At 45.2% G+C, this 115,343-nt stretch carries 84 protein-coding genes and 1 tRNA gene (2 of these 85 running past the window's edge); 21 read left to right on the forward strand and 64 right to left on the reverse strand.

Features of this window, described 5'->3' with window-relative positions:
* Together DW033_RS06220 and DW033_RS06225 are read left to right on the forward strand one after the other, a co-directional pair.
* Window positions 1-438, forward strand: partial view of a hypothetical protein gene (locus tag DW033_RS06220; protein ID WP_005861330.1) — the 3' portion only. The gene continues 435 nt to the left of window position 1, outside the view; 438 of the gene's 873 nt are visible here — the last part of the coding sequence; the start codon falls outside the window, past its left edge; its stop codon occupies window positions 436-438.
* Complete coding sequence (locus tag DW033_RS06225; protein ID WP_122297544.1) at window positions 438-1,130, forward strand: YjjG family noncanonical pyrimidine nucleotidase; 693 nt, start codon at window positions 438-440, stop codon at window positions 1,128-1,130. The genes DW033_RS06220 and DW033_RS06225 overlap by 1 nt, the downstream gene beginning before the upstream one ends.
* 131 nt (window positions 1,131-1,261) lie before the next feature.
* Here DW033_RS06225 and DW033_RS06230 read toward each other — a convergent pair whose 3' ends face one another.
* From DW033_RS06230 to DW033_RS25200, 16 genes are all read right to left on the reverse strand, one after another.
* Window positions 1,262-2,269, reverse strand: a complete 1,008-nt coding sequence (locus DW033_RS06230) for an FAD:protein FMN transferase (RefSeq protein WP_122297543.1) — start codon at window positions 2,267-2,269, stop codon at window positions 1,262-1,264.
* Between the two features lies 1 nt (window position 2,270).
* Window positions 2,271-3,851: a peptide chain release factor 3 gene (locus DW033_RS06235; RefSeq protein WP_008780709.1), complete on the reverse strand. Its 1,581-nt coding sequence runs from the start codon at window positions 3,849-3,851 to the stop codon at window positions 2,271-2,273.
* 29 nt (window positions 3,852-3,880) lie between these two features.
* Window positions 3,881-4,744, reverse strand: a complete 864-nt coding sequence (gene rfbD, locus DW033_RS06240) for a dTDP-4-dehydrorhamnose reductase (protein ID WP_122297542.1) — start codon at window positions 4,742-4,744, stop codon at window positions 3,881-3,883.
* 15 nt (window positions 4,745-4,759) lie between these two features.
* A complete protein-coding gene (locus tag DW033_RS06245) occupies window positions 4,760-5,308 on the reverse strand; it encodes a DUF4924 family protein (RefSeq protein ID WP_122297541.1) in 549 nt (182 codons plus the stop codon).
* The gene (locus DW033_RS06250; RefSeq protein ID WP_122297540.1) at window positions 5,305-6,231 is read right to left on the reverse strand and encodes a Mur ligase family protein; all 927 of its coding nucleotides are present in this window, start codon (window positions 6,229-6,231) and stop codon (window positions 5,305-5,307) included. Before DW033_RS06250 ends, DW033_RS06245 begins: the two co-directional genes overlap by 4 nt.
* Before the next feature lie 63 nt (window positions 6,232-6,294).
* Complete coding sequence (locus DW033_RS06255) at window positions 6,295-7,764, reverse strand: PD40 domain-containing protein (RefSeq protein WP_122297539.1); 1,470 nt, start codon at window positions 7,762-7,764, stop codon at window positions 6,295-6,297.
* A complete protein-coding gene (locus DW033_RS06260) occupies window positions 7,761-9,536 on the reverse strand; it encodes a DUF6057 family protein (RefSeq protein WP_122297538.1) in 1,776 nt (591 codons plus the stop codon). Before DW033_RS06260 ends, DW033_RS06255 begins: the two co-directional genes overlap by 4 nt.
* A 15-nt stretch (window positions 9,537-9,551) precedes the next feature.
* A complete protein-coding gene (locus DW033_RS06265) occupies window positions 9,552-11,120 on the reverse strand; it encodes an ATP-binding protein (RefSeq protein WP_008780705.1) in 1,569 nt (522 codons plus the stop codon).
* Between the two features lie 79 nt (window positions 11,121-11,199).
* A complete protein-coding gene (locus DW033_RS06270; RefSeq protein WP_122382543.1) occupies window positions 11,200-12,510 on the reverse strand; it encodes an HlyD family secretion protein in 1,311 nt (436 codons plus the stop codon).
* 23 nt (window positions 12,511-12,533) lie between these two features.
* Window positions 12,534-13,109 (reverse strand): ATP-binding cassette domain-containing protein, encoded by a 576-nt coding sequence (locus tag DW033_RS24855; protein ID WP_233554138.1) that lies wholly within the window; start codon window positions 13,107-13,109, stop codon window positions 12,534-12,536.
* 10 nt (window positions 13,110-13,119) lie between these two features.
* Window positions 13,120-14,721, reverse strand: coding sequence for a peptidase domain-containing ABC transporter (locus tag DW033_RS06275; RefSeq protein ID WP_233554139.1), 1,602 nt, complete (start codon window positions 14,719-14,721; stop codon window positions 13,120-13,122).
* A 1-nt stretch (window position 14,722) separates the two neighbouring features.
* On the reverse strand, window positions 14,723-15,454 hold the full coding sequence (locus tag DW033_RS06280) for a glycosyltransferase family 32 protein (RefSeq protein ID WP_121736671.1): 732 nt from the start codon (window positions 15,452-15,454) through the stop codon (window positions 14,723-14,725).
* 86 nt (window positions 15,455-15,540) lie between these two features.
* On the reverse strand, window positions 15,541-16,722 hold the full coding sequence (locus tag DW033_RS06285; protein ID WP_122382544.1) for a 6-bladed beta-propeller: 1,182 nt from the start codon (window positions 16,720-16,722) through the stop codon (window positions 15,541-15,543).
* A 663-nt stretch (window positions 16,723-17,385) separates the two neighbouring features.
* A complete protein-coding gene (locus DW033_RS06290) occupies window positions 17,386-19,083 on the reverse strand; it encodes a RagB/SusD family nutrient uptake outer membrane protein (RefSeq protein ID WP_122382545.1) in 1,698 nt (565 codons plus the stop codon).
* A 15-nt stretch (window positions 19,084-19,098) separates the two neighbouring features.
* Entirely contained in the window at window positions 19,099-22,134 is a 3,036-nt protein-coding gene (locus tag DW033_RS06295) for a SusC/RagA family TonB-linked outer membrane protein (RefSeq protein WP_122382546.1), read from the reverse strand.
* 292 nt (window positions 22,135-22,426) lie between these two features.
* Complete coding sequence (locus tag DW033_RS25200) at window positions 22,427-22,555, reverse strand: hypothetical protein (protein WP_255419872.1); 129 nt, start codon at window positions 22,553-22,555, stop codon at window positions 22,427-22,429.
* Window positions 22,556-22,989: 434 nt separating this feature from the next.
* On the opposite strand from DW033_RS25200, the gene DW033_RS06300 reads away from it, so the two are divergent.
* A complete protein-coding gene (locus tag DW033_RS06300; protein ID WP_122382547.1) occupies window positions 22,990-23,820 on the forward strand; it encodes an MBL fold metallo-hydrolase in 831 nt (276 codons plus the stop codon).
* Window positions 23,821-23,834: 14 nt separating this feature from the next.
* Here the strand turns inward: DW033_RS06300 and DW033_RS06305 are convergent, their stop codons facing one another.
* From DW033_RS06305 to DW033_RS06315, 3 genes are all read right to left on the reverse strand, one after another.
* Complete coding sequence (locus DW033_RS06305; protein ID WP_122382548.1) at window positions 23,835-24,959, reverse strand: 6-bladed beta-propeller; 1,125 nt, start codon at window positions 24,957-24,959, stop codon at window positions 23,835-23,837.
* 243 nt (window positions 24,960-25,202) lie between these two features.
* Entirely contained in the window at window positions 25,203-26,408 is a 1,206-nt protein-coding gene (locus DW033_RS06310) for a TIGR04150 pseudo-rSAM protein (protein ID WP_158595241.1), read from the reverse strand.
* A 32-nt stretch (window positions 26,409-26,440) separates the two neighbouring features.
* Entirely contained in the window at window positions 26,441-27,781 is a 1,341-nt protein-coding gene (locus DW033_RS06315) for a radical SAM peptide maturase (RefSeq protein WP_158595242.1), read from the reverse strand.
* Window positions 27,782-28,201: 420 nt separating this feature from the next.
* On the opposite strand from DW033_RS06315, the gene DW033_RS06320 reads away from it, so the two are divergent.
* From DW033_RS06320 to DW033_RS06360, 9 genes are all read left to right on the forward strand, one after another.
* Entirely contained in the window at window positions 28,202-30,523 is a 2,322-nt protein-coding gene (locus DW033_RS06320; RefSeq protein WP_122382551.1) for a glycoside hydrolase family 20 protein, read from the forward strand.
* Window positions 30,524-30,597: 74 nt separating this feature from the next.
* Window positions 30,598-33,081 carry a prolyl oligopeptidase family serine peptidase gene (locus tag DW033_RS06325; protein WP_122382552.1) on the forward strand — a complete coding sequence of 828 codons (2,484 nt, stop codon included), beginning with the start codon at window positions 30,598-30,600 and terminating at the stop codon, window positions 33,079-33,081.
* Window positions 33,082-33,627: 546 nt separating this feature from the next.
* Window positions 33,628-36,744 carry a TonB-dependent receptor gene (locus DW033_RS06330; protein WP_122382553.1) on the forward strand — a complete coding sequence of 1,039 codons (3,117 nt, stop codon included), beginning with the start codon at window positions 33,628-33,630 and terminating at the stop codon, window positions 36,742-36,744.
* A 49-nt stretch (window positions 36,745-36,793) separates the two neighbouring features.
* Complete coding sequence (locus DW033_RS06335) at window positions 36,794-38,386, forward strand: RagB/SusD family nutrient uptake outer membrane protein (RefSeq protein ID WP_122297534.1); 1,593 nt, start codon at window positions 36,794-36,796, stop codon at window positions 38,384-38,386.
* 179 nt (window positions 38,387-38,565) lie between these two features.
* Entirely contained in the window at window positions 38,566-42,255 is a 3,690-nt protein-coding gene (purL, locus tag DW033_RS06340) for a phosphoribosylformylglycinamidine synthase (protein ID WP_122382554.1), read from the forward strand.
* Between the two features lie 267 nt (window positions 42,256-42,522).
* A complete protein-coding gene (locus tag DW033_RS06345; RefSeq protein ID WP_122382555.1) occupies window positions 42,523-43,173 on the forward strand; it encodes a hypothetical protein in 651 nt (216 codons plus the stop codon).
* A gap of 169 nt (window positions 43,174-43,342) precedes the next feature.
* On the forward strand, window positions 43,343-46,513 hold the full coding sequence (locus DW033_RS06350) for a TonB-dependent receptor (RefSeq protein ID WP_122382556.1): 3,171 nt from the start codon (window positions 43,343-43,345) through the stop codon (window positions 46,511-46,513).
* Between the two features lie 38 nt (window positions 46,514-46,551).
* Window positions 46,552-47,970, forward strand: a complete 1,419-nt coding sequence (locus DW033_RS06355) for a calcineurin-like phosphoesterase family protein (RefSeq protein WP_122382557.1) — start codon at window positions 46,552-46,554, stop codon at window positions 47,968-47,970.
* A 239-nt stretch (window positions 47,971-48,209) separates the two neighbouring features.
* Complete coding sequence (locus tag DW033_RS06360; protein WP_048927957.1) at window positions 48,210-49,481, forward strand: ATP-binding protein; 1,272 nt, start codon at window positions 48,210-48,212, stop codon at window positions 49,479-49,481.
* 759 nt (window positions 49,482-50,240) lie between these two features.
* Here DW033_RS06360 and DW033_RS06370 read toward each other — a convergent pair.
* From DW033_RS06370 to alaS, 4 genes are all read right to left on the reverse strand, one after another.
* Complete coding sequence (locus DW033_RS06370) at window positions 50,241-53,279, reverse strand: DUF6383 domain-containing protein (protein WP_122382558.1); 3,039 nt, start codon at window positions 53,277-53,279, stop codon at window positions 50,241-50,243.
* Window positions 53,280-54,146: 867 nt separating this feature from the next.
* Window positions 54,147-54,221, reverse strand: a tRNA-Pro gene (locus DW033_RS06375).
* Window positions 54,222-54,257: 36 nt separating this feature from the next.
* Window positions 54,258-55,319 carry a 3-dehydroquinate synthase gene (aroB, locus tag DW033_RS06380; RefSeq protein WP_022192950.1) on the reverse strand — a complete coding sequence of 354 codons (1,062 nt, stop codon included), beginning with the start codon at window positions 55,317-55,319 and terminating at the stop codon, window positions 54,258-54,260.
* A gap of 154 nt (window positions 55,320-55,473) precedes the next feature.
* Window positions 55,474-58,095 carry an alanine--tRNA ligase gene (gene alaS / locus DW033_RS06385; RefSeq protein ID WP_122382559.1) on the reverse strand — a complete coding sequence of 874 codons (2,622 nt, stop codon included), beginning with the start codon at window positions 58,093-58,095 and terminating at the stop codon, window positions 55,474-55,476.
* Between the two features lie 98 nt (window positions 58,096-58,193).
* Here alaS and DW033_RS06390 point away from each other — a divergent pair, with 98 nt between their 5' ends.
* The 4 genes from DW033_RS06390 to DW033_RS06405 all read left to right on the forward strand — a co-directional run bounded on the left by DW033_RS06390 (window position 58,194) and on the right by DW033_RS06405 (window position 60,986).
* Window positions 58,194-59,177 (forward strand): M23 family metallopeptidase, encoded by a 984-nt coding sequence (locus DW033_RS06390; RefSeq protein ID WP_005861279.1) that lies wholly within the window; start codon window positions 58,194-58,196, stop codon window positions 59,175-59,177.
* 14 nt (window positions 59,178-59,191) lie between these two features.
* Window positions 59,192-59,548, forward strand: coding sequence for a MerR family transcriptional regulator (locus tag DW033_RS06395; protein WP_005861277.1), 357 nt, complete (start codon window positions 59,192-59,194; stop codon window positions 59,546-59,548).
* Window positions 59,549-59,627: 79 nt separating this feature from the next.
* Window positions 59,628-60,029 (forward strand): DUF3127 domain-containing protein, encoded by a 402-nt coding sequence (locus tag DW033_RS06400; protein ID WP_005866893.1) that lies wholly within the window; start codon window positions 59,628-59,630, stop codon window positions 60,027-60,029.
* 6 nt (window positions 60,030-60,035) lie between these two features.
* Window positions 60,036-60,986: a calcium/sodium antiporter gene (locus DW033_RS06405; protein ID WP_005866891.1), complete on the forward strand. Its 951-nt coding sequence runs from the start codon at window positions 60,036-60,038 to the stop codon at window positions 60,984-60,986.
* A gap of 45 nt (window positions 60,987-61,031) precedes the next feature.
* Here the strand turns inward: DW033_RS06405 and DW033_RS06410 are convergent, their stop codons facing one another.
* From DW033_RS06410 to DW033_RS06440, 6 genes are all read right to left on the reverse strand, one after another.
* The gene (locus tag DW033_RS06410) at window positions 61,032-63,317 is read right to left on the reverse strand and encodes a bifunctional (p)ppGpp synthetase/guanosine-3',5'-bis(diphosphate) 3'-pyrophosphohydrolase (RefSeq protein WP_122382560.1); all 2,286 of its coding nucleotides are present in this window, start codon (window positions 63,315-63,317) and stop codon (window positions 61,032-61,034) included.
* A 118-nt stretch (window positions 63,318-63,435) separates the two neighbouring features.
* Window positions 63,436-64,401, reverse strand: coding sequence for a radical SAM protein (locus tag DW033_RS06415; protein WP_005866887.1), 966 nt, complete (start codon window positions 64,399-64,401; stop codon window positions 63,436-63,438).
* Window positions 64,402-64,520: 119 nt separating this feature from the next.
* Window positions 64,521-65,633, reverse strand: coding sequence for a GTP-binding protein (locus DW033_RS06425; RefSeq protein ID WP_122382561.1), 1,113 nt, complete (start codon window positions 65,631-65,633; stop codon window positions 64,521-64,523).
* 26 nt (window positions 65,634-65,659) lie between these two features.
* Window positions 65,660-66,472: an MIP/aquaporin family protein gene (locus DW033_RS06430; protein WP_005866878.1), complete on the reverse strand. Its 813-nt coding sequence runs from the start codon at window positions 66,470-66,472 to the stop codon at window positions 65,660-65,662.
* Between the two features lie 295 nt (window positions 66,473-66,767).
* Window positions 66,768-67,103: a helix-turn-helix transcriptional regulator gene (locus DW033_RS06435; protein ID WP_005866876.1), complete on the reverse strand. Its 336-nt coding sequence runs from the start codon at window positions 67,101-67,103 to the stop codon at window positions 66,768-66,770.
* Between the two features lie 110 nt (window positions 67,104-67,213).
* A complete protein-coding gene (locus tag DW033_RS06440) occupies window positions 67,214-67,675 on the reverse strand; it encodes an Lrp/AsnC family transcriptional regulator (protein ID WP_005866874.1) in 462 nt (153 codons plus the stop codon).
* Between the two features lie 181 nt (window positions 67,676-67,856).
* Between DW033_RS06440 and DW033_RS06445 the strand changes: the two genes are divergently transcribed.
* Window positions 67,857-69,143, forward strand: coding sequence for an O-acetylhomoserine aminocarboxypropyltransferase/cysteine synthase family protein (locus DW033_RS06445; protein ID WP_005866872.1), 1,287 nt, complete (start codon window positions 67,857-67,859; stop codon window positions 69,141-69,143).
* A gap of 178 nt (window positions 69,144-69,321) precedes the next feature.
* Here DW033_RS06445 and DW033_RS06450 read toward each other — a convergent pair whose 3' ends face one another.
* The 30 genes from DW033_RS06450 to DW033_RS06600 form a co-directional block, all read right to left on the reverse strand.
* A complete protein-coding gene (locus DW033_RS06450) occupies window positions 69,322-70,593 on the reverse strand; it encodes a PQQ-binding-like beta-propeller repeat protein (RefSeq protein WP_233554140.1) in 1,272 nt (423 codons plus the stop codon).
* Between the two features lie 28 nt (window positions 70,594-70,621).
* Window positions 70,622-71,911, reverse strand: coding sequence for a PQQ-binding-like beta-propeller repeat protein (locus DW033_RS06455; RefSeq protein WP_227804669.1), 1,290 nt, complete (start codon window positions 71,909-71,911; stop codon window positions 70,622-70,624).
* 32 nt (window positions 71,912-71,943) lie between these two features.
* Window positions 71,944-73,215 carry a PQQ-binding-like beta-propeller repeat protein gene (locus DW033_RS06460; RefSeq protein ID WP_122382562.1) on the reverse strand — a complete coding sequence of 424 codons (1,272 nt, stop codon included), beginning with the start codon at window positions 73,213-73,215 and terminating at the stop codon, window positions 71,944-71,946.
* Window positions 73,216-73,226: 11 nt separating this feature from the next.
* Complete coding sequence (locus DW033_RS06465; RefSeq protein WP_122382563.1) at window positions 73,227-74,489, reverse strand: glycosyltransferase family 4 protein; 1,263 nt, start codon at window positions 74,487-74,489, stop codon at window positions 73,227-73,229.
* Window positions 74,490-74,503: 14 nt separating this feature from the next.
* Entirely contained in the window at window positions 74,504-77,608 is a 3,105-nt protein-coding gene (locus tag DW033_RS06470; RefSeq protein WP_233554141.1) for an FtsX-like permease family protein, read from the reverse strand.
* 14 nt (window positions 77,609-77,622) lie between these two features.
* The gene (locus DW033_RS06475; protein WP_122144747.1) at window positions 77,623-78,294 is read right to left on the reverse strand and encodes an ABC transporter ATP-binding protein; all 672 of its coding nucleotides are present in this window, start codon (window positions 78,292-78,294) and stop codon (window positions 77,623-77,625) included.
* 17 nt (window positions 78,295-78,311) lie between these two features.
* Window positions 78,312-79,460: a PQQ-binding-like beta-propeller repeat protein gene (locus DW033_RS06480; RefSeq protein WP_005866855.1), complete on the reverse strand. Its 1,149-nt coding sequence runs from the start codon at window positions 79,458-79,460 to the stop codon at window positions 78,312-78,314.
* 15 nt (window positions 79,461-79,475) lie between these two features.
* A complete protein-coding gene (locus tag DW033_RS06485) occupies window positions 79,476-80,444 on the reverse strand; it encodes a 2Fe-2S iron-sulfur cluster-binding protein (protein ID WP_122382565.1) in 969 nt (322 codons plus the stop codon).
* Between the two features lie 4 nt (window positions 80,445-80,448).
* A complete protein-coding gene (locus tag DW033_RS06490) occupies window positions 80,449-82,839 on the reverse strand; it encodes an NAD(P)H-dependent oxidoreductase subunit E (RefSeq protein ID WP_122144745.1) in 2,391 nt (796 codons plus the stop codon).
* A gap of 1 nt (window position 82,840) precedes the next feature.
* Entirely contained in the window at window positions 82,841-84,637 is a 1,797-nt protein-coding gene (locus tag DW033_RS06495) for a PQQ-like beta-propeller repeat protein (protein WP_122382566.1), read from the reverse strand.
* Window positions 84,634-85,917 (reverse strand): 4Fe-4S binding protein, encoded by a 1,284-nt coding sequence (locus tag DW033_RS06500; RefSeq protein ID WP_122382567.1) that lies wholly within the window; start codon window positions 85,915-85,917, stop codon window positions 84,634-84,636. Before DW033_RS06500 ends, DW033_RS06495 begins: the two co-directional genes overlap by 4 nt.
* 4 nt (window positions 85,918-85,921) lie before the next feature.
* A complete protein-coding gene (locus DW033_RS06505; protein WP_005866845.1) occupies window positions 85,922-86,497 on the reverse strand; it encodes a ferredoxin in 576 nt (191 codons plus the stop codon).
* Window positions 86,498-86,505: 8 nt separating this feature from the next.
* The gene (locus DW033_RS06510) at window positions 86,506-87,549 is read right to left on the reverse strand and encodes a hypothetical protein (protein WP_036615182.1); all 1,044 of its coding nucleotides are present in this window, start codon (window positions 87,547-87,549) and stop codon (window positions 86,506-86,508) included.
* A gap of 39 nt (window positions 87,550-87,588) precedes the next feature.
* Complete coding sequence (locus DW033_RS06515; protein ID WP_122144743.1) at window positions 87,589-89,010, reverse strand: PQQ-binding-like beta-propeller repeat protein; 1,422 nt, start codon at window positions 89,008-89,010, stop codon at window positions 87,589-87,591.
* Window positions 89,011-89,018: 8 nt separating this feature from the next.
* The gene (locus DW033_RS06520; protein WP_036615187.1) at window positions 89,019-90,737 is read right to left on the reverse strand and encodes a prenyltransferase/squalene oxidase repeat-containing protein; all 1,719 of its coding nucleotides are present in this window, start codon (window positions 90,735-90,737) and stop codon (window positions 89,019-89,021) included.
* Window positions 90,734-91,606 carry a hypothetical protein gene (locus DW033_RS06525; RefSeq protein ID WP_122382568.1) on the reverse strand — a complete coding sequence of 291 codons (873 nt, stop codon included), beginning with the start codon at window positions 91,604-91,606 and terminating at the stop codon, window positions 90,734-90,736. Before DW033_RS06525 ends, DW033_RS06520 begins: the two co-directional genes overlap by 4 nt.
* Before the next feature lie 13 nt (window positions 91,607-91,619).
* A complete protein-coding gene (locus DW033_RS06530) occupies window positions 91,620-93,176 on the reverse strand; it encodes a polyprenyl synthetase family protein (protein WP_122144740.1) in 1,557 nt (518 codons plus the stop codon).
* Between the two features lie 13 nt (window positions 93,177-93,189).
* A complete protein-coding gene (locus DW033_RS06535) occupies window positions 93,190-94,407 on the reverse strand; it encodes a radical SAM protein (RefSeq protein ID WP_057326017.1) in 1,218 nt (405 codons plus the stop codon).
* On the reverse strand, window positions 94,404-95,129 hold the full coding sequence (locus tag DW033_RS06540) for a ferredoxin family protein (protein WP_122382569.1): 726 nt from the start codon (window positions 95,127-95,129) through the stop codon (window positions 94,404-94,406). Before DW033_RS06540 ends, DW033_RS06535 begins: the two co-directional genes overlap by 4 nt.
* Window positions 95,130-95,292: 163 nt before the next feature.
* The gene (locus DW033_RS06545) at window positions 95,293-95,691 is read right to left on the reverse strand and encodes a hypothetical protein (protein WP_005866829.1); all 399 of its coding nucleotides are present in this window, start codon (window positions 95,689-95,691) and stop codon (window positions 95,293-95,295) included.
* Between the two features lie 300 nt (window positions 95,692-95,991).
* Complete coding sequence (locus DW033_RS06555) at window positions 95,992-96,747, reverse strand: LytTR family DNA-binding domain-containing protein (RefSeq protein WP_005866826.1); 756 nt, start codon at window positions 96,745-96,747, stop codon at window positions 95,992-95,994.
* Between the two features lie 6 nt (window positions 96,748-96,753).
* Window positions 96,754-97,773, reverse strand: a complete 1,020-nt coding sequence (locus tag DW033_RS06560; protein WP_005866824.1) for a sensor histidine kinase — start codon at window positions 97,771-97,773, stop codon at window positions 96,754-96,756.
* A gap of 109 nt (window positions 97,774-97,882) precedes the next feature.
* Window positions 97,883-99,430: a lytic transglycosylase domain-containing protein gene (locus DW033_RS06565; RefSeq protein WP_122382571.1), complete on the reverse strand. Its 1,548-nt coding sequence runs from the start codon at window positions 99,428-99,430 to the stop codon at window positions 97,883-97,885.
* Window positions 99,431-99,435: 5 nt separating this feature from the next.
* Window positions 99,436-100,146: a DUF5683 domain-containing protein gene (locus DW033_RS06570; RefSeq protein ID WP_005866821.1), complete on the reverse strand. Its 711-nt coding sequence runs from the start codon at window positions 100,144-100,146 to the stop codon at window positions 99,436-99,438.
* Complete coding sequence (locus DW033_RS06575; protein WP_008773872.1) at window positions 100,143-101,030, reverse strand: ParB/RepB/Spo0J family partition protein; 888 nt, start codon at window positions 101,028-101,030, stop codon at window positions 100,143-100,145. Before DW033_RS06575 ends, DW033_RS06570 begins: the two co-directional genes overlap by 4 nt.
* Window positions 101,018-101,797 (reverse strand): ParA family protein, encoded by a 780-nt coding sequence (locus DW033_RS06580; RefSeq protein WP_005861254.1) that lies wholly within the window; start codon window positions 101,795-101,797, stop codon window positions 101,018-101,020. Before DW033_RS06580 ends, DW033_RS06575 begins: the two co-directional genes overlap by 13 nt.
* A gap of 1,316 nt (window positions 101,798-103,113) precedes the next feature.
* Window positions 103,114-106,437 (reverse strand): DUF6383 domain-containing protein, encoded by a 3,324-nt coding sequence (locus DW033_RS06585; RefSeq protein WP_122382572.1) that lies wholly within the window; start codon window positions 106,435-106,437, stop codon window positions 103,114-103,116.
* A gap of 399 nt (window positions 106,438-106,836) precedes the next feature.
* A complete protein-coding gene (locus tag DW033_RS06590) occupies window positions 106,837-107,589 on the reverse strand; it encodes a biotin--[acetyl-CoA-carboxylase] ligase (RefSeq protein WP_048927945.1) in 753 nt (250 codons plus the stop codon).
* Window positions 107,576-107,935, reverse strand: coding sequence for an MmcQ/YjbR family DNA-binding protein (locus DW033_RS06595; protein WP_048927944.1), 360 nt, complete (start codon window positions 107,933-107,935; stop codon window positions 107,576-107,578). The genes DW033_RS06590 and DW033_RS06595 overlap by 14 nt, the downstream gene beginning before the upstream one ends.
* A gap of 12 nt (window positions 107,936-107,947) precedes the next feature.
* Window positions 107,948-108,313 carry a YraN family protein gene (locus DW033_RS06600; protein WP_008773876.1) on the reverse strand — a complete coding sequence of 122 codons (366 nt, stop codon included), beginning with the start codon at window positions 108,311-108,313 and terminating at the stop codon, window positions 107,948-107,950.
* Window positions 108,314-108,382: 69 nt separating this feature from the next.
* On the opposite strand from DW033_RS06600, the gene DW033_RS06605 reads away from it, so the two are divergent.
* Both DW033_RS06605 and DW033_RS06610 read left to right on the forward strand, forming a co-directional pair.
* Window positions 108,383-108,610 (forward strand): hypothetical protein, encoded by a 228-nt coding sequence (locus DW033_RS06605; RefSeq protein ID WP_005866807.1) that lies wholly within the window; start codon window positions 108,383-108,385, stop codon window positions 108,608-108,610.
* Window positions 108,607-109,047, forward strand: coding sequence for a nucleoside deaminase (locus DW033_RS06610; protein WP_008780688.1), 441 nt, complete (start codon window positions 108,607-108,609; stop codon window positions 109,045-109,047). Before DW033_RS06605 ends, DW033_RS06610 begins: the two co-directional genes overlap by 4 nt.
* 3 nt (window positions 109,048-109,050) lie before the next feature.
* Here the strand turns inward: DW033_RS06610 and DW033_RS06615 are convergent, their stop codons facing one another.
* The 5 genes from DW033_RS06615 to DW033_RS06635 form a co-directional block, all read right to left on the reverse strand.
* Window positions 109,051-109,329, reverse strand: coding sequence for a DUF4834 family protein (locus tag DW033_RS06615; RefSeq protein ID WP_008773877.1), 279 nt, complete (start codon window positions 109,327-109,329; stop codon window positions 109,051-109,053).
* A gap of 56 nt (window positions 109,330-109,385) precedes the next feature.
* A complete protein-coding gene (locus DW033_RS06620; RefSeq protein ID WP_048927943.1) occupies window positions 109,386-110,087 on the reverse strand; it encodes a phosphatidylcholine/phosphatidylserine synthase in 702 nt (233 codons plus the stop codon).
* Window positions 110,084-110,746, reverse strand: coding sequence for a phosphatidylserine decarboxylase family protein (locus DW033_RS06625; RefSeq protein ID WP_005861238.1), 663 nt, complete (start codon window positions 110,744-110,746; stop codon window positions 110,084-110,086). The genes DW033_RS06620 and DW033_RS06625 overlap by 4 nt, the downstream gene beginning before the upstream one ends.
* Before the next feature lie 72 nt (window positions 110,747-110,818).
* Complete coding sequence (locus tag DW033_RS06630) at window positions 110,819-113,986, reverse strand: exodeoxyribonuclease V subunit beta (protein ID WP_122382573.1); 3,168 nt, start codon at window positions 113,984-113,986, stop codon at window positions 110,819-110,821.
* Window positions 113,987-113,998: 12 nt separating this feature from the next.
* Window positions 113,999-114,343, reverse strand: a complete 345-nt coding sequence (locus tag DW033_RS06635; protein WP_122382574.1) for a translation initiation factor — start codon at window positions 114,341-114,343, stop codon at window positions 113,999-114,001.
* Between the two features lie 163 nt (window positions 114,344-114,506).
* Here DW033_RS06635 and DW033_RS06640 point away from each other — a divergent pair, with 163 nt between their 5' ends.
* Together DW033_RS06640 and DW033_RS06645 are read left to right on the forward strand one after the other, a co-directional pair.
* Window positions 114,507-114,743: a hypothetical protein gene (locus DW033_RS06640; RefSeq protein ID WP_005866796.1), complete on the forward strand. Its 237-nt coding sequence runs from the start codon at window positions 114,507-114,509 to the stop codon at window positions 114,741-114,743.
* A gap of 4 nt (window positions 114,744-114,747) precedes the next feature.
* Window positions 114,748-115,343, forward strand: partial view of a 6-bladed beta-propeller gene (locus DW033_RS06645; protein ID WP_008778466.1) — the 5' portion only. 538 nt of this gene lie beyond the right edge of the window; the window shows 596 of its 1,134 coding nt (coding positions 1-596); it begins with the start codon at window positions 114,748-114,750; its stop codon lies off the right edge, out of view.

Raw genomic sequence — 115,343 nt, forward strand, 5'->3', positions numbered from 1 at the left:
GATTTGGCAAAGAAGAACGTGCGTATCCAAGAATTGGACGAGATGGTAAGTTCCTTGAATGAGGATGTGGAAAGTCTGGCTACTACCGCAGCCGCTCAATCCGAGAAATTGAACGCTCAAGATAAAGCCCTTCATACGGCTTACTACTGTTTCGGTACTTCCAAGGAATTGAAGGAACAGAAGATCTTATCCGGTGGTGGCCTGTTCTCTAAATCTAAAGTCTTGCAGAGTGGTTTCAACAAGGATTATTTCATCTCTATCGATATCCGTGAGGTAAAAGAAATTCCTTTGTTCGCAAGCAAGGCTAAACTAAAATCCAATCATCCGGAAGGATCTTATGAGTTCGTAGAGGATGAAGACGGAAACTTGACCTTGAAAATAAATGACGAGAAGGCTTTCTGGAGCCTAGGCAAGTATTTAGTGATCGAAGTTGGATAATGATTTATAAAAGTATATTTATCGATTTGGACGATACCCTTTGGGATACGTACCATAACAATAAAGAATGCCTTGAAGAGTTATATACCGATTACCACTTTAATCGGTATTATGCCTCCTTCGAGGCTTTCTTCGATATTTATATGCCTCATAATCTAGACTTATGGGCCAAATACCGTTCGGGGGAAATAGACCGGCAAACCTTAATCTTGGATCGATTTCTCTACGTACTTCGTCCGTTAGGAATAGAGGATAAGAAAACCGTCTTATCGGTAAATAATGATTTCTTGCAACGCACGACCACCAAAACCCGATTAGTGCCCGGAGCCATTGAATTACTGGAATATCTCCGCCCTTCCTATCGGTTATTTATTTTATCAAATGGATTCCGTGAGGTACAATTCAAGAAACTTAGCAACGCAGGCTTGGCTCCTTATTTCGAACGGATGATCCTGTCCGAGGACGCTAATATACAAAAACCCCATAAAGGTATTTTCGACTTCGCCTTAAAGAACACGAACTCACGCCGATCCGAGAGCTTAATGATCGGGGATAGCTGGGAAGCTGATATCATTGGGGCTTATCAATCCAAGATCGACCAGATATGGTTGAATCCTGAAGGATTACCTGCCGTAGACTTCATCCCAACCTATACAGTCCGCTCCTTGGATGAGATCCGGTCTATCTTATAAGATATCCTTTCTTACAATGCCCATTATAGAGTGCTTACGATGGGCATTATATGATCCTTAGAATGGGCATCATAAAGACCTTACAATGCCTATTCTAAGAACTACATCTTAATACATTATAAATTAACCGATTACTTATCGGCTGTCACCATGTATCGGCGAAATCCCTCAGAGTATTCCGTATGATACCCACCCCCTATCGAATCGGAGCAAATAATAAAATATTCAAGACCGGGCACTTTAGCGCATAAGGATTTAGCCTCCTCCGAACCTAAGACCATAAACGCAGTAGCATACGCATCAGCGGTCATGGCATCCGGGGCGACAATCGTAGCACTAAGGATATCCCGCTGTACAGGGCAACCTTCACGGGGGTCGATCGTATGAGCGTATTTACGTCCATCCTTTATATAAAAATTACGATAATTGCCTGATGTAGCCATTCCTAACGGTTTCGGGAAGCTAACGATCTGCTCGAGTTCTTGATTCATGCCGGCAGCGTCATCCGTAGGCTTCGTGATCCCTAAGCGCCAATCCATGCCCGAGGGATTCACGCCTTTCACACGCATCTCGCCACCAAACTCCACCAAATAATTACGGACCCCTTTCTTCTCCAGCATCTGAGCTATCATATCGCAAACCGTTCCATCCGCCAAAGAAGAAAAGTTCATCATTAAGCGAGGATCGTCCTTCACGATGCGATCCCCTTCTAAACGCACTTTCTGAAAACCGATAAACTGACGGACACTGTCGATATGGGCAGGGGTTACGCTATCCTTCCGGCTGAAGCCAAACCCCCAAAGGTTGATCAACGGGGCGCAAGTCACGTCGTAGGCCCCATTTGTCTCAGCAGACACTTCAAGCGCCTTCTTAAAGACTTTTTGGAAGAGCGTATCTACCCGTATGTCACGGTTCTGGTTTACCTGACTGATTACCGAAGTAGAATCAAAAGCATTAAACAGGTGGTAGAAATATTTCAACTGCTCGTCAATCTCCTTATCCAATGGTTTAGTATGCTCAAACTTAATATGATAAGGTGTATGAAGCCTTCCGGATACCTCATAGTATTGGGGAGCCTGTTCACAACTTATCAACAAGAGATTAACAAGTAAACAAAGAATGGAGAATTGACTTTTCATATTAGAACTCTGATGTAAAATGGAACTTAATATCCGGAAAATCCTGTTGGGCCATCATCAATACATAGCTGGAATCCGCTAAATAAACATCACGGCCTTCCTTATCCAACGCCATATATTGCGCCTTACGTTTCTTGAAATTTTCCAATGCCTGTTTGTTATCACTCTCGATCCAGCAAGCCTTGTATAGGCTGATCGGCTCCCATTTACATTGAGCGGCATACTCATGCAACAGGCGGTATTGAATAACCTCAAACTGCAATTGTCCCACCGTACCGATAATCTTCCGGCCATTGAATTGATTGGTAAACAACTGGGCGACACCCTCGTCCATCAATTGTTCGATACCCTTGTTCAATTGCTTTGCCTTCATCGGATCTGCGTTCTCTATATATTTGAACATCTCGGGCGAGAAGCTCGGCAATCCCTTGAAATGCAATTCCTCTCCGGAAGTCAACGTATCCCCTATCTTAAAGTTCCCGGTATCCGGCAAACCGATAATATCCCCGGCAAACGCCTCATCCACCACTTCTTTCTTCTGAGCCATGAAAGCCGTTGGGCTACTGAAACGCATCATCTTACCGAAGCGTACATGCTTATAGTTCGCGTTACGCTCAAAACGACCGGAACAAATCTTTACGAAAGCGATACAACTGCGATGGTTCGGGTCCATATTCGCATGGATCTTGAAAATAAAGCCGGTGAAATTATCCTCGTTCGGGTCTACCACACGCTCTACCGCATGGATCGGACGTGGCGAGGGAGCGATACGGATAAAGCAATCCAATAGCTCTTTCACACCGAAGTTATTCAGAGCGGAGCCAAAGAATACCGGAGCGATATCCCCATCCAAATACGTATTCACATCAAATTCGGGATAAACCCCCTCTATCAACTCTATATCCTCACGAAGCTTCGCGGCTTGCGTAGGATCAATATAAGTCTCAAGATCCGGACTCGTGATATCCTTGAATTCCACATTCTCCGTCACATATTGCTTACTCGGGGTATATAGGTTCAGTTTCTGCTCGAAAATATTGTATACGCCCCGGAAACGTTGTCCCATATCGATCGGCCAACTCAATGGGCGTACCTTTATCTGTAATTCTTCTTCTATCTCATCCAGCAAATCAAAAGGATCTTTACCATCACGGTCCATCTTGTTGACAAAAACGATCACCGGAGTCTTACGCATACGGCAAACCTCCATCAACTTACGAGTCTGCGCCTCTACTCCCTTGGCGATATCGATCACGATAATAACGCTATCCACCGCCGTCAAGGTACGGAACGTATCCTCGGCGAAATCTTGGTGGCCCGGTGTATCCAAGATATTAATCTTATGATCGGAATAATCAAAAGCCATTACGGAGGTAGCTACGGAGATACCGCGTTGCTTCTCAATCTCCATCCAGTCGGACGTGGCAGTCTTCTTGATTTTATTAGACTTCACCGCTCCCGCTACATGGATAGCGCCACCAAATAACAATAATTTCTCGGTAAGCGTAGTCTTACCGGCATCCGGGTGGCTGATTATGGCAAACGTTCTTCTTCTTTCAATCTCTTCTGAATACTGGCTCATTCTATTTTATATGTATATATTGTTATCAGTTACACTTTGTTATTCATGCAGTAGGCCAAGCTAGTCTCCCAATGGGGAATCGTCAGTCCGTACGTGCTTTTTATCTTACCTTTATTCAATACGCTATAATGCGGCCGGCTGGCCGGTGTCGGATAATCCTTGGTCTCTATGGGTATCACCCGGTTATTCATACCTGCTATTTGCAAGATCTTTACCGTAAAATCATACCAGCTACACACTCCCTCGTCCGAGAAATGATAGATACCCGGTATAAATTTATCCGCCTCGGCACGTTCCAACACGGTAAGCATAGCGACCGCTAAATCTCCGGCATAAGTAGGCGTACCCACTTGGTCGAATATGAAACGCAACTCATCCCGCTCCTTTCCCAAACGCAATACCGTCTTCATAAAATTGTTTCCATACTCGGAATACAACCAAGCCGTACGGATAATCACAGAATCCGGACACACCTCCATCAAGGCCTGCTCTCCCGCCAGTTTCGTACGTCCATATACGGAAACAGGACAAGTCGCATCGCTTTCCAGATAAGGACGGCAACTCGTTCCATCGAACACATAATCGGTAGATACATGAATCACCTTCGCACCCACGGCATGAGCGGCCTCACCTAAGTTCCGTACCGCATCCCGGTTGATACGCATACACAGATCCTCATGCTCCTCCGCTTTATCCACCGCCGTATAAGCGGCGCAATTCATGACATATTGAACATCATTTTCCAAGACATATTTCCGGACGGCCTCCTTGTCGCAAATATCCAACGTATCTATATCCGTAAAAAGAAAATTATAGCCGGGATACAGGCTGATACGAGCGTGGATAGAATTTCCCAATTGACCGTTCGCTCCGGTTACCAAAACTGTCTTCATGTCTATATCTATATATTAATCCTCTAGTTTAAGTTCCCCTTTCATATCTTCCCGATATTTCTCGGCGAGCAACGCCAAGAAGGAACTGATTTGTTTAATACCCTCTAACGTCTCCGCACTCACCTCTTTCCCTTGCATACGCAAAAGCAGATAGCCATATACGGCGGCGAAACAAGTTTCCAGCTCCGGCAGATCCTCTCCACCCGATTTAGCCCGGAGCTGTACGATATAAGGAAGCGTCTTATAATAAGCCGCGCTATAAACCATCTCTTTCGGAGATTTCAAAAGACGGAGATGCAAATCGGTCAAAGTAATAATCACATTCTTGTTCAATTGGATATGACCTTTCTCCATCACCCCTTCGCTACGCATCATCTCGCTCAATTCCTCGTACCATTGAGCGATTTCCTTCTTCACCTCCTCGGGCTGGTCGTAATGGGCGATCACCGTGCGGTTGATCGAATCCATATCGAACTTATTCGCCCGGATCAAGTCCTCAACCTGCCACATATAAAGCAGATATTCAGCGATATTCTCTTTTCTTTTTTGTCTAGCTATTATCATATCGGCAAAGATAAACTATATTCCGATAACGCTTGATAAAAATCCGCGTCTTTAACGCCTAACTGCCGGCAAGCCAAACGTGCCGCATTCAGATTGATCAAGAAATAGCGATTGGGAATCCGCACCGGATAGTCTCCGTAGCGAGTATGCAAAAAAGTCTGCCCGTCTTTCTCCACGACCGGATGTTCCTCAAAAGGGATAGCGGTGATATCGCTCCGGACGTCCCCTGCCAACTGACTGACAGTATCATCACCTCCAAAATAAATCAATTTCCCTTCCCGCTCAATAGAAACGGAGAAAGATTGATAAGTGGATAAATAGGCCTCCGGAGTCGCATGATCCGTCTCGGTAGACCAAGATAAATTCGTCAGGATGGCGATATGCGGACGATAGAATTCCAATTGGAAACGCTTGTCCAAGGCAGAGGTGATATGCTCATCTCCTTCGATCAAAGCGATACGTGCCTCATAACTCAAATGTACCCGGTTCGGAAGCGAGTCCACCTTGCTAGTCAACGCATAGTCGAACGCCAACTTTTGCCGGCGCAACGCACAGACCATCATGGAAATAATCGTCTTCTTTCCACGACTACCCGCCACAACAACCCGAGTTTTCGACCGAGTCCGTTGAAATATAAATTCCGGAATGGATTGGATTAACACCCCCAATTCCTTCGCACGCAATAATTCCGGGTTATCTTGCTTTACTTTAGCACCCAAAACCACCGAGTGAATATCTTTTATTAATTTCTCCGGAAACCACCCATCCCCATAACAGGTACAGCCTGCGTTATGAAGTCTTCCTATCATCTCTTCAGTCAGACCACAACCGGAAGCGCTTACCTCATATCCTTTTTCTCGAAGTGCTAGGGCTAGATCTAAAACCAAAGGTTCGGTTACGGAGATCAAATGAACTTTTCGCATCGTTTTGATTTTAGCGCAAAAGTACGACTTTTATAAATACCTTCGGCACAAAGAAGCGAAAAATTAGATGCCCTCGATACGTTTAATGGTCGTGACCTCTTCTTTTCCCGAGGCCTCGACCAGCCTTTCCTTCGAGATTAGAACCGGAGTCCGTATAAATTCCGGGACATTAAAAGAGAACAGGGAACGCTCATAATAATCCGGAGACGCTTGCGGTAACAAGAAGGGCTTGCCGCACTGCCCCCGCTCATCCACATGCACCAAATACGGACGTGTGAAAAGCCCATCGCCCCGCCGGCTGGAAAAGACAAACCAACGACTATTGCCGCTCCAAGAATGATAGCTCTCTACATCCGGGCTATTCACTTCCGGCAAAGAATCGATTGCCCCGGTAGACAGATCCAGCATATGCAAATCCGCATCCTTATGCCAAATAGAGAAATTGCCATAATCGGACACCGTATAAAGTAGCCGCTTCCCATCCGGGGAGACTCTCGGGAACTTAACACTCCGGCCCGCTTCTCTCGCATTATATAAGGTATCCACTTGGGTTCCAATCGAACCGTCTTTCGGATCAAAAGCGACTCGTAGCAGGTTATACCGGACATCCCGATAATTTTCTGGCATACAGACAGAATCCGCCGAACAGAACAGCAGATAGTTGCCATCCGGAGTAAAAGTGGGAAAAGTCTCATAACACGCCATAGAAGCCAATAATGGCGAACTGAATACCCTCTCCTTCTCCGTGTCATAGATCAGCACGTCCGATTCCACGTCATATACCTCAATCCGATTCTCATCGGAAAGATGGAAGTCCTGGTGGGTCTCATTGGCTGAAAAAGCAACATACCGGCCGGATGGATGCCAATACGGATAAACGAACGAAGCCGGCTTACCGTCCCGTTCCAACGCAATCTTCTTTACCTGCCGATGATCAATCAAGTAAGTCCCATTATGAGAACCCCGCTGATGAAAAAGCATTTGTTCCCCTTGTCGCTCACAAAAGGCATGGCAGTTCATACAACTATTATTTGTCGATTGGTTATCAAGAATAGACTTTTCAACATAGTTTTCAACACATCGTTGATAAATCCCCATCTCGTTCCACATCCGATATCCGGGAAAAATACGGCGATACACCAAATAAGCGTCAACGGAATCTCTTGACACATAGATAGGGAAACTCATTTGTTTCCAATCACTTTGAGGTTCTCGAAAATAAACCGTCACATCTATTTGTTTTCCTTGTGCGTCCTGCGATAAGACCTTCCAATCCGTTTCCGGCAGGTTGAAAACACCATGATCGGCTGCGATTATCAACTCCCCATTCATAGTTTTCAACCGAATTATCCCCTGTAGCTGTTGATCAACCAACTTGAAATTGGGAGGGGCCATATTGACCGGTACAGTAACTTCCCTGTAATCCGGAAACACGTCAGTTTCTCCTTGTTCCGCTTGCGTAGGAACTTCCGGCCTACAAGCTACAAGTTCCAAAAGACAACCTATAATCCAACAGATAGATAATCGCTTCACTGTTCTTCTCCTTTAAAGATCTTGAAATAGAAATAATACCAATAGGTATCTCCAAATTGTCGATATATCGAGGACACATCCACTTGGTTGGCAGATCGTCCCAAAACCTGCTTGAATTCCCGGTATCGGTCTACGATCTCCGGCTGTATGGAATAGGAGGAAAGCGATATACTGTCTTTGTCCGCCAACAACAATCCGGCTTCTTGGAAATGCCGGGGTATCGGTTCCCCCTTCATGAAAGGTGTTTCTTCCAAGAATCGGCCAAATGCATCCAGCTTCTTACCCAACAAATAATAACATCCCCGGTATTCCCAACTGATCCGATGATCCGGAAGATTGTATCCACTCCATAAGGAATCGACAGGTACGGACAAACTCAGTCGATCCCTTTTCTCAACAGGCATATATTTGTCACTCAACTCCGGATCTTTATCCATTAATTCCGGATGTACCAGATAGGTAGCATAACGGCAAGCCCAATCTTTATAGAATGGCATAGCGGCAAGCAAGTCCAAATATTTCTTGGCCAGCGCCACCTCACCCCTAATCAGACAAACTTGCACGAAACGTTGCAACATGCGGGCACTCCCTTTACGTTTGGCTTGCGTAAATCCGTCCATCGCAAAACTTTCAGACAAAGAGACATCGCCAACAAGAAAATGAACATCGCTCAATAAACGATCCATGTAAAAGGTCTGATTCCAATCGGCACATAAGCTTTTCGTTCCTTTCTGATCGAAAGTAAACATCCGGTCGGCCAATTCTCCCTTATGGGCCAACGACATATTCAAATAGTTTAAGCTAACATAATTATAGATCTGCTTTCCCCGGTACTTATCAATAATAGCGTCCCATTGCCTCTCCCGGGCTAAGAAAGAGAGCTCGTCAAGCATCATGCGTTGCGCATGCCAAGGTTCCGGCAGGCAAAACCGTATGGATACCAGCACCGTGATCAGACAAACAACAAGGGCTACCCGATCCATCCATTTACTCTTCTCGCCAATCACCGGAACAAAGCGAGCGAATAAAGCAACACCGACAATCGAAAGGGTAAAGAAAGTCCATACACGATACATATAATAATGAGGTAATCGCTGTATCTCCAGATAGGCTTCCGGCATCCATCCATCAGACAAAGGTACAGGAATCCCTAACCATCCGCTAAACAAATATATAAAAAGCGCTGGGATCAAGCAGGCAGAGGCGGCCAATCTTTGCCGCGACGTTTTGTAGCGGAGTAAGGCTAACAGCGTATATAAGAAAGCGTAACAGACAGATAGAAGCCCGGTCAGCCCACATAAAAAAAGTGTAGAGGCAATTCCGTATCCGGCAATAGAACCCGCCCTCCGCACCTTTAGCGAGACCGACAAAGCTAAAAGCATCAAAACCACGCCAACCGTCCCGTCCACCAAATACTCCCCATGAATACTCATCTTAACCAGATACAGGACCGGCAATAAAGAAAGGAACAGCAGGTAGGTCTTGTCAGAGAAACAACGCAAGATCCTATAGACCATAAACCCGCAACCAACGAGTAAAACCGTATGGAGAACCACCGCCGACATAGGCTGCCGGTAGTATTGAATGATCCATTGCCCGGCGACAGCGCAAAATCCTCCCGGCTGAAAAAGGAACTCCCGGATATACCACCACTCAGGTATAAACAATTGCATCTCCTCCTGACCGACAAACACAAACACGCCAAAAAGCAGGAAATAATAAAAAATAGCAGCTGCCGAAAAAGACCAGAAAAGCGTTTGTTTCCAGTTCATATACTTAATAGATTATTATTCCACCAACCATCGCTCGATGTTACGGGTCACAGAGGAGAAGTTCACGCCGATCTTAAAAACTTGCCGCGGATCACTCGCAAAAGGAAGCGCATACTGTCTCTCCTCTATCTGGCGCAACGCCTCCTCGGCGGTGCCGTTCAGCTTGAATTCCATCACGTAGATATAGCGATCGGTCTTCAGAACGAGATCAATACGCCCTTGTGAGGTATGATATTCCACCTGCGTATAAAGTCCAACCAACTTAAATACGATAAAAAGCACGTTCCGGTAATGCAACTCCGTATCACGCTCCGGCTTCTGGCCGGCGATCACCTCATAGGGTGTATCAGCGAAGAAGCTTTGTAAACGGCGGAAGAACGCATCGTAATCACCGGAGCGTATCTCTCGTACGAATTGCCCGATCTCGAAAGGGGTCTTGGGCGCACTAACACTCGTGTAAAATGGAAGGAGATATTTCACGAAACCTTCTTCCACTTCCCGGTTCGGGAAACCTAGCCGGTAGATACCAAATTCAGGATCGTAATCCTTGATCGTCAAGTAACCACTCTGGTAGATTACGGGAACGGGATTTTTCGAGGCAGCATCGATACTGTTCAACACATCCGCATCAGTCTCCGTGTTCGCCATCTCGTAAAGGTCGTAATGGGTATGCTTGAGTAATTCAACGAGGTAAGAGGGCGTACCGGTCTCGAACCAATAATCTCCGAACTCCATCTTGGCGAAGGTATTCAATAGGCTAAAGGGATTGTATATTCCCGCAGACTTGGCGGTAAAATGGTATCCGTCATAGCGCTCCTTGAGTTTCTGGCTGGTTTCCTCATAATCCAGTTCCTGTGTCTCAGCCAGCTCCTTCAACTCCTCTTCTAGGTAGGCATGTATCTCTTTCTCCGTGATGCCACATATCTCGACGTAGCGATTGTCCATCGAGATATCCATAAGGTTATTCAAATCGCTGAACACGCTTACCTTACCAAACTTCGTCACCCCTGTCAACAAAGCGAAACGAATGGCTCTATCCATCGTCTTTAACACGCCGTAGAAAGGCTTCAACATATTCCGCAATTGCGTTTGCGTCTTTTCATCGTGCAGGTTTTGCAGCAAAGGCTTGTCGTACTCGTCAATCAATATCACCACGCGATGCCCGGTCTGGCGGTAAGCCTGTTCTATCACATAACTGAAACGTTCCTCCAAGGCACGATCCTGTTTCTCCGTTCCATATAAAGCCTCCCATTTCTCCAAGAACTCATTCAAGATACTAGTCAGAGCGGCAGTATCTTTATAATGACGAGCATTCAAGTCCAAATGCAAGATCGGATATACCTCCCAGTCTTTCTCCAACCGTTCCATCGCCAACCCCTCGAACAGCTCCCTCTTTCCTTGGAAATAGGCCTCCAACGTAGATAGCAAGAGACTCTTGCCGAAACGCCGCGGACGACTCAAGAAATAGTAACTTCCGGTCTTAGCCAACTGATAAATCAAAGCTGTCTTATCAATATAGAGATAACCGTCTTTACGGATCTTCTCAAAGTTCTGTATGCCGATAGGATAAATTGTCTGGTTCATTGCGATGATCGTTTAGATAACTAATGATGAACAAAGATAGATATTCCTTTTTACCGAAACAATATAAGTATGTATGATTTCAAGTAGCACTTAAAAATCCCTCCTTCACGATCCGCTTAATCGGAAGAAAAAAACGCTCTATCAAGCGTAACTCCTCGGTAACGATCTCTGCGGTAGCCCGCATCTCTTGAGAAACAGGCAAGTCGATACCGTAATTAGTTCTCAGCCCTTTAGGAAAATGGATGTCTGCCGTATAGTATTCATCGGAAGGAACCAACGAAATATTCGATACCACGCCGTTTACCACACCGAACTCCTGATCCGGGAAATTAGAAAAACGGACAATCACCCGCTGTCCTCTCTTAACCTTTCCAGAGCGCACTATCGGTACCTGTACCTTTCCCACCAGTCGCCCCTCGCTCTGTGGCACGATAGTAAAAGCGATCTCTCCGGATGAGATATACTGATTATCATTCCAGTATTTCGTGAAAGTCACAATACCCTCAACCGGCGTAATCAAACAATAGCGCAACCTCCACTCATGTATACTGTTCAGCAATTGTTCCCTAGCTGTCTGCAAGTCCTGTCGCAACATAAATTCTTTTTCGTTCTGCTCCAATGCCAGATCCAATAATACTTGTTCTTGATCTCCAATCCTTATTTTGAAATTCTCGACCGAGGCTACCGCACCTTCTAGAGAATAGCGGCTTTGCAGCATAGAAGCCCGAGCAGTCTCGTGTTCATAAGAGGAAATCACGGATTGGCTATACAATAAAGAATCCCGTGCGTATTGCTGTTCTGCCAAGGCGTATTGTTCCAAAAGGGTCTGTAGCTGCCGCTCGATCTCATTATAGTAAGCCCTATACAAAGCAATTTGTTTATGAATGGAGGCCTTCTTTTGCGAATAATAACCAATAGCCCTATAATTGACACAAGCATGGAGGGCCGACAGAAACCCCGAGTAAGCAGCCTGCATATCTCCTAACGACAGTTCCTTATATTGCGATAAAGCCTTGTCAAGGCTATCCACATCCACTCCAAATCGTTCCAAAGCCTTAGCCAAATACACTACATCCTCCGTATTCGCATGATTCTCCATGATCGCCAGCCAATCACCCTCTTTCACCGCACTATTATTTTTGACAAGCAATTCCTGTAGCTTCCCTTCCGAGCGAGTCATTATCGCCACCGCTGGATGTTGCCCCGTCAATGTCATCTCCGCCACTATCACGTCAGGGTATTTGAAAAAACAACTCCCTGTCAATAACGCCACGACCACAAGAAACAGCAGCGAGATCCCCCAGCGGACAATCCAATCCGGAACTTGCCCCATCACTTCCTGCACCTCCTCGCTACGCAATTCTATATTCTTTCCAGAATTTCTCTCCATCACTATCAACGATCAACTGTCCGCTAATTACCTAACTCCAATTGGTTTCTCACCAATCGATAATAAACCCCTCGCAAAGCCGTCAGTTCCTCATGCGTTCCCTCTTCCACGATACACCCTCTGTCTAATACCACAATCTTATCTGCATCACGCACCGTACTCAATCGATGCGCTACCACTACCACCGTACGTCCTTCATAAAAGGCATGCAACTGTGCCATAATCTCCCGTTCGTTATTTGCGTCCAATGCATTCGTAGCCTCATCCAAGAAAATAAAATCCGGATTCTTATACACCGCACGGGCGATCAAGATTCGCTGTCGCTGCCCTTGGCTTAGCCCATTCCCTTCCAAGCCGATCTTCGTATTATATCCTAAAGGAAGAGAGTCTATAAATTCCCGTATGTTAGCCACCTCAACAGCATGCAGTAAACGGCTCTTGTCCACCACCTCTTCTCCGACGGCGATATTGTTCGCAATCGTATCCGAGAAGATAAAACCATCCTGCATAACAGATCCGGTCTTTGCCCTCCACACATGCGGATTCAAATTGCGGACCGAAGTATCTCCAATCCGCACGTCCCCCCTTATTTGGCTCATAGAAACCGAGCTACAATTTAACAATCGTTGTCTTCCCGCTCCCGCTAGCCCCCACAATAGCGGTCACTTTATTATGCGGTATCGTCAAATCGATATGCTCCAAAACGTAATCCCTATCAGCACCATCATAACTAAAACACACATCTTCCAACCGGATTGTTCGATCATCGGGTAAAGTGTTCAGCCGGTCACCTCCCAGCAGCTCCTCATCCTCCTTCCCATGGATCTCAGCAAGACGTTCCAAACTGATTTTCGCATCTTGAAACGCCTGAGAAAAACTAATAAACTGTTCGATCGGTGACATCAATTGTCCTACTATATAAGTAACCGACATCATCATACCCAATGTCATATCTCCTTGTACCACCGCCCGGGCAGCGATAAAAGAGATCAGTATATTTGTTGTCTGGCTAAAGAAAACCGCCCCCATCTGCTGGTACTGCTGCAACGCCAACCCTTTTATCTCTATTTTGAAGAGTCTCACTTGTATTCGCTCCCATTTCCATCGCATTCGGGTCTCGCTATTATTCAATTTGATCTCCTGCATTCCGGTGATAAGCTGGAAGAGGTTGCTCTGCTCACCGGCCGACAAAGAAAAACGTTTCACATCCAATTCCCGCCTCCAACGCATAAAAACCAAAACCCAAACGACATACAAACCATTCCCCAGCAAGAAAATCCCCAGTATCATCCAATCATAATAGGCCAGCACAAAACCGAACACGATGAAATTCATGAACGAGAAAAGCGTATTGAGCGAGGTCCCGGTCATAAACACCTCAATCCTGTCGTGATCACCGATACGCTGCATAATATCGCCTACCATCTTCGTATCGAAGAAACGGAGCGGCAAACGAGTCAATTTAGCGAGAAAATCAGAAATCAACGCAATATTAACGCGGGTATTAACATGCAACAAGATCCAGCTACGAATAAAGTCAACAGACAGCTTAGCGACAAAAACCATCAGCTGCGCAATAAGCACGAGAGTGATAAAACTAAGATTACTGTCCCGGATACCCGTATCCACCAAGCTCTGTGTAAGAAACGGCAGAATAAACTGCAAGATACTCGCCGTAAGCATCCCCAATCCCAGTTGTATCACCTCTCGACGATAAGGCGAAAGATAACGAAAAAAGAAACCAAGGCTACGCCTCCTGAGCTCCGTCTCCCCTTCCGAATCATAAAACTCCGGTTTTGGCTCCAACAAAAGTGCCGCTCCAGTATCCTTCCCGTCCACCTTCGTACTCACCCAGCACCGTTTAAACTCCTCTCTCGTATAAGAAACAAGCCCGGCGGCAGGATCGGCTATATAAAACCGTCCCTTCTTGATTTTATGACAAATCACAAAATGATTCTGGTTCCAATGCAATATACAAGGCAACAGACATTCGCTTTCCAGCTCCTCCAAAGCGATTCTCACTCCCTGTGTACGGAAACCTATACTCTCCGCCGCTTCACTAATGCCCAGCATAGAGACCCCCTCCCGGGTGATAAAAGCCTTCTCCCGTAAACTCTGTAAAGAATAAGTCCGCCCATAATACTTAGCGATCATGCGAAGACAGGTTGGACCACAGTCCATCGAGTCCGGTTGACGATATATAGGGAACATACTAAACATCATTCTTTATATCTTTCACCCATGAATTGAAAAAGTAATGTACAGCATAAGCATCTTTTAAACAATTGTCTAATTCCTGACTTTCTTCATTTTCTAGCAATAAACGTCGGACTTGATATCCCGTAAATGGAGTCACATATTTTCTAGGCATTATATAGACATCCATTTGTTCTTCTTTTGATAGGTTGTAATATAAATTCATTAACAGCCAAGGTCCTGTAGTTTGTAATATACAATTAAACGGATCAGCGTCATTTATTTCCACAGGATACTCAAAGATAGAATCTATCACCTTTTTCAAAAACCAATGCTTTGGAGTTGATAAAATCATAGCATTATTAAAATAATGAGAAACCGAATGGCCACATTTTTTTTTCATTCCTTCTGAATATTCATGTTCTTCCGAAAAACAACAAGTCTTTCCAGATATTAATGGTTCGATAGATTGTAATGATTCGTAATCTAAATCAATGTACATTCCTCCCATTTGGAACAAGAACAAATAGCGAATCGCATCACATCGTTGAATATTATATGGAAACCTATTAAACAAATCTATATATTGAGGATAATAGTTTTCCATAAACTCAATTATACGATCATCATCCCAAAGAATATATTTCCAATCAGGGTAATCACGTCTCCATGTCTCAATTAAGGCTTTATAACTTTTAGGAAGCTCCTCTGCAGAAGACCATATTTGATGTATTATTTTAGGAATCATACTATGACGGTTATTATTAATCCATCCATTTCAAATCAAAGGGGAATACATTCACATATATTCCCCATATAAGTTTATTATATTCTCTAAGACTGCAATTTAAAGAATACAATCCAATCATTCGTATTATCATCTATTTGAGATACATCTACGTTCTTTAAGAATGGATAGTCATCTTGATAATTCGTTTTTTTTTTAGCGATTTCTTCTACGACCTCTTTCAGCTCTACGGCATTGACCAGTTGGTAAAACTCCCCGCTCTTCTCATCATATCCGTCCGGTGCCCTGTAGCCTCCGAAGAACAGATCATAAGGTTGCCCCCAGTTCTTATTCAAAAGATAAGTATCCGACTTCCGATTATAATAAACCACACATGGATCCCAGATCAAAGAAGGCGCAAACACAATCCAGTCGTCTGTAACGGTCAAGCGATCGAATGAAAGAATGGCCTTGTCTCCCTCGCGGTATTCACGGAATCGGTTGGCTATCTCCTCATCCGCACCACTAAACATATCAGAGGGGATATTCATGCCTTTGAAGTCAAGCGTGGCGAAGACAGACACGGTATCTTCCAACTGATAGATGGATGGATCAAAATAATTTGTCAACAAGATCCGATCGCCATATCTTTTCAATGAATGGTAGGTAGACTGGGAGATTTGCTGTTTCAATAAGTTCTTATTGCTAGGCAGGTACTCAAAGACCGTTCCATCCGGGTGGTATACGGTAAGCTGATAAGGTTGGATATAATTGGAAGCAACAGCTATCGTACCATCTTTTGTGACAGCTATCTGACGACCATTATTTTTCAAAGGAATAGTTTTAATATAATGCCCCTCATAGTCATACAGCTGAATTTTCATATTATCCAATCCGTAAATTTTGTTGTCGGACAGGGCTATATTAAACAACACGTTATAGTCCTCCGCTCCTTGCCCCTTACGGAATATCTTGTTTTTGAACTTGCCATCTCGCCCAAAACGAAAGATAGTCTGTTGCGAGGCATCCAAAAGAAAGATATCATCACCATCCAAATGAATGGTAGAACCAGAACCTTTAAACAAGATATCATCACCTGATTCCAACGGCAACAACTGGATCTCCATACCGGCCAGAAATCTATCAATACTTTCTTTTGGAGATTCTGATTTCAAATCAACTGGACAGATAGATGGAGTCCCATCAAACTTTGCTTCGTTTTTCTTTTCAATACAACCTTGCAGTAATAATATACTACAAAAGGCTAAACCAACTAATTGCTGTTTCATATTATTTATTATTGTGGAATTAAGACTGATATTTGACGAGGAGCATTAACACATCTAGGATCAGGAAAATCCTTATTATCTAATCCATACCCTTTTAATACATCAACAATACATCGATTAGGAAAAGCATAGCACTCCTCAAATATCTTACATGATTTACAAGGACTTGCATCTCTAAAATCTTCACGTTTAGGAAATGCTAATTTTAATGCCTTTGGCAATGGTTTATTACAAGATGACCAAATTTGATGAATAGTTTTAGGTATCAACATTTTTTATCTAAAAAGTATAGATGAAGTTCTAAAGACTTCTACAGTTAACAAATTTACACCTTACTATTATATTACAATTATAATAAATATCACAAATATTTAACACAAAACCAAACATACAAAATTTTTAACGACATTTTTATAAGATGTAAAATTGTTTAGAAAATAACAATAAAATCTGTGAAGCAAAATTAGGCATAATCTACAAAATTTACATGGTCGGAAAAACGCAGTACTACTTACTTCGTCTACGAATATATACTTATTTGCCCGATGCAGTATATATTCTCCAGTCAAGTAAATAGTACTGCGTTTTTCCAGCCATATCAATAGTAAACAGGGAGTATGCCTAACGGCATACTCCCTGTTCCATATCAAATCCTACGAACAATTAATATCCCGGGTTCTGCTCCAATAAATTATTGGCTCCGATCAAGCTGTAATGGATCGGGAAACGGTTCAGGTTCTTATTGTTGGTAGCCTTATGATCCCACCAGTCCTCGGTAACGTAAGCATCCCAACGTACCAAGTCTGTACGCCGACGGCCCTCGCCCAAGAACTCCATCATCCACTCGTCCAGCATACGATACTTGTCCAAGTTGGAGGCTGTCACCGGATCCGGATCTCCCTCAGGGAAATAACGCTTGCGCACCGTATTGATCAAGTTAGCCGCACCCTGCTTATCACCCGCACGCATCTTACACTCCGCCAAGGTATAATACACCTCCGCCAAACGGATCACCGGCACGTCCGGATTACCCTTCAACTTATACTCCTCCTGGTTCGGGCGCGGGCAGCGCTTCATCAAACGCACGCAAGAGTTCTCCTCTGCCGTAGCGATCGTGGAAGGCAGATCCGCTACAGAGGCATATTCCGTACCTACCTTCGCAAAGTAAGCCACCTGGTCTACCACCGTAAGCGGCTGGTCCGCATACTCACGGCTACCCGTACAAACCCAGTCCGGATTCAACGGATTCACCAACTCGCCCACGATAAACATACCGCGATACTTACCGTTACCCTCATATACATACGGTTGCTTACGGATATCCTTGTCGTGGAACTTCCGATAAGGGCTACCCAGCTTATACGTATAAGGCTTGCCGGTCGGATCCAGGCCCGGAGTCAGACCGATACCGTTATTAGAGCCGGAACCTTCCAATCCACCCAAGTAATTCTTATAATTGTAAGGCACCTGCCACGTCCAATAGCCTCCATCCGTCTCCGTCTGGGAGTTCTGGGAAGGGACAGACCAGATGATCTCATGGCTGAACTCATTGCTAAAACCGAACGTGGTAGTCCAATCAGCATCCAGCTCATACGTTCCATACTTGCCATCCAATATATCCTGGCAGATCTGGGCAGCCTCAGTATACATTTCCTTGCCGATATAAGACTTCGCGTTGAAATACAGGCGAGCCTTGGTCATGGCTCCCGCAGCACGATTGATAGTACCGGTCTCCATCTTGCCCATCTCCGTCTTGATCGGCAAGTTAGGGATAGCCACATCCAATAAGGAATCGATAAAATGGAACGTTTCCACATCGGTAGAGCGCCCTCTCACCTCGCTCTTGGTCGTGGTGTACAAGGCCACGCCGCCGAAGAAGTCCAAGCCATCCAAGTAAAGGGAAGCGGCCAGGGCAGTCTGCTGCGCGATCATGGACTCTTTCGTACCCGGCTCGAAGCCCAGCTTATCGAAATCTACCTCGCTCAGGTCTTCCACCGCGTCCCAAGCCAATGCCACACCCATGGCGAAGTTAGTCCATCCCGTCTCGATACGCGTCATGTCTTCGGTATACTCATGGTGATGGAACTTCTGATAGTTAGCACCGTCGAACCAGTCGCTTCCGCGTGTCGGCAACACATATTCATCCGTACCCAGCTCCTGCAAAGCCCAGCGAGGATCATCTTGTCCCAAGTACCAACGCCAGTGCGTGAAAGAACGATTGAAACGTTGCCAGACAGCCTCCTGCGAACTATAGAACGTTTCCGGTACGACCTGTGAGTAGAACTCCGGGTCTACGTTACAAGAGGTAGCCGCCGCGAGGCAAGCCACACCCATCAATAGTGATTTAAATATATTTTTCATTTTTAGACAACTGAATTAGAAATTAAACTGCAAGCCTAGCGTATACGTACGCGTCAACGGATAGAAATATTCCGTGTCCCAGAACTTCTCCGTACCCTTATCCCAACCATCGATCTTCACCTCCGGATTCATACCGCTATAGCCGGTAATCGTGCATACGTTACCTACCGTAGCATAGATACGGATACGATCTATCAAGTTATTGGTATACTTCTTCATCGGGAGCGTATATCCCAACGTGATCGCGTCGATCTTCAAGAAGGTACCATCCTCCAGATAATAGTCGCAAATTTGTTTCTCTCCCTTGATGTGGTTAAACTTGCCATAGGCATCCTTCAAGACATTCGTGTTACCTCTTCCCTGTATGCCGTAATACATATTGATCGTGTTATACACATCGAAGTCGATCCAGCTACGCATGTTGATACCCAGGTCGAAGTTCTTGTAAGACAAGGTATTGTTCCATGCCAAGATCAGTTTGGGCATATAGTTACCCATGTACTGCTTATCGTTCTCCGTCTTGTCGGCCGCCGGTATCACCTCGCCGTCCTTGTTGTAAAGCAAGAAATTACCGTCCTCGTCGAAACCGGCGAATTTCCACAAAAAGAAAGAGCCGATCGTAGACCCCTCTTCCATGCGAGCGGCGTCACCCGGTGTTCCCGGCGCCACGAACCCGTTGCCATTGTAGTACGTGTTATTTCCCCACAACGTAAGGATCTTGCCGGTGTTATGGCTCATATTGATATTCGAGGTCCAAGTAAAGTCCTTCGTGCGGATGATATCGCCACCAACCTCGAACTCCCATCCCTTGCTCTCCATCGAGCCGATGTTCTGATACTGAGTACCGATCGTATAAGGCGGCTGCGGCACCTTCACGCTATAGAGCAGGTTATCGATCTTGCGGCGATAGTAGTCGAACTTACCGTACAGGCGTCCCTCGAAGAAGGAGTAGTCCACACCCAAGTCCCATTCTTTCTTCTGCTCCCAACCAAGGTTGACGTTCACGTTCTGTGTCTTTCCGTAGGAATAAGCCCAGACACCGTTCGGCAACATCCAGTTCGTGTCGGAACCCAACAGGTTAGCCATATAGGAAGCGTCGAAATCATTGTTACCCGTCACACCATAACCGAAACGGACCTTCAAGTCCTGGAGCCAATCGATCTCCTTCATGAACTCCTCGTTGGAGATACGCCAACCGGCCGTCACGGACCAGAAGTTAGCCCAACGGTTATCGGCGGCGAACTTCGAGGATCCCTCGTGGCGGATAGATGCCGAGGCCATATACTTGTCGTTATACGAGTAGTTCACACGGCCGAACACGGAGAAGAGCTTCTCGGAGATATCCTTGCTGGAGCTCATGGCCGCCTTTCCGTCGCGCAGGTAAGAGCCTTGGTTCATGTCCCAATACTTGATACCGTCTACGGAGAAGTTATAGTTGGTCATATTGAAGCCCTCGCCGTTCTTCTCGAAGTAAGAGTAACCGGCCGTGGCGTTAATGCTATGCCCGCCCTTGAACTCTTTCAGGTAAGTGAAATAACCCTCGGAGGTAAGGTTCTCGGTCTTGCTGAAGCCCAGGTAAGCGGCTCCCTTGCGAGATTCCTCGATCTCCTCGCGGTGCGTGCTCGGATTATACGTATGATTCTCCCACTGACGGTTCTCGTATCCCAGTATCTGCTGGAAGGAGAGGCCGGGCACGGGCTTGATGTTCAGCTTCAAGGTAACTTCCGGCTTAAACCACTTGTCGAGGCCGTAGTAGTCGCGCAGGTAAGAGTCGGCCACCACGTTGTAGTCCAAGGACTCGTTCGTCCAGACGTTGTATCCCGTCTCGCTGTCCGCGTCGTAAGGAGAGCGGGTGGGATTGTTACGCATGGCCTGCTGGAAGTTCGGGAACTTATTGTTACGGGCCGCCTGGCGGTAATCTACCGCGGGACGTACCTCCAACCAATCGTCGAAGAGCTTAAAGCTGGCGTTGATACGTCCGCCAAAGTCCTGACGGCTATCGTTGATGGCGATACCCTCGTTTTTCTCGTAGAAGAAAGAGGTATAGACCTGCGCCTTCTCGGTACCCAGCTCCAAGGCCAGGTGGTGCTTCTGCGAGAAGTTGTTCTTGTTGATCATCTCGTCCCACCAGTTCACGTCCGATCCGTAGTCCGTACCGATACCGTACTGAGCGTACTCGCGTCCGCTCAGCATCTCGGGGGCGTTATAGTTCTGCTTCTTCGTAAGTTCCGTGCTATACGTTAGTTTCACCTTGCCGTCCGTGTTCGATCCGCTCTTCGTGGTGATCAAGATCACGCCCGACGCGGCGCGTGTACCGTAGATAGCTCCGGCCGAACCGTCCTTCAAGACATCGATAGACTTGATATCCTCTTGCGTAAGCGAACGGATATCGCCGCCGGGGAAACCATCGATAACGATCAAGGGAGACTTACCGGAGTTGATGGATGTCATACCGCGCAGCTGGAAGGAAGTCGCTCCGTTGGCGCTACCCAAGTTGTTCATCACCAAACCGCCGATCTTTCCTTGCAAGGCCGTAGAGATATCCGATCCGCTCACGCCGACCATCAAGTCGTCCGCCTTGATAGAGGTGATGGCGCTCGTCACTTGCTTCTTGTCCATAGAGCCGTAACCTACCACGACTACCTCGTCCAGTTTCTGAGAGTCCTCCTCCAAGGTCACGCTGACCAGGCTATTGCCGCCTATCGGCACCTCTTTCGTGACGTAGCCGATATAAGACACCTCGAGGATAGCTCCTTCCGGCACGTCTTGCAATATGACTACTCCGCTCATGTCCGTAACGTTACCAATGGTCGTTCCCTTGACCAGCACGTTCGCGCCGATCAGCTCGCCCATAGAATCTGAAACCTTAACCGTGATTGTCTTACCTTTCTGGGTTACCGATTCCATCTTCAGCCCGTAGTCTACAACCGGCTCAACCGAAGCCAAGGCCGGGGTAAAGGCCATAGAAAGGAATCCCGTGGTAAGCAACATAACACTTGGTTTAAGCAATCCTAAACATAATTGCTTGCTCGTCTTACTACTTTTCTCCATTTTCTTTAATGGTTACAATTAATTGAGATTAACAAAAAAATCAAACACGTGACATTTTTCCTTTATATAATATTCGCAGTGTTTTCCCTAGAAATGACGGGTTTAAACCATCGTTTAAACTAGTCATTCGCAAAGGTAATCATTTCTTTTAATTATACAATATTCACCTAAACATCTTTTAGTCCATATATTTTAACACCAAGCGATTAAGTAGCGTATCAGACTATAAATAAGATGTTAATGAATAGCGTGCGTCAGCGCGAAAAATGACTAGTTTAAACGATCGTTTAGACTAGCCGTTTTTCTCCAACCCTACCAGAAAACCTCGTGCGGAAGCCCTCTCCCATACCCCGGGTGCCCCCTCGCAACAATCGGGAGCCCCGGATTGTTCACCGCCCCGGCAGACGAGAAAACGGTTCATCGAAACCCTATTAATAATCCGTAAAGTTGCTTAACCGATTTAACACGAAAAGCGCCGTTTTCGCCCAAAAGCAGGGCCGTAGTAGGGCCGCTGTAAGGCCGCTGTAAATCCCATTCCTGCGATCGGCGTTAAAACGGAGGAAGAATTTTAACACGACGGCCCGTTTTCGGCCCGATCTGTTAAAAGCGATTTAACACGAGAAAAAAACGCGTTGTTAGAAAGATGTGGCGCCGCGATCCAACCGGGGTACGAAAAAAAACGTATATTCGCGCATGGCAATCACTCGAAGGAATAACCATAGACACATATACAAGATGAATACACGACACCACCTCGTATGGATTCTCCCGACACTGCCGTTCCTCCCGCAGCTCGCGGGAGGAACGGCCGAATTGCCTGATGACATGGGAGGAAACGTATTGGTATAAATCCAGATGATCCTACAGATAATAGACACCGGCTACTTCTACGCCGACGGAGGCGCCATGTTCGGGGCCATTCCTAAAAGCGCTTGGAGCCGTCGCTATCCGAGCGACGAGACAAATGGCTGTGTGCTCGCCATGCGTAGCCTTGTCATAAAAACGGATGATGGGCACACTGTCCTAGTTGATAACGGAGCGGGAAATAAACACTTAAAACGACTAAGTTATTACCGCTTCTTCAACTTGGTAGACCTCGGCACGGAACTACGAAACCGGGGAATCCAACCGGAGGCAATCACGGATGTTGTCCTCACCCATCTCCATTTCGATCATTGCGGTTATACCACGCAAAAGGATGAATCTACCGGACATTTATCGCTTTCATTCCCTAACGCAAATCACTGGGTTAGCCGCAAGCAATGGGAGAATTTCCTTCATCCGAACGCCTTGGAGAGAGATTCCTATTTCATCGAGAATATGCAAGCCGTCGCAGACGCTAATTCCTTACGGCTGCTAGATGCCGACACATCGATTTGCCCCACTATAGAGCTACGCCTGTACGATGGGCACACTCCGGGACAAATTGTTCCCTATATCCATACGGAGGACCGGACCTTTGTCTTTGCCGGAGATGTTATCCCCCTTGTAGCCAGCGTATCCCCGGAATGGATCTCGGCTTACGATACATATCCGGTCACATCATACGACGAGAAAGTCCGGATGCTGGAGGAAGCCGTGCAGGAAGGGCAAGCCATCATCTATTGCCATGATGCCTATACGCGCTGCTCCACAGTGAAAAAGGTGAACGATTATTATCGGAAGAACTTTATTGTCCATATATAGCGATATTCATTTTACTACCTAAAACGCATTAAAAGTAAAATTCCATTATCTTCCTCATTGAGTTCCAGTGCTAATTCTCTAAGCCTCCCTCCCAATTCTCCCTTCTCCAATGCCTCTCTCAAGTTATCCGCAGAATAATAGTACACAGAGGAAGAAATGTTAAAATCAGGATCGTTAGGAAAATCCTCATTAATAATAGAGACCCATTTCATTTTCCCGGCTTCCCTATCATATATATAATCCTTTTCCGGGAATCCTTTATCTTTATCCACATCATATATCATCTCTATGAGAGATATCCATATATCATTTTCGGTCTCTTGATTATAACGTATCAAACAAGGTATCTCTTTCTTTCTTATTTGTGGAGAATATGCCAGAAATGGACGTAAACGCAAAGTCTCACTTAACTCATAAATCGTATCATGAGAAGGTTCTGAATATATCCATCGATCATTTCTATGAATAATAGTTCGCAACGGAGCTGTTCCCCCTTTCATAAATGAACCGCTTTGTTTTGTGATTGACAAACTTCGATATCTATCACCTGATATTGAATCCAATCCGTAGATTCCGTGAGGAATCGTCTTATGAAGTAAATACAAAAAGGAACTCTTTTCTTCCTCGTCACGGGCATGACATAAAAGTAAACTATCGTTATAATTATACATCTCTGCCAAATATCCTGCTACCAGATCCAATGATCTCACGAAAGTTCCATCCGGCTTATACACATTAATCCTACTGGTTCCTACGACCTCGCAAAAAAGTTCCTCCTCTTTTTCATCATAAGCCAAACGCCCAATGCCCATATATTCTTCCGGTCCACTCCCTCTTCGATTTATCAAGAACCGCTTCTTGCCTGTACAATCAAAGCACATAATATTTTTGTTCTTGTAGTTTTTAAAAATAAAAAAACTATCCGTCACACAAGAAGGGTTACCTATAACAAGATAAGAGGAATCAGTATACAATTTCACATAAGAGACATCCGAAATCGACCGCAGCTCTATTCTCTCACAGATAGAGGAAGCCGGCATATTTATTATCGGCAAATTATGCTCTGAAGATTTCTCCGATCCAAAATGGCAAGAGAAGAAAAACAATGAGCAATTAAAGAAAATCCAAAATTTAGACATAAATACATTTTTTGCTCCACTTCTAAAAAGAAGTGGAGCGATTAATAATCAATTTAACTGTTCACTAGACGTAGATTGCCAGGTCTTTCTAGTATTATCATTCTGGCCAACACCAGAACAACTACAACTACATCCTCTAGGAGAGATACCACCTTGTAGCTTAACAAGTTCTTCCTTTCTCATTTTCTCAAATCTCGCAAGTTCTCCCAATCTTAGATCTTTCATACCTCCTTACTTTTTTAATTAATAATTCAAAACACAGGATTTATCGCATAATGCCAATTGATTCATAAATAGCTCATAATTTGACGGGGGAGGACAAATATATTTATATACACATTTAGAACAAGGAGCTCTGTTTCTTGTATAAAACCAAGATGTGTTTGGATCCACCAGAGACTTATGCACAAAATAAGGCAAATTATATTCTTTTATATTACCCATTTTTTTAAAATGGACATTATTATATATAGAACCATCTGAAAAAACCAATAATTTCCCGAAAAACGACGTATTCAACAGTTTATTTCTATGTATATCCTGCATAGAATCAATACCATTTAAAATTTCTTTCTTTTTCAAGAATACATATTTCTTTAAAAAAGACATATTCTTCCCATTAAATATTGGCTTTATAACATAGTGACAATTTCTCAACTTGCTATTTGTAAAAGAACAGACATTTTCCAACTCCACTTCATTCTCTACAAAAAAAGTCAAATTCAAATCTTTCAATATAGAGAAATCTATCTCAGATATTTGAACGCCAGCTATTATAACAGATATTCTATTTTGAAAAAAAGAGCATAACCGAGATGTCAGTTTCCGTATATTATTATAATTAACAACCAAATAAAAATCATTATCATATTTATTCAGAATATCAATTAGCTCATCCGATTTTGCACATATTTCATCTGTTACGACAAGATTTATCCTAATTCTTTTCCGAGCGAAGTCTAATTCTTTTAGTATTTTTGTTATAACAGACAAAGCTTCATTTCTAATTACATTCCTGTTCTTTGTACAACAATCAAACTGCTTAAAATAGTTCACACAAGATTCGCAACTAGAAGAACATGAACTATTTGTATGTATTGTAATTTCATACAAATAATTTAGAGGATCATCAAAAGATGCATATTTCCCCTCTCTCACATCATGCATGATTTTCGCATTAGAAGTTATCTGTATAGGTTTAGAATCTAAAGTATCTGTCACAACAAGATCCCCTATAAACTTATGCCTCACCTCTCCTATAAAACGCTTAAACTCAACAAGGCTAAACAGATTAGGGTCAACACTAGATACACCAGTATTTAAAAGGCTCATGAAATCTCTCAAAAAGGACAAAACTTGTTGATCTTTGCTATATATAAATTGTTTATCCAAAGTGTTTACCAACAAACACTCCCACTTATTAACCTCAACGTAAACATATGGTTCCACATAGAACCATATATATTTAGATCTCATGTTCCTCATTGCACCTTTATTTTAAGTATTTCATTAACTTGAATCGGATTTAACTCCAAATAATCGATCTTACGCTTCAAATTCTCCGTGAATTTATTTTCATCCTCAAATGCAAGGCAACTCCTATCACCTAATAAAGAGTCAAAAAAACAAACAGGGCAATAAGGCAATCTATAACATTTTTTGCAGTCAGAAAAAGACAAGTATATTTTTTCATTGTATATATCTGCAATATTTATATAATCTATATTTACGGAATTGTTATCAACATTTCCTAATACATTTCGGTGACTAATCTTCTCACAAGCTAAAATATCACCATTTGTACTTAAAAAAATTTTTCTACTGAAAGGCCAACACGTACCACTAGGTGTATATACTATATCACTTAAACCGGTGTTCACAAAAAGGTCATTATATATCTGATACTGAATATCTAAAAGAGCATTAGCAAATTTGACCATTTCCATAAACCCCGATGTATAAGGATGCAAATCTTCAGTTATCGCATCCAAGTCATTACCTACTATCAAATCATCGGGCATTTTTCTATACATCGTTTTAAACGTCTCTTTCTGCGATTCCTTTACATTTCTTGTACTCAATGGGCTAAATCGAGGTGCTTTTCCATACTTTTTCTTAATAAAAGAAAACACGGACTGTATATCATTCTTTCGATGGATAACAACATTAAAATCTACATTTTGTTCAAAATGTAACGGATATTTATTCTTGTATAAGTCCAAATTATTGATTATTTTATCATACAAATCTCTTCCATCCTCACCCACTCTATATACTGAAGCATCAAAATCACCGTCTAGACTCACAAGAATTTTAAAGTTTTTATTCACTAAATCATCAAGATATTTGTCTAGTAACAATCCATTAGTGGTCATGGAATAAGTAAAACGCAATCTATCTGATTTCAGATGTTCCGTATAATTCAACACTTTTTTTATAAAGGAATAATTAAGCAATGGTTCCCCACCATAGAAAGCTATATCTACTTCTTTTGAACACAAAGTATCCCCCCATAGTTCCATCAAATAGTCTAACAGTTTTTTTGCCGTCTCAAATTCCAGTTTACCTTGTTTGCATATTAAGGAAGATTCTTCGTAAAGATCATTAAAACAACAATATTTACATTTCAAATTACATGAGTTCGTCACCTCAAAAGTTATCTGGCCTACGTGAATTAAACTATCTCTTACTTGAGCTCTATCGAACTTCACTATTTTATGTTCAAAGGTCTCATTATTGAATAGTCCATGTTTTTTCAAATAAGCGACTTTTCTCTCATAATATTTCCGAGATTTACCGGCCTTATACTCGTCTTTAAACATCTGACGTATTATATGCGACATTTTCGGATGAACAAACGAAAGACTTCTTCCTCTATAAGAAAATAGATAAAGATTACCTTTCCTTGATTCTATAAGGTGGATTGTATTCATAATATCAGCAATATTTTTGACTGCAAGATAGACAACTATATCTAAAGAACAAAATAAATCAAGATCAAAATCTTTCTCTAGCGCGACACAATATCATTTCTATGTAAGATGATACATCTTCTTCCTATAATATGTATCATCTTACAACAACAAGATGTATGATGTGACAGCAATAAGATGTATCGTCTTTCATTTTCATGCATTATCCGTTTTTCCCAAAAAGTAAACACATAGTAAGATTATTCTCACTACCTTTGTTCCCTATAACTTTGCAATCAATTATTGTTTTATATCCTAAACTCTAAACACATGAACAGCCTAAGCAAACTAGCGCTCGTCCTGACCCTCTCCACAGGAATGATCGCTTGCTCCGGTGGTAAGGCCGTAAAAGGAGATTACGGAGTAGTGCCTTTGCCACAAGAAGTAACATTGACGAACGGAAATCCTTTCGTCCTAAGTCCATCCACGAAGATATTTTATCCGGAGGGCAATGATAAGATGAAGAAGAACGCCGAGTTCCTCGCTTCTTATATCAAGGAAATCACGGGCTATGAATTAGCAACCGCTACCGGCCAGCCCGGTAAGGGGATCAGCCTCGTTATCGACCAAAGCATCCAGAATCCGGAAGGATATCAACTGACCGTTAGCGATAATGGGATACGGATCGCCGGAAGTACGGATGCCGGCGTATTTTATGGTATCCAGACATTACGTAAATCGATCCCGGCCACGGCCCAAGGGATGAACGTAGAATTACCGGCAGCTACCATCAACGACTATCCCCGTTTTGCCTATAGAGGCATGATGCTGGATGTCAGCCGCCATTTCTTCCCGGTGGATTCGGTAAAAACGTATCTCGATATCCTTGCCTTGCACAACCAAAATACGTTCCACTGGCATCTGTCCGATGACCAAGGTTGGCGTATCGAGATCAAGAAATATCCGGAATTGACACAGATCGGATCTAAACGCAAGGAAACCGTGATCGGCCATAACTCCGGAACATATGACGGAAAGGAATACGGGGGCTTCTATACACAAGACCAGATTTGCGATGTCATCAACTATGCCGCCGAACGCCATATCACGATCATCCCGGAAATCGATATGCCGGGACATCAATTGGCAGCCTTGGCTACTTACCCGGAACTGGGATGCACCGGGGGCCCTTATGACGTATGGGGCCAATGGGGAGTAGCCGACGACGTGATCTGCGCCGGCAACGAGAAATCCATGCAATTCCTAGAAGACGTATTGAGCGAGGTCATCGATCTTTTCCCGTCCGAATATATCCATGTAGGCGGTGACGAGTGCCCGAAGGTACGTTGGGAGAAATGCCCGAAATGCCAAGCTCGCATCAAGGCGGAAGGTATCAAGGGGGACAAGAAACATTCCGCCGAGGAATATTTGCAAAGCTACGTGATCTCCCGCATGGAGAAATTCGTGGAGAGCAAAGGACGCCATATCATCGGCTGGGACGAGATCCTAGAAGGAGGCTTGGCCCCGAATGCCACGGTAATGAGCTGGAGAGGCATGGATGGAGGTATCGAAGCCGCCAAGCAAAAGCATAACGTGGTCATGACACCGAATACATATGTATATCTGGATTACTATCAATCAGCGGATACGGATCTTGAGCCCGATGCTATCGGTGGTTACTTGCCGTTAGAGAAAGTATATTCTTTTGAGCCGACAGCCGGTATCTCTCCTGAAGACCAGAAGTACGTGATCGGGGCGCAAGCCAACCTCTGGACGGAATATATCCCGACCTTCTCACAGGTAGAATACATGATCATGCCCCGTATCGACGCCGTAGCCGATATCCAGTGGAGCGATCCGTCCAAGAAAGATTATCAGACGTTCCTGCCCCGTGTGGCCCGCATGACACAACTTTACGATCGCTTGGGATATAATTACGGAAAGCATATCTTCGATATTAACGCCTCCCTGACCACCAATACGGAGAACGGAACACTCGACATAGCCTTGACGAAGTTGGGTGAAGGAGATATCTATTATACGGTAGACGGTAGCGATCCTACGATCGCCAGCGTCAAGTATGAAGGCCCGGTACAGATCAACCAAGATTGCGAATTCAAGGCGATCGTTGTCCGTCCGAACGGTACGAGCCGCATCTTCTCAGAAGATATCTTCTTCAATAAAGCGACGATGAAGCCCATCACCTTGAAAGAGCAACCCAGCAAAGGATACGTTTTCAACGGGGCACAGGTATTGGTAGACGGCTTACGCGGAGGAAGCAATTACAAGACCGGCCATTGGCTGGGTTTCCAAGGAAAAGACCTTGACGCCACGATCGATCTAAAGGAACCAACCGAAATCCAAAAGGTATCTTTCAATACGAATGTGGTAAAAGGCGATTGGATCATGGGAGCCTCCGCCGTAACCGTAAAGGTATCCGACGATGGCAAGAATTTCAAGGAAGTAGCATCCAAGAAAATCCCGGAGCTGACCCAAAACGACAAGGACGGATTATATCCCCAAGAGATATCCTTCGCCCCGGTAAAGGCCCGCTATGTCGAGGTTATCATCAACAGCAGCAAACTACCAAAATGGCACGGTGGCGCCGGAAGTCCTGCATTCTTGTTCGTAGATGAGATAGAAATCTTATAAGATAATGATACAGCGAGATGGCTGAGAGATACCCGCCATCTCGCTTTCTTATCTTATACTAAATAACAAATATCATGATAAACAAAAACATCTTAATTCTTTCAGCCCTATGCTCCTGTTGCTCACTATGGGCGGATGAGGTTGTCGTGCGACATTACAATTACGCCGGCCCTTACGAGGTGAAAAAGCCTTTCCTAGCAGATAGCTTGGATGTAAACAGTAAGAGATTCTCTGACAAGGAACTATTGAACACGACCGTTCCTTTCTGCAACCTTTCCCAAAGCGGACAAACCCTTGATGCGGCGTCTTCCGGAGAGCTGACCTTGCCAACCTCGGCCTCTTCCTACGCGCTACATTTGGTTTCCTTCTACCTGAATAGTAACCGTTATACAAAAGGCACCTTAAGGATCAATGGCCCTGAGATTTCAGAAGTCTACGTGGATGGACAACCCACAAAACTAACCCAAGGAGAAGCCTCGTTGACCTTGGAGCCGCGACGCTATGAAATCGTAATTAAATATTTATCCGAGAGCCACAAAGAGAATGCCTTAAAAGCCTCATTCAACCCGGAAAAAGACGCGGTGGTAACCGCGACCGTCAATCCGGAGAAACGTTATACATTAAGTGATGTATTTGATGGTAAACGCATCCAATCCGCCAGCCTGTCCCCGAATGGAAAATTCATTATCGTCTCCTATCAAGAAACCTATCCCGGTGGAAAGCAGTCCTCATTTACCCAAATACTAGACAAGGCTACCGGTTCCGTATTGGTTGAGAACGGACAGTGCTTACGCTGGATGCCTAAAAGCAATCTGGCCTATTACACCCGGAAAGGGATGAAAGGCACGGAATTGGTGACCTTAGACCCTACCAGTAAAAAGGAGAACATCCTTGCCGGCCAATTGCCCGAGGGTTCTTTCAGTTTCGGACCTACCGAGGACTATCTATTATTCTCCATACGAGAGAAAGGACCGCAAGAACGAAAAGAGATCCAAGAGATACTGGTGCCGGATGATCGCCAACCGGGATGGAGAAACCGTATGTTTATTCATAAATATGACCTGCGAACCGGATTGTTCCAACGGCTCACCTATGGACATACTTCTACTTACATCAACGATATATCTCAAGACGGCCACTATCTGCTATTCAGTCGCAGGGAACCGAATTTAACGGAGCGTCCTTTCTCACGTACATATATATATAAGATGGATCTACGAACCATGCATGTGGATACCCTTATAAAAGGTGAGAAATTCGTAAGCCGTGCCGTTTTCTCCCCGGATGCCACCCAATTACTCATTGACGCGTCTGGAGAGGCTTTCGATGGTATCGGATTAAAGATCAAAGAAGGACAGACATCGAATACGAGCGACGGGCAATTATTCCTATACAATATAGCAGATAAAAGTATAAAGTCGCTTACGAAAGATTTTGACCCCTCTGTCGATTCCTACGAGTGGAACGCCCTCGATAAACAAGTCTATATCACGGCGAAAGATAAGGACCGTGTTCGCATGTATAGTCTAAACCCGTCCAACGGAAAGATTAAGCAACTTCAAGCCAAGGAAGATGTCATCTCCGATTACTCCATCGCCAATCAAGCTTTCGAAATGGTTTATTTCGGATTAAGCGCTTCCAATTCCCAAAGGCTTTATACCTATAACTTGAAAAACGACGCCTCTTCCTGCTTGATCGATCTCTCCAAAGAGATCTTGAGAGACGTCACTTTAGGAGAAGTACAAGATTGGAATTTCGTTTCCGCCCAAGGGGATACGATTTACGGCCGCTTCTATCTCCCTCCTCATTTTGACGCGACCAAGAAATATCCGATGATCGTGAATTATTACGGAGGAACAACTCCTACGGCCCGGGTGATGGAAAGCCGTTATCCTTCGCATGTATACGCCGGCTTAGGGTACATCGTCTACATCATACAGCCCAGTGGAGCGACTGGGTTCGGCCAAGAGTTCTCCGCACGCCATGTCAACGCATGGGGTAAACTTACCGCTGACGAGATCATCGAAGGCACGAAAAAGTTCTGTGAGGAGCATCCTTTTGTCAACACGAAGAAAATCGGTTGCATGGGGGCTTCATACGGAGGTTTCATGACTCAATACCTACAAACAAAAACAGATATATTCGCGGCGGCCATGTCTCATGCGGGAATCAGCGACATCACCAGCTATTGGGGAGAAGGTTACTGGGGATATTCATACAGCTCGTTGGCTAGCGCTAACAGTTATCCATGGAATGCCCGGGATATGTACACTTTACAAAGTCCGCTATTTAACGCAGACAAGATCAATACCCCGATCTTGTTCTTACATGGAACCGCAGACACGAATGTTCCGATTGGAGAGAGCATCCAGATGTTTACCGCATTAAAATTATTGGGTAAGCCTACAGCGTTTGTCCAGGTAGAAGGAGAAAATCACCATATATTGGATTATGACAAACGAATATTGTGGAATAACACGATTTACGCATGGTTCGCTAAATGGCTGAAAGACCAACCCGAGTGGTGGGACGCATTATATCCTCCCAAAAGCCTATAGGAGTTAGAATAGTTCACTTTATTCACACATATTTAAAGAGTATCTTTAGTTAGATACTCTTTTTTATTTAAATACATTAGATAGTATTCATGAAAGAACTTAGTTTCCGGAGAACTTCATGAGAGCAAGGTGTTTTTGGTGTTACTTTTTAGCATTGATGCGGGATTGAGTTAAAAACAATTTGCATATTAATATCATATATTAACGCCATGATGCACCCAATTAACACATACCCCAAGGCAAGCAATATTTACAAATTGCTGCACAAACTCATTTTTATCACCGATACGCTTGCTTATTGCAAATATATTTTTATATTTGCAGCATAAAGATCAAAACAAAGCACTTAATGTAAATAATACAATTAGATACAGTAGGTGTTTATATAGATTGTGTACTTTATGATTTATTAAAATATTTGTAATAATTAACAAATACCAAGAGATGAATTGATTTAGTTCTCCGGAAACTACGTCGATCTACTAAATGGCAGAAATTGATTATAACGATCTATTTATTAACAAATTAAACAAAAAGTATGTATCTATGAAAAGGTTGACTTATCTTTTACTATGCTTGTTTGCGAGTATAGCGTTCGCAACGGCTCAGACCACGAAGGTGACCGGTACGGTTATCTCGGCGGAAGACGATGGACCTATCATCGGGGCCTCTATCGTAGTAGCAGGAACTACTATCGGCACGGTAACCGATTACAATGGAGCGTTCACACTAGATGTTCCTTCCAATGCCCAAAAGCTAATCATCTCTTACATCGGTATGAAAACTGTAGAAGTAACAGTAAAACCGATTATTAGAGTTAGCATGGAATCAGACTCGCAGAATCTGGATGAAATTATAGTAGTTGGCTATGGAACACAAAGAAAAAAGGATGTAACAAGCGCCATCTCGAAAGTTGGGGGTGAAGACCTGGCTAATTTAGCGGCACCTTCATTTGATACCCAATTAGCAGGCCGTGCCGCCGGTGTACAAGTAACGACACCCAGCGGCGTGTTGGGTTCCGGCCCTCAGTTTAAAGTACGTGGTATGAGCACCATCACCGCAAGCTCACAACCTTTATTCATCATCGATGGTATGCCATTGGCGGTAGGAGACAACAGTTCCGGATCCACCGGTCTGGGTATGTTGTATGCTGAATATAACGCCATGTCGGATATCAATCCGAACGATATCGAGTCAATCGAGATCTTAAAAGACGGTGCCGCTACGGCTATTTATGGTTCCCGTGCGGCAAACGGCGTTATCTTGATCACAACGAAAAAGGGCTCCAAGGGACGCACCAGCGTAAACTACGATGGTTATATCACGGCGGCCAGCCCGGCTAAATTGCATGACCTGTTAGGAGCGAAGGATTTCGTCACTATCGCTAACGAGAAATACGTGAACTGGGGTATGAGGGGACAAGCCGTATACGACCCGAACGGTCCGGATACCAACTGGAACGACTATATCTTCCGTACGGGCTTCCAACACAATCACAGTTTGTCTGCCAGCGGCGGTACCGATAAGAGCCAATATTACGTATCGCTCGGTTTCACGGAGCAGGAAGGTATCGTACGTGCCAACGACTTGAACCGCCTGAGCTTGAAAGCAGACTTGACGCAGCAGGCTACGAAATGGTTCCGAATCGGATTGAACGGACAAATGACACGCACGATCATGAATGGTGTCCTGAATGGAGAAAACTCCCTAGGCGGTGTAGGTTTCGCCGGAACCCGTATGTTGCCGAACGTGGATGTGTACAATCCAAACGATCCTACCGGCTACAATATCGATGCGGAAAACCGCAAAGCCTTGGGACGTGGAGGCAACTTGAGTTATATCGATAACGGTGTGCAGAACATCGTATGGGCATTAGACAACAACGTGAATCGTACGACAAACACCCGTGTAATCGGAGGTGGCTGGGGTGAGATCACCTTTATGGATGGTCTTACGTTTAAGACACAAGCTGGCCTGGACATCGCTAACGTACGCGACTTTATGTATTGGGATACAGAATCCGGTGATGGATACGGATATGGCGGTTTAATCTCGGAGGTAAACTCCACATACGCCACTTGGAACTGGCAGAACGTATTGAACTTCACACGCACGTTTAACTCGGTACATAATCTGACCGCTACGGCTGTACAAGAATATACACACAGCGAGACAGAATATATGGACGGAAGTGTCTATGAGTTGTCCGATCCGTTCTTTTCCAAGCATATCATCAGCAATACGTTCGGACAGAAGGACGTAGGTGGATGGAAATCGGAAAATGGCTTGGCTTCTTATATGTTCCGTGCGAACTATAATTATGATAGCAAGTATTATATCGGCGCTTCCATTCGTTACGATGGCCTCTCTAAATTGCCGAAGGATACTCGCTGGGGTACATTCTGGGGGGCTTCCGCCGCTTGGCGCTTGTCTCGCGAGAAATTCTGGACAGAAGCACCTGTCAACGAATGGTTCAACGACCTCCGCTTGCGTGCCAGCTATGCGACAATCGGTAACTCTGCTTTAGGCAGCGATTATCCCTACTTAGGAACGTATGGAGCCAAATTGGTAGGACCGATGGCAGGTATCGCTTGGAACGTAATGGGTAACAATAACTTGAAATGGGAGACAACCGAGACTTTCGATATCGGTTTGGATGGCGCGCTCTTCAATAACCGTTTGACTTTCGAGATCGCTTATTGGCAGAAGAACTCCAAAGACCTGGTATTGCAAGTTCCGACTCCTCCGACGATGGGTATCCCCAACAACTACTACTATGACAATATCGGAAAGATCAAGAACTCCGGTTTCGAGTTGACAGTAGGGGGTACGATTATCAACACGAAGGACTGGAACTGGCATTCGGACATTAACTTCTCTACCGTGAATAATACGGTGAAAGAGCTGTATGGTGGAACGGATATCATCGACAACTATACGATCATTCGGGAAGGTGAATCTTTCCAATCACTTTACGGTTATGATTATTACGGCGTGAATGCCGCCAACGGTAATCCGATTTGGAGAAAGGCGGACGGCTCTTTGGTACAGTTCAATACTTTCGGATCATACGATTATGCCGAATACGATCCTTCCAACCCTGAAGATGTATCCAAACCATCGTCATTGACCAACGACGATCGTAAGATATTGGGTAAATCCATGCCGACTTGGTACGGAGGATGGAACAACACGGTTACTTTCAGAGATTTCGACTTGAATGTATTCTTCCGTTTCTCCGGTGGCAACAAGCTGATGAACGCATCACGTCAAAGCTCATTGCTGAACATGGATTTCGCAAACAACGGAACGGAGATCTTAGGCCGTTGGGTATCTCCCGAGCAACCGGGTGATGGTATGACCCCGAAGATCGGTTACGGTGACGGGACCGCGCTTTTCAATGACGGGTTTAGTGATTCTCACTTCGTGGAGAACGCCAGCTACCTGAAACTGGCTACACTAACCTTAGGCTACACGATCCCGAAGACGATCGTGTCCAAATTGGGTATGTCTAAGATCCGCCTCTATCTGCAAGGACAGAACTTATTCACGATCACCGGCTATAGCGGTTTAGATCCGGAGACACAGTCTCGTAATGGTGTGGATTGGAATGGTATGCCACAACAACGCTCGTTCACGTTCGGTGCTAACGTTACATTCTAATCACTTCGAGAAATTCGCATAAATAACAACTGTTGAAAACAATACAACTATGATATCGAATAAAATATATAAAAAGATTTTAACCGTAGCGTTGGGCACAGCCCTTTTCTCGCTACCGCTATTCACCGCCTGCGAAAGTGATGTGGTGGATCTGCAACCTATCGACAAGTTCTCGGATTTGACAGCTTACAGCACGCCTGATCGTTGTGAGCTATCCGTAATCGGCGCTTATGATGCCGCACAGTGCGGTCTGTATATCAACACAGGCAATGGCCGTACACGCGGTTATCCTTTTGGGGCTGCCAGTATTTTGCAAGGCGAGATGCGCGGGGAGGATATGAACCTGACCGCCGTGTTCTATGATATTACTTATTCCGCGACCTACAACGTGTCTACCGCCAATAACGTGGCGATGTGGGAGACCTCGTTCGAGGCGATCAACCGCTACAACATCGTAAAGGACGGCATTGAGGGAGCTGTTGCCAACGGAATAATCTCCCAAGAATTAGGAAACCAGTACAAAGGAGAGTTACTGTTCTTGCGTGCGCTGACGTATCACAACTTGATGATCCATTTCGCGCTACCTTACAACGTGGAGGGCAACAATAATTATGGTATGCCAATCTATCTGAACGCGGTAAGCGACCCTGCGCAAGTGGAAAACCAATTGCAAATCGGACGTTCTTCCGTAAAAGATACATATGCGCAGATATTGAAAGACCTCGACGAAGCGGAGAGCCTGCTTCCAGATGTGATCGAAGTCAACAAGATCGCCCGTGCGAGCAAAGGCGCGGCTATCGCACTGAAAAGCCGCGTACACCTGCACATGCGTGATTGGGCAGGCGTAATCGAAGATGCGAAGAAGCTGGAAAATAGTCGCTTCAAACTGGAGTCGGATCCCGCCACTCCATTTACCTCCTATTCAAATAACATGGAGTCTATCTTCTCGATCGCCAATAGCTCGGATGACAATGCCAGCGTGAACGGCGCGATGTCTGCCATGATGTCGGCACGCGACGGTGGCCGTGCGATGTGTCCGTCTTCTCCGATTCTTTACAATTCCAAGTTTTGGAGAGGTGATGACAAACGACGCAATCTATTACTCTATCGGGAGTCTGACCAATACTATTTCTGCGACAAGTATCAGAATCCGACTACACGTGAGGAATATGCCCCGATCATTCGTTATGCGGAGGTATTGCTGAATGAGGCGGAGGCTGCCGCACGTCAAGGAGACAAGGACTTGGCCTTGAAGAAACTGAATGAAGTACGCGATCGCTCCTTGGCGGATCCTGCCAGCCAAACGTATAAGGCAAATGACTTCGCCGACACGAAGGCCTTGACGGAAGCGATCCTTTGGGAACGACGTATCGAGTTCCACGGAGAGGGACGTCGTTGGGAAGACATTCACCGTTTAGCAGCGGATGACCTCTGTCCTTCCGGAGGTATCCCCGCTAAGATAGAGTACAACAACACGAAAGGGCAAGGTGCCTTCGTGGTAGGTGGTGAGGTGAAATCCGAGTGGTTCGGCAGTAGCAAGGCGTTCATTCCATACACGGACAAACGTTTCATTTGGCCGATCCCGCAAAACGACTTATTACGTAACCCCACACTAGCCGCACAACAAAACGCAGGCTGGTAAACATAGACACACTCTTATTTTTTCACTATGCAGGGGACATGAGAGGGCGAGACCGGGAGGTTTCGTCCTCTTTTCTTTTAAAACGTATTGACATAATAATTCACGGGAAATCATTATCTTTGCACTCTCAAAAAGAGGCTTATTCGTTATTTCGTGATAAATACTAATAAATCAACGATATGATTCTATTCTTTCAATCTTCAACAAAGACGGTGCTGGCTGTAGAGGCCGCGCACGCTTTCTCTCCTGAAGACACTCAAAAACTGGTTTGGTTGTTTAGCGAGGCAACTCCTGTTCAATCAGAAACATTGGAAGGCTGGTACGTAGGGCCACGCCGGGAAATGATTACCCCGTGGAGTACGAACGCCGTTGAAATTACCCAAAACATGGGCCTGACCGGTATTTCCCGTATTGAGGAATATTTTCCTGTTTCTTCTGGCGACGCAGATCACGATCCGATGTTACAACGTATCTACAATGGCTTGAATCAGGAGATCTTCACGATCAGTAAAAAACCGGATTCTATTGTCTATATTGAGGATTTGGAAGTGTACAACCAACAAGAGGGCTTGGCTCTAAGCCAAGAGGAGATCGCTTACTTGAACGAGGTAAGCCAGAAGTTGGGACGTAAGTTGACCGATAGCGAGGTGTTCGGTTTCTCTCAAGTAAACTCGGAACACTGCCGCCATAAAATATTCGGAGGTGTATTCATCATCGACGGCGAGGAAAAAGAAAGTTCCTTGTTCAACTTGATCAAGAAGACTTCCGCCGAGAACCCTAATAAATTGGTTTCCGCTTATAAAGATAACGTAGCGTTCAATGAAGGCCCGACGGTAGAGCAATTCGCTCCCCTATCCGGTGACAAACCTGATTTCTTCGCCGTAAAAGATATCAAGACGGTTATCTCCTTGAAAGCTGAGACGCATAACTTCCCGACAACCGTTGAGCCGTTCAACGGTGCCGCTACCGGAACAGGTGGTGAGATCCGTGACCGTCTGGGCGGTGGTAAGGCATCCTTGCCGATAGCGGGAACAGCTGTCTACATGACTTCTTACCCGCGTACGGAAGGTGCTCGCGAATGGGAGAAGATCCTAGACCCCCGCCCTTGGTTATACCAGACTCCGGAGCAGATCTTGATCAAGGCTTCCAATGGAGCCTCTACATTCGGTAACCATTTCGGCCAGCCGCTTATCTGTGGTTCTTTATTGACTTTCGAGCACACGGAGAACGATAAGAAATACGCTTACGACAAAGTAATCATGCTTGCCGGCGGTGTAGGTTTCGCGAATATGCGCGATGCCTTGAAGGGCAATCCGGAACCGGGCGAAAAAGTGGTTGTGATCGGTGGCGATAACTACCGTATCGGCATGGGTGGTGGAGCCGTATCTTCCGTAAACACGGGACAATATACAAGCGGTATCGAGTTGAACGCCGTACAGCGTGCCAACCCGGAAATGCAGAAACGTGCGGCTAACGTGATCCGTGCGATCGCCGAATCTGACGAGAATCCGATCGTCTCTATCCATGACCATGGTGCGGGTGGACACCTCAACTGTTTGTCTGAGTTGGTTGAGGCTACCGGCGGACACATTGATATGAGCAAATTGCCGATTGGCGACCCGACTCTTTCAGCGAAGGAGATCGTAGGAAACGAGAGCCAAGAGCGCATGGGCTTATTGATGAAAGAAGAAGATGTAGCCCGCGTAAAACGTATCGCGGATCGTGAACGTGCCCCGATGTATGTGGTAGGCGAGACTACTAACGACATGAAGTTTGTCTTCGAACAAGCGGACGGCGTAAAACCTATCGATATCAAGCTGGAATATATGTTCGGTAAACCGCCTAGAACGGTTATGACAGACCATACGGTCACTGAATCTTATCAACCGGTTGTTTACAAAGAATCCGAACTTCACCATTATTTGGAGAACGTACTTCAATTAGAGGCCGTAGCCTGTAAGGATTGGTTAACAAACAAAGTAGACCGTTCCGTAACCGGTAAGATCGCTCGCCAGCAATGTCAAGGTGAATTACAATTGCCGTTGAGCGACTTAGGTGCCGTAGCGTTGGATTACCGCGGGAAAGCTGGTATCGCAACTTCTATTGGTCACGCTCCCCAGGTAGCCATGGTTGATCCGGCCGCCGGTTCCGTTATGGCAATCGCCGAGTCATTGACCAATATCGTATTCGCTCCGCTGACAGATAAGTTGGAGAGCGTATCCTTAAGTGCCAACTGGATGTGGCCGTGCCGCAACGAAGGTGAGGACGCCCGTCTATACACAGCCGTACAAGCCGCTTCCGATTTCGCTTGCAGCTTGGGCATCAATATCCCGACTGGTAAGGACTCCTTATCCATGACGCAGAAATATGGCGACGATAAGGTGATCGCCCCGGGTACGGTGATTATCTCCGCAGGTGCAGAGGTTAGCGATATCAAGAAGATCGTCTCTCCCGTATTGGCACAAGACAAGAATACATCCATTTATTATATAGATTTCTCTTTCGATACCTTGAAGCTGGGTGGTTCCGCCTTCGCCCAAGCTTTGAACAAGCTGGGTAACGAGGTTCCTACCGTGAAAGATCCGGAATACTTCCGTGACGCTTTCAACGCCGTACAAGACGCGATCGAGAAGAGACTCATCCTTGCCGGACACGATATCTCAGCGGGAGGTATGATCACCGCCCTGTTAGAGATGTGCTTCGCTAACGTAGAGGGTGGTTTGGATGTCAACTTGGATAAGATCTCCGAGAGCGATATCGTGAAGATCCTGTTTGCCGAGAATCCGGGTATCTTGGTTCAGGTAAAGGACAAGAAGGCATTCGAAAAGTTGATGGAAGAAGCTGGCGTAGGTTTCGCCATCATCGCCAAACCGACCGACGAGCGCCATGTATTGGTATCGAAAGACGGCATCCAATATCACTTCGGCATCGACTATATGCGTGACGTATGGTACGAATCTTCTTATAAGCTGGATGTAAAGCAGAGCGGAAGCGTTTGTGCCGGAAACCGTTTCGAGAACTATAAGATGCAGCCCGTACAGTACAAGCTCCACAAGGACTTTACCGGAAAACTTTCTTCTTACGGACTCTCTGCGGAACGCCGCACTCCGAACGGCATCAAGGCCGCAGTAATCCGTGAGAAGGGTACGCAATGCGAGCGTGAGACAGCTTACGCCTTGTATCTGGCTGGTTTCGACGTGAAGGATGTCCATATGACGGACTTGGCTAGCGGACGTGAGGCTTTGGAGGATGTAAACTTCATCGTATTCTGCGGTGGTTTCTCCAACTCCGACGTATTAGGTTCCGCCAAGGGCTGGGCCGGCGGTTTCTTGTATAACGAGAAAGCCAAGAAAGCGATCGACAACTATTACGCACGTAAAGATACGTTGAGCATGGGTATCTGTAACGGTTGCCAGTTGATGGCCGAGTTAGGCTTGGTTTATCCGGAGCACGAGAAAAAGCATAAGATGGTTCACAATGATTCCCATAAGTTCGAGTCTAACTTCGTTAGCTTGGAGATACCGAAAAACAACTCCGTAATGTTCGGCTCCTTGAGCGGCACGAAGTTGGGTGTATGGGTAGCTCATGGTGAAGGTAAGTTCGAGTTCCCCTACGAGGAGAAGGAGTACAACATCATCGCTAAATACAACTACGATGGCTATCCCGCCAACCCGAACGGTTCTCCTTGGTCCGTTGCCGGTGTTTGCTCAAAGGACGGCCGCCATTTAGCTATGATGCCTCACCCCGAACGTGCGATCTTCCCTTGGCAGTGCGGTTATTACCCCGCCGACCGTAAGGAGAACGACGAGGTCACTCCATGGATCGAGGCGTTCGTGAACGCTCGCAAGTGGATCGAGAATAATAAGTAAAAATAACGGGGGTTGTTTTTAGCGTTCTTTGAACCTTAAAAACAACCCCTGTTTCTATATCTCCTTAAAGTTTCTTGGTAACCGCCTTTTGATTGAACTCATCCACACGGCAGAATAGACTTTACAACGAATCCACGATTTTAATATCCAAGCCGGTACAGGGGGATTATCGGTAACCATTACTTTATACAACCGTAATATCCCTGCAACACCTCGCTAATATCTTTGCCTTCGAAATTAATAGACACAGAATTTAATAGAAGAATCATGGAAAGGTTATTTAAAATCAGAATCTTTACGGTTATGTTCTTTTTAGCCGTAACTTCTATAGCAGCGAACGCTAAAGAAAGTAAGAAGGAAGGTGACAATTATCATGCGAAGCAAATTCTCATCGTAGGTTTGCACGATAACGTGAAATCAAACTATTTCTACAATGGGATGATCGCTGAAGAGACCGGTATGAAAGCGGATAGTATCGACCAAACGTATAATACGATCATCGCCGAGAATATCGCCGCATCCGTAAAGAACGGAGATTGTAAGTTTATCCCGGCAAACGCTACACAAGTGACCGGACAGGTACTGAATGAGATCAAGGTGAACGGGGAGAGCGAGGATTGCTATTCCGATCTTTCAGCCGTACCGACCGAAGAGTTACAAAAGGTATTGGATAATGCCGGCGCTGATTATCTGCTGGTATTAAACCAGCATTATCTTAAATGGCAAGACCAACCGTTGCGCACACTTTTCCATATCGTCAGCTATACCCTATTCGATAAAGATAAAAACGAGGTATATCGGGGGAATAACTTCTTTACCTGTATGAATCTTGAGAATCCGGATAAACTCAGAAAGAGCAGCCGCAAGAGTTCATCCAAGATAGCATCTAGCATTATCAAAACGTTGGATGAGGACTAACCTTCTTCTTTATAGACACATTTATAATTTTCTCGTTGAGCCTAATGGATATCCTTCATTAGGCTTTTTTCTTTATTTAAACCTACACACGGATGTAATCTCTTTGCAAAACCGGACGCTTACTTTTGCGCCGTAAAAGATATTTAGGTTTAATTTTAAAAAGATTATCATGAGGATGTTTGACAAACGAATTACTTGCAGGTTACTTGCCTGTTTGTTATTTTTTAATTGCTTACCGGCTCTCCTATTCGCGCAAGGAACGCAAGCCATTATCACCGGTACGGTCGTGGATAATAAAGGGGAATCAGTGATCGGGGCCACGATCCAAGTCAAGAATGAATCTACCGGATTCTTCACGGGCTCTATCACAAACGATAAAGGAGAATACACCATCAAGCAGCTTCCGCTAGGTTCTCCTTATACCGTTACAGCTTCTTATATCGGTTATGGGGAACAGAAAAAGACAGGATACGCATTGAACCAAGGGGATATGCTTCGAGTGGATTTCAAGCTAGCGGAGGAATCGGTGGAGATCCAAGCTGTCGAGGTGGTCGCTAATTCCTTGAAGAACATGGTTCCGAAGATCGGAGCGGCAACATCTATCTCCGCTCAAAATATCACGAAACTTCCGGTAAACGGCCGTAACTTCACATCCCTGATCGATCTCTCGCCATTGAGTAGCGGAGGAAATATCGCCGGGCAATTATCATCCTCAACGAATTACACCATCGACGGTATGACGGCTAAAGGAACCGTAGCGAGCGGAACGACTTCCGGCGCTTATACGATATCCATGGAAGCCGTCCGCGAGTTTGAGGTGGTAACCAATCAATATGACGTGACCAACGGACGTTCCGGGGGCGGCACCGTGAGCGCTGTAACGAAATCAGGAACCAATACTTTCACCGGAAGTGTATTCGGGTTCGGTCGTGCCGATTGGTTATCCAGCTCCTATGATATACGGGGAAATAAATCGACTTCCGACTTCTCTACCTATCAATATGGTTTCTCTTTGGGAGGCCCGATCGTGAAAGACCGTGCGCACTTCTATGTCGTATGGGATCACCAACAGGATTCCCGTCCGATTTATATAGCGGATATCAAGACGGCGGCGGACGAGTCTCGCTATAATGTCACTCAATCTACGCTAGACCGTTATCTGGATATCGCCCGTACTAAATACGGAGTCTCGAATGAGCCTCAATTCGGGGAGTTCGGTAAAAAGAAGCAGACGAACGCAGTCTTCGCACGTATCGACTGGCAGTTGAACGCAACCAACTTGTTAACCATTCGCAATAATTTCATCAACGAGGATAATAAACAGAGCGAGAGCGATAACTCCAGTATCAATCTCTACGAGGTTTGGATCGATCGCAAATCGCATAACAACAGCTTACTCGCTACCTTACGCTCGGTATTAAGCCCAAAGCTGACCAACGAGTTGAAGCTTCAACATTTCTTGGTTTACGAGGCCACGACCCCGAACAAGCAATTGCCAAGCTCTAATATCCCAAGAGCAATCGTAGAGAACGTGGAATCTATATCTGGTGACAAAAGCATGTACACTTCCATCCAGCTTGGAGGTCAACGCTACGCTCCCGAACATTTCAAGGATAATGTACTTCAATTGGTAGACAATATGTATTATAATACGGACCGCATCAACTATACATTCGGAGCGGACTTCATGTACACCAATATGAAATCACTCTACGGCAGTGAGATGAACGGACGGTTTTATTTCACGGGACTGGATAATTTCGAGAATATGACTCCTTACCGCTATGCCCGGGAAATCGCCTTGGTAGATGATCCTACCGTAAAGATGAATACCTTGAACTCCGCTATCTACGGACAATTACAAACGAAGCTTTTCACCGGATTCGAGGTCATGGCCGGTATCCGTGCGGATTATACCCGCTATTTCAACCACGCGAACTTTAACCAGACCGTTTATGACGAACTAGGCTTACGTACGGACAACGTAATCTCCACCTTCCAGTTGCAACCCCGCGTTCAATTCACGTGGGACGTGAATGATAAACATCAAGATATTATTCGCCTTGGCGCCGGTATCTTCGGTTCGGATTTAAACAACTATTCCATGATCAACAATATGCTGTTCGATGGTACGAAGGTAGCGTCCGTGGATATACAAGGCAATTTGGTTCCGACACCAAATTTCCCGGCATACCGCAAAGATCCTTCTACCGCTCCGGGCGTTGATTTATTCAACAACCCGAATATCCAAAAGATCAGCACGATCAATATGAATAGTAAGGATGCCCGTGTACCGGTAGTATATAAGTTGAACGCCAGCTACACGCATTTCTTCTCCGATCGCTTGCGGGTAGGTATCAGTGCTTACGCCAACTGGGCACGCCATAATTATATGTACGTAGACCGTAATATGGTGGACGAGCCTTACTTCCGTATCGCCGCAGAGGGGAATCGTGGCGTGTTCGTCCCCGCCGAGAGTATCAATACCGAGAACGGAGCGACCGACTGGATGCAAGGACGTAAAAGTGATAAGGTAGGCCGTGTGCTGGAATTAATCAGCGATGGAAAAATCAACCAATACGCGTTCGTCGTAGATGGAACTTGGCGTTATTTCAAGGATGGCGAGCTTTCTTTCAGCTATACGTGGAACGATTCCAAGGATAACACCTCTTACAACGGAAACGTAGCAAATACAGCGACCCTAGCCTTGATGGTAAAAGATGATCCTCGTGATTTGAGCACCATGACTTACTCGGACAACCAATTCCGCCATAAGGTCGTATTCTACGGTACGGCTCCTTCTTTCTGGGGGATCAGCGTAGGCTTGCGTTTCTCCGGGATCGGTGGGACCCGCTACTCTTTAGCGGTTAGTGGTAATATGAACGGTGATTTCGTATCATCTAATGACTTGGCTTATATTTATGACCCGAACGATAGTAATACGCCTCAATATCTTCGTGAGGGTATCCAAGCGATCTTGGACAATCCGGAAGCGGAGAAGAGCGTAAAAGATTATATCCGTAAAAACTATGGGAAGGTTGCCGAGCGTAACGGTGGCGTAAATGGCTTCTACGGTACTTTCGATTTGCGCTTGAACAAGAACTTCAAGATCTATAAGACTCATTCCATCGAGGCCTCGATAGACTTTTTCAATTTCCTGAATATGCTGAACAAGGACTGGGGTGCCGGACATAATCTAGGCAAGCAGAATATCTACTCCATCAAGAGTTTTGACGCGGAGAAGAAGCAATACGTATATAACGTAAACAAAAACACAGGTGTATCCAATATGAACGGAAACCCTTGGCAGATTCAAATCGGCGTACGTTATAAATTCTAACTAACATATTCTATATTCAAATCATAAAAAAAATTACGATGAAGAGACAATTCTTATCATTCACGCTTTTACTTGCGTTATCCACTTGGATAGCGCAAGCCGCTACCGTAAGAGGCACCGTATCCGATACGGCAGGTAAACCGCTACAAGGCGTAGTCGTTACGGATGGTTATAATTTCACGCAAACAAATGAGCGGGGAGAATATAGCCTAGATTCGAATCTGGACAAAAGCCGCTTTGTCTACCTCTCCGTACCGGGTGACTACGAGATCGAGCAAACAAAAGGTATACCGGATCTTTTCTATCAGCAACTTGATAAAAGTAAGGAGATCAATGAATATGATTTTACGCTCACCCCTAGGAAACAGCCAATCGACGGGTTTGTCTACTTGGCAATCTCCGATCCTCAGACCATCGACGAACGGCAGATGAAACGTTTCCGTGAAGAGACCATCCCCGACTTGAAGCAGACTATAGAGCGCTACCAAGGAAAAGAGGTCTACGGTATGGCGCTGGGAGACATTACTTGGGATCGCATGGATTTATTCACTCCTTATAAGGAAGCGGTCTCGGTCTTAGGCATCCCGATGTTCTCCGTGATCGGCAATCACGACCACGACTTACGTTACCCGGCCTTATCCAATCAAAAGGTAACCGAGGAGAGCTATGCGGAGCGTATCTACGAGGATCATTTCGGCCCTTACAATTATTCGTTCAATGTCGGGGATGCACATATCATCACCTTAAAAGATATTGATTATTATAAAGACAAGAAATATGACGAACGCTTCGGAAAGGAACAACTGGAATGGCTGAAAAACGACCTGAGTTACGTTAAACCCGGAACACTTGTATTTATCAACGTACATGCCCCGGTATTCAACCAGACGGATAAAGGGGGAGGAAACGCCGAGGACGCTGAGAGCCTGAAAGAGATCGTCAGCCCTTATAATGTCCATATCTTCGCCGGGCATACGCATTTCTTCGAGAACAACCAAGTCACACCGAATCTGTACGAGCATAATATCGGAGCCGCTTGCGGAGCTTGGTGGGCCGGCCATGTAAATCGGTGCGGCGCCCCGAACGGTTATCTGGTCGTTGAGGTGAAAGGGAATGCCGCTACTTGGTATTATAAGGCAACCGGCCATGATTCGGATTATCAATTCAGAGTTTATAGGCCGAATGAGTTCAAATCGCAAGCGGATTACCTAGTGGTGAACGTATGGGATTGGGACCCGACCTACCAAGTTACATGGAGCGAAAACGGCATAGAGAAAGGTCGCATGGAGCAATTCGATGATGAAGACCAAGACTATATCGACATGCACGGAAAACCTTCCGGATATCATACATCGCACTTATTCCGTTGCCACCCTTCTGTCGGAGTCAAAGACGTACAGATCAAGGTTATCAACCGATTTGGCGAGACCTTTACTAAAAATGTAACACTCCCGTAATCAAATCGTAACAAGTGGCATTTACTTTTGTATCAATAAAATGTAGAAAACTCTCATTACATATTAATGTTAGAATCATTACAAAGGAACAAACCAAACCTTATTCCTAACTTTGAACGGCAACTTGGCTTTCGGCGGAAGGCGGTTGCCGTTATTTTTTTGAGGGTATATCCTATTCTTAACGGGAAAAGTTTCGAGTTCATTCGAAACTTTTGTACTTTTACGCAAAAGTTTCGAGTATGGACGATAGATTTAAGACATTAGAGAAGTATAACCTATGGGGTGGAAACGATTTTCCAACAGGCTATAAACGGCAAGATTATTTAGATAGGATATTATCCTACACCGGAAACAGATTAATCAAAGTCTTGGTAGGACAGCGACGTGTAGGGAAAAGCTATCTCCTTCGTCAGTTAGCTAGCCATCTCGCCAATAGTGGAGTAAATCCCCGAAATATATTCTTCATTAACTGTGAGCTATCCGCCTTCTATTTTTTGAAAACCAATGAAGATCTTGATTCCCTGTTTAATCTCTACTTAAAACAAATAAATCCTCAAGGTCGTATCTATCTGTTCATTGACGAAATCCAAAATGTAGAGGGATGGGAACGCTTCGCCAACTCATACTCACAAGACTATACCGCCGAATATGAGTTATTCATTAGTGGCTCCAACTCTAAAATGCTATCTGGAGAACTCGCCACGTTATTAGCCGGACGTTATGTGGAATTTGCCATCTATCCTTTTTCATACACAGAGTTTCTTGGAATCACCCAAAAAGAAAACAACAAGGTACACTACCTAGAATATATGCAAAGTAGTGGTATGCCTGAATTATACCATCTATCTCAACCAGAAGTACAAAGAAATTATATATCCGCATTAAAAGACACCGTATTACTACGTGATATCATACAAAGACAAAACATAAAAGACGCTAAGTTGCTTGAGGACATTTTTGTCTATCTGGTAAATAACGCATCTAATTTAATATCAATTCGGAATATCACCAATTATTTCAAGAGCTCGGGAAGGAAGACCAGCTATGATACGATCGCCTCCTACATTAGTTACATAGAGGACACTTTTTTGGTACATAAAGTCGAGAAATACCAAATCAAGGGAAAGGAGACCATCGCCGGGAATTGTAAGTATTACATCAATGACCTAGGTTTCAACAATTATTTATATCAAGGCTTTGGCTACGGCATTGGGTATAAACTAGAAAACCTCATTTATCTAGATTTATTAAGGACCGGCTATCAAATATACGTAGGCAGCATAAAGAACAAAGAGGTGGATTTCGTCGCTATCAAAGGAGAGAGGGTTATCTATCTCCAATCCACTTATTTACTAATCGACAAAGAAACCATCGAACGGGAATATGCCTCGTTAGAGGCCATTGAGGATAATTACGAGAAGATCGTTGTCTCGCTCGATGATTTGCCGCTTCCTTCCAAAGAAGGAATAAAGCACGTACAAGCATGGAATTTATCCCATGCCATTCTCTAAAATCAAGGTTTGTTTTCGGATCTAGCCCTTCCTATAAGCTCACAAAAAAAGCACCTTGGCATTTTGTCAATTTGTAAACTCAACTGCCGGAGAATCACTTTTTTCGGGCAAACGTACAGCTTATCCCCAAATACGAGAAAAAATATTAGCAATCATTTGTCTTATACCGCATTAGTTAAAAACAGCCTTTTATCCTAGCGAATTTAATTCATCCTAATTCATATCCTATAGCTTATCCGGGCTATCTCATTGAGTTACGACAGGGATATAACAGGGTTACGATGCCCATTCATGAGTACTAACAACCCTATTCATGACTGTTTACGATGCCCAACGGCACTACTGTCGTTGCCAAACACCACTAGTCATGTTGCCTTTTACCGCCTGTCGTGTGTAAAAAGCGGTCCTTTTGTATAAAAAAGGCTATTTATACCCCTCCGATCTCCCCTACTTTATACCTCTCTCAAAAATAGTGTGTCACGATATCTACCTTATATCGATTAAAAAGATCGAATACCGTCCATTTCGCTAACAAAGCCCTTACCCATCCTTATCAACAAATAAGGGGAAACAGTGTAATACCGTCTCCCCTTGTCTTTTATCCGTTTCCATCCTCACGGAAGTACTTACGGATGAACTTTAATTTATTACTTTAGTATTAATATTAATCCATTCCCGCCTGTTCGCCCTCTCGGGGTACTTGGATAATCCGCACGGGAATGATTTTCGATTTATCTTTTCATTATTCCTTTACATGTCTTATTTAACGACCACCTTTACAGTCTCGTCGCCAACCGTTACAAGAACGATTCCAGCGGGAACAGCGATCGTAGCGTTATCAGAAGTGACAACTGTCTCTGCCAACGGCATACCCAACAAGTTACGAACATAAGCAGTCTCGCCTTGAGCGCCTTGGATCGTTACGGAACCGGCGTTGCCGATCACTACGACAGAAGAAGCGGCGTTGTCGATAGACTCGTTAGAAGTCGGAACCTCAGTACCTAACGTGAAGACCATAGCCTCTTCCTTTCCACCCAAACCTAACTTACCGTTCTTAGCGTATACATACTTGTTATCTGCCTTTGAGTAGATAACATACTCGCCATCCACAGCATCGTCAGCCAAGCAGATACCGAACTTGAAGTTATCCAAGCCAGCCAATACTTCTTCTGCCTTGTTTTCCTTAGCAGCAACAACAGCAGCCTTACCCTCTACAACCGTATTGATCGTGTCAACACCTGCGATAGTAGCCGGACGGAAGATTACCTTAGCGATCTTATCCTCTTTAGTTGTACCTTCCAGCATATACTTCTCGTTGAAAGAAGCCTGAGCAGAGTTCTCATCGAAGATAGACATAGAGTCTGTAGCGTTATACATGAACATTCTCTCGGCCGGTTTCTCTTCGCCTTCAGCAACCTCAATACCCTTAGAGATATAGAAGTACGGAGTTGTAGCCTTGCTATCCGCTGTATCCAACCAGAAGATCATGCTCTCAGCGGAAAGGATACCCTCAGTGATACCATTCTTATTCAACTGATAGTTGATAGAACCCAGCGCATTGTCGAATGAAGCGTGACGAGGCTCAGCAGGCAATGTAGTCTTGTCTGAATTATCTTGTACCTTAACAGCTACGCTAGCGAAGCTACCTTCTGACAGGTTATATAATAATGCCTCGTTTGTTGAGAAGTCTGTACCTGTAGTAGAATTTACGCTTACAACTTTTGTGTTGGCAGTGATATCCTCATCAAATGAAACAGCCGCATCAGTTCCCATCATAGCGTAAGAACCGTCAGCGTTCACACGGAATACGAATTCAGCAGGTTTTTCAGATTCGTTTACCTTTGCGAATTTCAAATCCTTACCTAAGTAAGTAACGATATCATCTTTACCCTCTACCGGAGTCGTATAATAGATATTGTAAGTCGGAACAAACAATGTATCTTTCAATTCCACAATCTTACCATCTTTCAGACAAGATAATACAAGAGGTTGGATCGTGTAATTTACGACAGCATCTTTATCATCCTCTTTGATCTTACCTTTAGCCTTATTGATAGCCAACGTGAATGCATCGGAAGCCTTCATGCTAGGAGCCAACGTTTCAGTTGTTGTTTCGCCTTCTGTTTTCTTGTCTTTCTTAGCAAAGAAAGTCTTCTCACCAATTAACGGGGTCTTACCCGTAAATTCCAATTGGATACCGGCAGCCATCTCATCCTTGGATAAATCCAAGAAACCAGCGACCTTCTCAACCGGGATGAACTTAACAGTAGTAGAAGCAACAGATTTAGCCACTTCTGCCTCTTCACCCGTAGCAGCTTTCTTCAAGGAAGCGAAAGAAACCGCATCTTTATTTTCATCTACTGCGTTAACCACCTTATACTCGCCCTTCACGTCAGACTCTTGCAAGCCTAAAGTAATCTCTTGAGCAGTTTCACGGTTCACCAACGTAAATGTATATTTACCGTCGAAGCCCTTCACGGCCCATTGAGATAAAGCAGAGTTGAAGTTTACGTCTTTAGCAGCCTTAGCGTCGAAAGCGAAAGTATAAGTTTCTTCAGCTCTAGCATCTGCCTTTACAGATACCGGAACCAAATATTTATGATACTCAGTCTGGAATTTATCTTTTTCGCTTTCATTGTTGCTAGTGAAGTAAACATTCACGTAGTTAGCCACACCTTCCTTCAATAAAACGGAAGCATCCAAATAAGTGCTAGCGCCTAAAGTAGCGGAGATCAATAAAGATTTCTCATTTTCCTTAACCGTCGTCACATAAGTCTTCGTATCTGTATCAGTAAAGCGCATAGCACCTACGTACACATATTCAGTTTCCTCTGCAGTATCATCCTGATTAGGATCTTCTATTTTCAGCTCATACTCACCTTCATTCGCCAACTTATCGAACTCCTTAACAGAGAAAGCAGCCTTATTCCTAGTGATCTTATCACCGTTGATAACCTGTAGAATGTAAGCCGGAGATTTAGCGCCTCTTACGTCATATTTTTTATCTATATTCAAAGCAAGAAGTTGGATATCCTCCGTAGCCAAGGCCTCCTCTACTCCTTCTTCATCTTTCACTGCTTTTTCCAATGCCTTAACAGCATCATCCTTACCGCCTACAACGAAATAAGTACCGGCATCTAAAGTAGCAGCATCGTCCCCGATCTCTACCGCATACATCGGTTTAGCGAAAGCGTTACCTTCCAAGTCTGTCTTAGCGTTGAAGCCGAAAGTGAAACCTTCCGTGTTGTACTCGTTCAACATAGCAGCCGTCATCACCTCTTCTTGTGTAGCCAAAACCACGTTGACAGCCGTAGCGTTCATCAAAGAAGCGGAGAATGTATTCAATTCACTTAATTTGTTCTTGTCTGTGATTAAAGTAGTCACAGTTTTAGAAGCCTCTGTAGTAGTAGCAGCGTCTGATTTAATTACACCGTCTTTCGTCAAAGAAATCTTATTGCCGTCAACAGACAAGGAGAAGGTGTACTGTCCACCAACCTTAGTGTAATTGCCAACCTCGAAAACAGAAGCCTCGTCAGCGTTTAAAGTCTCTTCTAAAGACCAAACCGTAGCCTTGTCCTTAATTGTTAACTTTTTAGCTTTGTAATACTTCGTATCAGTTTGAGTGGAGGTAGCCTCATCGCTGCCTACCTGCAAATAGAACTTCACACCGTTCGCCAAAACCTTGTTCGTGTTCACGGCTTGATAAGTCGCAAACGTCGCATCAGCGAAAGCAGGTGTTACAACTGATCCAGAGGCCAATAAAGCCGCCGTCATCAAAGTAAAAATCCCTTTGTTCATAATCTCTAATTTAAATATTAATAATAGTGTTAATTAAATATCTATCAAGACCTTAATCAATCGCCCTCTATTCAAAAACGACTAGTCTAAACGATCGTCTAAATCTTGCGTTTTTCGAGGAGTAAAAAGAGAAGTTCGTTTACGGAATCGGTTGTTTCGTAAAGGATAGGCTATCCTATTGATAAGAAAGAGAATAAGGGATGAAAAAAATAGCCCGGAAGGGTTGCAGGTATCAAAGAAACGCGTACCTTTGCAAATGACGAATTAAAACGATCGTTTATACTAGCCGTTTTATTAGATAAATCAGTCCTTGATATTATTGGTATGTATTACTAAAACCTATTCACATATATCATATTCTTTAATGTACGTGTACATATATAATATAATTTCCAAAAATCCTCCTCTAGGTTAGCGCATACTTGATTTCGCAGGCCGTAGAAGGCTTTCCAAGTGATCAGTTATTCACTTCCCGAGCCGTTAGTTAGCGGCTATATATAGCCGCTAGTTATTCATTCGACAAACCGTTAGTTATTCACTTCAGCAGCCAATGGCACTCTATCAAACAGCTAGGCCTCCCTACTCCGATAAACAATCGTGACCCAAAAGACTTTGAACTCACAGAGCATGCACCGATAAGTCGGCACTAAGCAACCATTAACAGAAATAATGGCTAAAATAGGCTGGAATGACCGCACTAAATTCAAAGGGAAATATATCAATTTTAATCTGTTGTCATGATTTAAGGCTATCCCCCATGAATATCGGATGAGTCGGAATTTCTACTGCCTCATTGTTTTAGGAAAGTGGTAGAGAGCAAAAAAAGGAGTTAAGCCATAGACTTAACTCCTTTTATCTCAGCTTTAGTCGGGATGACTGGATTCGAACCAGCGACCACACGCCCCCCAGACGCGTACTCTAACCGGGCTGAGCTACATCCCGCTTTTATTTTACGGGTGCAAAGGTAGTTTTTTTCCGTTAAATGCCAAAACTTTCACGATAAAAATCAAGAGACTCTAAGATTTTTTCCTTGGTGACCGATTGGTTGATACGGACATCTCCTACATTTTTCAGTAAAGTGAAGTTGATGATACCGCCCTCATTCTTTTTATCATGTGTCATTAACTCATATAAGGTATCGTAGTCCGTGCAGTCAAAGAAGAGCGCCGGATAATACTCTTTTATATAATAAACGACTTGACTCAATTTCTCCATCGGGAAGCCACACAGCTTATGCGAGAGGTAAAGCTCGCTCACGATACCCGCCGCTACCGCATGACCATGCAAGATCGGACGCATTTTCAGGAAAGACAAGCTCTCGAAAGCGTGGCCGATCGTATGACCGAAATTCAATGCCTTACGAATACCTTGTTCCTTGGGATCTTCCTCTACGATCCGCTCTTTCACGGCGACCGACTGGCCTACCAAACTATTCAAATACGAATAATTCATGGTGTCGATATCAAAAAGCATGACAGACGCATAATTCTCCATCGAACTAATCAACCCGTGCTTGATCATCTCCGCATAACCGGAAAGGATATTATCGCGATCCAACGTGCGCAAGAAATCGCAATCAATGAATACACACAAGGGGGGATAAAAAGAACCGACCTCGTTCTTCAACCCATTGAAGTTGATACCCGTCTTACCGCCAACCGCAGCATCGACGGACGCCATCAAGGTCGTAGGGATATTGATCGTACGGATGCCCCGCTTGAAAGTAGCGCCGGCAAAACCACCCATATCCGTAATCATACCGCCACCCAAATTCACCAGCAAGGAGTTACGGGAAGCCCCCTCATTCGACAAAGCTGTCCATATCTGGGCTAAAGAGACAAAACCCTTATTCATATCACCCGCTTCCATCACGAGAATCGGCGCCTTTTGAAAGGCCGGTATATCCTCTACCAAGGGAAAACATTTCTCTTTGGTATTCGTATCCATAAGGATGAACAACTTATCGTATTTTAGAGAGAAGAGAAAATCTTGCAGTTCCGATTTCAGGTCCTTGCAAATAACCACTTTTTGCTCTGACATATCTTTTTTATTTAAAACCTTAGACCACAAAGGTAAAACATGTATTCCGATTATCAAAACGACATAAAAAAATTCCTTCGGATGGAATTCTTATTCGATCCGAAGGAATCTATCATTGCGTCCGAAAGAAAAGTCAATTTCTTCCGAACCGATTTTACTGTACTCCAACAGCCTCTTTCACAGCGCCAACCGCAATGGAAAGGCCCTCCATGTTCTTACCGCCGGCCGTAGCGAAATGGGGTTGTCCACCACCACCGCCTTGGATATGCTTAGCGGCCTCTTTTACGATCTTACCGGCATGCAAGCCCTCTTTCACCAAATCATCGCTTAACATAAGCATGAGCGTGCATTTGTTATCATCAATGATACCGGCAACAAAGACAAAGCTATCGGTTGTCTCCGCCTTGATCTGGAAAGCCACGTTCTTCATAGCGTCCGCATTCGCCTTACCTACGAATTGCATAACCTTGATACCGTTGCTCTCCGAAACTTTCGCCACGATCTCTTCTTTCAAACGCATAGACTTCTCACGGATATAATCCTCAATCTGCTTCTTCATTTCGGCGTTCTCTTCGATAGACTTTTTCATCGCTTGCGCCAAGTTCGGCATATTGTTCATCAATGAACGCAATTCACGGATCAAATCTTGCTGAGCATAAACGAAATTCTCCGCTCCCTCGGCCGTAACCGCCTCTATACGACGAACACCGGCAGCGATAGAACTCTCGCCCACGATATGTAAAGAACCGATCATTCCAGTAGCCGGGATATGTGTACCACCACATAACTCCACGGAACTTCCATATTTCACGACGCGAACCTCGTCTCCATACTTCTCGCCAAACAGAGCCATAGCACCTAACGCCTTAGCTTCCGCTATCGGCATATTACGATGCTCTTCCAACGGAAAGTTCGCACGGATCTTCTGGCCGACCAAGATTTCCACTTTACGAATCTCCTCCTCCGTTACTTTCTGGAAATGAGAGAAGTCGAAACGAAGAGAACCCGGAGAGACATAAGAACCTTTCTGCTCTACATGCGTACCTAACACCTCACGCAACGCCTCATGCAAAAGGTGCGTAGCGGAGTGGTTGCACTCACACTGGATACGCTTTTTTTCGTTGATCTTCGCAGTAAAAGTAGCTGTCACATCTTTTGGTAGTTTCGCTACTAAATGAACCGGCAAATTATTCTCACGTTTCGTATCGATCACGTCGATCTTCTCGTCGTCGGCGATCAACCAACCCGTATCACCGACCTGTCCACCCATTTCCGCATAGAACGGGGTTTGATCCAGAACGATCTGATATAATACTTTATTCTTTTGTTTGATCTGACGATAACGCAAGATCTCTGCCTCGCATTCGAACAAATCATAACCCACGAACTTACATTCACCCTCTTTCAACGTGATCCAGTCGCCTGTCTCGATAGCGGCGGCGTTACGGGCACGCTCTTTCTGCTTCTGCATAGCCTTATTGAACTCCTCGATATCGGCTTCCATGCCGTTCTCGCGAAGAATCAATTCCGTCAAGTCCAACGGGAATCCGTAGGTATCATATAATGTAAAGGCATCTACGCCATTCAAGACCGTCTTGCCCGCAACCTTCGTCTCCTCCATTTTCTTATCCAGCAAACGGATACCGGTCTCCAAGGTACGAAGGAAAGATTCCTCCTCTTCCTTGATAACCTTCTCGATCAAGCTCTTCTGGGCGATCAATTCCGGATAAGCATCGCCCATCGTCTCGATCAATACAGGCAAAAGCTTATACATAAACGCTTCCTTGCGATCCAAGAACGTATAACCGTAACGAACGGCACGCCGCAAGATACGACGGATTACATAACCGGCCTTAGCGTTGGAAGGCAACTGTCCGTCCGTGATAGCGAAAGCGATCGTACGGATGTGATCGGCGATCACACGCATGGCGATATCTTGCTGTTTATCCGTACCGTAAGTCGTACCCGCCATTTCTGCGATTACTTTGATAATCGGTTGGAATACGTCCGTATCATAATTTGAGGTCTTACCCTGCAATGCCATACACAGACGCTCGAATCCCATACCGGTATCGATTACCTTAGCCGGCAGCGGTTCCAAAGAGCCGTCGGCCTTGCGGTTGAATTGCATGAACACAAGGTTCCAGATCTCGATTACCTGCGGATGATCCTTATTTACCATATCGGCACCGCTGACCGCCGCACGCTCCTCGTCCGAACGAAGGTCGATATGGATCTCGGAACAGGGACCGCAAGGACCCGTGTCCCCCATTTCCCAGAAGTTATCATGTTTGTTACCGTTCAGAATATGATCTTTCGGTAAATATTGCTCCCAATAACCAGCAGCTTCGTTATCACGATCTAAGCCTTCGGCAGGGCTTCCCTCGAATACGGTGGCATATAAACGCTCCGGATTCAGCTTCAATACCTCTACCAAGTATTCCCAAGCCCAGTTGATCGCCTCTTTCTTAAAATAATCTCCGAACGACCAGTTTCCGAGCATCTCAAACATCGTATGGTGATAGGTATCATGCCCTACCTCCTCTAAATCGTTATGCTTACCGCTAACACGAAGACATTTCTGAGAGTCCGCGACACGAGGATACTTACGGGGCACGTTGCCCAAGATAATATCTTTAAACTGATTCATTCCCGCGTTCGTAAACATCAACGTGGGGTCACCCTTTACCACCATTGGAGCGGAAGGCACGATCTGGTGTTCCTTAGAAGCGAAGAATTGCTTGAAGGATTCACGGATTTCTTTTGCTGTCAACATAATCTATTTATATAGTTCTCGTTAATATTCTGAAAAACAATTTGCAAAAGTACTGCAAATTATTATTTTTGCGTGCATTCAGATAACAAAAAATGTAGATGAAACTCTTTAAAAGTCGCAAAACATACTATTTATACAATCCGAACACACTCAATTATGAGCGTGTATACCCATCTAGCAAAGACCGGCTGTTCACCGTTCTCCGCCATTTAAGCACCGGAATAGCGTTCGGCGTAGCCACTTTTTTCGTCATGATGCATTTGGTGGACTCTCCGATGGAATCTCAGTTACGTAAGGAGAACCGCCTATTGCAAACTCAATACGAGGTACTTTCCCTTCGCTTAAATAACGCGTTGGACGTATTGGATGATATCCAACAGCGTGATGAGAATCTGTACCGGGCGATCTTCCAAGCCGAGTCCATCCCCGAGTCCGTTCGGAAAGCCGGGTTTGGAGGGACAAACCGTTACGAGCATCTGATGAGCCTGTCCAATCCGGAGCTTGTTGTCTCCACGACCCAAAAGATGGATATGCTACGTAAGCAATTATATATCCAATCCAATTCCTTGGAAGAACTGATCTCCCTAGGAAAGAACCAAGAAGAGAGAAGTAAATGTATCCCGGCGATCCAGCCGATTTCCAATAAGGATCTGCGTCGTACCGCTTCCGGCTATGGCGTACGTATCGACCCGATTTACCGTACACCTCGTTTCCATTCCGGAATGGATTTCTCGGCTAAAGTGGGAACGGAGATCTACGCGACAGGTAATGGCGTTGTCACTTTCGCCGCATGGAAACAGGGATACGGAAATTGTTTGATTATCGATCATGGCTACGGCTATCAGACTTTATACGGTCATATGAGTAAGTTCAAGAAACGTGTCGGACAAAAGGTTACTCGTGGAGAGGTGATTGGCGAGGTTGGAAATACCGGGAAATCTACCGGCCCTCACTTGCATTATGAGGTAATCGTACGAGGGAAGTATGATAACCCATCTAAATACTATTACATGGATCTCTCACCTGAGGAATACGACCGTATGATCCAGATTGCCGAGAATCATGGTCAGGTTATGGATTAAACTTCATTAGCAGTATGAGTCTAAAAAAGAATAAAGATCTCAAACTCTATTTTTCCATCAGCGAGGTGGCGCAGATGTTCGACGTGAACGAGTCCACCCTTCGCTTTTGGGAGAAGGAGTTCGATATCATCAATCCAAGGAAGACGAGCAAAGGTACCCGTTTTTATAAGCAGGAGGATATCGACGCAGTACGTCTCATCTACCATCTGGTTAAAGAGAGAGGGATGACCTTGGCCGGCGCACGGCAAAAACTGAAGGACAATAAAGAGACAACGATCCGGCAAGAAGAGATCGTAAACCGCCTGAAACAGATCAAAGAAGAGCTGTTAGCTATGAAAGACGCATTCGATGCTTTTGCCCCGAAAGTGTGATTATTCTGTTGATAAAACCAGAACAAAACCGTACCTTCGTCCCCAATTAAATAAAACATAAGCAAATAAAATACAAGACATGGAAATTACAGGAAAAATTATTCAAGTCCTACCGGAAGTAGGCGGTGTCAGCAAAGCCGGAAACGAATGGAAAAAACAAGAGTACGTATTAGAGACACACGATCAATATCCCAAGAAAGTATGCTTCCAGATATTCGGAGCGGATAAGATCGCTCAAGCGGCCATTCAGCCGGGCGAGGAATTGACAGTCTCTTTCGACATTGACAGCCGTGAGTACCAAGGCCGCTGGTTCACCAGTATCAACGCATGGAAAGTAGACCGTCCGATGGCGGCAGCTTCTCAAGCCGCTCCGATGGGAGTAACTCCGGATAATTTCGCTCCGGCTTCCGCTCCTACGGCTCCAGCCTCATCCGCTCCTGATTTCGGACCGGCCAATCCTATCGATGATTTGCCATTCTAAAGACTAATGGATATCGTATTACTAATTGGCGGTTTACTACTAATTTTAGTTGGGGCTAACGCCTTGACGGATGGTGCCGCCTCGGTAGCCAAACGCTTCAATATTTCCAGCTTAGTAATCGGGCTAACTATTGTGGCGTTTGGGACTTCCGCACCGGAATTAACGGTCAGTGTCGTATCTGCCTTGAAAGGAAGCTCAGATATCGCTATTGGTAATGTAGTAGGAAGCAATATATTTAACGCCTTGATGATTGTCGGCTGTACGGCCGCTATCGTACCGATCAGCGTCACGAAAGGTACGTTGAGCAAAGAGATCCCTCTTTGCGTGCTTGCCTCAATCGTATTATTTATTTGCGCGAATGACGTTTTGATCAACGGCGCATCGCAAAATAGTATCAGTAGTAGCGATGGAATGTTACTATTATGCTTCTTCGCCATTTTCCTTGGCTATACATTCGCGATCGCACATAATGGAGAGGAAAATGGAGAGAGCACGATTAAAATAATGCCCATTTGGAAAGCGAGTTTATTCATCATTGGAGGATTGGCCGGTTTGATTTACGGAGGACAATTTTTCGTGGATGGAGCTTCTGGTATCGCCCGTGGACTGGGTGTCAGCGAATCTATTATCGGTTTGACTTTAGTGGCCGGAGGAACCTCTCTTCCTGAGTTAGCGACTTCCGTCGTGGCCGCCTTAAAGAAGAACCCGGAGATGGCGATCGGAAACGTTATCGGTTCCAACCTCTTCAATATATTCTTCGTATTAGGTTGTAGCGCGACAATCACGCCGATGAACATACAAGGCATTACCAATCTGGATTTGGGCGTCATGATCGGTTCATGCGTATTGCTTTATATTTTTGGCCTTTTCTTCAAGAAACGGACCATCACTAGGCCGGAGGGAATCCTATTGATCGCTTGTTATATAGCTTATATAACTTATTTGATTGTCGGCTGATAAAGCTTTTATAAAACAAAAGTGTAGCGAAGCACTTCGCTACACTTAATCCGCTACACGTCCGACAGATTTAATATTCTGTATCTTCGACAAAGTCACGCACATTTTCTGGATATCTTCTACGTCATGAACTTTCATCTTTATCTTACCTTCGAACACGCCGTCTTTCGCCTCGATCAGCAAGCGCATGATGTTCACGTTGAAATCCTCGGAAATCGTTTTCGTGATCGTATTCAGTACGCCTATCGAGTCTATACCTTTCACCTCTAGCGTGGCCTCAAAAGAAGCGTTCATATGGCTGCTCCAAACCGTATTCAAGATACGTTCGCCAAAGCTACTTTTCAAGCGCATGGCGATCGGGCAGGAGCGTTTATGAACTACTACATTTCCATCATCATTGATAAAACCTAAAGAGTCATCTCCCGGAATCGGCTTACAACATTCCGCAATTACATAATTACGCTCAAAAGCCTCCTCTTTCAATAAATAAGGCTTTTTCTTATCATATTTAGGCTTCTCTTTCTTGGCTTCCTCCTCTTCGGGTTGTTTCACCTTCTTGGAAGCGACACCCAACGCCTGTTTCACATACTTAAACAAGACATTATCCGTCTTCTCCTTCAACAGCTTCTTTAAATTCTCGGGCAAAACCACATCCCCCTTCTCTACCGCATAAAAGAATTCCTCGCGTTTCGAGAATCCAAAGTACATGCCTAATTTATCCAGATTGGATGTACTCGCCTCAAGCTCCGAACGCTTGAAGGCATCAAGAACTTTTATCTCCCCATACTTAGCGACCTCTTTACGGACACGCTTTAATACGGCATCGATCTTCGCACGAGCCTTAGCGGTAGTCACGAAGTTCAACCACTCCGGTTGCGGCTCCTGAGAACGGGAAGTCAAGACCTCCACCTGATCTCCACTGGACAGCGGATGACTCAATGGCACCAAACGATGGTTTACCTTAGCGCCAATACATTTATTACCGATATCGGAGTGAAGCGCATAAGCGAAATCCAAGGCGGTAGCCCCTTGGGGCAATGTCTTTATATCTCCTTTCGGAGTGAAAACAAATATCTCGGAAGTAAATAAGTTCAGTTTGATCGTATCCAAGAAATCCAGCGCATTCGGGTCCGGACTCTCCAATATCTCGGTAATGGTTTGTATCCATTTATCCAATTCCGTATCCTCCTCCACGTTGGATTCCTTGTATTTCCAATGGGCAGCGAAGCCTTTCTCTGCGATATCATCCATACGGCGGCTACGTATCTGGATCTCTACCCATTGTCCATCCGGTCCCATAACGGTCAGATGAAGCGCTTGATAACCGTTCGCTTTCGGACGGCTCACCCAATCACGGATACGGTCGGGACGAATCCGGTAAATATCCGTAATAGCCGAGTAGATATCCCAACATTGGTTTTTCTCGTCCACACCGGGAAGCGGGTCAAAAATAATGCGGACCGCATAAATATCATAAATATCCTCGAAAGCGACACCCTTGCTTTCCATCTTATTCCAAATGGAATAGACCGATTTCACACGGGCACGCATCTCATACTGAAGTCCCATAGACTTCAGCTTCTCGTCCACAGGGGCGGCGAAATGCTCGAATAATTTATTACGGCTCTCTTCTGTCGCTTTCAACTTAGCGCTGATGAAATCGTATTCTTGCGGATGCTCATATTTAAAACTCAAATCCTCCAGTTCCGTCTTGATCGAGAAGAGACCCAGACGATGCGCCAGAGGAGCATACAAATAAAGAGTCTCACCCGCGATCTTAAATTGCTTGGCGGGAAGCATGGAACCCAAAGTCCTCATATTATGAAGACGGTCTGCGATCTTGATTAGAATTACCCGTATATCGTCACTCATAGTCAGCAGCAACTTACGGAAGTTCTCGGCTTGAGCCGAGGCCTGTTCCCCAAAAATGCCACCGGATATCTTTGTCAAGCCATCCACGATCTGGGCGATCTTGTCTCCGAACATATCCCGGATATCCTCCACCATATACTCGGTATCTTCCACGACATCATGCAATAACGCAGAGCAAATAGAGGTAGAGCCCAAACCCATCTCCCGGCATACGATACGAGCCACGGCGATAGGATGCATTATATAAGGTTCGCCGGAACGCCGTTTCACTCCGGCGTGCGCTTGATTAGCGAAATTAAAAGCTTTCGTGATTCGTTCGACCTTACGGCGGTGGTTTGACTTCAAATAATCGTTCAACAACGCATTGAACCCATCTTGTATCATCTGTTCGTCCGCAGAGAGAACGGACGCAGCCTCGCCCGTTTCTTTTATATCTTTTGTGTCCTTTGTATCGTCCATGGTTTTACACCTCCCATTTTTATACTGTATAGCCACAAATATATACAAATATTTGGAAGGAAACCCTAACAAAAGACAAAAATAGGATGCCTGCAACTTATTTACGCTTCTCCGGGAGTCAATAAGCAGATGAGACGTATCCAAACTCCCTCAATAAACTCCATGCTCCCTCCGGATTAAATCCCCGATTTTGTTCCGTATGGCTTTCTGTGTCACGAGGATTTGCCCCGACTTCAGCATACAATTGGTTCACGCCTGCCAGCATAGCTAATTTGATGGGTTCATGTACATTCATCGATCGAGATGGGTTGACTGCCAGATTGGATACAGCGACAATTTTCGTCAGCTCCAAGTCTGAAATTTGCCCTTTCTCATAAAGAGGAGTTCCTTTCACCGGAATCCGACGCATAGCGGCCATTACATCTATTTTCAAATCCTTGGCTCTTAGGATCTCTACTGCCAGCTCCTCATAAGAATGTTCCGGGCCTATGGGTTCTATACAATAATAAAGCTCCAGGCCAGCCTCTTTAATCGCTCGCATAGTCGCCTCCCGGTCTTCCGTTTTCGCCATCGTATCCTCACCCTCTCGCAAACGGTTGATATGATAGACACCAGTGAAACCGACCTCTTTCAATTTCAAGGCAGTATCCAAACCAAAATCACCGATATTAGCCACCATTTTTTGATCCTTTCTTAATAGTCCCCTCACAGACCGCCCCACAGAGATAAATTCCTCTATCGGATAGTTGGCTGTTGTCATCATGAAAAAGTCATCAAAATAAGACTTTTGCAGAAATTGCACTTCCTGACATATATCCTCCACCGATTTCTTCCATTTATCGTTCAATGAATAATGGGTAGCGGCCATAGAGCAAAAGTTACAATTAATCGGACAAGGCTCCGCATTAATCCCTATTTGCGTAAACACATATCCCCGGTTCCCGAACTTCCGCCGAGATAAGGCGTTCGAGGCCGCTAGCAAATCATAATATTCGCTACTAAAATTATTTATACGTAACAACTCTATGATCTCATCTTCCGATAAATCAATATTTCCAGCCTTAATCTTTTCTATCGCTTTCATTTATAATATATATTAAACAGACAATTAACACTCACCCCTATTTCCAATAAACACTTGTCAGAATAAACCTTCCATTCTATTTTCGTTCCTCCATAGATGTATACAACTTGAAGAAATCATCATTGATCTGATCGCGGATACGACGGAACTCGCTCATAACGATGGGTCGGGTTGGGACGACCGGGCTGCAAGAAACGCCAAGCCACGACCTCTTCCTCATACTTACCGTCTATCATACCGATCAACACCTCCCGGACCATCTGATCCAATAACTCAGGTGTAGTCTCAACCCGGGCATTAATGATCAACTTCAGATCTTCCCCCGCTCCGGCAGAGCCTCTCAACGATAAGGTATCCTGTTTCCCGGTCAGGTTGCCCACGGCGAAACGCTTACCATTCTCCGCGATCACTTTCACATGTCCTACGGCGCAACCCGCCTCATCGAACTTAACGGCAAAACCCTTCATCAGCGTTTTCAGGAAATCATCCCAATCATCACTCACGCCATGCAACTGAAGCGTCCCGTTCAACCAGCCCAACACAGCCTCGCCGTGGGCGTAGGTATCATAATCTATCTCCAATAAGCGCTTGCCCGCATCTTGGCGGCTCATCACGGCCTCGATCCATTTGTCCATGCCCTCACCGGTCTGGGCACTCGTCGATAAAACCGTCGCACCCGGAAACGCGTCCGATAAACGTTGTCTCAAGACCGCGGTCTCTTCCCGTTTCAACACATCCGACTTACTCAGCAAGATGATATCGCTTTCCTCCAATTGTTTCTTATAAATATAAGCGGCATCCGGATGCAACCCCCCATTCCCCCCATTCAAGATAGAGACCAAGCGATTCGGGTCCGCCAAGACCGTCAGCGGGGAAATCTTCAACTCCGTATTCCAATATTGCTTCAAAGGTTGCATGATCGTAGCCGACAAATCCGTGCAACTACCCACCGGCTCAGCGATAATCACGTCGGCCGAGGCTTCGGCACGAATCTCCTTGATCGCATCCGTGAATCCGTTAAAATTACAGCAGAAACAACTGCCACTTACCTCGGCAACCCGCAGATCCGACAACTTCAGCAACTCGCTGTCCACAAGTTCCGGAGCTTGGTCGTTCGTAATCAAACCTACACGCAGCCCTTTATTCATCAATCGCACGGCAGTTTCCCATAACAGTGTTGTTTTTCCCGCTCCCAAAAAACCTCCCACTAAGATCAATCTCGTTTGTTTCATATCCGTTTCGTTTATTATAATGATTACTATTTCTCGCACTCACACGAACCGTCTCCCTGCTTGATCAGCGGCTCTATCACATAGGTTAGCGCATAAGCCGCTACCGCCCCTCCCAAGATAGGGGCCAGAATATAGACAAAGAAGAAACCTCCGCAACAAGCATCCGGGAAAGCCACCTCACCCCAGCCCGCCAGCCAAGAGACCAAACGAGGACCAAAGTCGCGGGCAGGATTCAGCCCCGCCTGTGTCAATGGAGCGATCAAGCAAATGATGGAAGAGACCGACAGCCCGATAAACACCGGAGCCATCGTATCGCTCGGCCGTCCCACGTTACAACCTTCCGTCAAGGCGAAGATAAACATCACCAGCAAGAACGTGCCGAACCCCTCGGCAACCATCGCCAAAGGCATCGAGACAACCGCCATACTATCGCCGGGATTCGGATAGAACTCACCGAACATACGAGCTGTATCGATCGAGGCCTCCGTACCGCGCACGATGCCATGCGCCAGCTCATAAGCGGAAATTGTAGGCGCTAATAATCCATACAATACGGCTCCGGCGAGAAACGCCCCCGCAAACTGGGCCAATAGGTAAGAAAGCAGTTTATCGGCTTTCATCCGTTTACTCAGCACCATGGCCACTGTAACGGCCGGATTCAAATGCGCGCATGATAAATGCCGGGTTAAGTAAATAGCGAGCGTAACGCCAATCCCCCAAACCAACGCGATCTGGAATATGCTTCCATACTCTCCGAACAATACCGCTACGGCTACAGATCCGCAGCCAAATAGCGTCAAAACAAAAGTTCCAATCAGTTCTCCTACAAATGCTTTCATCTGGTATCTTATTTTTTCGTTAGATAATCGTGGTTTAAAAAATAAGTAACGCAAATATAAAAGACCTGTAGAAGCAAGAAACCTTAATGCTCCTTAAAACGAAAATAACGGGTATAATCACGAAATACACAAGAGAGGTTTTATGATCGTAAAACAACGAACAACTAATTCATAGTCAATAGATATAGTACTTGATTTTATTATATAATTCTAGACAAATAACGGTCTTCCCAGTATTGTTAAACGGTCATTAATTCGCAATAACACGAACAATAACACATAAGACATACCTCATTCAATCATCGCAGCACGTCTCCTTCTTTTTCACGCAATCCGCAAAGAAATTCGCGAACAACTGCCGGGCGATCTCCCAGTTTACCCGGTTGATACAATACTTCACCTTGGGAGTCTCTATCTCTCCTTGTATCAAGCCGGCATCTTTCAACTCCTTCAGATGCTGGGAAACGGTAGCCTTCGCTATCGGCAATTCCTCATGTATCGCCCCAAAATAACAGGCCTCCCGCTTTGCCAGAAAATGCAGGATAGCGACCCTAGCCGGATGTCCTAACGCCTTAGCGAAACGAGCGATCTGCTCCTCTTTAAGGGTATAATCATTCTTTTTATCTTCCATTTATCTCTTAATATTCATTTGTTGTACAAAGTACGGACATATTACCGGAAAAACAATCTTCGCAAGGAATCTTTAACAACATACGAAGACTTATCTGCCGGATCATCCCATCAGATATGGATGCCATACTCGTGTTTGACCTCATCCATCACGAAAGTGCTTCTCAGCGAGCCCAAGCTATCGATCGTTCCCAGCACGTTCAAGATAAATTCTTGATAGTGCTTCATATTGGGAGCGTGTATCTTGAGCAGATAGTCATAGTCGCCGGATATGTTATAGCACTCCGTGACCTCCGGGATATCTTGGATGATCCGGGTAAATTCCGACGCGATATCCTTGTTCAGCCGGGTCAGTCTCACGCTACAAAACACGACGAAACCTTGATTCAGCTTCTCCGCATCCAGTACGGCTATGTATTTTTTTATATAACCATTGCTCTCCAATCGTTTAAGCCGCTCAAACACGGGAGTCGACGATAGGCTTACCCGGGCGGCAAGTTCTTTGGTTGTCAGCCGGGAATTATCCTGCAAGATACGGAGGATCTGTAAATCTGTCTTATCCAAAGAGTCCATAGATAAATATTCTGTTACAAGGTTCTTTTTATCTTCCTTACAATCGTTACATTCTTATCAAGATCACAAAAATAGATTTATTTTCCATATTTTCAAAAGATATTGTTCGATATATCCCCATCATATACTTTTGCTGGAAAATAATTCAAGGACAAACAAACAATTAAAGCATAAGATCACAATGGAAACAAAGAATTTGCATTTCGAGACTTTACAACTTCATGTCGGACAAGAGCAAGCCGATCCAACAACAGATGCCCGTGCGGTACCCATCTACCAAACGACCTCCTACGTATTCCATAACTCGGCCCATGCCGCCGCTCGTTTCGGCCTGCAAGATCCGGGAAATATCTACGGACGGCTGACGAATCCCACGCAAAGCGTCTTCGAGCAACGCATTGCCGCCCTCGAAGGAGGCGTAGCCGCGTTAGCGGTAGCATCCGGGGCAGCGGCCATCACATACGCTTTCGAGAACATCACACGTGCGGGTGATCATATCGTAGCCGCCAAGACGATTTACGGAGGTAGCTATAATCTGCTGGCGCATACACTGCCGGCGTATGGCGTGACGACCACGTTCGTAGACCCGCACGATCTCTCGAACTTCGAGAATGCGATCCAAGGAAATACCAAAGCGGTCTTTATAGAGACCTTAGGCAATCCGAACTCGAATATCATCGATATAGAAGCGGTTGCAGCCATAGCGCATAAGCATCACATCCCATTGATCATAGATAATACCTTCGGAACGCCTTACCTGATCCGCCCGATCGAGCATGGAGCGGATATAGTGGTCCATTCGGCCACGAAGTTTATCGGTGGGCATGGAACCTCATTAGGGGGAGTTATCGTAGATTCCGGCAAGTTCGACTGGGCAGCTTCCGGCAAGTTCCCTCAACTGACCGAGCCAGACCCTAGCTATCACGGCATACGCTTCGTAGATGCCGCCGGCCCCGCCGCTTACGCCATCCGCATCCGTGCCGTATTGTTACGCGATACAGGAGCGGCAATCAGTCCGTTCAACACGTTTATATTACTGCAAGGCCTAGAGACACTTTCCTTGCGTGTGGAACGCCACGTGGCCAATGCTCTTAAGGTTGTGGGATTCCTGAAGAACCACCCGAAAGTAAAGAAGGTAAACCATCCGGCGCTAGCCGATCATCCGAACTACGATCTTTACCAGCGATATTTCCCGAACGGAGCAGGATCGATCTTCACGTTCGAGATACGGGGCGGGCAAGAGGAAGCGCACCGCTTTATCGATAATCTGGAGATATTCTCCCTGCTGGCGAACGTAGCGGACGTGAAATCGCTGGTTATCCATCCGGCTAGCACCACCCATTCGCAACTCAACGCCGAGGAACTGACGGAACAAGAAATCTATCCGGGCACGATTCGCCTTTCCGTCGGGACAGAACATATAGACGACCTGATCGCGGATCTGGAGCAAGCGCTCGCTAAAATATAGAGAAACCTTAGTCGTTTCCTCTAGGGAGTTTAACGTTTTTGTCTTGTCTCATCGATCATCCAACGGCTGTTAGAAGATCGTCCAACAGTTGGTGCATGATCATCCAACAGCTGGTGGACGATCATGCACCAGCCGTTAGAAGATCAATACATCAAGAAGAAAGCCCTAATACATTCTTTCATTTTACCTTATACGCCATCAAGGCGAACCCATGACGGATATATAGCACGCCATTCACGATAACCGGGTGCGCCCAATGCGGCCCCACGCCCTTCGTGATACGGAACTCGCTGACAATATCGAACTTCGCGGGATCGGGATTCACCAAAGCTACAGCCCCCCTACGCTCGTCATAGCAATACAGCATGCCATCAGCGGCGATGATAGAGCCTTTACCTTTGCCGCCCGTCCATGTGGTCTCATAGCCTTTAACACCCGTATTCCAATCGATTGCGCACCAATTTCCTTGGTTGTTATTGATCCAGTTGGAGCCATAGATCGTGCCGTTCACCTCTACATAGCCGCCATGGTGCGTATCCAGCACATCGGTGCGCCAAACAACGGAGACACTCTTCAAGTCATCGCTCAATTGAAGCATAACGCCATTGATGTTATATCCATGGCAGAAAAAGATCTTCCCATCCTTATACAACGGGGTGTTCGGGGCGATGTTGGCCCATTTGCCCTCTTTAGGCCCCCAATCAGCGAACGACCATTCCACCGTCCCGTTATCCGGGTTCACGCCAATCACATGCTTCGCCGTAGAGCCGATAATCTGGCGTTTCCCTTTATAGGATATCAATATCGGAGAGACATAAGCGCCCGTATCGCCAAACGATTCGGTCTTCCAGATCAATTCCCCCGTGTCCTTGTTAAGAGCGACCATCGTCGTCTGGTCGCCCGCAGGCGTATAAATCACCTTATCATCATATACCAAAGGACACTCGGAGGTTCCCCAGTTGCCAGTCTTCCGTCCATAGATATTGCCACCGTCCACTTTCCAGACGATCTTGCCATCCTTGATATCCAAGCAAACGATCTCACCGGAACCGCTGATCACATAAGCCTTGTCTCCATCGATAGCCGGCGTGGTGCGTGTCTCCGGATAGGTATCGCCCCAAGGCGCGCTATAGGCCACCTCATACACTTTCTTCCCGTCCAAGGTATAAGCGGAAAAGATCTCTTGGGTCTCATCCTCGTTCATTCCCGTGAGATACAGGCGATCGCCTACGATCACCGGACTGGAGTATCCCTTGCCGGCATCCATCGTTTCCCATAACAACTTAGGGCCTCCGGCGGGCCATTCTTTCAGCAAACCCGTTTCCGGATAAGTACCGCTTCGCTCCGGTCCCCTCCATCCGTACGGCGTCTGGGCGGTCGCTCCTACCCACGCGAAACATGCGAAAGCGATCCCCAGACCATACAATCTCATCTTTTGTACTGTAATCATACTCATTCTTTTTTTAGGTGATATTTTGTCATTTAATTTTGAAAGCCATCAACGCGTTCCCATGACGTATATAAAGCACTCCCTCATGGATAACAGGATGCGCCCAATGCGGGCCTACTCCCTTCGTGATCCGGAACTCACTCACTACGTCGAACTTTTCGGGGTTAGGGCGAATCAAGCCTACCGTTCCACGGCGCTCGTCATAACAATAAAGCATATCGTCCGCAGCGATGATAGAGCCTTTTCCCTTACCCCCCGGCCAAGGCGTGTCAAATTTAGTCTCGCCCGTGTTCCAATCCACGGCCACCCAGTTCCCGGAACCGTTATTGATCCAATTAGAGCCATAAATCACGCCATCCACCAACACAAAACCGCCGTGATGCGTATCGAGATCGTCGTTCCTCCATACCAGATCCGCTTTCGTAGCATCTACGTTCAAGCGGAGCATAAAAGAACCCATGTTATAACCGTTACAGACGAAAAGGCGCCCGTTATCATAAAGCGGGGTATTGGGGGCGATCGATTCAAATCCTTTCGCCAGATCTTCCGGAGACCGTCCCCAGTCACGGAAAGTCCACTCGATCTTGCCTGTTTCCGGATTCACCCCAAACACGCTCTTTCCGGTCACGCCCACGATCTTTATTTTACCGTTATTCATTACCAAGAGCGGAGAAGTATACGAACTGTGCTCACCCAAAGGCTCGCTTTTCCATACGGTCTCTCCCGTCTCCGCGTCCAAGGCCACCATTGTCGTCTGATTTCCACCCGGCGTATAAATAACCTTGTTATCGAAGACCAGCGGACACTCGGACGTGCCCCATTTTCCGGTCATACGCTCGAACTTCTTGCCTCCGTCCACTTTCCAGACGATCTTGCCGTCTGCCGTATCCAAGCAGACGATCTCGCCCGATCCGCTGATGACATAAGCCTTCCCGTTCTCGATCGTAGGCGTGGTACGGGTCTCCGGGTAGGTATCCGTCCAAGGTACACCATAAGCGGTTTGGTACAATTTCTTCCCGTCCAAGGAATAGGCGAAGAAAATCTCCTGCGTCCCTTCCTCATCCATACCCGTTATGTACAAACGGCCATCCACGATCACGGGGCTGGAATATCCCTTACCCAACTCCATGGTTTCCCATAATAACTCAGGTCCTTCCGAAGGCCACTCTTTCAACAAGCCATTCTCAAAATAAACGCCATCCCGCTCCGGTCCTCTCCAACCATACGGGGATTGCGCCGTCATGCTCACAGAAGCAAGACAAGCCATGGCGACACTCAGACCTCCCAATCTCATTTTCCGCATTCTTACCAGTCTCATTTTTATTCGATTTAGGTTATAATTAAGTTTTCCTATCCTTTTATCTTATAAGCCATCAACGCATTCCCGTGACGCACATACAATATTCCCCGATGAATAACCGGATGTGCCCAGAAAGCTCCTTCGCCTCTCGTGATACGAAAAAAGCTCACCAGATCGAACTTAGCGGGATTCACACGCACCAAACCGACCATCCCCCGGCGTTCATCAGAGCAATACAACATGCCATCAGCGGCGATGACAGAACCTTCGCCCACTCCCTTGCCCCAATTCATCTCAAACCTTGTCCGTCCGGTATTCCAATCGACAGCCATCCATTTCCCCAAGCCATTCCGTCCGTGGCTGGAACCGTAAATAATCCCATCCACCAAGACAAAGCAGCCATGATGAGGATCAAAGCCCTTATTGCGCCATAACAGCCTCACGCCAGACGCGTCCTCATTCAGTTGCAACATAAAGGCCCCCGCACCATATCCGTTCGCCGTAAAAATCCGTCCGTCCTTATAAAGCGGCGTGTTGGTAGGTACGATATACTGGCTGCCCTCCTTACCCAGATCGTCGAAAGTCCAATCGATCTGCCCATTTTCCGGATTCACCCCGACGATACGATTACCGGTCAGCGCCACGATCTTACGATGTCCATTATACGTAATCAATATAGGCGAGGCATAACCGCCCTCATCCTGTAGCGAACGGCTTTTCCAGATAGTCTTACCAGTCTCGGCATCCAAGGCTACGATCGTCGTTTCGTTTCCCGAGGGCGTATAAATCACCTTCTTGCCATCAATAACCAAGGGACATTCGGAAGTTCCCCACATTCCCGGCTGATGCCGAAAACTTTTCCCGCTTACCTTCCATACAATTTTCCCGTCGGTGATGTCCAAGCATACGACCTCCCCCGAACCACTAATCATAAAAGCTTTCTTCCCTACGATCATCGGTGTTGTCCGGGTCTCCGGATACGAGCCGCCCCAAACCGGGCTATACGCCACCTCATAGACCTTTTTACCGGTCAAGGTATATGCCGAGAAGATCTCCCGGGTCTCATCTTCATTCATTCCCGTTATATATAAACGATCGCCCACTATTACCGGACTGGTATGCCCTTTTCCCGCATCCAAGGCAGACCATAGCAACTCGGGGCCATCGGCCGGCCATACCTTCAGCAAACCCGTCTCTTCATAAATGCCATCCCGATGCGCACCTCGCCATCCATAAGGAGATTGGGCATACAAAACCCCGGTGGCGACAAAGGCCATACAGACAGAGGCGCAAAGAAGTTTTATTAGCTTTAATGTTTTCATTTTTTATCGAATTAAATTAGACATTGATACATATTTGATAATCTCTCCCCCAAAACCCAGTCATTATACCGGGAAGAAGACAGTAGAAGCGCATTCTCACGGCACTGCCTCAGCAAGACCTTATCCGTCAGTAAAGTCTCCAAAGCGGTAGCAAGGCAATCGCTATCATTCCATTCGTAAAGAATGCCGGCTTTATCCACAATCTCCGGGAAAGACCCGGTAGCGGGCTCCACCACAGGCCGCCCGGCGGCAAAAGCCTCACACAGATAAAGTCCGACTCCTTCCTCAAACCTCAATGGGACCGACAGGACACTAATCTCCCGATAGAACCGGGCGTGTTCTTCCATTCTGTACCCTTCATCTATCACCACATAATCTTGATAAGGATCGAGAATCTTCCTTATTTTTCGGAGAAAAGGCTTATCCTTTCCCGTATAGCCTCCTCCGATCCTCAAACGGAGATTCGGTACCGTATCCTTTTTCTTCAGCTTAACGAAAGCTTCCGCCAGCAGATCCAAACCGTTCTCCTCATTCATCCGGTAAAAAAAGCCGATAACCGGATCTTCCGGATAATCGAACGATCTATATTTATCCCAGTCTACTCCCGGATAAATCACCTCGATATCCCGCAATCCGGGAAGCCGCCGAATAAGAATCTCCTTATAGAAATGGCTGGTTGTCACGAAACGATCTATATAGCGGGAATTCTCCTCTATTCCCCGCCAAGCCTCCGGAATACAACGCTCGTCCAAATTATCAATCCATACCTCCTCATCTTGTACGGAACATACGATAGGCGTATCCAAATACCGCTTGATCTCTTTGGCGATACCAATCAACAAGGTGCTCGATAAATGAATGATATCCGGCTTCTCCCGATCTTTCACCCAGCAGATCAACTGATCCACCATATCCAAGAAAGCGGCATCCTTGCCGGTAATCATCGCTAACGTCATTTCTTCCAATCCTTCCGCCGAAGTGGAACCGGACAAGGAAGAAGCTACATTTAATAAGGTATCCGAACCAGTAATCCTTTTTAACCAATCCGGCATTTTCCGTTTACCAAAGAATTTTTGTGCCGTATAGAATGTCGTGGCAGGGAAAAACAAAGGAGTATCCGCTTGGAACGAGCGGTGTCTCAAAGGTAGATAAAGAGGCATCACGATCACCTCGTGACCGGCTTTCCGAAGAGCCGACGCCTGAAGGTTATCCCGGAAGCAGTTCCCGCAATAAAAAGAATCTCCCGAACCCGGAACTATAAACAATATCTTCATAAGCCTCTATCTATTTAAAGTTTGGAACTCCCGATTTCCCGCTTTACCAACCTGCGGACAAAAATCATCACACATCCGGTAAAGAATAACATGAAACCCAAGGCCAGCGACCAAGCTCCGGTTCCCGCATTCGAGAAATTAGCACTCACGCTTATCAAAGCCCCGATCACTCCGGTCAAGATCGCATATAACGGGACGAGGATATTCTCCTTATAGAAAATCCGTCCGATCTGCCCGTCCGTGAAACCTAGCACACGATACAGGCGAATCTCATCCCTTCGCATCGCTAGGTTCTTACGGATCACGATGATAAAGCTCAAGATTCCCAATAACAATCCCAGACCTCCTAAGGTCATGAAGATTGTGAGATACGTATCCGTTACCGTATTGAACTGTCTCAGACGATCATTCGTGGTCATCACCCGTACGCCATATTCACTCAAAGCTTGGGAAATAAGGTTTTTCACCTCCTCCCTCTCGGATTCTCCTGTTTTTAGCAAGAACACCTCGCTACCGGTCGTTTCCGTCCAGATCTCAGAGAACAGCGCTTGATCCACCAATATATTTCCTTGGAACACGGAGTTGGATAGGGTACCTACCAACCGTATCGCGATCGGTAGTCCTTGATCATTCTTATAATAAAGCGTATCTCCCAAGTTCATGCCGATACCCCAAGTCAATACCGTAGCATCCACCAAAGCCGGATATACGGAATTTGTACGTTCTCGCACTCGTTCGAAAACGACTTCCCGGTCTTCCCCATAAATCGTTTGCTCGATCTGGAAATCGCTATTTGACAACGCTTTCATATTTATCCCTAATACCGTAGGGGTCGTTACCTTATTCAAGTTTAGGCAACTGGCATCATCCGCGTTATAGCGCAAGCATTGCAGAACTTCCGTATCCTCCGGCAAATCGGAAAGAGATAACTTCGCTTTGCCTGAGGACGTAGACAAATCGTAATAAACAGGAACACTGCTTTCACACCAAAGACTGTATCCTCCCGTCCCAATGCGTATCTGTGAGCTATCCGCAAATCCTTTCCGGTTCAAACCGACCGAAAACACGATAAAGACCCCGATAGAGAGAGCGAAAAAAGATAATAAGGATTGTTTCCTGTTCGCATATATAGTAGCCCAAATCAATTGGCTTCGATTGAACAAAGAAGGATGCACCGAACCGTTCTTCGCAACCCGATAGTCACCCCATAATGCCGCCGTCACGATCCATGCGGCACCGATAACCATGAAAAGAGGCACTGAATGTAAAACCCATACATTCACGCCGATCATAGCTACCGTCATCATACCCGACACGATCATTCCGAGCCTTTTCTTCCGCAAAGAAGATCCAGACGAATAAACCTTATGGCTTTCTTCTCGTAATGCCCGTATAATCGCCCATCGAAGAAGCCCCAAGGAGAGTCCGACACTAACCAATGTACCGGCGATAAGCGTCCATGTACCCGGATAAACCCCAAAGCCATCCGTTTGCGTAGCCCCTTGCCACACTCCCCCTAAAAGCCACATGATAAGCCTCGTATATAATAGCCCCATAACGACTCCTACCACGGAAGCTCTCCCTACGACCGGGACAGATTCCATCCATAACATACCTTTGATACGTTTCCGGGTATAGCCCATCGATCTCAGTAAAGCGATCTCATGACGCCGTCGGTAAAACATCTCCGATAAGGGATTCAACATCAGCAACACGGCGGAGACAATAATAAAGAATCCCAAGGCAAGAAATAATCCCGCAAAATCCACCCCGTTCCGGGCGGCATAGATTCCAGCTTCCCGGGGATGAATCAGTTGGATACCAAACATCTCCGGTCTAAGTCCCGTCAAATCAGGCCTCGCATTTGGAATCCGGATCGCCGTCGCGCTTCCATAGGCGTTCCCCCAATCCCCGACTACGGCATCATAGGCTATGATCGCTTTCGGGGTACTACGAAACAAATCCCAATACCGCTCATCCTCATCGGTAATCAAGTCCATTTGAATCGGCAGGTCACTATCCCAATCCGTACATCTCTCCACGTTGGAAAGTCCCGGGAAATCAGCGCTTAAGGAGCCATCAGACACCCATTCAGACAAAGGAACGACCCGTCCTACCTTAAATTGACGGGCATCCGTATCCAGTCTCTTCAATCCTTCCGATTTATAATAGCTTACCCGAATAGTATCACCCACCCGTGCCCCCAAGCGATTAGCGGCATAATCGGAAAGCAGTATCTCATCTTTCCGAAGGATATGCCCTTTATATCTATCCATAGCGGTTATGAACGAATAAGGAATTGAATTTCCTTCTCGCTCAATGGAATTGACTAAATAGGAAAATAGCCGATCAGACGCTAAGTTATCCTGACAGATCGTCTCCACGACCTTCTCCTGCAAGAATACCCGCCCGGAGGTTATCTCCGTGAAATCCGCTTTCCGCCGTACCACCAAGCCGGACAACTCTTGATTCCATATATCGCCTAAATCCGTAGAAGAAATCTGTCTATCTGTCAATACCAAGTTAATCTTTCCCTCTACATTCAATGCCTCCGCTAAATCACTCCGGCGCACGAAAACATTAAAGGGAAGCACCTGCTCATTCTTTAGGTTTATGTTACCCCCACTATCCACCGGGACAAGCCCCTCATAGGACAGGCGCAAACCAACCGTATAATTCTTGGTCACGAAAAGAGAGCCGGAAGGCACCAGGCCTGTCGCCGGTAAACGTAGCACTATATCTTCCGAAGCCTCCAATCCGAGTTCCTCCGACAAAGCCGGGTTGATTTTGGCCGAACCTTCCGATAACGAAAGATCATCGACACCCCACACAAATACAGGAACCAGCTTACCATTCCGGGATATAAAGCCATTGGTCAACAAAACACCCCTAGCGGACTCTCCCAATAAAGAAACAGACAAAATCGAATCGGAAATAAAAGAACTCCGGGAAAAGATAATGGTCTCAGTATTTCCCAAACGCTCCGTAACCCGTCTCACCAATGTCATGCGAACCGAATCGCCTACGACCAAACTGCCCACAATTACGGCAACAGTGATTACCACCGCCATCGCCACCAACCGGTAGTAACGGGCGAAATACCGTATATTCCTATGCAAAAGCCACCTTATATTCACTCTAAGATCCCTCCATTAAGCTTAAGTATCCGGTGAGCGAAAGACGAGGTCTCATCCGAATGTGTCACCATCACGATCGTCGTTCGCATACGCAGGTTGATCTCGGAAAACAGCGAGGCTATATTCCGGGCGTTCTCCTTATCCAATTGTCCCGTAGGTTCATCAGCCAATACTAACAAAGGCTTCCGGATCAAGGCACGGCAAACTGCTACCCGGCTCGCCTCACCTCCGGATAACGTATGCGGATATTGCCCCGCCAATTTAGATATATGCGTCAACTCCATCAGTTGATGAGCATATTCTATTTCCTCTCGTGTACATCGGGAAGCTGTCGCCAAAGCCGGTAAAAGGATATTCTCAAGGACTGTATATTGCGGCATCAGACGATGATCTTGGAAGACAAAGCCTATTCGACTATTACGTATCGTAGCAAGATCGATGCCATCAGTCGTCATCTCCATACCATCCAGCAAATAAATTCCGCTATCCGGCCGGAGTATCGTTCCTAAGATCGACAATAAAGTGGTTTTTCCGGAACCGGAAGGTCCTTCGATCGCGATAAACTCTCCCTTCTCCACCTCCATATTTATTCCGCGGAGCACGTTGTTCTCACGGTCTTCCCCATCTTGAAAACTCTTCTCTATATTTGATAATCTAATTAATGCCATATTCCTCTATGATTTGTCTACCGTCCTTTCCCAAAACAAAAAAGCGTACCTTTCGCAGTAAGAATAAAGAAATGATCTTTTATAACAGCCGGCGAACCGACGATCTGCTCTCCCGTATCGTACTCCCATTTCAAATCCCCACTCTCCGTATCCAGAATCGAGACAATACCCGTCTTCGTACAAACAATCACCTTATCGAAACAAACAACCGGAGAACTCTCTCCAACCTTTCCTTTCAACATATACTTCCATTTTATCGTCCCGTCAATACGATCGATCGAATACAAATAACGGTCATTAGACAAGACAAACAGCCTGTTATCCGTGATGGCGGGAACGGATACGAATGAACCTCCCTCATCCGTGGCCGCCAAAATCTTCCGTTGCCGGACGATCTTTCCTCCTTCCAGATATAACTCATAAATATTTCCGGCATAATCCCCCACATATACATAATCCCCCATAATAGCAGGCGAAGCAGGTACATAGGAATCCATCAACAATGAATCCGTCTGCAAACCCGTCTTACAATTAATGACCCGTATCCAAGAGTCGCACCCGCCAAACAAAACGTGCTTTTTCCACAAGGCCACAGCCCCATTCAGATAATAGCCGGACTCAAACCGGTTAATCTCCTGCCCGGTGCGCTCGTCCACGCAATAAAGATAATTATCATAACTACCGAACACGATCGCCTTCCGCCCCTCAAAACCAACCCGGTTCGGCGAGGCGGAGATTTGTCCCATCGTCTCGAAATTCCAAAGCGTATCTCTGGATTCCAAGGAAATAGCGCTCATCCAACCATCTAACCTACCTATATATAATACTGAATCATAAACCATCGGGATAGCCTCTACGGGCGTGTCCAAGTCATATCCGAAAACAGGCTCCCCTTTTAGGTCAATCCCCCATATATGACCTTTCTTGTCACACCAGTAAGTAGTTCCTTGATGGACGATTGGAGAAGAAACCGTACGTACGCCACTTTTATAGCTCCACAATAAGGAAGGTTTCTTCGGTAAAGACCGGTCCGTATATCCACTCAAAGAGGCATCTCCCCGGAACAACGACCAGTTCAGGCTATTCCCATCGTCCACCGTATCCTCATTTCCCTCACAGCCAACCAATAGACCGACCATGCACATAAATAAGCTCACCCATTTCATAATTCCAGATTTTTCTTAGTCTACTAAATACAAAGCTCCTGTAGGACAAAGTCCGGCCAGTTCCTCCTTTACATTCGTCTTACTCTCCTCGGGAATTACGACCTGCATGCCAAATCCCCTGTTCTTAAAGGTAAAACCATTCTCACTATTGTAAACACATAAGCCGCAACGGATACACTTAGCCGGTTCAAACCACATCCGGCCTTTCACATGTATCTTCTCCTTTACCGGTAACATGGAAGAAACCTCATACCGGGGACGTTTGATACCAGCCTCTGTAGCGTATAGGCGTAACTTGCAATCCGCTTTCCCTCCACAGGCGCAATGCAAGCAACCGGAAGGAGCGGACGTAGTCTCTTTTAACCACTCTTTTTCCTTCATGGTAAAACGCCCCAAGCGGGAAATAAACACATTCTTATCACGTTTATCCACCACATGATAATCATCCCCGACAGGTAAGTCTACCCTCCCGGCCAATTCTTTGATTATGGCGCGGATCTCAACGGCCTTATCGACCGTACCCCTACGGCAAGCTTTCTCGCAAGGAGCCTTACAGGTATCACAACCTACCGCAGGCAAGGGGAATACAGCCGCCAACAACGAACGGGCTTCCCCATAACGTCCCGCATCATATAAATACAACATACGTTCCACATCCAAGCCTTGAGTACAAACCAAGGTACACGGAGCCTCGCAATCAGCCCGATGATCACTTAACAAAAGTTCCAATGATAACGCACGAAGCCGAGATACCTCCTCGCTATCCGTCTCTATACGCATCCCTTCCACCGGATACGTGGAGCAGGAAGGGATCATTTGCCCGGAGACACTATTCCTCACGACACATACCATACAAGACGATTTATGCTTTGCTTCTTTCGCATAGCACATGGAAGGGACCCGAAAACCTGCCCGGCGAGCTACCTCAATCAAGGTTTCTCCCTCCAATACCTCTATTTCTTTATTATTGATTGTTATCACCATAGCCTTAAGATTTTAAAGAGACCTTCCGTATAGCGTCAAAACTACATTCATCTATACATAAACCACACAAAACACATTTCTCTATATCTATCGAATGTTTCTCATACGGGGTATAAGGGATCGCATCCGAAGGACAAGCTTTGGAGCACTTCGTACATCCCACGCAGTCATCCGTGATCATCAGTCGCACCATATCCTTGCAAGTACCGGTGCGGCAAATGCCCCTTACATGTTCCTCATATTCTTCCCTAAAATATTTCAAGGTAGCCAACACGGGATTCGGCGCCGTCTTCCCCAATCCGCAAAGAGCCGCTTTCTTCACGCTCAAGGCCAACTCCTCCAGCTTATCAATATCCGCCATCTCCGCTTTCCCGGTACATAATTTATCCAGTATATCCAACATCCTACGAATGCCGACACGGCAGAATGTACATTTCCCGCAAGACTCATTACAAGTAAACGCCAAGAAATAACGAGCCACATCCACCATACAATTGCTCTCGCTCAATACGACCATTCCCCCGGAACCCATAATCGCTCCCATTTGGGTAAGTGCGTCAAAATCCACCTTCGCGTCACATAGATGAGCGGGGATACAACCACCCGAAGGGCCACCGATCTGTACGGCCCTCAATTTCTCGCCGCCTTCCACACCACCGCCTATATCCTCGATGATTTGGTTCAAGGTCGTCCCCATCGGCACCTCTATCAAACCACCATGACGAACCTTACCCGCCAAGGCGAATACTTTCGTACCCTTGCTATTCTCAGTACCGATCTTCCGATATTCATCAGCCCCATGATTGACTATATACGAAACTTGGCTCAAGGTTTCTACATTATTGATCAAGGTAGGACGCTTGTTCAATCCCTCCACGGCCGGATAGGGCGGCCGTTGCCGCGGAAAACCTCGCTCCCCTTCAATGGAGGCGATCAAAGCGGTTTCCTCTCCACAGACAAAAGCGCCCGCTCCCTCAAATATCGAAATCTCAAAAGAAAAGTCACTTCCAAAGATATGATCTCCCACCCAATTTCTCTCCCGACACAACTCTATCGCTTTCCGGGTACGGATAACAGCTTGCGGATATTCCGCACGGATATAGAATATTCCTTCCTTCGCACCTACGGCATATCCGGCTATAATCATACCCTCTATAACCCTTAATGGATAAGATTCCAGAAGTATACGATCCATAAACGCACCCGGATCACCTTCGTCTCCATTACAGATCACGTATTTTTTAGGCTGATCCGAAGCCGCCACGAGTTCCCATTTACGACCGGTCAAGAAACCGCCGCCGCCCCGTCCACGAAGACCACTCCGTAAAATCGTATCGATAATCTCTTGACGACTTTTCGACGTAATCGCCTTTTTCAATGCCTCAAAACCTCCTCGTGCGATATACTCATCAATATCCAACGGCGACATCAGTCCATATCCTTCCGTAGAGACCCGTTTTTGTCCAGACAAGAACGTGTTGATCGCACCAGTCCGTTCCTGTTCTGATTTCCAGAGAATATTATCCCAAGTCGTATCCGTATGAAACATGTCTATATGATTCAAGATCGAATTCTTTAAACGCCTCAAACGGCTTGCCGGTTGGAAATGGTGTAATAAGATTTCTTTGATCTCCTCCGGCCTTACGTTCGGATAACGTTCGATAGAACCATCCGGATGAGCTACATCGATCAAAGGCACTTGGTTGCAGGCTCCAACACAAGATACCGGCTTGATATTGACCTCGATCCCCAACTCATCGGAGGCCTTGATAACCGCCTGATAAATCTCTGATGTCCCACTTGCCTGACAGCAGTTCTCCATCCCTAAACGGATCTCCCCCACGATCTGACGAGTAGCATTTCCTTCCTCTTCCCGCTCATGTTCTTGGTTATATATCCGGAACTCATCGAGCACCTCATTGACCCTACCCGGTTGTACATGCCCGTAAATCTTCTCGTCGATCTGCACGACCGGAGCCAAGGCGCAACATCCTAAACACGCGATCTTTTCTATCGAATATTCCTGATCGGCTGTCGTTATACGATCCTCTTCCATCTTCAATTCCCGACGGAAAGCGTCATATACATTATTCGCACCCTTTACATGGCAAGCCGTACCGGTACAAACCTTAATGATATGTTTCCCATAAGGGACATGGCGAAACTGGGAATAGAAGGTAGAGACGCTTATCAACTGGGCACGATCGATCTCCGTCCGTTCATATACACGCAATAATGCATCTGAAGGCAGGTAACTAAACTCATCCTGCAAAGCCTGCAATAGTGGTATAATATCCCGTCGTGACGTACCGATCCGGTCGATGATCGCATCTACCCGGGCTGTCATCGCCTCTTTTGTCCGGATCCCGTTATTTTTACAATTATCACATGCCATATTAATTCATCGCTACACAATAAATACTCTTTTCCGTACGCACCACGATCTTTCCATCCGTAAAAGCAGGAGTAGCCATCGTACGTTCTCCGGTCTCAAAAGAACTCAACAGGTTAAATTCATTATCCGTGGAGAAAATATGCATCTTCCCGTCATTACTGAAAAGATAAAGCTTGCCTTCCACGATCATCGGGGAAGAGTAAAACTCTACATTCAACTCATGTTCTTTAGCCAACGCACCGGTCTTTGTATCATAAGCCGCAAGGACGCCATAACTCGTCGCCACATACAAATGATCTTTTGTCGCTACCGGGCTGGATACCTCTGGCAGATAATCCGAGCTTTCCCACAGAACCTTTCCGTCCGCGCCATTAATCGCCACTAGCTTGGCGTATTCGTTAGCTCCGAATATCACCCCGTCGATACTACACGGACAGGAACATACCTCGCCTCCCATACAATCCACCTGCCACAATTGCTCACCGGAATTCGGGTCGTATGCGGTTATCGCTGGGTTACCCATTAGAATCAACTGGGGCTTCCGATTCACGTAAGCGATAGAGGGAGAGCTCCAACAGATTTTTCCCGGCCGGTTCTTCACCCAACGCTGGTTACCGTTAGCTACATCCAACGCGATCAGTTTCGGATCTTTATTATTATCGTATTGTATGAAAAGCGTATTGCCGAAAATAAGGAGAGAGGATACGAAACCATAATGATTATCCGGAACCCCCAGATTCTTAGCCCATAGCTGTTTACCATCCATATCCGCACAAACCACATCACCGGTAGCGAAGATAGCGCATACCCGATTCCCATCGGTCGCTACGGAAGAGGAAGCCAAGCCCGTGTCTTCCGTCACCTTCGGCATCACGGAGGGCGAACCCGGAATATTCGTAGCCGCCAAACTCCATCGCTGCTCACCGGTTGTCAGATCATAGCAATACAGCTCACGAGCTTGCTCGTCCGCTCCTGTAAAAAACACATGATTACCGTTAATGACTGGCGAGTTATGGCCGGGTCTGGGTATTTCCTTTTTCCAAGCGATATTGGTACCACTACTCAAATCCCATTTCACCGGTATCCCCTTAGCCGCAGACACTCCGTTTGAATAATTCCCCCTAAACGCATTATGCGTAATTTTAGGGACTACCGGCTGAGGCTCTTCACTGGTTGCGGGAAAAGCCTCTTCTACCGGAGTCACATCATTAGTGGTATCTATAATTACTTCATTCATCGGCTCTTCGATATCTATAGCCGGTTCTATCACCTCACTATCAGGCTCAACTTGCGTACTCTCGGCTATTAGTGTTTCCTCCGCCACACTCTCGGTCTTCTCCGTTGCTAAGAAAGGAGATGATAAGAACACGAAAAATAAAGAGACTCCGACCAACCCGAACATACTCCATGTTATATATTTACGGGATTTAGACTTCAGCATCCATTCGTCGATCGGATCGATTTCCTTATCCGGGATATGCATCTCCCCCTTAAAATAAAAACGCAAGCAGACAACGAACACGGCTACCATGCCCAATAAGATATAAACACCCAACTTCAAATGATCCGCTTGTATAAAATAAGCCCTGCGAGCTAATAAATCCAATTGGCGTATCTGTTCTTGCAATTCCGGATTATCCGGATTCGTATCGTTCAGTAGCTTCAAGGTCTCCACCACCTCGGTCTGAAGCGGCGTAACGCCCCTCACTTGAAAATAATTCGTGATCAACATGACCGACAACGAAATAATAAAGATAGCCGTAACCGCAGCTATATTTCTGTAAATATCCTTATTCATGATTCTGATGATTTACGCAGTTCAACACTATTCTTATTCTGAGGGCAATAACTGAAACACAGGGCACAAGCCACGCAAGCCGCATGATTGATCTCATATTGCTTACGGGTACGCTTTACGGACAAGCGGATCAAGGCCAAACCAATTACCAAACCGATCAAACCTCCCGCTATCGTGGAATAAAAACGAAATTCGTCCAATTTCGCCTCATACGCACTCGTCAGCTCTTCCAAGGTACGCCCTTGTCCGTAAAAAGCCTCCAATTCTAAAGAAAGCTCCTCTTCCGGATTCGCCTCATGCCGTTCCACCATATCATACAAACGCACATCCTTATTTGCCCGACTCAAATCCGAGCTTGCCGAACGCATCAAGAAAGCCCCCGCCGCGATCATCAACGGCAATACGACCAAATAACCTAAAAGTCTCCGTACACCTTCTTTCCGGCTCTCTTTTACCTTGTTCGCATAAGGAGAGCGGATCGCATCCACAGGACACGAATTATGGCAAAGTTCGCAATTGATACATTCTTTTCGGGAAAGACGAATTTTCCAGATAGACACCGAAGAGAAAAGACTTAATAACGCTCCGTAAGGACATAAGAAACGACAAAACGGCCTCCCTGTGAAAACAGATAAAATCAGCAACAAGGCCCCGAACAAAAGAAGTCCCACATCTCCTCCTAAACGGAAGATACCAATAAACGGGTCGAACTGACAGATGATAAAACGGCTTCTCGTCACAGCGTATAAAACGGCGAATATAAGATATAACCAAGGGATTATTCCCAACGTAGCCGTAACTGCCTTCGAGATTCGGTAGTTCTTGACGTTCACCAATTCTTGTAGGGCCCCAAACGGACATACACCCGCACAGAATACCCGCCCGAACAAAAAAGCAAATAATATTGGCAAGATAAAAAATAACAATACCGTCAACGGTAAATGATAAGTAGAATCCACCATGGCCAACGCTATATTCTGTATCGAGCCGATGCTACAGACACAGCCACTCCGGAAAAAACCAAAATAAGCTACCGAGATAACCGAAACCCAGAAAATAGGCTTACGGGTATGTTTCTTATATACCGCCCATACCACGATACTCATCAAAAGTACCAACATAAATAGATCCAATACCACCCACAAGGTCTCATTGGGTATGGCATAATGTAATTCCGGATATTGGTAACCAGACTCAAAATCCGGTTTCGGAAACCGGTTTTGTGCCTGAAGCATCACCCACGAAAAGAGTAGGGTCCCTATTGATAAAAGCTTTTTCATCCGATTAACCTTTTAATTTATAAGCCGTCGCATACGGAACTCTCGTTATAGCACCCGATGCGCATACGGTAGATATTTGACATTCATTACAATTCAGGCACAAATCCTGTTTAATCTGTAAATAGAGCGAGCCATTTCCAAAAGAGCTACATCCTTTCACACATTTGCCGCAGCCATTGCAAAGATCCTCATCGATCGTATATTCAAAATAGGGGTCTTCCACGAATTTACGCAGGATGGCACCCGTCGGGCACATCATATTCTCAGCGGCAGTATTCAGCTCTTTCACGTTCGTTCGGTAATAGCCTCCGCACAAATCACAATAACCGCATACCTTATTCGCATGAATACATTTTACGGCCGAGACAGGTAACACGCAATGTGTCTCGCAACGTCCGCATTGCGTACATACATTCGGATCGATTTGCCAGAATAAACTAGCCTCCGTTCCTTCCACCCTCCGGGCCATACCGCCGGCAACCGCTAGGATCGTTCCTCCGGCAACCACCGAACCGCAAAGCTTGAAAAACTCTCGCCGTTTAATCGGACTATTTTTCGGATGATCTTTCTTCTGTTCCATATTCTTCCTTAAATCGTAACACCTATCTTCAAAGGACAATCAATACCACAAGTTGAACATGCGGTCTGTACCGCCAGCTTTTTATCATATTGAAATATCGATAACGCATCTTTACCGGCAACCACCAACTTGTCATCCCAAACTCTCACCTCATAAGCGGCATGGCCACCTCCCAATGTTTTTTCATCCAATAATACACTATGGAACTCGCCATTCTTTCCGTAACAACTGATTCGAGGAATCCCCTTTTCAGATGTGATAATCTCTCCTGTGGGTGTACCCGCTAAATAGACTGGGTTACAGCATCCGCTAAATAGGCCGGCAGCACCGCCCGGTTTGCCAAATGAGGAGATATACTCGCCTTCCGGTGAATAACTTTCCACAAGGTGTCTTCCCGGATTCGAACAGTAAACCACTCCATCTATATTCGTAATACCAAAAGAATAGCTGGGCACGATAAAACCGGACGGACTTTGAATAAACTTCACAAAACCTCCTTCAATCGTATACATACAAATATTTTTATTAGCCGCATCCGTAACAAAGACATTCCCTGATAAAACCGTCAACGAACAATAATCAGACTCCTCGCTGCAAGCCTCCCAATCCCGTATCCATCCGCCTTCCAGATCATAGACTTCCACCCTCGTAGGATACAAAAGATAAACACGATCATCATCCACCGTAACATCCCGTACAGAACTCCCGACCGGAAAGTTACTCACCAATGCCCCGGAGGGTTCATACACATAAATATTGTTTGGCGCAGCAACAATCAACCGGCCTTCATACAAATCAAAAGCGTCGATCTGGTCTGATATCTTAAATGCGGAAACCTTCCTATAAGGGGATACAATATTATTCACATGACTACGATTTATGGTAGTACTCTTTTTATCCACCCCATAAAAAATATCATCCGGCCTCGTAAACATCTTCCATAACAGGTTACCGGTAACCCCCAATATACTTCCACCCGCTATGACAGAACCACAAATACGCAAAAAACTCTTGCGCGATATTCTATTTCCATTATCTTGATTCGGTTCCATACCTTTTATCTTTTAGAATTGATTATCTTATTTACTTGATCATACGATTTTTAGACATTTAACCGTATGAGCATCCCGCAGTACAAGCATCCCATCCGCATAGGCCATCGGCCCCCAAGCGTCTACACCGTCCATGACTCGTTGCTTTTTCAAAAGTTTCATCGCTTTAGACTGTATCTCATATACATATAATTCACCATCATCCTTGAAAACAAACAGATGCTTATTGATAACTAAATAAGGACCAAGTCCAAAACGTTCATCCGCAGCGGAACTCCAAATTGGATTATGCAAATCCGTAGGCGAGAAACAGACCAGTTTACTACGTAATCCCCCGCCGTCTTTCGGCATCACGCTAATGATCATATCATTATATAGGATAGGTGTCTGCTGCTCGCTAGATAAGCCCTTATCCGCTTTATACTGGTCCAAAACCGTAGCGGTCCACTTCGATCCTGCCTTATCCACTTGTAAGAGAGCCCCTCCCGTCCCATAGCCCGCCACAAGGAATATCCGGCTTGATGACAAACGTAATGGAGACGGAGCGATCACGGAAGGCTGCCATTTTTTTGTATCCCATAAGAGAGTACCCCGATCCGCTTTTTCCGCCGATACGCCGCAAACACCTCCCACTCCGGCATAAACATATGTTCTCTTATTACTCAAACTCATCGGCATTACAGAAGAATGCGACATTTTATAACCCAATGTATTCGGAGTACTCCACACGATCTCACCCGTAAGACAATCCACACCCGCCAATAGAGTCTCTTCACCGGCCGGAGCCAAGACCAAAACATCATCATCTACGCAAGGACACTGCCCGGTATACCAGAAAGGGACTTCCGTCTTAAACTGCTTTTGCATATCAATACCCCATTTCAAGTCACCAGTCACCGGATCGCAACACATTACATGCCCTTGAGGACCGATCGTTATCACATACTCGTCACGTATAACCGGAACCGTACGCGAAAAGCCATGATTACGTTTCATAGGAACCCTATACCATCTCCGCCATAGCTCTTTACCACTTTCCAAGGAAAAACAACGCAAAGCATCAGAGTTCAAGGACTCATTATAATCCAATACATATACCCTGCCCTTATAGATCACAGGGGCCGCATGTCCTTCACCTGTCTCAAAGCTCCATACTACGGGGTAATCTCCCGCCTCGGTATTGATCTTGTCCGGAGTCTCAACTACATTATCAAAACGCTCCCCTCTAAATCCAGTCCATTCCCCCGTAAGTCCGGAAGGAGGCTCCTCCTCATATTTCATGAAATATTCACCGATCACGACATCATTCGCTTTACGAGCCAATCCCTCCGGGCGATTATCCGCTCCGGGAACCTGAATCGTAAGATTCTCACGAGGGACATACAAATGCCACCCTACGAGGATAGCGGTATAAATACATACCGTAGCAACCGTTATTAATAAGGTCTTTCTCTCTTTCACGATCTATCTTATTTTATTCGTTGTTTCAACTTCTTCAGCGCATTCAGCACAAATGTGTGATTATACAATTCCTCCGAATACCAAAGACGGGCAAAATAAAGCCCTATAGGTTCGGGACGGAACAATAGCCCGCTTTGATACATACCATATAAATAATCAAAGCCTCGTTCCATCGATTTAAGATCACTTTCAGGATAAGAAGCCAAGGCACTTAACGCACGGGCTGTCAAAGTGATTTTTGAGGCAACCTTGGGAGCACCTCCCCATCCCCCATCCTCATTCTGAGAATCTAAAAGATACCGGAGACCATTCTCCGCCAACTTCCGAGCCAATGGATTCCGGGAAGTCGACAAATATTCCACCGCCATCGCCGTACCATAAACAGGAGAACGCTCATCCTTCGCATCTTGGTCTCCAAACCATAAAGGAGTCCATGAACCATCCGATGACTGAATCTTCCACATCCAACCCAATAACCCACGGATACTCCTCCGGCATTTAACCCTCAATTCCTTAGGGAGCGCATCCTGCCAAAGCTCGAAAGCCAAAAGTGAATGCGCGGAGATATCGGGACTACTCCGGTCGAAAGGGAGTTTCCCCCAACCTTTACAAAAAGTAGGCATTCCCCCATCCTCATTTTGCAAAGCTAAAAGCCACTCCACACCTTTACCTACTTCCTCGCTATAAGTCCCGCCAGTTAAGACATGCAAAGCGACCAGCGCACCGGAAGTATCATCCGCGTCAGGCACAGACCCGGGAAGATCACTCCATCCCCAACCACCTTCCTTGGCACCCGTAAAAGGATGCCTAAAGGCAAAAGCATTCCGCTTTATCCGTTCAATAAAAAAAGTTTTATCCTCCAAGTCTTCCCCTAATGCTTTTATACTTAAAGAGGTAACCCAGCAAGACAAATCCGTATCAATCGGCCAAGCGCCATCCGGACGAACCGTTTTTATCAAGAACTGAGCGGCCTTTTGTGTTACCGCATGTTCCCGGAAACCGGCCCCACTCATACACATACTAACAAAAGCGGTCAATGGGGCAGCTTCCAGAAAACCACCATGACTGGGTTGCAACTTCTCTAATACACGTAAGGATTTCCCTATAAACGACTCCCGAACAGATGATAAAAAATCCCGTTTTCCCTTTTTATAACGAAGGATTCCCACCGCTATTAAGGCAGGTATCGCATAACTAACGACCGGTAATCGCAGAAAGCGAAACAGCCGTTGAGGTAACACGGAAAGCTCGAAAGGCAATTGCGGGATACGATCCCAATGTGTAATAACTCCCGTCAACGCACACATAACTAAAATAGGAACGGAGAAAGTCAAGTCTTTTCCATAATAAGAGAGAACCCCCTGTACGATATCCTCATCCGTATTCCCTCCTAAACGTTCCTTCAAATAGGTTTCTGTCTCATGAGGCGGTATATCCACCGCATATAAAGAAGCATACGAAAGCAGGGTAGCTGTCATATTAGAAGGGCTTTCCACGCTATCCCCACAAGAACCATCCGCACGCATCGTTTTCTTCAACCATCCGGCTCCCTTCCTTATATATGGCTCATACGTATCCGAGTCAATTTGATACAAAGCAAAAATAGCGACAGATGTCGAGATTGCGCTTGAAGATAACCCCCCCCTCCAGACTCCATCGGACGACCGTTTCTGTAAAAGTTGCCGGGTAATGTCCGCTATCATTTCATTTACCTGTTCTGTTCTCATAACGCTCCTAATGCCAATAATCCATAAAACACATACTCCACATCACTACTATCTTCCAGCAGTGTCGCCGAGAAACCACCCGAATCCAACCAATGAGCCTCAATAAAATCATGAACTGGCCTAACGGGTCGTATATCATAGCATCCCATAAGAAAAAGGGTCGTAGCCGTAGAAAGAAGATCCGGAACAGGAGCTCCTCGTCCAGCTTTGAAACCACCGGTCTCATCCTGCGTATCCCGTAAATAAAAAAGATCGTCGATCGGCTTATAGCCCTCCAATTGCCCGATAATCGCAAGGGCCGCGACCGTAGCGTTTGTCATAGCGACCTCCCGATCCCGCAAATTCGAGTAGCCGCCTCCTTTTACACGATAAGACCTTAGCTTTTCCAAGACGGCCTTTTTTTCGTTTTCCTTATTTTGTGTATCTTCCAATAAAGACATCCAAATAAACCGGGTATAAGGAGACCATATGTCATCATGAGGCAGATCCATAAAAGAAGTAAGACTCCTAATCGGCATCGGACGCATTGCCCCCAATAGAAAACGGAACTTTCCCTCTTTCATCAACCAATGTAGCAATACACAACGCATATAGGCCGCATAATGAACCAAATCCAACGACATTACAGGCTGCTTTTCCAAATAAGATCTCCTTTTCTCCATACTCAAATCAATGCCCAATACGTATGACAGAAGCCAGCCGAACGAAGTATAGTACAAATCAACCTCTCCACTTTTGTTTACGAAAGTATCCCCCTCGGTCTTCTGGGATTCGACAAAGCGCGATAAACGCAGAAGGGCCTCACTTCCCAACCGCTTTTTCCCTCCGTAAAGGGTATGCATCAATCTTGTTGATATCGTAGTTTTCATCTCAAACAGTCATTTATTTCAAGATTCGTTCGGTTACCCGGAAAAGAAGTCGTTTTAACTCCACATTCTTGATCTCATGCAAAGCTGTCAACGCAGCTTGATGATATGTATCTGCCATCTGCCCGACCCGTTCAAGAGCCGTTCGCAAAAGCGGCTTATTCTCCGAACAGCCTAAGAAAGCCTTCAAATTCTCACATTCCAAAAGGGAACGCGTAAATACAGGTTCCGGATTTTGCTCACAAAGCACGGCTAATACGGCAGAGGGCCTTAACGCTACCGGCCGGTCATCCTTAAAATCCTCTATATCATCCAATAACTGATACGCAATACCCAATGCCCGGGAATACTGATGAAAGATCCGACGAAGCAGCTCGTCATCACCTGCGCAGATCAATCCTAATACCAAGGATACCTCGAAGGCAGGGACTGTCTTATTACAGAATATTTCCAATACCCAATCCAATGTCAAAGGGCGAGGGGAAACGCTCCATTCCAGTTCCATTCCTTGTCCTTTACAAAGCGCTATATGCGCATCAGCAGCCACCGCTGTTAGTGCTCTCGCATCACACTGAGATAAAAGCCGATAGCCTTCACCCAATAAGATATCACCGACATTAATCGCTATAGGCACACCATACAAAGCATTTATCGTTGGTTTACCGTACCGCTCCTTATCATTATCTTGTATGTCATCATGCACTAAAGAGGCTTTATGGAAACATTCCACCGCAATAGCGGCCCGCTGTACATCGTCCGGAACCTCAGCCCCCCCGGTCAAAGCCAGATAAGTAGCCGCCAATAAATAAGGACGCCATCGCTTGCCTTCACCGCCCATCCATTCTAAGGCGACCGAAGAGGTTTGGTCTTTAGCCGGAGAGAAATGGCCTGCTAAATTCTCTTTCGAGAACCATCTTTTCAAATCCGCTCGTAATCCATCATAATCCAACAGCCTAGCCTCATTATCCGAGCGCATCCCCATCATACGAACCACATATTCATAATCAACATGGGTATCCTTACATCCGGACGTATTTAGGGGTATAGCCAAGCCCGGAACAGCATTACTGATAAGCAAGGGAAAAGCTTTTTCTAAAGAATCCAAGCAACTTACCCCGATCACTGAATCAACTACCCGATTCTGTATCAAGCCTACCACGGAAGTAAAACCTTCCGCGACAATACTCATTATGCCCAGACTTTCCGCTTTATCTTGAAGATCGGGAATCGAACAATGACTACATCGATGGCATAAAAGACCTAATTCATCAATTTCCGCCTGGCATTTAGCAGAATTACTCAAACACTTAGGTAGTAGTAATACACGTCTCTCATAGGGAATGGAAGCGACCGTTTCCTTCCATACTTGATTATGGATCTCTACCATCAGCCACCCTCTTACCTCTACGTCTAGTGCATACTCACGAATCAATTGATCCGCGAAGTTCGACAAATCGTCCAAGGACAGTGGGGGCTGGATCGTTAAATCGTCCACAAATGCTTGAATTCGATTACGCAATTCATCCCGTTCAGCATAAGATGCCGGTATGTTATGTATCAGTTTGTTTTCCATGCGTACTCAAAGATTAACCGTAAGCTCCAAATCCAAAAAAGTATTTCTTCTTCAAGAGTCTGTAAAAAACATTCTGCTCGGGAATCTCCTCCCCTTCCATATCATGACCGGGAACCGGGTTCATTTTCTGATATTCCTCCCTTACCGTACCCCGAGTCGTAGTATCTATCGCACCCTGTTGTTCCAAGAATCTCCACATTTTTCCGGGATCTTCCAAAAGGATACAGCCCCTGGATGTCTCGGCTGTCATTTTCCGCAGATCCGCCAAAAACCTTGAATCACGGAATAGCTCCACCAAGTTTGAGGCATCCCCATTAATAAAGTCCCTAGCCATCTGTAAAGGCGGGCAAAACTCGACCGCCCCCGACGGAGATATATGATGGCTCATACCCGTCGCCGCCGGACATAGGGCTTTTCCCTTATCATCCCAATAAGTATCGATAATAAACAAGGGCGCATCCCTCCGTTGCTCGACAATAAACCGACGGAAATCCCTAATTTGCTCCTTAGTCAACGCATTCTCCACATTAGGAACCGCTCCCACCGGACGATAGATATAATACCACAAATAGAGCGCACCCTCCCTAGCCATCCGTTCGATATGGGCCCGACTCACCAAATCCTCATAATTACTCCGGCATATACTGGCAGCTACACCGAAAATCAAACGGGCTTTCCGACAGGCACGCACTCCACGGATCGTACGATCCAATACGCCATCTTTCCCACGGCGGATATCGCTCTCGTCTTTCAATCCTTCGATACTGATCAGAGGAGTAACATTTCCCATCTTTTTTAAGCGAAAGGCCACCTCTTCTGTCAGCAAAGTAGCGTTGGTAAACAATTGGAAGTAGCAGTCCGAATGTTTCTCCATGGTTTCCAACAGACCTTTATACATCAAAGGCTCTCCTCCCAGTATCCCGAAAAAATAAGAACCTTGTCTTTTACTTTCGGTTATAATACCATTCAATTGGGCTATAGAGAGGGCTTTCCTGCCACCGGCAGAGACCCAACAACCGCTACAACTCAAATTACAACTCTCCGTGATGGATATCATCACGAATGCGGGGAAAAACGGAGCGCCTAATGCTTGTCGCTTCTCAAATGCGGCCATGTTCCGAAAATTACGCCAACCGAAATTGTACATGAACTTCCATATCAGACGAGGCGAACATTCCTTGAATATCCGTGAAGAGGTCCTTGCAGTCGCTATGTATTCGTTAAATCTCATTGATTATCTTTTTTCAAGAAAGAGACACCGGCTCTTCGTTGTGCCAAACGTGCCCGAAGTGTATCCGCATAAACCGTTTTCGCATCGATGGAAACCGCCAATTCCTCATCCTTCAAACCCCCATTGATCGGAGATTTCTCATATTTGGGAAATATAATCGCTTTATTCGGGCACATCCGGGCACAAGCCGGACAATTATTCTTACAATTCTGGGGCTGTTTTACAGTTACGACACCGTCTTCTATCGTATAAACACCGAACAGGCAGAAGTCATGGCATTTACCGCAGTCCGTACAACGTTCTTTATCCAATGTAGGATACCAAGCATCGACACCAATCTTGACCGGAAAAGAAGATACCGACTGGCGAATAACCTCCTCTTCCTCCATTTCTACGGGACTAACCTCATATGCGAATCCGAAAGAATCCAAAATCGCTTCCATACCCTCATTCCGGATATCCAATACACGAGAAGTTTCCATTCCCACGGAAGTGAAAAGGGAACGGATCGCCCTCGGATAGCAAGCGATAATCGTGGATGAGGCGACATCCGGCAAATCCGATGTTCTCTCCCTCACTTTCTCACATAGATCAGGCTCTACTACCACATCATATCCTTCTTGCCTTAAAAAGGCCGCCACCTTTACCACTTTCTCCTTATCTATAAAAGAGCGGGAGGCACAAGTACAAATCGTAACTCTATTATTATATAGCATTTCCATCAAGTATTATTATTCGTCTTTCGCAATATTACAAACAATATCCAAACACTAGTACAGCATCCGGCGCAAGGCGAAAAATTGAGTACTTATCACGAAAAAAGGCGATTTCCGTACCATACAGAAACCGCCTTCTTGTCAACATCACATCAAGCTAAGGTTACACTCATTTATTATCAGCCAAGTAAATATCCGTAAATGTCACAGCGCCAGTTAATCGGTTATTATTATTAGTAACATTCAACAATGTGACATACTTACGATACTGATTATCGCTCAAAGCACTTTTCATCAATTTCAGATTTCCATAAACAGCTTTCTGCAATCGCTCCTCCTGACGTTTCGTGTCTCTACTCAAGCTTTCCTTTTGTTGTCCTTTAAAATATTCATTAATGTCATATACCTCATCCATCTGAGATGGGGTCAAATCCAAGTAAGAACTTAATTTGCCGAACTCTACCGCAAACGGTTCTTTATTACCATTTTCATTCACACATTGCGCTTTCGCAAAACTTACTGTAGCACTAATACCTAAAATCGCTACTGCCATAAATAACTTTCTCATAATACCTAAAATTTACCTATTAAAAAATCAATAACATAACAAAACAACCAACCAATCCTAATCAAGATAGCCTAAACATTCTTTCGACTTCAGACCAATCCTTTTACCAAACCATTAACCTATTCTATAGTATGATAACTTTGAGAAATATCAACTTACATATCATCAATACATCTCTTTGTTTCTGTTACAAAGATGGTGAATTGTTTCTAGTTTATGACGAAAGGGAAAAAAACGGGATTCAACACGAAAACAGCAAAAAAATGCCGATTCTTAATGAACCGGCATTGATATTAAGTACTATTCTTGACTGACTATCCAAGACTTAAACTCGGATGCTTTATTTTTACTAATATAAATTCGCTCAGGGACTTCTATATCGAGAGTGACTAATAAACGGCTATCAAACCAAATCGTAATATCCTTTACACTGTCACGGGAAATTATAAACTGTTTATTCGCACGAATAAACTCCGCCGGATTCAACGAAGATATAATTTGTTCCAATGTTTTAGCATACGGATACGAACCTCCATTCCTTAAATAAATATAAGTATTCTTATCCGCCGTATAGAAACAAGATACCTCATTCAAACCAATAGGCAATAGTTTATCCTTGACAGGTATCAACAATTTATCCTTATATTTCGGGCTTAAAGACAATTGCGTTAATTGAGATAAATAGTGTAAGACATCCTGTTGGTTCCATCTACTGAATTTCTCTAATGAGCGGTTTAGTTCCTCTGGTTTTACGGGTTTTAATAGATAGTCTATACTATTCACCTTAAACGCATCAATCGCATACTGGTCGTACGCTGTCGTAAAAATAATCGGAGTCTCCACCTCTATCTGATCAAAGATCGCGAAAGCGGAACCATCCGACAAATGAATATCCATAAATAGCAAATCCGGTTTCGGATTGGCTTGCAGCCAACGAACCGTTTGCCGGACACTCTCCGTATTCCCCATTATCTCTATGGAAGAATCCAAGCTCAGTATCATATCTGCCAAATTCTCATAGGCGGCAGTCTCGTCTTCTACGATCAATATTTTCATATAGCATTATTTTAAAGGAAGATAGACCTTGAACATTTGTTCATCTGATTCTACCCTTATTTGTTTATCCATTAACAGTAAAAAACGGTTTTCCAAATTCTTTAGTCCAGTCCCATTTGTATCGGGAGGTGTCAACTTTGGATAAATAGGGTTCGTAACGACTAATTCCATTCGCTCATTCAACTCTATCCGTATATCCATTCGATGATCACTATCAATAATATTATGTACGGTAGCATTCTCCACCAAAGGAAGCAAAGAAAGAACCGGTATCCGCAAATTCCACTTATCTTCGGGAATGTCGATCGTAAAAGTCAGCTTATTGGCAAAACGCACCTCCATCACATGGCGGAAAGCCTCAATGAACATCAATTCCTCTTTCAAGGCAACCAACCCTCTTTTATCACTCTGTAAGATATAACGGAAAATATCAGATAACTTTGTCACATAAGATAACGTATGCTCATCGTTCTTTTTCCGGATCAAGGAGGAGATCCCATTCAAGGCATTGAAAAAGAAATGAGGATTTATTTGGTTAGCCAAAGCATCGCACCGACTCTGCAAACTCTCGATGCGCAACTTCTCTATCTCTTGCTCTTTTTCCCGTTGCTTGGTGAAAAGCATCGATATATATCCGATAAAGGTACACAACAGACAAGTAACAAAGAACTGGAAGATCAAGATACTTCCCATGCAATCCGTCTTACGAGTACAAAATGAGATCCCGAAAGATATCGTCGCATAAAACAGATAAGCGATAAAGGAAAACAAGAAATTCTTCCATAACCGTTTCGTAAACAATGATGTCTGGAGCTTACCCAGATTATAGCGAAGCAACAGATAGATGAACGTCAAGAAAAATAGAAAACGATACGTGAAAAACGCAAAGAACCCAAAGTACTCGGACTTGCTCAGAAAACTCAACTCCCAAGGTATCCACGCAATATTCGTATAGATAATAAAGATTGCGCTAATCAAGCTGACCAGCGGGAGCTTACGTGAAATAGATGTCTCAAATGAACTCATAAATATCCTATAGTTTTTCAAAATACAAAGTAACATCAATTTTTCACGACTTCTCTCATTGTTTGAAGCAAAACGAAAAAAAGAAGATTGAAAACGAAAAAGCAACCTGCTATCCAACAGGAATCTTTAATACCTGACCCGGACGTATATCAGGACTGGACAAACCATTCGCTTTCTGTAAAGCCGCCGTACTAACCCCCGGATACTTTTTCGAGATAGAATACAAGGAATCTCCGGATCGTACCTTGTAAGACACAAAGCCTTTCTGGTCCGTGGCAGATGAGGGCTGGGTTATCTTTTTAGCCGAGGCTGAAGCGGTAGAAGACCTCTCCGCAGGTTTCGCTGTCGTTTTAGTCGAAGCCGAGGCAAAAGCGACACCCCCATTATCTACATATAATCTTAACCGTTTTCCTTTCGCTACCCGGTTGGAGCCTAGCCCGTTCCATTTACGGATATCTTTCGCTGTCACTCCATAGCGATTAGCGATCGTATAAAGATTCTCACCACTCAATACCACGTGGGTGATTTTTTCCCGGGTCGCACCACTTGGTAAAGAGCCATTAGAGTTATTCGCAGAAATGCAATTCGCCAACAGTTCCTCGATCCGATGCATATAGACCGTATCTTCTTTATCAATGAAAGCATAGGTTTCTGCCGCAGGTAGTTTCAAAACCGAAGGGCGGGTATTACCCGGAACGATGTCTCTTTTATATTGTGGATTTAACGCACGCAACGTCTCAATATCTACTTGCAATAGATCCGATACTTGCTGCAAATGTAGGGCATTATTCACCATGACCGTATCCGTGGCTAACGGCAAGCTGGTTTGCATCGGACAGATGTTATGCTCGCAATAATAATTCATGACGTAATTGGCGGCGATAAATAAGGGGACGTATGAACGAGTCTCTTTCGGTAAATAAGGGAAGATATCCCAGAAGTCCGTCTTGCCCCCCGAACGACGGATCGCTTTATTCACGTTGCCCGGCCCGCAGTTATAAGATGCCAACACTAAATTCCAATCCCCATAGATAGCGTACATATCCTTGAAATACTTACAAGCGGCCTCGGTCGCTTTCAAGGGGTCCCGGCGCTCGTCCACCAAGCTATTAATCTCCAAGCCATAGCTCTTACCCGTAGGAAGCATGAATTGCCATAAACCACAAGCGCCCACACGAGAGAGGGCTACCGGATTCAAGGCACTTTCCACGACGGCGAGATATTTCAATTCAATAGGCAGGCCATGCTCATCTAACACCTGCTCGATTATCGGAAAATAAAAGTCCGCCATCCCCAGCATATAACGCACTAAATTTCGTTTACGCTCCGCATATAAGTCAATACAATCACGCACTATATTATTATAGGGCAAAGCGATCACGCTGGGAAGCCTAGACAGGCGGTCGATATAGACCGAATCCGGGAAATAGACATTCTCGTCGTCATCATGGCAAAAGTCCTCTCTTTTTGAGAAATATTGCACATGCCAAGTACGGAGCAAACTATCCACGTTCGCATCCAAGCTTTCCGGAATCAATCCGACCTCAGACTCCAGCGAGCTTAAGGTATCTTTTTCCTCAATTCGGGTCTCTTCCTGCGCATAGACCAATGAGACCAAACAATTTAAACAAATGAGTGCTAGCAGGTATCTTTTCATGTATATCAGAATTTTAGACTGCAATTCAATCCGTAAGTACGAGGCGTGACACTCGTCTTCGGACTAACAACCGGCTCCAAATGCAAGGATAAATCCGGTGATATATCAAAATCGAATAACTGGGCATCCACGTAAGCATCCACGATACTCAACGCATACACCCCGACCGTAATAATTATACTCAAGTCTCTATATCGACGAAAATAATCCTTCTGTCTTTTCAATTGATCCTTGAAATTTGAATTATTAATCGCATCCTCAGGAGCCATGGAAGTCAAGTCTTGCCAACTTTTACTCCAAGCATCCGGATTTTCCAGATTCTTAGCGGCATCATACATGATATCCTTATAAGCTGTCGAATAATCCTTATAGTTCTTGTTGTTCCAAGTCACGGCATACATACATCCCATCAAACCACCGTAAACGATCGGTAATTTCCAATATTTCCGGTTATAGATCTGTCCCAGACCCGGAACCAAGGCGAACAAGACCGCTTTTGTCGGATTCGGCTTAAAAGCCAGCTTCATCTTCACTTCCGGTACGCCCACCGAATCGGCCGCCATCAAGACGGCTTGCACGGTAGAATCCGGGGCAGCTACCTCCACGGAATCGGAAACTATAGCAGGAACGGCTTTCTCCGTCTTATCCTCCTGTGCGTTACCCATCCCGGCATAGCACATGAATCCGATCAAAAGGAGTATGATTCGATTTCTCATTTCAATTTATCCAGTAACCCGATCAATTGCTCCAACTCTTCTTCCGTGGCGAAAGGAATCGTAATTTTACCTTTTCCCTTCTCATTGCAAGTCAACTGGACTTTCGTATTGAAGTAACGGGACAAATGATCTTTCAGCAATTTAAACTCTTCCGGAAGTATCGGCTTACGATCCGATTTTTTCTTTTCCGGCAATTCCGGTTGTATTCCCTCGGCTATATTACGCACCATCTCCTCCACGTTACGAACGGAGAGTCCTTGAGCCAATATCTGCTCATATAAAGCTAATTGAACCTCCGGATCATCCACCGGGATCAATGCCCGGGCATGTCCCATATCGATCTTCTTATCCTTCAATCCTACTTGGATCTCGGCCGGAAGTTTCAATAAACGAAGGTAATTGGCGATCGTAGCACGCTTCTTTCCAACCCTTTCGCTCAACCCCTCTTGGGTCAAGCCGTAATTATCGATTAATTTTTGATAAGCTAACGCGATTTCGATAGAGTTCAAGTCCTCTCGTTGGATATTCTCTATCAAAGCCATCTCCACCACGTTCTCGTCGGCCGCCGTCTTAATATAAGCGGGAATACGCTCCAAACCTGCTTTAAGCGACGCACGATAACGGCGTTCGCCAGAGATGATCATATATTGCTCGGGGCCGATTTCCTTCAACGTAATCGGCTGTATCACGCCTAACGAGCGGATAGAGGTAGCCAACTCCTCCAAGGTCTCTTCCTCAAAGACAGATCGAGGTTGTTCCGGATTAGGCTGGATCTTGCTTAACTCGATCTCACTAATAGACGATGAACCACCTGTCTTCAGGTCATCCATCGTAATTAACGCGTCTAATCCACGGCCTAACGCCGATCTTTTTAATGCTGCCATAATCCTTTATTTTTTTCAACAATCTCCTGTGCCAACTGCATATGGTTGATAGATCCTTTCGAATCCGCGTCATACAATAAGACAGGTTTACCGTAACTGGAAGCCTCGCTCAACTTCACGTTTCGTTGGATCACGGTAGTAAATACCAAATCGCGGAACGGACGTTTCACTTCCTCATAAATCTGGTTCGCCAAACGCAGGCGGGAATCATACATAGTCAAGAGGAATCCCTCTATCTCCAGCGCCGGGTTCAGCTTTGATTTGATAATCTTGATCGTGTTCAGCAGCTTACTGATACCTTCCAAGGCGAAATACTCGCATTGTACCGGGATAATCACCGAATCGGCGGCTGTCAAGGCATTCACGGTTATCAATCCCAAAGAAGGAGAGCAGTCGATCAGGATAAAATCGTACTTCTCTTTCAGCGGTGTCAATATCTGCTTCAAGATCCGTTCACGATTCTCCAAGTTTAGCATCTCAATCTCCGCTCCCACCAAATCGATATGAGAGGGGATGATATCCAGTCCTTCCACTTCAGTCTGTGTGATAGCGCCGCTCGCATCCTCACCGTTTACCAGACATTCATAGATAGAAAGTTCTACATTACGTATGTCCACACCCAGACCGGATGAGGCATTCGCCTGCGGATCAGCGTCTACGACCAGCACCTTTTTCTCAAGAGCGGCCAATGACGCAGCCAGATTAATCGTGGTGGTTGTCTTCCCGACTCCACCTTTCTGATTTGCTAAAGCGATAATCTTTCCCATACTATACCTAATTAATTCGAGGGCAAAACTAAACATTAAAAACTGAACCAAACAGGGTTCAATCAAAACAATGCTTGTTTTGTTGATAAATCGCCCTAACTGTTGATAACTCGCAAATATAAGCAGAATAAATCAAATAGAGGGTTATAAGGCTGGTATATAGGTGTTTTTTTGGAAATGATAACGAAGTTTTAAACAAACAGAGGCTCCTCTCACATCTTATTTCTCCCAATCAATACGATAATAATACCCTGCGTCCGGACGAGAGAGCATCTCCTTTTGCGTCATCATTGCTTGTTTTTATATGGAGAACAGCGCTTTCTTTAAAAGTGAGAGGCTTCTTGAACTTAATAATAGCGGTATGGTAATTATCGTCCGTCCTACAGGCTAGTTCCTCTATACGTTGATTTTCCAAATACTTCCAGACCACCTATAGTTATACTCTAGTTCCGTAAGCAGAGGTCTTTTACATTAAATCAAGCGATAAGTCTCAAAGGTGGAATGCACTCCATCATCACACTGGAAAATAAAAAAGAGGAGATCTTCTTATACTCTACCGGATAATTACGAAGAATAACCCGACTTTCGAGAAAATTCTCTAATCACAGGCAAGCCTAGTGACTAATGCAAAGTTAGAATATATTTTCATATCGAAAAACAAAAGGGCTCATCAAAATACATCAGCAATGTTTATTTATTTATTCTTAGCCTTCCCCTTTGAGGATTTTCGCAATTATCATTCTGACAATTTGTAATATCAACTCCCGGAGAATCGATTTTTCCGGGCATACGGACAGTTCGTGCGCAAATACGAGAAAAAAATTCGACAATCATCTGCATAACAATCCTTTATCGAAAAACGACCTTTCATTCTAGCGAGATTTATTCATCGTAATTCATATCCATTGAGTTCTTCGGGCGATTCCATAGGGTTACGACCGGGAAGTAACAGGGTTACGATGCCCATTCTAGAGTATTGACAACCCTATTCTTGACTACTTACGATGCCCAACGGCACTACTGGCGTTGCCCAACGCGACCTATCGCATATGCTTTAACCGCCTATCGTGTGCAAAAAGGGGACTTTTCCTGTCAAAAACGCCCGTTGAAGCCACCGCTTTCCCTCTATTTCTGCGTCTTTACAAGAGGGCTTTATCACGCATATCCCCATTTATCCATCAAAAAGTTCGGATAACTGCGGTTTCGCTTACAGTCAGGCAAATAGGCAAAACCACAAAAGCCCCGCCGAAATACATCGACGGGGCTCTATCTTATGAACTGTGTCTTTCCTTACGGAAATCCGGTCAGTTTTCTACTTATTTAACGATTGTCTTAACAGCCTCTTCACCATCAACAGCTACAGCTACGATACCAGCAGGTACAGCGATAGTTGCGTTGTCTGAAGTAAGAACTGTCTCAGCAACAACCTTACCTAAGATGTTAGTGATAACTACTGACTTACCAGCAGCGCCTTGAACAGTTACAGTACCGTTACCAGCTACTACAGATACACCTTCAACATTGTTGATGTTATCGTTAGATGTTACCATATCATCAGCATCAGTCTTAGGATAAGCATTGAATACTAATGCACCATCACCACCAGTCTTAGCGGCATCAAATCTAGAGCTAGCATCTGTCAATACTAAGCAACCATTGTGCATCTTCAACCAAGCAGCTTTCTTAGTCGGAGCAATCGCACTAGCAACATCACCAGCTACAGTCTGATATTGATTATCAGTTGCACCATATACATTAGACTCAATCAAGAATGAGTTGTTCGCACCCTCTTCACCATCTAAATAAGCTAATGCAGCCTTATCCGGATTTACATAACGGAATGACCAAGTTACGTTCTTGTGCTTGTCACCTGTCAATACATTGATGAACTTAGCATAGTTCTTATGGTAGTCAGCGCTGATTGCCTCGATACCCTCATTCTTCAATTGATCAGCAGTCATACCTTTGTATTTGCCAGTCAAGACAAACAAAGTATCACCATATTGAACAGCAGGAACGAAACCTACACGAGTGTAGCTACTGTTAGAAACAGCCTTCGTATTGAACAAGTATGGGTTAAGAGCCTCCTTACGATCTGCAACAGCAGCAGCAGAGTCTGAGTAGTTAACCAAATACTTACCATAGATAAATGCCGGAGTCTTCACATGAATAGCGTGTACACATTGATATGGGTCGTCTGTAACTTGACCATCAGCAGTGATGTGCTTACCTGTCTCAGTACAAGGAATGATCTTCTCACCCTCGATCAACTCACGATAAGCAGAAACCAAGTATTGAGGTTTAACCTTACCTGCGCCACGAGTTAACCATGCAGTGTCAATACGGAAAGCTAACTTACCATCAGCTTTAGCTTCACCCCAGATACCTGCGTAATCAACATCCTTGTTCAACAAGTTTCCATTATGCTCATCCATCAAATATTCACCACGGATAGTTTCCTTAAACATCAAGCTATCTGCTGAATTATCAACGTTCTCACCAAGAAGTGCATTGTTGAATTGACGATACAACGGAGTCTCATCCGGAGCGATGTAGAATGCAGAAGTTCTAGTCTCGTTCAACATTTGAGCTTTCAATGTAGCAGCACCATCATAGTCAGATACACCAGCCTTTGTTGAAGTAAGTTTCATCACATATTTACCAGCTTCTTTCGTTACAGCAATAACAGCATGATAGCACTTACCATCGATTTGGTTATTTTCCTTGAAGTAGTAACCAGATGTCAATTTCGTGTTATTGTCAGTAGAATATTGACTTACGTTGAATTTCTCTTCCTTATTTACAGACCAGATATTCTTTTTAGCATTGTCATTACTTGCTACATAAACAGTTCTGTAAAGGTTCTTTAATCCATTGATACGTTTAGCAACCGCAGCAGTAACAGGGAAACCATATTGAGCCTTAACAGCAGCTGCGTCATTTACCAAAGTATCCAAATTGAAAGCAGTCTTACCTTCTAATACAGTCAACGTAGAGTCTTTTGAAGACTTAGCGATGTATTTGTCTGTAGCATACGGATGCCAGTAGTTGAATGTATACTTGTTGATCATCAACTCTTCTTTATCCAAGTTCTTGTAACCTAACAATGAATCTGCTACAGAAGCAGCAGGAACAAGTTCAAAGAACAATGAATCTGTAGAATTGATAGTAACACCATTTGCATAATTTACATCAGCTGTCAAGTACCAATAAGTAGCACCAGCCTTCTTATTCAAATTCAAAGTATAATCAGCAAGAACACCATCAGAGAACTCACGGTTATAAACCTCTAAAGTAGAGATATTATTCTTATCTGTTACGTTCTTCTTTAAGATTACCCATTGATAAGCCGGCATATGAGCTACATTCTGCTCATTAGCATTAACAGTTGTCCACTCGATCTCACCATTTCTGTAGATCGGAGAAGCCAAATACTTACCAGCCTTATTTGTGATGTAATATACACCATCCTTCAAAGAAGTCTTAGTAGACTCTACAGCTGTACAATCCTTGTAACCCAAAGAGATATGAGTATTTTGGTCTTTGCTGTCAACAGTCAAGATACGAGTCTCGTTCTTGATCAAATCCTGCAAAGAAACACGCCAGTTAGCACCAGTATTTGCAGCAGCATCTTCCCAATACTTAACGTTATCTTCTTTCCATGTAATTTGTTTTACATAGATATACAAGCTATCATAAGCAGGAGAATAAAGGAAAGCGAACTTGTGTTGATCTTTAATAGCACTATTCTCTACTGCATCTAGAGCTGTACCAGTCTCACCCTTTTTCGTCCAGTTATAAGCTAAGAACTTGTAACCAGTCTCATTTGTATAAGCTGTATCAACTTTCAAATAAGCTTCTTTCTTAACATCAGATACATACAAATATTTATCTTCACCTGATTCAGCTGCAACGAACTTCTCAGCGTTGAACGGATTCTTCAAAGTAGTACCTAAGATATCCTTATCGAAACCTAACTTAACACCAGCATCAGCTTTTTGGTTACCAAAGATAGTGTTCAACTCGTTAGCGCTCAAATAAACCTGTCCAGGAGCTTGCAATGTAAATGCTGCAAAAGTATTATTTTGAACATCCTTAGCTGCCCATTTCTGAACTTTCACACCATTGGTAGTAGTGAAACCAACAACAGAGTCAGTTGTAAAGTAAGAGAACAAAGGTCTCTTATCTTCCAATTTCGTAATAGTTCTAGAGAAAGCCCAACCTGCGATTTCTCCACCTGTAGTCGGAGTCAAATCCACTTGGCTTTGAGATTTCAAAATTTCAGCCATCGTGATATCCAACATACGACCTGTACCCTTGTTCATGAAGTCGAACTTAGGAGCTTGACCTTGATTCTCGGAAGAAACAGTAACACACCAAAGCGTGTTTGCTAAGCCAGTGGAAGTAGAGGAAGACGCAACCAATGATAAAACACCATCTTCGTCCATAGACAAGACCTTACCGGATGCCTCATCTTTCAATTGGAAAAGGCCAGAGTTAGCACCCTCAACTAATTTCCCGATTGAATAAGCACCGTTTGCCGTAGGCAAAACGTTTTGTGCCGGTGTTGTCTGCGCATTTGCTGACATCGCACTTAAAAGCGCAACACCAGCCAAAAGAGTAGAAAACTTTTTGTTCATAATTAAATAATTTAATATTAATACTAAAGTGTAATAAGCTCTTTAACAACGATCGCTCTCTTAAAAATCAAAACAAACGGCGATCGACTTTATTCATCATTTGCAAAGGTACGCGTTTCTTTGATTCGCGCAACCCTTCTTTATCATTTTTTTCTCGCCATATAGGCTTTCTTATCAATCAAATAGACTATTCATTACAAAACCACCGATTACAAAGACAAACCCACTATTGTTCGGTACAAAAGATATATATTTTCCGATTAATTTCATTAATAAATAGAGATCTATATATAATGTACACGTACCTTAATATATAAATATATTATTTTCCGCAAATAATACATAGAGCTATCTGGAACTAGATATATTAATAACACGTACCTTCGCTGCTCAAAAACATCACTTACAATAAGAAACCTCCTTAAAAGCATAACGACGGATGCTTCCATCCCGTAACGCTAGCAAAAGATGCCCGGTTGATTCAATATCATGGATACAGGCCTCGAATTCTCCCGCCTCATCCCTATAGGCATGATAGCCCTCCCTTCTATACAACGCGGATTGATAGCGGATACGAATATTCTCGTATTCCTCTTGGAGAAGAGATAAATAATAGCGATAGAATACAGAGAGGAAACGGTCCAAAACCTCTTCTCGATCTACTTCCTTACCGATTATTTGAAACAAAGAAACAGGATTCGGAGCATCTCCCCGAAACACCGCTTGATTCAAGTTTATGCCGATCCCGATGATGGAGCAATATAGATTATGCCCTGATAGATCGTTCTCGATCAACATTCCGCAAATCTTCTTATCTTTCCAATAAATATCATTCGGCCATTTCACTGTGACATGATCCGTATATAAGTCTAACGTCTCTTTCACGCTCAAGGCTGCTATTTGAGAAATCAAGAATTGGCGATTTGCCGGGATGCACGTAGGATACAGGACTGTACTAAACATCAAGTTCTTTCCCGCCTCAGACTCCCAGACATTCCCTATCTGCCCACGTCCGGCAGTCTGGAAATCGGCAACTACCACACTTCCTTCCGAAAGAGACTCTTTGATGATCAACTCACGAAGCAGGCTATTCGTAGAAGTGGTTTCCGCCACACGCAAGATGCGGGGAGATTCATTATCAGTGCTCATCATTATAAATCTCCCTTATATTTTTTGGTAGTTTAGCGATCACCTCCCGGTAAGAGTGGAAGATCCAACGTTTAACCTCCTCGTCCTCCATATCCCGATCCAGATAAATGCTATTCCAGTATTTCTTATTAAAATGATAAGCCGGCTCAACCGCCGTATAATGCTCCCGTAACTCTTCCACATAGTCCGTACTGCATTTCAAGGAGACATGAGGCTCCTCCGCATCCAAAGGAAGCAGCAGGAACATCTTATTCTCTACCTTAAAGACCAGCGATACCTCATCGAACGGGAAACACTCGATGGTATTCTTCAAGGAAAGGCAGTATTCACGTACTTCTTCTATATTCATAACTTTTATCTTTTAACGGCAAGGAGCATAGAAAGCATCTTCGATATGGTCGATCAGGAAACCCGTCTCTTTCTTGATCAATGTCACGATATCAAAACGGACTGGTAAGTCTATATTAAAATAACGGACATAGGCATCCGCAGCGGCGACAATCCTCCGAATCTTCTTGGTGTCTACCGCATCTTCCGGTGAAAGCAAAAAATCCTCAGAGCGTGTCTTTACCTCCACCACGATTAACTCATCTTCCTTGACAGCGATAATATCCAGTTCATAATGATGCCAATGCCAATTGGTATGCAACACGTTATATCCATGTTTTACCAGATAGGCACGAGCCTCAGACTCACCTTCCCGACCCATATCGTTCTGTCTTGCCATCGCATTAATTTGCACAAATATAGCCATTTTCTTTGTTATTCGGCTATTCACTCGTACATTTGCAAATGTATGAGAGAAGAACGTAAATATTCATCGGCTCACCCCAATCATCCGAGGGTACACAAAGTGACCTTTATGCTGAATGACGAAGAGCATAAAGCGGTAAAACGTTATCTTTCACGCTACAAGATCGAGAACAAGTCCCGTTGGTACCGAGAGACGATCCTTTCTCACATCCTCAAGACCTTGGAGGAGGATTATCCGACTCTTTTCAACGAAAATGAGATGAGAAGATGAATCCTTTCAATGACGAATATTTCATGAAGCAAGCGTTGGTGGAAGCTCGTGCGGCAGCGTCCGAGGGTGAGGTTCCCGTAGGAGCTGTTATCGTCTGCAACAACCAGATCATAGCGAGGGCGCATAATCAAACCGAATGCTTGAACGACGTGACCGCACATGCCGAGATGTTGGCGATTACGGCCGCCGCCGGAGTCTTAGGAGCGAAATACCTAACAAATTGTAGTCTATACGTAACCGTGGAACCCTGCATAATGTGTGCCGGCGCGATCGGATGGGCACAATTAAGCACGATCGTATACGGGGCATCCGATGATAAAAGAGGTTTCTCCAAATTCGCCCCTCAAGCCTTCCATCCGAAAGCGATTATCAAAAAAGGTATCCTTGAAAAAGAGTGCGCGGAAGAAATGCAGCGTTTCTTCAAGCAAAGACGCTAAGCTCTATTTAACTTCCTCGTAATCCACATACTCCCCTTCATCCTTGGCGAATATCTTCTTACGGTGCACATAAGGTGTACGATCATCATCATCGTCCCGGGCGGTAGTAGTCGTAGAACGATGTCCGGAAGTATTGCTATTTGTTTGACGACGTTGTTCTCCCTTACGAGTGTTGTTTCCGCTACCAAAAAAGATGTTCTTAAAGGTACGCAAGATGGAGAAACCCATCAGAAACACCAACAGGATAAAGAAAAAGAATATTACAAACAAAAACTTAAACATAATCCGATACTTAAATGATTCTTTACTATCACAAACACAAAGATAAGAATTCTTGTTTATCCCTTTTTGTTAAAAATAGACAAGACTATATATAACAGGATGGTTCCAGAGATTCCCAAGAATCCCCATAACGCCACGAAAATAATGGCACAAGCGATCAATATATAGCGAAGCTCATTACCCTTCCACGCTAAGGATTTCACCTTCAGCGAGAACATCGGTATCTCAGACACCAACAGCAAGGAGGTAATAAACGCCAAGATAACAGTCACCAACACGAACAAGCCTTCATTCGCATGAACAACCGGTAAAACAGAATACCCCGCCGAAGCCCAAAATAAAGCATGCGCCGGAACCGGCAAGCCGATAAACGAGGTAGTTTGCCGTTCATCAATATTGAACTTAGCCAAACGCAAACCTGAAAACGTAGGGATCACGAACGCCAGATAAGGGATATACGTATTCAAAGAGCCAAAAGGCAAAGCCGTAGAAGCCTCTCCCAACAACCAATAGACCACCATGCCCGGAGCGAAGCCGAAACTTACCATATCCGACAAGGAATCCAATTCCTTTCCCATCGGCGAGTAAGCCTTCAATAAACGAGCGGCAAAGCCATCGCAGAAATCAAAGACCGCGGCTATAATAATCCAAATCAACGCAGATAAAAGATTTCCGTGCAAGGCCATAACACTGGCGACACACCCGGACAGAAGGCTCAGACACGTAATTGTATTAGGAATATGTTTTCTTATACTCATTTTGACAAACGGGCTATAGGCGTTTGATTGCCTGTTACTTTTTGATCCATCTCTATTAACACCTCTGTTCCTACCGGCAGGTAGACATCCACGCGAGAACCGAATTTAATAAACCCCATTTGCTCGTCCACATGACATTTCTCTCCCGGCTTGGCATACGTAACGATGCGGCGTGCCATCGCCCCGGCAATCTGACGAGCCAAGACATCCACCCCGTTCCTCGTGGTGATAACGACCGCCGAACGTTCGTTCTCCGTACTACTCTTCGGCAGATAAGCCGCCATAAAACGCCCGTTCTGGTGGGAAACATGCTTAACGGTACCGTTTACGGGAAACCAATTGGCATGTACGTTGAAGATAGACATAAAGATAGATATCTGTAGGCACTTCTTATGAAGGATCTCGTTCTCCATCACTTCCTCGATGGCAACGATCGTACCGTCGGCGGGAGCGATCACCAAGCCTTCCGAATCATAAGGAAACCGACGGAAAGGACTACGGAAGAAGTTTAATACCAATAGGAACAATACGGTAGAAACAAAAGCGACAGAATAAAACAGCATACCCTTACCTACCGTATGGTACAAAGTTATATTCACAATAAATAATATTGTAAACAACGTAAGCAGTAAACCGGTTCCTTCTTTATGTACTTTCATTCTTCTTTGACTGTATCGTTTTATACTAAGAATCTGCAAAAATATTCATTTTTACCGAATATCAAAAATATATCACTTATTCACTGCCTCTATTTTGCCTAACTCTACGTACCAAAGGTATCCATCGACCCGCTCGAAACCCATTTTACGAATTAATTGCAGGTAATTTCTTACCTGATTAGGATGGCGCTTATCTTGCCGTTCGCCAAATTTATAATCCACGACAATTACCTTGTTATCTTTTATCATCACCCGGTCCGGGCGTTTAGACAAGCCTTTACCGAACAGGATATCCACTTCATTCAAGACACGGGCGGAACCATCATACCAAGCCTTTACCTCCTCCGCTTGCAATAATTCTTCCAGACGGCTGATCAACTCCGCCGCTTCCTCCCGGTTAATCACCCCGGCTAACCGATAACTTTCGACCGAAGCGGGAATATCTTTCGGCGTACGTATCCGGCTCAATACCTCATGCATCAAGGTACCGTGCTTCCGCCTGGCATTATCGAAAAAGAATCCTTTCCCATGCAGGCGTAATTGTAAACGATCATCCGGGGAAACGGAATACAGGCGGCTCATGGGGATTTCCTCCAGGGTATCTTCTGCCGTTCTACCCGAAGCTGGATGCCACCATTCGCCCCTTTCAAAGGTATCATCCTCGATATCCGTCTCCACCCCCGCCCACAATAGATCGGCGATGGAAGTTATCTTCTCAACCTTACCTTCCTTGTTGATCTTCCTCGGACGGGGGGAGAATACGATCAGTTCTTCTTTCGAACGGGTAAAAGCGACGTATAAGGTGTTCAAGTTATCGATGAAAGCATGCAAGCGCTCCTTGAAATAATCCTTGGCGAAAATCGTGCTACTCAGGATCTGTCCGTAACGGACAGGAACTAAGTGCAGGCGGTCAAACGGCTTCTTCTCCGGGTGGCACCAAAGGATAACGGGCTTTGTCGGCTTATGGTCGATCTCCCAGTCCCCGAAAGGAATGATAACGACCTTAAAACCTAAGCCCTTGGATTTATGTACGGTCAAGATGCGGATAGCGTTTTGCCCATCCGGGGTAGCGATCGTCTTTCGATAACCGGTCTCGTCCCACCATCTCAAGAAACGGTTCAAATCCGCGCTTTCTTTTTGGGCGTACTCGGAAACCATATCCAGAAAGGCTTGCACGAATACCTGTTCCGTTTCCGGGAAGTAAATGGAGAAGTTACGGAAGAGCCCTTCGGTTACCTCGTACAAGGATTGCCGGGAGATAGACTGAAGGTTTTGAAAAACAGACTCGTCCGCCTCGCTCTCCCCGAATTTTCCGGTTAATACTTGATAGGCATACATCGCCAATTTCCTGTTCGTCTGGTCCTCCGGATTTCGCAAATAGCGCAATACGGCGATCAGGAAACGGACCGCCGGAGAACTACCCACAAACAGAGCATCATCGGAGATGATATCGTAATTGTACCGGTCGGACGGATGCTCTTCCTTATAGGCTAGCAACGTATCAGCCACTAAAGCGCCTTCTTGATTGGTACGCACGAGTATGGCGATGTCTTTTAGCGCGTAACCGTTATCCTGCAAGCGCTCCAAGGTAGCCGGCAAGCGCTCCATCGCCTCTTGCTCCCACTTCTTCTCCTCATCGCCGGACAAGAAATCGATCCGTACATGTCCGTCCTTCTTCTGGAAAGGGGGAGGGACACGCTGAATGCTCTTATCATAAGCGGTCATGATCTTCGTGAAAAAGGCCGTGCGTTCTTCCTCGTTTAATGAGGAGGTTTTCAACGCTTCATTATATAGATCTTGCAGGATTGCCGGAGCGGTGGTGAAGAACCCGTTATTAAACTCCACGATATGGCGGCAGCTTCGCCAATTATCCATCAGGGTTTCCTCACGGACCTGTTCCTCCTCGAAATCCCTGCGGACTTGCTCGTCCAATAGCTTCCAATCCGAGTTACGGAAACGATAAATACTTTGCTTCACATCGCCAACGATCAAGTTCGCCCTACCATTCGCCAGACTCTCCTCCACCAAGGGCCGGAAATTATTCCACTGCATGCCGCTGGTATCTTGGAACTCATCGATCATATAATGATCTACGTGCGTACCCGTCTTCTCGTAGATAAAGGGGGCGTCGCTGCCACTGATGACCTTATTCAGCAACTCGGTCGTATCGGCGATCAGCATCACATTCTTTTCTTCCCGGTAAGAGGCGATTTGCCGGGAGATATCGGTTAAGATCCCTAACGTATAATAATAACGCACGATCTCCCGGGCCGTGTTATAGGCCGTCAGGTTGGCGAACAGGGATACGATATTCTTTACGCAGGCATTCAACCCTTCCTCATATACACACCCGATGATCTGCCGGAGGCCCGGTGGAGTCGTCTTGGTCGTATAGGCCTCCGGATTATCCGGCAAAGTTTGGAATGTGGCAGTCGGCTCTTTCATCTCACCTCTCGCCAGCTTCTCGAAATAGAAAAACGGGGAACGGCTTCCCCCCTTAAAATCCGAGGGTTGTAACGCGAACTGTTTCAGCAACGCCACTCCCTCCTCTCCTAAACGTTTCGCCTCCGCCTCTACGGAGCGGATAATGGCGTATAGCTCATTCTTATAGGCATCTAGGGCCTGCTTATCCGCAATATCTTTACCGACCTCCTCGCTAAATGCCTTATAACTCTCCTTAAAGACCTCCCGGCTGAGCGACATGATATCCTTCCGCAAGCTCCAGCCGCCACCATCCTCGATCTTGTCCTCGGCGAAACGCAGCAGCCAACCTAGCAAATCCTTGCTCTCCGGCTTCTCCAGATCGGCCAGCAGGTTATCGATCGCCTCGGTCAAGACCAGTTCTTGGTCCATCTCGATGCCATAGCCGCCTTGCAAACCGATCTCGCGGGTAAAGGCACGCATCGTTTGCTGGAAAAAGCGGTCGATCGTACTGATATTAAAGGCGGAGTAATCGTGCAGGATAGCGACCAGAATCTTCCGGGCCTGCTCCCTCACCTGCCGCTCCGTCAAGGAATAGGCGGAAGAGAGTAGCTGGATATAATCGGACGCGCGGCCGGAAGCGAGGTGATAAAGTTCTTGAACGATACGGGTTTTCATCTCATCCGTCGCCTTATTCGTAAACGTCACGGCCAAGATCCGGCGGTAAGCGCCCGGCTGGGAGAAGAGTAACATCAGGTACTCCCCTGTCAATTTATGCGTCTTGCCCGCCCCGGCAGAAGCCCTATAGATTGTTAGCATAGCGATCGGGGATTAGATCGTACGGCTTTTCGAATAGCCCTCTTTCCGGAGGATATCCAACACCTTGGCACGCAGGTCCCCTTGGATGATTATCTCCCCGTCCTTCGCGGAGCCGCCTACGCCGCATTTCACTTTCAAGAGTTTCCCCAAGGCGGTCAGATCCTCGGAAGTACCCCGGAACCCGGTGATCAAGGTAACCATCTTCCCTCCCCGGTTCCGTTTGTCCAAGGAAATACGCAAAGCTTGTTTCTCCTTCGGCAACGTATCTTCCTCCTCCGTATCTCCCGTATTATATTGAAAATCGGGATTCGTGGAGTACATCACGCCTAATCGATCTTTCCTGTCGTTCGTCTTCATATCGCTCTTTTTTGAGAGCCAAAACTACGGATTTATCTTGGGATGGGCAAACGGGAATTATTCTTTCTCTCTTTCTAAAAAATCTCATCAAAAATCATCCAATCCTAACTCAATTATATATATTTGCAATTAATAATTTGTATCACTTAAATCCAATAAAGTTATGAAGAAAAAAGTTTTAAAGTTTACAGCACTAATCGGTTTAATTTTTTTCGCTCTAAACACTGATGTTTTAGCTGAAAACAGTGACGATAGCGCATGTCCTGATGACGGAGGAGGCCCGGGTATAACTTGTGGTAGATATGAGGGAGCTTGTTGGGCTCTTGACCGAATAAGCCCTATTATTTATATTCATTGCTATTTTTCAGGATGGCAAGAAGATCATTGTTATCCAGATTAACCGAATGAAAAATAGCATTTACTACTATTCGATAGTATCCATATTTCTCTTTCTTTCTTGTACGGGATGGAAAGATAAGAGAAATATGGAATCTGATATCATAACCGCAAATCTGGAAAGGAGAGATAATGTCTCCACCAAGGAACTATTTTCCGATATCCAAGTCATCCCACTGGAGACAACGCCGGAATCGCTGATCCGTGATATAACCCAGATCAAGTTTTTTGAGGGCCGATATTATATCCATGATTATCGAAGATCCCAAATCTTTGTTTTCGACCGGGAGGGACGTTTCCAATTCGCACTTAACGAAAAAGGAGACGGCCCGGGGCAGTACCTAAATCTGTCTGATTTCGCGATCGATACAGCCCGCAGGAATCTTGTAGTACTCTGCGCCGTCAGCAACGCTCTCTTTTTCTATGACCTAGGGGGTAAATTCATCGAGAAAAAGAGACTTCCCGATATCGCAGGGGCTTATAGTTCTCTACAGTTCCAAAACAAGGATACAATCGCTTTCTTTACCTATGATTATGACAATCGCCTGAAGTTCTATTCCTTATCAAAGGATAAAATAATCGATGAATATTTCCATGAAGAGAA

The organism is Parabacteroides sp. AF39-10AC, from assembly GCF_003635405.1.
In the GTDB taxonomy this organism is placed as follows: domain Bacteria; phylum Bacteroidota; class Bacteroidia; order Bacteroidales; family Tannerellaceae; genus Parabacteroides; species Parabacteroides distasonis.

Excerpts from the sequence above, each read along its gene's own strand:
- DW033_RS06225 (WP_122297544.1), top strand. The coding sequence starts at position 438 with ATGATTTATAAAAGTATATTTATCGATTTGGACGATACCCTTTGGGAT.
- DW033_RS06230 (WP_122297543.1), bottom strand. The coding sequence starts at position 2,269 with ATGAAAAGTCAATTCTCCATTCTTTGTTTACTTGTTAATCTCTTGTTG.
- DW033_RS06235 (WP_008780709.1), bottom strand. The coding sequence starts at position 3,851 with ATGAGCCAGTATTCAGAAGAGATTGAAAGAAGAAGAACGTTTGCCATA.
- rfbD (WP_122297542.1), bottom strand. The coding sequence starts at position 4,744 with ATGAAGACAGTTTTGGTAACCGGAGCGAACGGTCAATTGGGAAATTCT.
- DW033_RS06245 (WP_122297541.1), bottom strand. The coding sequence starts at position 5,308 with ATGATAATAGCTAGACAAAAAAGAAAAGAGAATATCGCTGAATATCTG.
- DW033_RS06250 (WP_122297540.1), bottom strand. The coding sequence starts at position 6,231 with ATGCGAAAAGTTCATTTGATCTCCGTAACCGAACCTTTGGTTTTAGAT.
- DW033_RS06260 (WP_122297538.1), bottom strand. The coding sequence starts at position 9,536 with ATGAACTGGAAACAAACGCTTTTCTGGTCTTTTTCGGCAGCTGCTATT.
- DW033_RS06265 (WP_008780705.1), bottom strand. The coding sequence starts at position 11,120 with ATGAACCAGACAATTTATCCTATCGGCATACAGAACTTTGAGAAGATC.
- DW033_RS06270 (WP_122382543.1), bottom strand. The coding sequence starts at position 12,510 with ATGGAGAGAAATTCTGGAAAGAATATAGAATTGCGTAGCGAGGAGGTG.
- DW033_RS24855 (WP_233554138.1), bottom strand. The coding sequence starts at position 13,109 with ATGAGCCAAATAAGGGGGGACGTGCGGATTGGAGATACTTCGGTCCGC.
- DW033_RS06275 (WP_233554139.1), bottom strand. The coding sequence starts at position 14,721 with ATGTTCCCTATATATCGTCAACCGGACTCGATGGACTGTGGTCCAACC.
- DW033_RS06280 (WP_121736671.1), bottom strand. The coding sequence starts at position 15,454 with ATGATTCCTAAAATAATACATCAAATATGGTCTTCTGCAGAGGAGCTT.
- DW033_RS06285 (WP_122382544.1), bottom strand. The coding sequence starts at position 16,722 with ATGAAACAGCAATTAGTTGGTTTAGCCTTTTGTAGTATATTATTACTG.
- DW033_RS06290 (WP_122382545.1), bottom strand. The coding sequence starts at position 19,083 with ATGAAAAATATATTTAAATCACTATTGATGGGTGTGGCTTGCCTCGCG.
- DW033_RS06295 (WP_122382546.1), bottom strand. The coding sequence starts at position 22,134 with ATGGAGAAAAGTAGTAAGACGAGCAAGCAATTATGTTTAGGATTGCTT.
- DW033_RS25200 (WP_255419872.1), bottom strand. The coding sequence starts at position 22,555 with ATGAACCGTTTTCTCGTCTGCCGGGGCGGTGAACAATCCGGGGCTCCC.
- DW033_RS06300 (WP_122382547.1), top strand. The coding sequence starts at position 22,990 with ATGATCCTACAGATAATAGACACCGGCTACTTCTACGCCGACGGAGGC.
- DW033_RS06305 (WP_122382548.1), bottom strand. The coding sequence starts at position 24,959 with ATGTCTAAATTTTGGATTTTCTTTAATTGCTCATTGTTTTTCTTCTCT.
- DW033_RS06315 (WP_158595242.1), bottom strand. The coding sequence starts at position 27,781 with ATGTTTAAAGACGAGTATAAGGCCGGTAAATCTCGGAAATATTATGAG.
- DW033_RS06320 (WP_122382551.1), top strand. The coding sequence starts at position 28,202 with ATGAACAGCCTAAGCAAACTAGCGCTCGTCCTGACCCTCTCCACAGGA.
- DW033_RS06325 (WP_122382552.1), top strand. The coding sequence starts at position 30,598 with ATGATAAACAAAAACATCTTAATTCTTTCAGCCCTATGCTCCTGTTGC.
- DW033_RS06330 (WP_122382553.1), top strand. The coding sequence starts at position 33,628 with ATGAAAAGGTTGACTTATCTTTTACTATGCTTGTTTGCGAGTATAGCG.
- DW033_RS06335 (WP_122297534.1), top strand. The coding sequence starts at position 36,794 with ATGATATCGAATAAAATATATAAAAAGATTTTAACCGTAGCGTTGGGC.
- purL (WP_122382554.1), top strand. The coding sequence starts at position 38,566 with ATGATTCTATTCTTTCAATCTTCAACAAAGACGGTGCTGGCTGTAGAG.
- DW033_RS06345 (WP_122382555.1), top strand. The coding sequence starts at position 42,523 with ATGGAAAGGTTATTTAAAATCAGAATCTTTACGGTTATGTTCTTTTTA.
- DW033_RS06350 (WP_122382556.1), top strand. The coding sequence starts at position 43,343 with ATGAGGATGTTTGACAAACGAATTACTTGCAGGTTACTTGCCTGTTTG.
- DW033_RS06355 (WP_122382557.1), top strand. The coding sequence starts at position 46,552 with ATGAAGAGACAATTCTTATCATTCACGCTTTTACTTGCGTTATCCACT.
- DW033_RS06360 (WP_048927957.1), top strand. The coding sequence starts at position 48,210 with ATGGACGATAGATTTAAGACATTAGAGAAGTATAACCTATGGGGTGGA.
- DW033_RS06370 (WP_122382558.1), bottom strand. The coding sequence starts at position 53,279 with ATGAACAAAGGGATTTTTACTTTGATGACGGCGGCTTTATTGGCCTCT.
- aroB (WP_022192950.1), bottom strand. The coding sequence starts at position 55,319 with ATGTCAGAGCAAAAAGTGGTTATTTGCAAGGACCTGAAATCGGAACTG.
- alaS (WP_122382559.1), bottom strand. The coding sequence starts at position 58,095 with ATGTTGACAGCAAAAGAAATCCGTGAATCCTTCAAGCAATTCTTCGCT.
- DW033_RS06390 (WP_005861279.1), top strand. The coding sequence starts at position 58,194 with ATGAAACTCTTTAAAAGTCGCAAAACATACTATTTATACAATCCGAAC.
- DW033_RS06395 (WP_005861277.1), top strand. The coding sequence starts at position 59,192 with ATGAGTCTAAAAAAGAATAAAGATCTCAAACTCTATTTTTCCATCAGC.
- DW033_RS06400 (WP_005866893.1), top strand. The coding sequence starts at position 59,628 with ATGGAAATTACAGGAAAAATTATTCAAGTCCTACCGGAAGTAGGCGGT.
- DW033_RS06405 (WP_005866891.1), top strand. The coding sequence starts at position 60,036 with ATGGATATCGTATTACTAATTGGCGGTTTACTACTAATTTTAGTTGGG.
- DW033_RS06410 (WP_122382560.1), bottom strand. The coding sequence starts at position 63,317 with ATGGACGATACAAAGGACACAAAAGATATAAAAGAAACGGGCGAGGCT.
- DW033_RS06415 (WP_005866887.1), bottom strand. The coding sequence starts at position 64,401 with ATGAAAGCGATAGAAAAGATTAAGGCTGGAAATATTGATTTATCGGAA.
- DW033_RS06425 (WP_122382561.1), bottom strand. The coding sequence starts at position 65,633 with ATGAAACAAACGAGATTGATCTTAGTGGGAGGTTTTTTGGGAGCGGGA.
- DW033_RS06430 (WP_005866878.1), bottom strand. The coding sequence starts at position 66,472 with ATGAAAGCATTTGTAGGAGAACTGATTGGAACTTTTGTTTTGACGCTA.
- DW033_RS06435 (WP_005866876.1), bottom strand. The coding sequence starts at position 67,103 with ATGGAAGATAAAAAGAATGATTATACCCTTAAAGAGGAGCAGATCGCT.
- DW033_RS06440 (WP_005866874.1), bottom strand. The coding sequence starts at position 67,675 with ATGGACTCTTTGGATAAGACAGATTTACAGATCCTCCGTATCTTGCAG.
- DW033_RS06445 (WP_005866872.1), top strand. The coding sequence starts at position 67,857 with ATGGAAACAAAGAATTTGCATTTCGAGACTTTACAACTTCATGTCGGA.
- DW033_RS06450 (WP_233554140.1), bottom strand. The coding sequence starts at position 70,593 with ATGATTACAGTACAAAAGATGAGATTGTATGGTCTGGGGATCGCTTTC.
- DW033_RS06455 (WP_227804669.1), bottom strand. The coding sequence starts at position 71,911 with ATGAGACTGGTAAGAATGCGGAAAATGAGATTGGGAGGTCTGAGTGTC.
- DW033_RS06460 (WP_122382562.1), bottom strand. The coding sequence starts at position 73,215 with ATGAAAACATTAAAGCTAATAAAACTTCTTTGCGCCTCTGTCTGTATG.
- DW033_RS06465 (WP_122382563.1), bottom strand. The coding sequence starts at position 74,489 with ATGAAGATATTGTTTATAGTTCCGGGTTCGGGAGATTCTTTTTATTGC.
- DW033_RS06475 (WP_122144747.1), bottom strand. The coding sequence starts at position 78,294 with ATGGCATTAATTAGATTATCAAATATAGAGAAGAGTTTTCAAGATGGG.
- DW033_RS06480 (WP_005866855.1), bottom strand. The coding sequence starts at position 79,460 with ATGAAATGGGTGAGCTTATTTATGTGCATGGTCGGTCTATTGGTTGGC.
- DW033_RS06485 (WP_122382565.1), bottom strand. The coding sequence starts at position 80,444 with ATGGTGATAACAATCAATAATAAAGAAATAGAGGTATTGGAGGGAGAA.
- DW033_RS06490 (WP_122144745.1), bottom strand. The coding sequence starts at position 82,839 with ATGGCATGTGATAATTGTAAAAATAACGGGATCCGGACAAAAGAGGCG.
- DW033_RS06495 (WP_122382566.1), bottom strand. The coding sequence starts at position 84,637 with ATGAATAAGGATATTTACAGAAATATAGCTGCGGTTACGGCTATCTTT.
- DW033_RS06500 (WP_122382567.1), bottom strand. The coding sequence starts at position 85,917 with ATGAAAAAGCTTTTATCAATAGGGACCCTACTCTTTTCGTGGGTGATG.
- DW033_RS06505 (WP_005866845.1), bottom strand. The coding sequence starts at position 86,497 with ATGGAACAGAAGAAAGATCATCCGAAAAATAGTCCGATTAAACGGCGA.
- DW033_RS06510 (WP_036615182.1), bottom strand. The coding sequence starts at position 87,549 with ATGGAACCGAATCAAGATAATGGAAATAGAATATCGCGCAAGAGTTTT.
- DW033_RS06520 (WP_036615187.1), bottom strand. The coding sequence starts at position 90,737 with ATGAGAACAGAACAGGTAAATGAAATGATAGCGGACATTACCCGGCAA.
- DW033_RS06525 (WP_122382568.1), bottom strand. The coding sequence starts at position 91,606 with ATGAAAACTACGATATCAACAAGATTGATGCATACCCTTTACGGAGGG.
- DW033_RS06530 (WP_122144740.1), bottom strand. The coding sequence starts at position 93,176 with ATGGAAAACAAACTGATACATAACATACCGGCATCTTATGCTGAACGG.
- DW033_RS06535 (WP_057326017.1), bottom strand. The coding sequence starts at position 94,407 with ATGAGATTTAACGAATACATAGCGACTGCAAGGACCTCTTCACGGATA.
- DW033_RS06540 (WP_122382569.1), bottom strand. The coding sequence starts at position 95,129 with ATGGAAATGCTATATAATAATAGAGTTACGATTTGTACTTGTGCCTCC.
- DW033_RS06545 (WP_005866829.1), bottom strand. The coding sequence starts at position 95,691 with ATGAGAAAGTTATTTATGGCAGTAGCGATTTTAGGTATTAGTGCTACA.
- DW033_RS06555 (WP_005866826.1), bottom strand. The coding sequence starts at position 96,747 with ATGAAAATATTGATCGTAGAAGACGAGACTGCCGCCTATGAGAATTTG.
- DW033_RS06560 (WP_005866824.1), bottom strand. The coding sequence starts at position 97,773 with ATGAGTTCATTTGAGACATCTATTTCACGTAAGCTCCCGCTGGTCAGC.
- DW033_RS06565 (WP_122382571.1), bottom strand. The coding sequence starts at position 99,430 with ATGAAAAGATACCTGCTAGCACTCATTTGTTTAAATTGTTTGGTCTCA.
- DW033_RS06570 (WP_005866821.1), bottom strand. The coding sequence starts at position 100,146 with ATGAGAAATCGAATCATACTCCTTTTGATCGGATTCATGTGCTATGCC.
- DW033_RS06575 (WP_008773872.1), bottom strand. The coding sequence starts at position 101,030 with ATGGCAGCATTAAAAAGATCGGCGTTAGGCCGTGGATTAGACGCGTTA.
- DW033_RS06580 (WP_005861254.1), bottom strand. The coding sequence starts at position 101,797 with ATGGGAAAGATTATCGCTTTAGCAAATCAGAAAGGTGGAGTCGGGAAG.
- DW033_RS06585 (WP_122382572.1), bottom strand. The coding sequence starts at position 106,437 with ATGAACAAAAAGTTTTCTACTCTTTTGGCTGGTGTTGCGCTTTTAAGT.
- DW033_RS06590 (WP_048927945.1), bottom strand. The coding sequence starts at position 107,589 with ATGATGAGCACTGATAATGAATCTCCCCGCATCTTGCGTGTGGCGGAA.
- DW033_RS06595 (WP_048927944.1), bottom strand. The coding sequence starts at position 107,935 with ATGAATATAGAAGAAGTACGTGAATACTGCCTTTCCTTGAAGAATACC.
- DW033_RS06600 (WP_008773876.1), bottom strand. The coding sequence starts at position 108,313 with ATGGCAAGACAGAACGATATGGGTCGGGAAGGTGAGTCTGAGGCTCGT.
- DW033_RS06605 (WP_005866807.1), top strand. The coding sequence starts at position 108,383 with ATGAGAGAAGAACGTAAATATTCATCGGCTCACCCCAATCATCCGAGG.
- DW033_RS06610 (WP_008780688.1), top strand. The coding sequence starts at position 108,607 with ATGAATCCTTTCAATGACGAATATTTCATGAAGCAAGCGTTGGTGGAA.
- DW033_RS06615 (WP_008773877.1), bottom strand. The coding sequence starts at position 109,329 with ATGTTTAAGTTTTTGTTTGTAATATTCTTTTTCTTTATCCTGTTGGTG.
- DW033_RS06620 (WP_048927943.1), bottom strand. The coding sequence starts at position 110,087 with ATGAGTATAAGAAAACATATTCCTAATACAATTACGTGTCTGAGCCTT.
- DW033_RS06625 (WP_005861238.1), bottom strand. The coding sequence starts at position 110,746 with ATGAAAGTACATAAAGAAGGAACCGGTTTACTGCTTACGTTGTTTACA.
- DW033_RS06630 (WP_122382573.1), bottom strand. The coding sequence starts at position 113,986 with ATGCTAACAATCTATAGGGCTTCTGCCGGGGCGGGCAAGACGCATAAA.
- DW033_RS06635 (WP_122382574.1), bottom strand. The coding sequence starts at position 114,343 with ATGAAGACGAACGACAGGAAAGATCGATTAGGCGTGATGTACTCCACG.
- DW033_RS06640 (WP_005866796.1), top strand. The coding sequence starts at position 114,507 with ATGAAGAAAAAAGTTTTAAAGTTTACAGCACTAATCGGTTTAATTTTT.